Here is a 94,623-nt window from a genome sequence, read left to right as displayed (position 1 = left end):
GGATGCGGTAGTCGCGCACGTCTCTGACCCCGCACAGCACTACGGTCTGGGGAAAGGCCATCGGCCGCTGCGCGTAGCCGGCGCGGATCTGGCGCAAAAGGGAAATGAGCGTATCGCCGACCAAGGCATCGACTTCGTCCAGCAGCAGCACGATGGGCCGTCTTTCCGCTCGGCTCCAGCGCTCCAGCAGCGAGCGCACCCAGTCGTTGACGCCCACGGTGCCGAGCAGCTCCAGGGCCATCTGCGCGGCGGCTTCGTCTTGCCAGTAGTTGTGCGCGGCGCTGGCCAGCGCCCGCACGATGGCCGCCATGCCTTCGGCGACGTTGCCGCGCGCGGCTTGCGCGGTTTCGATGTTGGCATACAGCGCCCGGTAACGCCCCTGCCGGTTGAGGTGCTCCATCAACGCCAGCAGCGCCGTGGTCTTGCCGGTCTGCCGCGGGGCGTGCAGCACGAAGTAGCGCTGCGCCTCGATCAGCCCCAGCACCTCTTCCAGGTCGATGCGGGCGAGCGGATCGAGCACGTAGTGCAGGTCTGCCTTGCTCGGGCCGGCGGTGTTGAATTGCTTTTCCATCACGACGCTTCCGGCACTTTGGCGACGTCCGCGGCCGCCGTGCGCGCGATGAAGGCCCACGCCGACGCGCACATCGCCTCCACGCCGCGCGTGGCGCGCCAGCCCAGCACGCGCTCGGCCTTCGACGGGTCGGCCCAGCAGGCGGCCACGTCGCCCGGGCGGCGCGCGGCGATGCGGTACGGCACGGGCCGGCCGCTGGCCCGCTCGAAGGCGCGCACCATCTCCAGGACACTCGTGCCGCGGCCAGTGCCGAGGTTGAAGACGTCACAGGGCTGGTCGGTGCGGGTGAGGTGATCCAGCGCCGCGCGGTGGCCCTCGGCCAGGTCCATCACGTGGATGTAGTCGCGCACGCCGGTGCCGTCGGGCGTGGGGTAGTCGTCGCCCCAGACGTTGAGCTGCGGCAGCCGCCCGGCAGCCACGCGCGCGATGTAGGGCATGAGGTTGTTGGGGATGCCCTGCGGATCCTCGCCGATCAGGGCGCTGTCGTGCGCGCCGACCGGGTTGAAGTAGCGCAGGATGGCGATGCGCCACTCGGGGTCGCTGGCCGCAAGATCGCGCAGCATCTCCTCGATGTGCAGCTTGGTGCGGCCGTAGGGGTTGGTGGCACCGGTCGGGTGCGCCTCGTCCAGCGGCAGGTACTGCGGCTGCCCATAGACGGTGGCGCTGCTGGAAAACACCAGCTGGCGCACGCCTTCCTCGGCCATCGCGCGCAGCAGGCTGATGGCGCCCGCGACGTTGTTGTGGAAGTAGGCCAGTGGCTGCGCCACCGACTCGCCCACGGCCTTCAGGCCCGCGAAATGGATGACGGCGTCCACCGCATGCGCGCGCAGCGTCGCGCGTACCCTGGCCGTGTCGAGCACGTCGGCCACCTCCAGCGGCGGACGCTGCCCGGTGATGCGGCCGATGCGCTCGGCCACACCGGCGTCGCTGTTGCTGAGGTTGTCCAGCAGCACGACATGGTGGCCGGCCTGTTGCAGCACCACGGCGGTGTGGCTGCCGATGTAGCCGGCTCCGCCGGTCAACAGGATGTTCACCTCCACCCCTCCCTCGCGCCGCCCGCGCGGTTCAGACGTTGAACAAAAAGTGCATCACGTCGCCATCCTGCACGACGTAGTCCTTGCCCTCGGCCCGCATGCGGCCAGCCTCCCTGGCGCCCTGCTCGCCGCCATAGCGGATGAAGTCGTCAAAGGCGATCGTCTGCGCGCGGATAAAGCCGCGCTCAAAGTCGCTGTGAATGACGCCGGCGGCCTGCGGGGCGGTGAAACCTTTGCGGATCGTCCAGGCGCGCACTTCCTTCTCGCCAGCGGTGAAGTAGGTCTGCAGCCCGAGCAAGTCGTAGGCGGCGCGGATCAGGCGGTTGAGGCCCGGCTCCTGCAGCCCCAGCTCGCGCAGGAAGGCGAGCCGGTCCTCCTCGTCCATGTCGGCCAGCTCCACGATGCGCTGCACCACCTGCGCCGGTGTGCTCATCGGGTGGCTCTTCGGGATCGGCGGCAGATCCTTCAGCCCCTCAATCCCATGCGTCTGGAAGCGGCGCTTGTACTCGTAAAACTGCGTGCGCGTCATGCCCCGGCGCCGGCACGCCTCACTCACATTGCCCAGCGCCTGCGCCAGCTCCAGCACCGACAGCCGCTGCTGCGCCAGCTTCAGCTCCGCGTTCATCCTTCTCTCCTTATGCCGATCCATTATGTCAGGAAAGAAGGTTTAGAGTACACCTGATGCAACAACCGTCTCGGTGTTGAGAATCAATAAAGGAGTGACGAATCTGAAGGGACGCGGCTGGATCCCAATGACCGAAAAGCCCAGTCAGGTTATAACTGAGTTGATAACCCTTGAAGCATTAAGCTTGAAACCCTCTTGGAAACAAGAGGGCGACGGCATGACTTGGCGGAGAGAGAGGGATTCGAACCCTCGATACGGGGAAATCCCGTATACCGGATTTCGAGTCCGGCGCATTCGACCACTCTGCCATCTCTCCACAGACGCCGAAGGCTCGCATTGTAGCAAAGCGAAGAAAACTTCCCCGAGCCTGGGCTGCGGGCGTTGCCGTCGAAGCCGCGGGGCGTTAGCTATCGTCGCGCAGCGCCGCCAGGGCTGCTTCGATGGTGGCGGCATCCGCATGCGCCTGCACGCGCGCGTGCAGGTCGGCGCAGGCGGCCCAGCCGTCGGCCCTCAGGCGCGCCACCGCCTGGCCGGCTTCGCGCGGGGAGTCGAAGCCGGCGCTTTGCAGCAGCACGTGGCCGCGCGCGTCGGTCAGCTTGAAGTAGAAGCGTCCGTCGGTCTCGCGGTACTGCTTGACGAGTGGGCGCGCCGCCTTGGCCGGGGCCGTGGCGGCCGGCGCCTCGGCCAGTTCGGTCAGCGGCCGCAGGCCGACCGCGCGGCGCAACCGCTGCGCGAACGGGGTGGCGATCGCGCGCGCCTTGGCCGCGCCGGCCTGCAGGATGGCCTCGACGCGTTGCGGGTGGGCGATCAGCTCGTCGTAAGCGGCGCGCATCGGCGCGATCTCGCGGTCGATGCGCTCGAACAGGCGCTCCTTGGCCTCGCTCCAGGCCAGGCCGGCGGCGAAGTCGCGCGCCAGCGCCGCCGTCTCCTCCGCCGTGGCGAACGCCTGGTAGATCTGGAAGATCGCGTTGCCGTCGGTGGGCTTGGGCTCACCGGGCGCGCGCGAGTCGGTGACGATGCCCATGATGAGCCGGCGCAGCTGCTCGCGCGGCGCGAACAGCGGGATGACGTTGTCGTAGCTCTTGCTCATCTTGCGCCCGTCCAGGCCCGGCAGCGTGGCCACCTGCTCGTCGATCTCGGCCTGCGGCAGCGTAAAGTGCTCGCCGTAGCGGTGGTTGAAGCTGCTGGCCAGGTCGCGCGCCATCTCGACGTGCTGGATCTGGTCGCGCCCGACCGGCACGCGGTGTGCGTTGAACATCAGGATGTCGGCGGCCATTAGCACCGGATACAGAAACAGCCCGACCGACACGCCATCGTCAGGCTCGCGTCCCGCCGTCGCGTTGAGATCGACCATGGCCTTGTAGGCGTGCGCGCGGTTGAGCATGCCCTTGCCGCCGACGCAGGCCAGCAGCCAGGCAAGTTCGGGGATTTCCGGGATGTCGGATTGTCGATAAAAGGTGACGCGTTCGGGATCAAGCCCGCAGGCGATCCAGGTGGCGGCGATCTCCAGCGTGGAGCGTTGCACGCGCGCCGGCTCGTGCGTGGAGATCAGCGCGTGATAGTCGGCCAGGAACAGGAAGCTGTCGATGCCGCTCTGGCGGCTGGCGCGCACGGTGGGGCGGATGGCGCCGACGTAGTTGCCAAGGTGCGGGGTGCCGGAGGGCTTGATACCCGTAAGGACACGGATCGGATTGGCAGCGGACATAGGCATGAACACCGTTGAAAGCGGGGCGGGCAATGGGCGGTGGACAACGTCAGAACAGCAGCCAGCGCAGCGGCGCCAGAACGAGCTGGATGGCTTGCAACGTCAGTTGCATCAGCGGGCGTAGCCACAGCGTGCTGACGACGCCGGTGATGACCAGCGCCATCACGATGAAAAAGCCATACGGCTCCACGCGCGCCACCGCCAGCGCCGGCCGCGGCGGCAGCAACCCGACCAGGATGCGGCCGCCGTCCAGCGGCGGCAGCGGGAAGAGGTTGAACGCGAACATGACGACGTTGACCAGCACCCCGGCGCGCGCCATGGCGTGGAAGAATGGCTCTTCGATCGCCAGCGCCGACAGCACGTAGCCCAGCGCCGCCCAGCCCAGCGCTTGGATCAGATTGGCCCCGGGGCCGGCCAGCGCCACCCAGATCATGTCGCGTTTGGGATGCCGCAGGCGGCTCATGTCCACCGGCACCGGCCGCGCGTAGCCGAACAGGAAGTTGCCGGCGGTGGCGAAGTACAGCAGCAGCGGCATGGCCACGGTGCCGATCGGGTCGATGTGCGGCAGCGGGTTGAGCGTGATGCGGCCGAGCCGCTCGGCGGTGGGGTCGCCGAAGTGCCGCGCGGCGTAGCCGTGGGCGGCTTCGTGCAGCGTGATGGCAAACAGCACTGGCAGCGCGTAAACCGTGACGGTTTGGATCAGGTGGGCGACGTCCATCGGCGTATTGTCGCAGCGCGGCCGCTTCAGGCCAGGCCCAGCGAGGCCAGCGGCCCGCGCCCGCGGCGCACGACCTCCGGCTCGCCGCCGCCATCCATCGGCGTCAGATCCACCACCGTGGTGGGCTGTGCGGGGCAAGCGCCGGCGTCCAGCACGGCGGCCAGCTCGTGCTGCAGGCGCGCGCGAATCTCCTCGGCGTCGTTGAGCGGCTCGGTCTGGCCGGGTAGGATCAGCGTCGTGGCCAGCAGGGGGGCGCCGTGCGCAGCCAGCAACGCCAGTGGCACGGGATGATCGGGCACGCGCAGGCCGATGGTCTTGCGCGACGGGTGGCTGAGCCGCCGCGGCACCTCTCGGGTGGCGGTCAGAATGAAGGTGTAGGGGCCGGGGGTGGCGGCCTTCAGCAGCCGATATTGTCGGTTGTCCACGCGCGCGTAGGCTGCCAGCTCCGATAGGTCGCGGCACAGCAGCGTCAGGTGGTGCCGCTCATCCACCCCGCGGATGCGGCGCAGCCGCTCGGCGGCGGCCTTGTCGTCGAGGTGGCACACCAGCGCGTAGCTGGAGTCGGTTGGCACGGCCAGCACGCCGCCAGCCTGCAGCATCTGCACCGCCTGGCGCAGCAGGCGCGGCTGCGGGTGGGTGGGGTGGAGTTCGAAGCGCTGCGCCATCGGCGGGGCTTGTGCAGATGCGGCGCCTGCTCAGTGCACGATGCGGTGGGCCAGCAATTCCCACACCGGGGTTAGGCGCCCGTCCAGCCACGGCAGCGCGCCGAGGTCGCAGTGGGATTCTTCAGGGCTGTGGAAGTCGCTGCCGCGCGAGGCTGCCAGCCCGAACTCGCGCGCCAGTTCCGCATAGCGCACGATCTCGGCGCTGCTGTGGCTGCCGGTGACGACCTCCACCGCCTGCCCGCCGTGCGCCTTGAATTCCTCGAACAGCGCGTATTCGTGCGTCGGGCTTGGGTGGGCGTAGCGCGCCGGGTGGGCGATGACGGCCACGCCGCCGGCGTCACGGATCCAGCGCACCGCATCGCCCAGCGCCGCCCAGCGGTGCTCGACGAAGCCGGGCTTGCCCTCGGTGAGGAAGCGGCGAAACACCTCGTGCGTGTCGTGGCAGACTCCGGTCTCGACCAGGTAGCGCGCAAAATGCGTGCGCGAGATCAGTTGCGGATTGCCGACATACTTCAGCGCGCCCTCGAAGGCGCCGGGAATGCCGACCGCAGCCAGCTGCTCAGCCATCTCGCGCGCGCGCTGCTCGCGCCCGCCACGCGTGCGCGCCAGCCCCTGCAGCAGCTGCGGGTCGTCGGGGTCGATGCCGAGGCCGACGATGTGCACCGTCAGGCCGGCGAACGTCACCGAGATCTCCACGCCGCAAAGGTAAGGCAGCCCCAGCGCCTGCGCGGCGGCGCGCGCGCGGTGCTGGCCACCGACTTCGTCGTGGTCGGTCAGCGCCCACAGCTCCACGCCGTTGGCCTTGGCGCGCGCGGCCAGCTGCTCGGGTTCCAGCGTGCCGTCGGAGACGGTGGAGTGACAGTGCAGGTCAGCGTTGAGCAGGGCCATGATCGGGGCATTGTAGGGGCGCGGCTACACTCGCGCCGATGTCGCTGTTCAAATCCGCCTCGCTGGTGTCGCTGTGGACGCTGGCCTCGCGCATCACGGGGCTGGCGCGCGAGCTGCTGATCGCCGCCACCTTTGGCGCCAGCGCCTTGACCGACGCCTTCAACGTAGCGTTCCGCATCCCCAACCTGCTGCGGCGGCTGTTTGCGGAAGGGGCGTTCTCGCAGGCGTTCGTGCCGGTGCTGGCGGCCACGCGCGCCACCGAGGGGGATGCCGCCACGCGTGAGCTGATCGACCGCGTGGCCACGGTGCTGGCCTGGGCGCTGCTGGTGACGTCGCTGCTGGGGGTGCTGGCCGCGCCGCTGCTGGTGTGGGCGATGGCCGCCGGGCTGCGCCAGACGCCGCAGGCGTTCGACGTCGCCGTGACGCTGACGCGCTGGATGTTCCCCTACATCGGCTTCATGTCGCTGGTGGCGCTCAGCGCCGGCATCCTCAACACGTGGAAGCGCTTCGCGGTGCCGGCGGCCACGCCGGTGCTGCTGAACGTGGCGATGATCGCCGCCGCCACCTGGGGCGCGCCGTGGCTGGCGCGGCACGGGGTGGAGCCGATCCTGGCGCTGGCCGGCGGGGTGATGCTGGGCGGGGCGCTGCAGCTGGCGCTGCAGGTGCCGGCGCTGGCGCGGCTGGGGCTGCTGCCGCGCATTGGCGTCACACCCGCGGCGCTGGCGCGCGGCTGGCGTCACCCCGGCACGCGCCGCATCCTGAGGCTGATGGCGCCGGCGCTGCTTGGGGTGGGGGTGGCGCAGGTGTCGCTGCTGATCAACACGCAGATCGCCTCGCACCTGGCGCCGGGCAGCGTGTCGTGGCTGACCTACGCCGACCGACTGATGGAATTTCCGACCGCGCTGCTGGGGGTGGCGCTGGGCGTGGTGCTGCTGCCGCAGCTGGCCGCCGCCCAAGCTGCTGGCGAGACGGCGCGTTACAGCGAGCTGCTGGACTGGGGGCTGCGCGGCGTGGTGCTGCTGGCCGTGCCCAGCGCCGTCGGGCTGCTGACGCTGGCCGAGCCGCTGGTGGCGGTGCTGTATCACTACGGCGCTTTTACCGCGCAGGACGTGCGACAGACGGCGCTGGCGCTGATGGGCTACGGCGTCGGGCTGCTCGGGCTGATTGGCGTCAAGGTGCTGGCGCCGGGCTACTACGCGCGGCAGGACATCCGCACCCCGGTGCGCATCGCGGTGGTGGTGCTGGCGGTGACGCAGGCTCTCAATGCCGCGCTGGTGCCGTGGCTGGCGCACGTCGGGCTGGCGCTGGCTATCGGGCTGGGCGCGCTGCTCAACGCCGGCTGGCTGCTTGTGGGGCTGCGGCGCCGCGGCGCCTACCGGCCGCAGCCGGGCTGGAGGCGCTTCGCGCTGCAGGTGGCGGCGGCCTCGGCGCTGCTGGCCGCCGCCCTGCTGGCGGCGCAGCACGCCCTGCCGTGGCTGCAGCCGCCGTCGCGCCTGGCGCGCATCGGCTGGCTGGCTGCGGTGTTGGTGGGCGCGGCGCTGCTGTATTTCGGCGCGCTGGCCCTGCTGGGTTTGCCGCTGCGTCGATTTGTGCGAAAGTAGCGCCATGACGTGGACTGCCCGCGCGCCTTCGACGCTGGACTACTTCGCCGCGCTGGTGGCGCAGGACGACGGCCTGCCGCTGCTGGAGGCCGTGGCCGCCGTCGCGCTGGACGAGTACCCGGAGCTGGACCTGCAGGCGGTGCTGGACGACGTCGAGCGGCTGCTGCAGCGGCTGCGCCGCCGTCTGCCGGCGGATGCCGGCAGCCTGCAGCGGCTGCGACTGTTAAACCATTATTTTTTTCGTGAGCTCGGGTTCAGCGGCCCCGATCACGAGTGGGACGACCCTGACCTGAGTTACCTGCACCTGGCGCTGCGTCGGCGGCGCGGCTTGCCAATCACGCTGGGGGTGCTGTGGCTGGAGCTGGCGCGCGGCATCGGCTTGCGCGCCAGCGGCGTCAATTTCCCAGGGCACTTTTTGGTCAAGGTTCAACTGTTGCTAGGCCAAGTGGTGGTGGATCCGCTGACGGGCCAGTCGCTGAGCCGCGAGGAACTGGCCGAGCGGCTGGAGCCTTACAAAAGGCGCCAGGGGCTGGTGGGCGACTTTGACGTGCCGGTGGAGCTGTTTTTGCAGCCAGCGGCGGCGCGCGACATCGTCGCGCGCGTGCTGCGCAACCTCAAGGAAATCCATCGCTTGGCGCGCGACTGGCCGCGGTTGCTCGCGGTGTGCGAACGGCTGGTGCGCGTGCTGCCGGACGACTGGGCCGAGCGGCGCGACCGTGGCCTGACCTGGGCCGAGCTGGGGCAGCTCGAGCGCGCGCTGGCCGATCTGGAAGGCTATCTGCGCCATCAGCCCGACGCCGACGACGCTGAAGCCGTGGCGCTGCGCGTGCAGGCGCTGCGGTTGGGTTTGGGCTGAAGCGCCGCCGCCGGCGGCTCTCAGCGCACCTCGACGGCGGCGCCGTCGCCCCGCGGCGCGATGGCGCCAATGACGTGCACCGTCTCGCCCTGCGCACGCAGCGTCGCGGCGGTGGCGTCGGCGTGCTCCGGCGCCACCACCACCACCATGCCGATGCCGCAGTTGAACGTGCGGTGCATTTCACGGTCGTCGATGCCGGCGGTACGCTGCAGCCAGGCGAACAATTCGCTCTGCGGCCAGCTGCCCTTGACCAAGTGCGCGGCGAGCCCCTCGGGCAGCACGCGTGGGATGTTTTCCAGCAGGCCGCCGCCGGTGATGTGCGCCAGCGCCTTGATCGGGTGCTCTTGCAGGGCGGCCAGCACCGGCTTGACGTAGAGCCGCGTCGGAGCCATGATCGCTTCGCGCAGTGGCTGGCCGTCGAGCGTCATCGGAAGGTTGGCGCCGGCGCGTTCCAGACACTTGCGCACCAGGCTGAAGCCGTTGGAGTGCACGCCGTTGGAGGCCAGTCCCAGCACCACGTCGCCGGCGCGCACGTCGGCGCCGGTGAGGATGCGCGACTTTTCCACCACGCCGACGCAAAAACCCGCCAGGTCATATTCGCCGGGCGGGTACATGCCAGGCATCTCGGCGGTCTCGCCGCCGATCAGCGCGCAGCCGGATGCCTCGCAGCCGCGGGCGATGCCGGCCACCACGCGCGCGGCGGTGTCCACGTCGAGCTTGCCGCAGGCAAAGTAGTCCAAAAAAAACAACGGCTCGGCCCCCTGCACCAGCACATCGTTGACGCTCATTGCCACGAGATCGATGCCGACGGTGTCGTGCATGTCCCACGCGAAGGCCAGCTTGAGCTTGGTGCCGACGCCGTCGGTGCCGCTGACCAGCACCGGTTCGCGGTAGCGCTTGGGGATCTCGAACAGCGCGCCGAAGCCGCCGATGCCGGCCAGCACCCCCTCGCGCAGCGTGCGGCGGGCCAGCGGCTTGATGCGCTCGACGAGCGCGTCGCCGGCGTCGATATCCACGCCGGCTTGCTTGTACGAAAGGGGGGTCGTGTTCATGGCGGCCAGTAAAATCAGAACGATTCTACCGGTGACCCGATGCCGATTTCCCCTGCTTTCCGTCAAGCCTTGCTTTGGTTGGCCGTTGCGCTGGCGGTGTGGTGGGCGGTGTCGTTGTTGGCGCCGGTGCTGTTTCCGCTGCTGCTGGCACTGGGGCTGGCCTATGTCCTGCAGCCGCTGGTGGCGCAGCTGGCCCGTTGGCGGGTGCCGCGTTGGCTCGGTGCAGGGGTCGCAATCGCCGGCGTGATGCTGTTGGCGCTGGCACTGGTGCTGATCATCGTGCCGGTGCTGGCGCAGCAGTGGCCGCTGCTGCGTGAGCAGATTCCGGCGCTGCTGGAGCGCTTCAACGCCTGGCTGGTGCCGCACGCCCGGCGCCTGGGGTTGGACGTGGCCGTGGATGTGGAAGGTGTGCGGCAACTGCTGCGCAACCTCATCAGCGGTCACGAGGAGCAACTGCTGGCGCATCTGCTGTCGTCGCTGCGCATCGGTGGCAGCGTGTTGATCACGGTGCTGGGCAACGCGGTGCTGATGCCGGTGGTGGCCTATTACCTGCTGCTGGACTGGAACGCAATGGGGGCGCGCGTGCAAGCGCTGATTCCACCCGCATGGCGTGGTGCGTTGCTCAGTTGGTGGCGTGATACCGATGAGCTGCTTGGTCAGTATCTGCGCGGCCAGATGCTGGTCATGGGGCTGCTGGCGGTGTACTACGCTGTGGCGCTGTGGGCGGTCGGGCTGGATTTGGCGTTGCCGATCGGCGTCTTCACGGGTCTGGCGGTGTTCGTGCCGTATGTCGGTTTTGGTGTCGGTCTGGTGCTGGCGCTGCTGGCGGCACTGCTGCAGTTTCAGGATTGGTGGGGCGTGCTGGCAGTGGCAGCTGTCTATGGGGTGGGGCAGGTGGTGGAAAGCTTTTGGCTGACGCCGCGGCTGGTCGGCGAGCGCATCGGCCTGCACCCGGTGGCGGTGATCTTCGCGCTGATGGCGTTCGGGCACCTGTTCGGCTTCGTCGGCGTGCTGCTGGCGCTGCCGGCTTCGGCGGTGGCGCTGGTGGCGCTGCGCCGGCTGCAGGCGCTCTACCTGCGCAGCGCGCTGTTCGCCGCGCCGCCCGCCGCGGGTCCCGTGGCGCGCAAGGAGTGAGCCCAGTGCGGCAGCTCGCGCTCGACCTGGGGCTGGCCCCGCTGCCGACGCTGGAGGCGTTTTGCGCCGACGGCAACGAGGCGGCGCTGGACGCGCTGCGGCGTTGGCTGCGCGAGCGGCCAGCCGAGCCGCTGTACCTGTGGGGGCCGCCCGGTTGTGGCAAGACGCACCTGCTGCGCGCGGCGGCGCTGGCGCTGACCGAGCGCGGCGAGCGCGCGGGCTGGCTTGACGCCGACGTTGCCCCGCAGCCGTTCGACGACGGCTGGGCGGCGGTGCTGCTGGACAACGTGCAGCGCTACGACGCGGCGCGCCAGGCGGCGGCGTTCAACTGGTTTGTCAACGCCCAGACGCCGGCCTGCGGCGCGCCGCGGCCGCTGCTGGCCGCCGGCGACCGTCCGCCGGCTGACCTTCCGCTGCGCGACGACCTGCGCAGCCGGCTGGCCTGGGGGCAGGTGCACGCGTTGCGGCCGCTGCCGGAGTCGGCCTGCCGCGCAGTGCTGCGGCGGCTGGCCGCGGCGCGCGGCTTTGCGCTGCCGGAGGAGGTGCTCGACTACGTGCTGGCGCGCCATGCGCGCGACCTCGGCAGCCTGACGGCGCTGCTGGAGCGGCTGGACGGCTACGCGCTGCGCACCCAGCGTCCGGTCACCGTGCCGCTGGTGCGCGCGATGCTGGCCGAGACCTAAAGGACGACCCGATGACGACGGCGACCGGCCCGCTGCCCCCTGCCCCCGCCGCGCGCGCGCCCGACGGCCGTGTCGCGGTGGCGCTGTTCGACCTCGACCACACGTTGCTGCCGTTGGATTCCGACTACGAGTGGGGCGTGTTCACCACCCGCATCGGCTGGACCGACGCCGGCGAGTTCGCGCGCCGCAACGACGCCTTTTTCGCTGACTACCAGGCCGGCCGGCTCGACATCCACGCCTACGTGGCCTTTGCCACCGAGGCGCTGCGCCAGCGCACGCCGCAGGAGGCGGCGCAGGCGCACGCGCGCTACATGGCCGAGGTGATCGAGCCGGCGCTGCGGCCCGAGGCGCGCGCGCTGGTGGCCGCGCACCGCGCGCGCGGCGAGCGCGTGGCCATCGTCACCGCCACCAACGCCTTCGTCACCGCGCCGATCGCGCGCCGCCTCGGCGTGGAGGACCTGATCGCGGTGGAGCTGGAGCGCGACGCGCAGGGGCGCCTGACCGGGCGCATCGCCGGCGTGCCGTCGTTTCGCGAGGGCAAGGTCGAGCGCGTGGCGCAGTGGCTGGCCGCGCAGGGGCTGGGCTGGGACGACGTGCACCTGACCTTCTACTCCGACTCCACCAACGACCTGCCGCTGCTGGAGCGCGCCGACGTGCCGGTGGCCACCAACCCGGGCTCGACCCTGCGCGAGCTGGCGCGCGCGCGCGGCTGGCGCATCCTGGATCTGTTCGAACCGCATCCATGATCAAGACCCTGATCGACAAGCTGCTGGACAAGACCGTGCGGCCGACGCTGCGGCGCGGCCGCTTCGGCAAGCGCGAGGACGTGCCCGCCGCGGTGCACGGCATCGACCCGTCGCTGGTGGACGGTCGCGCGCTGGACGTGGTGCACACGCTCAAGCGTGCCGGCTACGAGGCCTACATCGTCGGCGGCGCGGTGCGCGACCTGCTGCTGGGCCTGCGGCCGAAGGACTTCGATGTCGCCACCAACGCCACGCCGGAACAGGTCAAGGCGCTGTTCCGGCGCGCCTTCATCATCGGGCGGCGCTTCCGCATCGTGCACGTGGTGTTCGGCCGCGGGCGCGAGCACGAGGTGGTGGAGGTCTCCACCTTCCGCGCCTACGTCGATCCGAGCCAGGCCGAGCCGGTGGTCGGCGACGAGCGCTCCAGGCGCGCGCTGGCCGGCGTGGCGCTGGCGGTGGACGCCAGCGGCCGCGTGCTGCGCGACAACGTCTGGGGCCCGATCGAGCAGGACGCGGCGCGGCGCGACTTCACCATCAACGCGATGTACTACGACCCGGAGACGCAGACGGTGGTGGACTTCCACCACGGCATCCGGGATGCGCGCAAGCGCGTCATCCGCATGATTGGCGATCCGGCCACGCGCTACCGCGAGGATCCGGTACGCATCATCCGCGCGGTGCGCTTCGAGGCCAAGCTCAGCCGCCTGGGCTTCAAGCTCGACGCCAGGACGCGCGCGCCGATGGCCGCGCACCTGCACCTGCTGGCCGACGTGCCGCCGAGCCGGCTGTTCGACGAGATGCTCAAGCTCCTGCAGACCGGTCACGCCATCGCCAGCATCGAGGCGCTGCGCGCCAACGGGCTGGCGCGCGGCATCTACCCGCTGCTGGACGTGGTGGTGGAGCGTGCCGACGAGCCGTTCGTGCGCGCCGCGCTGCAGGATACCGACCGCCGCGTCGCCGAGGGCAAGCCGGTGGCCGCGAGTTTCCTGCTCGCCTGCGTGCTGTGGCAGGACGTGCGCACCGCGTGGCAGCGCCGCCAGGGGCAGGGCGAAGCGGCGTTTCCGGCGCTGGCCGCAGCGGTGGACGAGGTGTTCGACGCGCGCATCGGCGACGTGACGGGCCGCGGCAAACTGGGCGCGGATATGCGCGAAATCTGGTTGATGCAGCCGCGCTTCGACAAGCGCACCGGCCGCGGGCCGTTCACGCTGGTGGAGCAGCCGCGCTACCGGGCGGGTTTTGACTTCCTGCGCCTGCGCGCGCAGGTCGGCGAGGTGGAGGAGGAACTCGTGCACTGGTGGGAGACCTTCGCCCAGGCCGGCGAGGCGGTGCGCCGCGACATGATCGAGGCCGTGCGCCTCGAGCAGCAGCGCGCCAAGGGCGGCAAGGCGCGGCGCCGCGTGCGCAAGGCCGAGGCGGGCGGTGAGGCGCCCGCGTCGGCGGCGGAGGTGCCGCCGCCGGCGGCCGCGCCGCAGGGCGACGCCGAGATGCTGCCCGCCGCCGAGGACGCGGCGGCGGCGGCGCGCAAGCGCCGCCGCCGGCGCCGCAAGCCCAAGGGCGACGGCGCCGGCGACGCCCCTGCGTCCGGCGGCGACGGGGCAGGCGATGCCTGAGGCGGCCCCGGCCCCGCGGCCCGAGGTCGACGCCTACGTCGGGCTCGGCGCCAACCTGGGCGACGCCGCGGCGCAGGTGCGGCAGGCGCTGGTCTGGCTGGACGAGCTGCCCGGCACGCGCGTGCGGGCCGCCTCGCGCCTGTGGCGCAGCGCGCCGCTGCAGGCCGACGGGCCTGACTACTGCAACGCGGTGGCGCGGCTGGCCACCACGCTGACCGCGCCGGCGCTGCTGGCCGCGCTGCAGGCGCTGGAGGCGCGCGCCGGGCGCGAGCGCCCCTATCGCAACGCCCCGCGCACGCTCGACTTGGATCTGCTGCTCTACGGCGAGGCGCGCATCGACTCGCCGACACTGACGGTGCCGCACCCGCGCCTGGGGCAGCGCGCCTTTGTGCTGGTGCCGCTGGCGGAGCTGGCGCCCGAGCGCGTGCCGCCCGCTGCGCTGCGCGCGGTGGCGTCGCAGCGCATCCAACCTTGGGGCTAAGCCGCCGCCGGGGCGGCTAGCTGGCCTCGGGACGCTCGGTCTGCTGCTTCACCCAATCACCATACGCTTCGCTGGTTTCGATCGGGCTGCACCAGATCGCAGGCAGCTCATAAGGATGCTGGGCGCGGATGGCGTCGCACACCGCCGTCCAGTCGGCGCGGCGGCATTTGGCGAGCAAACGCCACTCCCGATCACACTGCAGCCGACCGTGCCACTCGTAAACGCTGTCGATGGCGTGCCACTGCACACAGGCGGCCCAACGGTGGTGCACCAAATGCTCGGCCAGCGCCTGAGCGGATGCCTCATCCGGCAGGGTCGTCATCACCGCGATCAGGTCGGACGCCATGCGATGTGATCCGGGTTCCGGTCAAGAAAAAACCCGCTGACGGCGGGCTTGGGTGATGGAGTTCGGTTGGCTCCCCGACCTGGGCTCGAACCAGGGACCTACGGATTAACAGTCCGGCGCTCTACCGACTGAGCTATCGGGGAATGAAGCTTGCATTATAGCTCAACGCGAGACTTTGCGAATGAAGGGATGCGAGCTGACGCGGCCTGCGGGTTGCCACAGCCCAGCGTGGCGTTGATGCTTTGGCCCGCTTACCATGCGCGCAGCCGGTGACGGCGCAACGTCGGAGACGACGTGTGCACCGTCCCGGTTCGCAAGAGGGCTCCTCTATGGATTGGCGCTTCAGCCTCGATAAAAAAGCCTTCCGCGACAAGGTGCGCGCCTTCCTGCACGAGCGCCGATCGCTCGGCATGGCAGCCCAGTCGCGCGAAGGCGAACGCGAACGCCAAGCTGCGGGAGGCCATCAGCGCTCGACCGCTCGACCTCAACGGCTCCGGCGTGAAGACGGAGCCCATCGTCACGCTGGACGAGGGGCTCGAGGCCAACGAGGCGTGCCGGACCGATGGGCGCCTGCGCCAAGCGCGCCGTGTGGACGACAGCCCGGGCGTGATGCGGGAGCCGCGACCGGCCCACGACGCCAGGCGACTGGCGGTGATCGATCATGAGCTTGGCAACAAGGCCCGTCATCCGGTGCGCCACATCGAAGTTGCTCGCGCGCTGCTGCCGGCGTGAGCGCACGCGCCGCGGCGCGCGTCTGGCAGGCTGGCTGGCGGCGGCGCTGGCTGCGCTGTGGCTGGCTGGCTGTAGCGTCGTCTCGGTGACCTATCCGCGGTTGCCGACCCTCGCGCTGTGGCGGCTCGACAGCCTTTGGGATCTGGACGAGGCGCAGCGCCGCGGCGCAGCCGAGGCTTTGCGCCGCTGGCACGACTGGCACCGGCGCGAGCAGCTGCCGGCGCTGGCCGAGCTGCTGGCGCGCTGGCAGCGGCTGGCCGCCGGCACGCCGGATGCGGCCGCCGTCTGCCGTGAGGGCGAGGCGCTGCGCGCGCTGCTGCGTGAGGCCGCAGAGCGCACCGTGGACGATTTGGCGCGCTGGCTGCCGACGCTGACCGACGCGCAGCTGGCGCATTGGCAGCGCCGCCTGGCCGAGGGCGACGAGGAGTGGCGGCGCGACTGGGGCGATCCCGACCCTGACCGCGGGCTGCGGCTGCGCCGCACGCGCGAGCGGCTGGAGATGTTCTACGGTCGGCTCGACGACGCCCAGCGCCGCTGGCTGCGCGAGCGGCTGGCCACCAGCCCTTACCGGCCGGATCTCGCCTGGGCCGAGCGCCAGCGCCGCCAGGCCGACTGGCTCGATACCGCACGCCGCCTGCGCGGGCTGAGCGCCGAGGCGGCGCGCGCCGAGGTGCGCGCGCTGTGGGCGCGTACGTGGCGCTCGCCCGATCCGGTGCTGGCCGCCTGGCAGGACGAGGCGTGGGCGCAGGGCTGCGCGTGGCTGGCGGACTGGCACGCGCGCGCCACGCCGGCGCAGCGCGAGCGCGCCGCCGCGCAGCTGCAGGCGTACGAGCGCGAGCTGCGCGCCCTGGCCGGCCACAGCGCCGGCGCCCGCTGAGCACTTGTCCGACCCGCCTGCCCCTGAATGAAAAAAACCGCCGGGGTTGCCCCCGGCGGCCGCTTATGGACGTGAACTCAGCGTGCGTGCGCCGCCGATCACATGTCCATGTCCATGCCGCCCATGCCGCCGCCAGCGGCCGGCTTGGACTCGTTCTTCGGCGCTTCGGCCACCATGCACTCGGTGGTCAGCATCAGGCCGGCCACCGAGGCGGCGTTTTGCAGCGCGGTGCGGGTCACCTTGGTCGGATCCAGGATGCCCATCTCGATCATGTCGCCGTAGGTGCCGTTGGCGGCGTTGTAGCCGAAGTTGCCCTTGCCTTCCAGCACCTTGGCGATCACCACGCTGGGCTCTTCGCCGGCGTTGGCCACGATCTGACGCAGCGGCTCTTCAATGGCGCGCATGACGATTTGGATGCCCGCATCCTGATCGGCGTTGGCGCCCTTGAGCTGGCCGACGGCCTGACGGGCACGCAGCAGCGCCACGCCGCCGCCGGGCACGATGCCTTCCTCGACAGCGGCACGGGTGGCGTGCAGCGCGTCCTCGACGCGGGCCTTCTTCTCCTTCATCTCGACCTCGGTGGCCGCGCCGACCTTGATCACCGCCACGCCGCCGGCGAGCTTGGCCACGCGCTCCTGCAGCTTCTCACGATCGTAGTCGCTGGTGGCCTCCTCGATCTGCACGCGGATTTGCTTGACGCGCGCCTCGATGTCCTCGGCCTTGCCGGCGCCGTCGATGATGGTGGTGTTTTCCTTGGCCACCTCGACGCGCTTGGCCTGACCCAGGTCGGCCAGCGTGACCTTCTCCAGCGACAGGCCGACTTCCTCGGCGATGACCTTGCCGCCGGTCAGGATGGCGATGTCCTCCAGCATGGCCTTACGGCGATCGCCGAAGCCCGGCGCCTTGACCGCGCAGACCTTCAGGATGCCGCGGATGGTGTTGACCACCAGCGTGGCCAGCGCTTCACCCTCGACGTCTTCAGCGATGATCAGCAGCGGACGGCCGGCCTTGGCCACCTGCTCCAGCGCCGGCAGCAGGTCACGGATGTTGCTGATCTTCTTGTCGTGCAGGAGAACATAGGGGTTTTCCAGCACGCAGACCTGCTTGTCCGGGTTGTTGATGAAGTACGGCGACAGGTAGCCGCGGTCGAACTGCATGCCCTCGACGACATCCAGCTCGTTTTGCAGGCTCTTGCCGTCCTCGACGGTGATGACGCCTTCCTTGCCGACCTTGTCCATCGCATCCGCGATGATCTGGCCGATCGACTCGTCGCTGTTGGCCGAGATGGCGCCAACCTGGGCGATTTCCTTGCTGGTGGTGGTGGGCTTGCTGATCTTCTTCAGCTCGGCCACCAGCGCATCCACCGCCTTGTCGATGCCGCGTTTCAGATCCATCGGGTTCATGCCGGCGGCCACATATTTCATGCCCTCGCGCACGATGGCCTGAGCCAGCACGGTGGCGGTGGTGGTGCCGTCACCGGCGTTGTCGCTGGTCTTGGACGCCACTTCCTTGACCATCTGGGCGCCCATGTTCATCAGCTTGTCTTTCAGCTCGATTTCCTTGGCCACCGACACGCCGTCCTTGGTGACGGTGGGGGCGCCGAAGCTGCGCTCCAGCACCACGTTGCGGCCCTTCGGGCCCAGGGTCACTTTGACGGCGTTGGCCAGAATGTTGACGCCCTCAACCATGCGGGCGCGGGCATCAGCGCCAAACACAACATCTTTCGCTGCCATGTCAGTCAGCTCCTTCTTTCAACAATAGGGGAAAAGGGACGGATCGCGATGCAGGCTCAGACACCGGGCCGGATCACTTCTCGATCACGGCAAACAGGTCGTCTTCCTTCATCACCAGCAGCTCTTCGCCATCCACTTTGACGGTCTGGCCGCTGTATTTGCCAAACAGCACGCGATCGCCGACCTTGACGCTCATCGGCTTGGTCTCGCCCTTGTCGTTGGTCTTGCCCGGGCCGACGGCGATCACCTCGCCCTGATCCGGCTTCTCGGCCGCGTTGTCCGGGATCACGATGCCCGAGGCCGTCTTGGTTTCGTTTTCCAGCCGCTTGACGATCACGCGATCAGCGAGAGGACGAAGCTTCATGGGATCTCCTGTCGTTGAGACGAGATGAGACGCGTTGGTCACACCAATGATGGAAAGGGGCTCGGAGCGCCTACAACAGGGCTGTTGTTAGCACTCGTCGCCTGCGAGTGCTAATCATAAGGGCGCTGGCTGATGTTTTCAAGAGCTTGCAGCGCGATCGCCGGTGTTGCGGCGTGGCGCCGGGCGTTGCTTAAGGCGCCAAGCGCTCGCGCAGCCACTGACCTTGCTGCCAGCGGTAACGCAGCCGGTCGTGCAGCCGGCTCTTGCGCCCCTGCCAGAATTCCCAGGTGTCGGGTTGCAGACGGTAGCCGCCCCAGTGCGGCGGGCGCGGCGGGTTCATCCGAAACTGCGCGGCGTAGCGCGCGGCGTTGGCCACCAGCGCCGCGCGGCTGTCGATCACCTGGCTTTGCGGGCTGGCCCAGGCGCCGATACGGTGATCCAGCGGGCGGCTGGCAAAGTAAGCGTCGCTTTCTTCGGCGCTGACTTTTTCGACCACGCCTTCGATGCGCACCACGCGTTCCAGCTCCACCCAGTGAAATTGCAGCGCCGCGTAGGGGTTGCCGGCCAGCTCGCGGCCTTTGCGGCTGTCGTAGTTGGTGTACCAGACGAGGCCGCGCTCGTCGCAGCCTTTGAGCAGCACCACGCGCGTGCTGGGGCGCAGATCGCTGCCGACGGTGGCCAGCGTCATCGCGGTGGGCTCAGGCAATTGCGCCTCGATGGCTTCGCGCAGCCACCGCTCAAATTGGCGCAGGGGGTTGGCGTGGGCGACCTCTTCGCTGAGTTCGGCCTTTTCGTAACTCTTGCGCAGCGCGGCGAGATCCATGCTGGCAGTATCGCACGGCGCGCGGCGCGGCGGCGGCTCGGCGCACGATAATCCAACCATGGAGCAGTCCGACGCGTTTTACGATTGGATCGATCTGGAGCGGCTGGCGCGCAGCGGGCAGCCGCTGCGCGGCGTGCAGCCGATCGAGCGGCTGCAGCGCGTTTGGGCTGAGGCGCCGCAATTGGATGCGCAAGGCCATCCTGGCGTGGCTTGGCAAGTGCGCGCGCAATGGCGTGAAGCGTCGTCGCCGGTGGCGGCCGCGTTGCGCCTGCTGGGCGGCGCCGCGGCCACGCGGCAGCTTTGGTTGCACCTGCGCGTGCAGGGCGCCGTGCCGCTGGTGTGCCAGCGTTGCCTGGAGCCGTTTTGGCAGCCGCTGGAAGTGGATCGCTGGTTTCGCTTTGTGGCCGATGAGGCCGCCGCTTGGGCTGAAGACGAGCGCTGCGAAGAAGATCTGTTGGTGGCCAACGGCCCGCGTTTTGACCTGCGCAGCTTGATCGAAGATGAGTTGCTGCTGGCTGCGCCGCTGGCGCCGATGCACGAGCGCTGCCCCCGGCCGCTGCCGTTGTCCGCAGGCGACCGGCTTGGGCTGGCCGATGCCGAGTCGAATGTCTAGTCCAGCGTTTGGCTGAACTGTCTGTTCACCTCCTTAAGCTTTGCGCAAGCTATAATCAAGAGTTTCTTTGCTCTAAGCCCAATCAGGAGCCCGTCATGGCTGTCCAGCAAAACAAGAAATCGCCATCCAAGCGCGGCATGCACCGCTCACACCAGGCGCTTTCGGTTCCCGGTCTTGCGGTGGAGCCCACCACGGGTGAGGTGCACCTGCGCCACCACATCAGCCCCAACGGTTTTTACCGCGGTCGTCAGATCTTCAAGCCCAAGTCGGGCAATTGACCCAAGCTGCGGGCGCGAGCGACGGCGCGCGCCCGCCTTTTGTATTGGCTGTGGTTCGCATCGCCGTCGATTGCATGGGGGGCGATCACGGGCCGGCGGTCACGCTGCCGGCCTGTGCGGCTTTCCTGGAGCGACACGCTGACGCGCAGCTGTTGCTGGTTGGGCGCGCCGAGGCGCTGCAGAGTCGTCCTGCGTCTTTGCGCAGCGAGCGCTGCTTGGTGATCGAGGCGACCGAAGTCGTCGCCATGGACGACCCCGTCGAAGTGGCGCTGCGGCGCAAGCGCGATTCCTCCATGCGCGTGGCCATCGAGCAGGTGCGCGACGGCCGGGCCGACGCGGCGGTGTCCGCCGGCAACACCGGCGCGCTGATGGCGATCGCGCGCTACGTGCTCAAAACGCTGGATGGTATTGAGCGCCCGGCCATCGCCACGCAAATTCCCAACGTGACGGGCGGGGCCACCACCATGCTGGACCTGGGCGCCAACGTGGATTGCACGGCGCAGCATCTGCTGCAGTTTGCCTTGATGGGCTCCGCCTTGGTGGCCGCCACCACCGAGCGCGCCCGGCCCAGCGTTGGCTTGCTCAACATCGGCGAAGAGGTCATCAAAGGCAATGAGGTGATCAAGCGCGCAGGCCAGCTGCTGCGCGAAGCGGCGGCGCGCGGCGACCTCCACTTTTACGGCAACGTCGAAGGCAACGACATCTTCAAAGGCACCACCGACATCGTCGTCTGCGACGGCTTCGTTGGCAACGTGGCGCTCAAAACCAGCGAGGGCCTTGCGGCGATGGTGGGCTCTTTGTTGCGCGAGGAGTTTGAGCGCAGCGCCTACAGCCGTCTCGTGGCCCTGTTGGCGTTGCCGGTGCTGCGCCGCTTCAAGCGGCGCGTTGACCACCGGCGCTACAACGGCGCGGCGCTGCTGGGCTTGCGCGGGTTGGTGTTCAAAAGCCATGGCTCGGCGGATGCCTTCGCGTTCGAGCAGGCGCTGGCGCGTGCGTATGATGCGGCGCGCGCCCAGCTGTTGCAGCGGGTGCGCGCCGGCATCGCGCAGGCCGCCCCGTGGCTGAGGGAGGCGGCGCCCTCTTAAGATGACCCAAGCTTGCGGATAGCGATCGATGCCTCTCTATGCTCGCATCACCGGCACGGGCGGCCACCTGCCAGCGCGCCGTCTGACCAACGACGAGATGGCCGCGCTGCTGGCGCAGCGCGGGCTGCAGACCAGCGACGCCTGGATCGTTGAGCGCACCGGCATCCGCGCGCGCCACTTCGCCGCCGACGGCGAGATGGCCAGCGACCTGGCGCTGCAAGCCAGCCTCAAGGCGCTGGCCGCCGCCGGCCGCCAGCCGCATGAGGTGGATTTGATCGTCTTGGCGACCTCCACCCCGGACATGGTCTTTCCGTCCACCGCCACCATCTTGCAGCGCAAGCTGCACGAGGCGGCGCTGGCTGCTGGCGGTCAGGGGCCGATTGGGGCCGCGGCGTTGGACGTGCAAGCGGTGTGCACCGGCTTTATTTACGCGCTGACGGTGGCCGATGCGCTGATCCGCACGGGCGGGGCGCGCCGCGCGCTGGTGGTAGGCGCGGAAGTGTTTTCCCGCATCCTCAACTTCGACGACCGCACCACGTGCGTGCTGTTCGGTGACGGCGCCGGCGCGGTGGTGCTGGAGGCTGTCGAGCACGACGGCGCCGGCCCCGGCGTGCTGGCCACCGACATCCATGCCGATGGCCGCCACACCGGCATCCTGTGCGTGCCCGGCACGGTGGCTGGCGGCCAGGTGCTGGGCGAGCCGCTGCTGCGCATGGACGGGCAGGCGGTGTTCAAGTTGGCCGTCGGCGTGTTGGAGGAGACCGCGCGCGCCGCGCTGGCCAAGGCCGGCAAGGCCGAGGCCGACGTCGATTGGCTGATCCCGCACCAGGCCAACATCCGCATCATGTACAGCACGGCGCGCAAACTCAAGCTGCCACTGGAGCGGGTTGTTGTCACCGTCGATCAGCACGGCAACACGTCGGCGGCGTCGATCCCGCTGGCTTTGGATCACGCAGTGCGCGCGGGTTGGATTCAACCGGGACAGCTGCTGCTGCTGGAAGGCGTCGGCGGCGGTTTCACTTGGGGCTCGGCGCTGGTGCGTTACTGAGGCGAAGATCAAAAATCTGGAGGAAGCCCCTTTGAAGAGGTTTGCGTTTGTCTTTCCTGGTCAGGGTTCGCAGTCGGTCGGCATGCTCGACGCCTGGGGCGACCACCCGGTGGTGCGCGCCACGCTGCAGGAAGCCTCCGATGCGCTCGGCGAAGACCTGGGCCGCCTGATCCACGAGGGGCCGAAGGAGGCGCTGGCGCTGACCACCAACACGCAGCCGGTGATGCTGGTGGCCGGTGTGGCAGCCTGGCGCGTCTGGAAGGCCGAAGGCGGCTCGGACCCCATTGCCGTGGCCGGCCATTCGCTGGGCGAATACTCGGCGTTGGTGGCGGCGGGGGCGCTGACGCTGGCGCAGGCCGCGCCGTTGGTGCGGCTGCGCGCGCAGGCCATGCAGCAGGCGGTGCCGGTGGGCGCCGGGGCGATGGCCGCCATCCTGGGGCTGGATGCCGACGCCGTGCGCGCCGGCTGCGCCGAGGCGCAGGCTGCGTTTGCGCCGGACAGTGGCGAGATCGTCGAGGCGGTCAACTTCAACGACCCGGCGCAGACCGTGATCGCCGGCTCCAGGGCCGCGGTGGACAAGGCCTGCGAGGTGCTCAAGGCGCGCGGCGCCAAGCGCGCGTTGCCGCTGCCGGTGTCGGCGCCGTTTCACTCCAGCCTGATGCGCCCGGCGGCCGAGGCGCTGCGCGCGGCGCTGGCCGAGGTGGAGCTCCGGGCCCCGGCGATCCCGGTCGTCAACAACATCGACGTGGCGGTGGAGACCGACCCGGCGCGCATCCGCGACGCGCTGGTGCGCCAGGCCGCCGGCCCGGTGCGCTGGGTGGAGTGCGTGCAGGCGCTGCGCGCGCGCGGCGCGCAGGCCATCGTCGAGTGCGGCCCGGGCAAGGTGCTGCTCGGGCTGACCAAGCGCATCGCGCCGGATGCCGAGGCTGCGGCGCTCTACGACCCGGCCACCTTGAGCGAGGTCAAGGCGCTGCTGGCGGCCTGACCCCATCCTTCCTCCGATCGAACCTCTGCGAGAACGTTCGCCCATGTCTGAATCTACGTTCGAAGGTCAGGTCGCGCTGGTCACCGGCGCCACGCGCGGCATCGGCGCGGCCATCGCACGCGAGCTGGCCGCGCGCGGCGTGCGCGTGGTGGGCACCGCCACCACCGACGACGGCGCGCAGCGCATCACGCAGGCGCTGGCCGCCTTCCCGGGCTGCCGCGGCGTGCGGCTCGACGTCAACGACGGCCCGGCCGCCGAGGGGCTGGTGGAGGCACTGGTCAAGGAGTTCGGCGCGCTGCACATCCTCGTCAACAACGCCGGCATCACGCGCGACACGCTGGCCATGCGGATGAAGGACGAGGACTGGGACGCGGTGCTCGACACCAACCTCAAGGCGGTGTTTCGCCTGTGTCGCGCCGCCATCCGCCCGATGATGAAGCAGCGCTATGGCCGCATCGTCAACATCACCAGCGTCGTCGGCGCCGCCGGCAACCCCGGCCAGGCCAACTACGCCGCTGCCAAGGCGGGGCTGGCCGGCATGACGCGCGCGCTGGCGCGCGAGCTTGGCAGCCGGCGCATCACCGTCAACTGCGTGGCGCCGGGCTTCATCGAGACCGACATGACCGCCAGCCTCCCCCCGGAGCAGCAGCAGGCGCTGCTGGCGCAGATTCCGCTGGGCCATTTGGGCAAGCCCGCTGACGTGGCGCACGCGGTGGCGTTTTTGGCCAGTCCTCAAGCTGGCTACATCACCGGGCAGGAACTGCACGTCAACGGCGGCATGTTCATGGCCTAAAACCGACCGGCTGGCGCCCCCGCGGGCGGTAACGCCGGAGCGGGCGGCTACAATGCCAGGGCATTTTTCCCAACCACCCGACTGAGGGAATCCATGAGCGACATCGAAGCACGCGTCAAGAAGATCATCGCCGAGCAGCTCGGCGTGGAGGAGAGCCAGGTGACTCCGGAGAAGGCGTTCGTCGCCGACCTGGGCGCCGACTCCCTCGACACCGTCGAGCTGGTGATGGCCTTGGAAGACGAGTTCGGTATCGAGATCCCCGACGAGGACGCCGAGAAAATCACCACCGTGCAGCAGGCGATCGACTACGCCAAGGCGCACTACAAGGGCTAAGCCGCTGCGATGGATCGCCGCCGTGTCGTCGTGACCGGCCTGGGCTGCGTCAGCCCTGTGGGCAACACGGTCGAGGAAGCTTGGACCAACCTGTTGGCGGGCCGCAGCGGCATCGACCGCATCTCCAAGTTCGACGCCAGCAGCCTGGCCTGCCAGATCGCCGGGGAAGTGCGCAACTTCGACGTCGGCGCTTACTTGCCGGCCAAAGAAGCGCGCACGATGGATACCTTCATCCACTATGGGATGGCCGCGGCGCATCAGGCCATCAGCGACGCTGGCTTGCCAACGGGTGAAGCGCTGACCGAGGAGCAAGCCTGCCGCATCGGCTGCGTGATCGGCTCCGGCATCGGAGGGCTGCCGCTGATCGAGGCGATGCACACCGAGCTGACCACGCGCGGGCCGCGGCGCATCTCGCCGTTTTTCGTGCCGGCTTCCATCATCAACATGGTGGCTGGACACGTCTCGATGCGCTACGGCTTCAAGGGGCCCAACCTGGCGGTGGTGACGGCCTGCACCACCGGCCTGCACTGCATCGGCGAAGGCGCGCGCCTGATTCAGCACGGCGACGCCGACGTGGTCATCGCTGGCGGCGCAGAAGCCACGGTCTCGCCGCTGGGCATCGGCGGCTTTGCCGCCATGCGGGCGCTGTCCACGCGCAACGACGCGCCGCAGGCGGCCTCGCGCCCGTTCGACGCCGATCGCGACGGTTTCGTGCTCGGCGAAGGGGCCGGTATCCTGGTGCTGGAGGCCGAAGAGCACGCGCGCGCCCGCGGGGCGCGCATCTACGCGGAGCTGGCCGGCTTTGGCATGAGCGCCGACGCCGGTCACATGACCGCGCCGAACATGGACGGGCCCCGGCGCGCCATGCTCAACGCGTTGCGCGATGCGGGCGTCAACGCCGATGAGGTCGATTACCTCAACGCCCACGGCACTTCCACGCCGCTGGGCGACGTCAACGAGACCCAGGCCATCAAAGCGGCGTTGGGCGAGCAGGCGTACCGTCTGGTGGTCAGCTCGACCAAATCCATGACCGGGCATCTGCTGGGCGGCGCTGGCGGGCTGGAGAGCGTCTTTACGGTGTTGGCGGTGCACCACCAGGTCATTCCCCCAACCATCAACTTGGATCGCCCTGATCCTGAATGCGACCTGGACTATTGCGCGCACACCGCGCGTCCGGCCCGTATCCGCGTGGCGTTGAAGAACAATTTTGGTTTTGGCGGCACCAACGGCTCGCTGGTGTTTCGACGCTACGGCGGCTGATGGCTGAAAGTCCCCAGGGCGGTTTGAGCTGCCCGGTGCAGCCGGTGCCGTTGATTGGGTTGGCGGCAGCCGCCGCGGCGGCCGCGCTCGTGCAGGCCATGTGGGCGTGGCACCGCCCCGACCTGCCGCCCGCCTGGTGGTTCGGTACGGCTGCGTGCGTGGTCTGGCTGGCTTGGGTCGGTTGGCTGCGACGCCGGTCATGGCCTGTAGGTTGGTGGGTTTGGCGCTGCGAGCATGGCGCCACCGAGTGGTTCTGGCAGCCGCCTGATCGGCGGGGGCCGGTGCCTTTAAGCGATGTGGCCGTGCGGCTGCGCACCCCGTGGGGGTTGTTGCTGCAGGCGCAAACCCAGCACGATGGAGCGCAGCGCTGGTGGTGGTGCGTTGCTGGGCCGCAAGCGCGCGAGCTCAAGCGCGCCTTGCAGCAAGCTGCCCCTTCAACGCCATCCGCTATAGTCGGGCCACGTTTGAGGCCATGACGGAACCCAACGCACGCTCTTCCGCGCAAGCCGACGCCCTGCTGGTGCAGCGGGCGCTGGCGGGGGATACGCGCGCGTTTGAGCTGCTGGTCGTCAAATACCAACGGCGGGTGGAGCGCCTCATAGGCCGTCTGGTGCGCGACAGTGACTTGGTGCAAGACCTGGCCCAAGAGACCTTCGTGCGGGCTTGGCGCGCGCTGCCGCAATTTCGCGGCGATGCGCAGTTTTACACCTGGCTGTACCGCATCGCGGTCAACACCGCCAAGAAGGCGCTGCAAGAGCTCAAGCGCGACCCCATCGTGACGATGAGCGCGCTGCAAACGGGCGAGGAGGGCGACGAAACTTCCCACCCCGAGCAGGAACTAATGGCCCAGATGGCCGACGCCGAGACGCCCGATGCGGTGTTGGCCAGCAAAGAAATCGCGCAGGCGGTGCAGGCGGCGGTGGAAGCGCTGCCAACCGAACTCGCGCAGGCTATCACGCTGCGAGAAATCGACGGCTTGAGCTATGAAGAAATTGCGCAGGCGTTGGACTGCCCCATCGGCACCGTGCGCTCGCGGATTTTTCGGGCGCGGGAAGCCATCTCGGCGCGCATCAAGCCGCTGCTGGAGCGCCAGTCCGGCAAGCGCTGGTGAGGGTGGCCGCGCACGCAATCAGGCACAGTGAGCCAACGACGATGGACATCAAGGACATTACCTCCTCAACCGCAACAGCCCGCCAGGCCGCAGCGGGGCGGCGCGCGGGCTGGTCGGCCCTTTTCGACGGGGAGTGCGCGCCGCACGAATTGGATTTCTTGCTGGCCGACGACGATGCGGCGCAGCGCGACGCGGCGTGGGACGTTTACCGCTGCATCGGTGAGGCGCTGCGCGCGCAAGAGGCCGCACGACCGCAAGGCGCCGATCCGGCGTTCGTGCAAGCCGTGATGGCGCAGGTGCGCGCGCAGCCGCACGCCCCGGCGCAGCCGGTGCGCTGGCCCGTGCGTCCGGCGCCGCGCGCCGCTAATGGGCCATGGCAGCGCTGGGGCATGGCAGCAGCGGTGGCGGCGGCCGTGGGACTGGTCGCTCTGGCGGCTTGGCAGACGGCGGGCTTGGGGGGCCACGATGCCCAATGGGCAGCGACGCCCTTGCCAGCGACGGCGCCGGCAGCGGGCGGTGTCGCTGGCGGCGCGCGCGACCCGCAGCTGGAGGAACTGGTGGCGGCCCATCGCTCGTGGGGGCACGCCTCGGCGCTGAACGCGCCAGCGGGCTTCTTGCGAACCGTGGCTTACGAGGCGCCGGGGCGGTGATGGCGCTGGCCTCTGAAGCCCGGTGTCGCGCGATGGCCTCCAGCGGATGCGGATGGTGGTGGGCGCGCTGGGCTGCGGCGCTGATTGCGGCGCTGGCGATGGCCGCGCTGGCCCGCGCCGCCGAGCCCGTCGCCCCAAACCTGTCCGTGCAGGGCTGGATCGAGCGGCTGCATGAGGCCACGCGTGCGCGCGCCTACAGTGGCACCTTTGTGGTCACGCGCGGCGACGATGTGGTGTCGGCGCGCGTGGTGCATGCGTGCGACGGTCAGCGGCAGGTCGAGCGCATCGAAAACTTAAGCGGCCCAGCGCGCGTGACGTGGCGCTTAGACGATGAAGTGTTGACCTTGTGGCCGCAGCAGCAAACGGTGCTGCGCGAGCGGCGTGAAACCCTGCGGCTGTTTCCGGGGCCGGTCAAGGTGCCCGGCGTCAAGGTCGATGAGCACTATCGCGCCGAATTGCGTGGGCGCGAACGCGTGGCGGGGTTGGAGGCGTGGGTGGTGGAGTTTGTCCCGCGCGATGGCTGGCGCTATGGCTATCGGCTGTGGTCGGAGCTGCGCACCGGGCTGGCGCTGAAGATGCAAACCTTGGGCGCGGGGCAGCAAGTGCTGGAGCAAATGGCCTACACCGAGGTGCAACTCGACGCCCCACTGAAGGTGGAAGGATTGCTGCGGCAAATGGAAGATACGCGCGGCTGGCGCACGCTGCGGCCCCAGCGGGTAAAAACGAACCCGCAAGCGTTAGGCTGGCGTTGGGTATCTTCTGTGCCTGGGTTTCAGCTGGTGGGTTGTTGGCAGCGGGAGGCTGAGGCGGGTCGTGGGCGTCCGCCGTTGCAGTGCGTCGTCTCCGATGGCTTGGCCTCGGTCTCGCTGTTTCTGGGGGGCGGCGAGCCCCCGCACGCCAATCCGCGCGCCTCGGGCGCCATGCAGGTGCGCGCCGGCAAGCTGGGCGAGCATGCTGTGCTGGCCATCGGCGAGGTGCCCGCCGCGACGCTGGAGCGCTTGCTGGCGGGCGTGGAGCGCGCTCAACCGTAAGCCTTGAGATCCCTGGTCGCAACCCCACTTTCAGGTTTGATCGGTGTTTTTGCAGGAGCATCCAGCCATGTCCGAGCTTGACCGCCGCCACCGCCCCGCGCGTCGTTGGGCTTGGTTCGGCCTTTCGCTGGCTGCCTGCGCCGCCTTGGTCTGGGCCGCGGTGCAGCCGCGCGTGGGTGCGCAACCCGCGTTGGCGATGGGCAATCCGCCTGCCGCCAGCGGCGCTTCGAATGCCCCGGCGCGCATGACCGGCTTGCCGGATTTCACCGTGCTGGTGGAGGAGGTCGGTCCCTCGGTGGTCAACATCCGCACGGTGGAGCGCGTCTCCAGCGCCCGCCCCCAGCCGGGCTCGCCCGAAGAGCAGATGCTGGAATTTTTCCGCCGCTTCGGCATTCCGCTGCCGCCGGGCGCGGCGCCGCGCGGACCGGCGCCGCGCGACGATGACGAGCGCGGCCAGCGTCGCCAGCGTGGCGTGGGCTCCGGCTTCGTCTATAGCGCCGATGGCTACATCATGACCAACGCGCACGTGGTCGAAAGCGCCGACGAGGTGATCGTGACGCTGCCGGACAAGCGCGAGTTCAAAGCCCGCGTGGTCGGCGCCGACAAGCGCACCGACGTCGCGCTGGTCAAAATCGACGCCACGGGCTTGAAGCCCGTGCGCATCGGCGATGTGGAGCGGCTCAAGGTCGGCGAGTGGGTGATGGCGATCGGCTCGCCGTTCGGGCTGGACAACACCGTCACCGCCGGCATCGTCAGCGCCAAGCAGCGCGAGACCGGCGACTTCCTGCCGTTCATCCAGACCGACGTGGCGATCAACCCCGGCAACTCCGGCGGGCCGCTGATCAACATGCGCGGCGAAGTGGTCGGCATCAACAGCCAGATCTACTCGCGCTCCGGCGGCTTCATGGGCATCAGCTTCGCCATCCCGATCGACGAGGCGGTGCGCGTGGCCGAGCAGCTCAAGGCGCACGGCAAGGTCACGCGCGGGCGCATCGGCGTGGCCATCGAGCCGGTGGACAAGGAGCTGGCGGAGTCGCTGGGCTTGCCGCAGGCCGGCGGCGCGCTGGTGCGCGGCGTCGAGGAGGGGTCGCCGGCGGCCAAGGCCGGCCTGGAGCCGGGCGACATCATCCTGCGCTTTGATGGCAAACCGATCGACAAGTCGGTCGATCTGCCGCGCATCGTCGGCAACACCCGTCCCGGCACGCAGGCCAAAGTGGAAGTCTGGCGCCGCGGCGCCACCCGCACGCTCACCGTGACGGTGGGCGCCTTCGAAGAGGAGCAGACCGCCGCCGCCAGCCGGCCCGAGCCGGCCAAGGCCGGCCCGCTGGGCCTGACGGTGCGCGAACTGACCGCCGCCGAGCGGCGCGAGCTCAAGGTCAGCGGCGGCGTGCGCGTGGTGGAGGTGAGTGGCCCGGCCGCCGCCGCCGGCCTGCGGCCCGACGACGTCATCGTTGGGCTGGGCAACCAGCCGGTGGCCAGCGTGGCCGACTTCGAGCGCATTGCCGGCGGCTGGCCCAAAGGCCGCGCCGTGACGGTACTGATCCGCCGCGGCGAATGGGCGCAGTGGGTGCTGGTGCGACCGTAAAAGCGAGCGCGCCGGGCCTACAATGAAGGGCTGACCGCTGCCGCGGGGCGCGCCGCAGGCGCTCGTGCCTGGGGCGCGCGTTTTTGTTTTCGGCCATGAAGCACATCCGCAACTTCTCCATCATCGCGCACATCGACCACGGCAAGAGCACGCTGGCCGACCGGCTGATCGCGCGCTGCGGGGGCTTAAGCGAACGCGAGATGACCGAGCAGGTGCTCGACTCGATGGAGCTGGAAAAAGAGCGCGGCATCACCATCAAGGCGCAGACCGCCGCGTTGCAATACACGGCGCGCGACGGCCAGACCTACAACCTCAACCTGATCGACACGCCCGGCCACGTGGACTTCTCCTACGAGGTCAGCCGGTCGCTGTCGGCCTGCGAGGGCGCGCTGCTGGTGGTGGACGCCAGCCAAGGCGTCGAGGCGCAGACGGTGGCCAACTGCTACACCGCGCTGGATCTAGGCGTGGAGGTGCTGCCCGTCCTCAACAAGATGGACCTGCCGCAGGCCGACCCCGAGCGCGCCAAGCAGGAGATCGAGGACGTCATCGGACTGGACGCCTCGGAGGCGATCCCGTGCTCGGCCAAGACCGGCATGGGCATCGACGAGATCCTGGAGGCGATCGTGGCCAAGGTGCCGCCGCCGCGCGGCAACCCCGACGGCCCGCTGCGCGCGATGATCATCGACTCCTGGTTCGACAACTACGTCGGCGTGGTGATGCTGGTGCGGGTGGTCGACGGCAAGCTCGACCGCGGCGACCGCATCCGCCTGATGGCCACCGGCGCCACCTACCAGGTCGAGAAACTCGGCGTCTTCACGCCGGCCAACCAGCCGCGCGAGACGCTGCATGCCGGCGAGGTCGGCTACGTGATCGCCGGCATCAAGGAACTGAAGGCCGCACGCGTCGGCGACACCGTCACGTCGTTCAAGACCTCGAGTGGCGCCAACCTGCCGGCGGCCACCGAGCCGTTGCCCGGCTTCAAGGAGGTGCAGCCGATGGTGTTCGCCGGGCTGTACCCGACCGAGGCCAGCGAATACGACGCGCTGCGCGACGCGCTGGAAAAGCTTCAGCTCAACGACGCCTCGCTGCATTTCGAGCCGGAGGTGTCGCAGGCGCTGGGCTTTGGCTTTCGCTGCGGGTTCCTCGGCCTGCTGCACATGGAGATCGTGCAGGAGCGGCTGGAGCGCGAGTTCGACCAGGACCTCATCACCACCGCGCCGAGCGTCGTCTATCAGGTCGTCAAGGGCAACGGCGAGGTCATCGAGGTCGAGAACCCCTCCAAGATGCCCGATCCAGGGCGCATCCAGGAGATCCGCGAGCCGATCGTCACCGTGCACATCTACGTGCCGCAGGACTACGTCGGGCCGGTGATGACGCTGTGCAACGCCAAGCGCGGCGTGCAGCTCAACATGGCCTACCACGGCAAGCAGGTGCTGCTGACGTACGACCTGCCGCTGGCGGAGATCGTGCTGGACTTTTTCGACAAGCTCAAGTCGGTCAGCCGCGGCTACGCGTCGATGGACTACGAGTTCAAGGAATACCGCCCTTCCGACGTCGTCAAAGTTGACATCCTGCTCAACGGCGACAAGGTCGATGCGCTGTCGATCATCGTGCACCGCAGCCAGGCGCAGCAGCGCGCGCGCGCCGTGGTGCAGAAGATGCGCGAGATCATCAGCCGCCAGCAGTTCGACGTCGCCATCCAGGCGGCGATCGGCGCGCAGATCATCGCGCGCGAGACCGTCAAGGCGCTGCGCAAGAACGTGCTGGCCAAGTGCTACGGCGGCGACATCACCCGCAAGCGCAAGCTGCTGGAAAAGCAAAAGGCCGGCAAGAAGCGCATGAAGCAGATCGGCACCGTCGAGGTGCCGCAGGAGGCGTTCCTCGCCATCCTGCAGGTGGAGGAATCATGAACGACCAGACCATGGCCACGCTGACCGGCGTGGTGCTGGCCGCCTTCGGCGCTTATGGCGCGGCGTGGGCCTTCGGCATGGTGGAGGGCAACTTCGCCGTGCTGCTGTTGGCGGCGGTGCTGATCACCGGGGTGTATTGGGTGGCCGAAAAGCTCGTGTTTTTGCCGCGGCGCCGCGCCGCCGCCGAGGCGGCGGTGCAGCAGCTGCGCGCGCGCGTGGCCGAAGCGCGCGGCATCGGTTTGGCGGCGCCGACCGACGATGAGACGGAGTTGCGCCAGCGCTTGTTGCGCCAGCCATGGTGGCTGGATTGGACAGCGGGGCTGTTTCCGGTCATCTTGGCTGTTTTTGTGCTGCGCTCGTTTTTGTTCGAGCCGTTCAAGATCCCGTCCGGCTCCATGATTCCCACTTTGCAGGTGGGCGACCTGATTCTGGTCAACAAATACCACTACGGTGTGCGCCTGCCGGTGACCCACACCAAACTTATGGACAACCACGCGCCGCAGCGCGGTGACGTGATCGTTTTTCGCTTTCCACCCAAGCCAAGCTTGGATTACATCAAACGCGTGGTGGGCCTGCCGGGTGATGAGGTGGCCTACCTGAACAAGCAGCTTTTCATCAACGGTCAGCCGGTGCCGCGCGAGGCCGCGCCCGACTACTACGACGCCGATGCCATGCGCTATCGCAAGCAGTTTGTGGAGCAGCTGGGCGGCAAGCGGGTGCACACCTTGGTGGACGACGAACACCCGGCTTTTGTGCCGGCGGTGGCGGAGTTTCCGTTCCGCGATCACTGCCGCTACACGGTGGAGGGGGTGACCTGCCGCGTGCCGCCCGGTCATTACTTTGTGATGGGCGACAACCGTGACAACTCGCTGGACTCGCGCTTTTGGGGCTTCGTGCCGGAGGATCACATCGTCGGCAAAGCATTTTTCGTGTGGATGAACTTCGGCGACCTTCGCCGCATTGGGCGTTTTGAGTAACCCGCCGCGGCTGCAGGCGCGCTATCATGCCGGCAGCCTATGACGCTCCTTGCACGGAAGGGGAACCCACGCATGCGAACCCAACAGCGAGGTCTGAGCCTGATGGGCCTGATCGTGACTGGCATCGTGGTGGCGGTGCTGGTGGTGCTGGCCGCCGAAATCGTGCCGTCGGTCAGTGAATATTCGTCCATCCAGAAGGCCGTCAAGCGCGCCGCGCAAAGCGGTTCCAATCCCACCGAAATCCGCAACGCCTTCGATCGCGCCAAGGCCGCCGATTATTTCCAAGCCATCAGCGGCCAAGATCTCAAAATCACCAAAGTGGGCGACCGCTACGTGGTGGAATTTGCCTACGACAAAGAAATCCACCTGGTTGGCCCGGCCTACCTGGTGCTCAAATACCGAGGTCGCAGCGAGTGACAAGGTCGGGCCGCGAAGAGGCCGAAGCGTGGGCGGCTTTGCAACGTCGCTTGGGACATACCTTTGCCAACCCGGCGCTGCTGCAGCGGGCGTTGACGCATCGCAGCTTGAGTGCCGATCATTACGAGCGGCTGGAATTTCTGGGCGATGCGGTGCTGGGGCTGGTGGTGGCCACGCTGCTGGTGCAGCGCCTGCCGCAGGGGCGCGAGGGTGATTTGTCGCGTGCGCGCGCGGCGCTGGTGCGCCAGGACGCGCTGCACCGCATCGCGTTGCAGCTGGGCGTGCCCGCGCTGGTGCGTTTGGGCGAGGGCGAGCGCCGCAGCGGCGGGTCGACGCGCCCCTCGATTCTGGCCGATGTGGTGGAGGCATTGCTCGGCGCGGTGTATCTGGATGCCGGCTTTGAGGCTGCGCTGGCGGTGGCGCGCCGCTGGTATGACGAGGCGCAGCTCGGCGTGGCCGCCGGCAAAGACCCCAAGACCGCCTTGCAGGAGTGGTTGCAAGCCCGGCGTCGGCCCTTGCCACGATACGAGGTGGTGGCGGTGCACGGCGAGGCGCATGCGCAAACCTTCGAGGTTGCCTGCTCGGTCGAGGGGGTCGCGCAGCCCGCCCGCGGACAGGGACCCTCGCGGCGCGCCGCTGAGCAACAGGCGGCGGCGGCGATGCTGCAGCGGTTGCAAGACAGCGCGCAGCATCCTGCCCCGGCATCGGTCTGAGCGCACGAGATTGGGCGATTCGCAATGAATTCGGATCACCTCGCTGCCACCGCTGGGGCCTTGCCGACGGCCACGCGCTGCGGCTACATCGCCATCGTCGGCAAGCCCAACGTCGGCAAATCAACGCTGCTCAACGCGTTGGTGGGGGCCAAGATCAGCATCACCTCGCGCAAGGCGCAAACCACGCGCCACCGCATCCACGGCATCCGCACCGAGGGGGCCACTCAATACATCTTCGTCGATACGCCCGGCTTTCAGACCCGGCACGACAACGCGCTGAACCGGGCGCTGAATCGCACGGTGGTGGCCACCCTGGCCGATGTCGATGTGGTGTTGTTTGTGGTGGAGGCGGGGCGCTTCGATTTGGCCGATGCCAAGGTGCTGGCCTTGTTGCCGTCCAATGTGCCAGTGTTGCTGGTGGCCAACAAGCTTGATCGCGTGCACCGCCGCGCGGAGCTGGCCCCTTGGCTGCGCAGCATGCAGGACCGGCATCCGTTTGCGGAGTTCTTCCCGATGTCGGCGCGCCAAGCCCGCGACGTGCAGCGGCTGCTGGCGCTGTGCGAGCGTTACCTGCCGCAGCAGCCTTGGCTCTACGAGGCCGATGACCTGACCGACCGCAGCGAGCGCTTCTTGGCTGGCGAGCTGGTGCGCGAGAAGCTGTTTCGGCTGACCGGCGATGAGCTGCCGTATGGCGCCACGGTGGTGGTGGACCGTTTTGAGCAAGAAGGGCAGCTGCGCCGCATCGCCGCCACCATCATCGTTGAGCGCGACAGCCACAAGGGCATGGTGATCGGCGAAGGCGGCGAACGCTTGAAGCGCATCGGCACCGAGGCGCGCCAGGAAATGGAGCGTCTCTGGGGGGGCAAGGTGTTTCTGGAGCTGTGGGTCAAGGTGCGCTCCGGCTGGGCTGATGACGAAGCCAAGCTGCGCGCCTACGGCTACGAGTAAGCGGCGGTGGCAAGGCGCAGCAGCCGCGTGCACGATGAGCCAGCCTTCGTCGTGCATCACTACGACTGGAGCGAATCCAGCCTGATTGTGGATGTGTTCACGCGCCACCACGGTCGGCTGGCCCTGGTGGCCAAAGGCGCCAAGCGGCCCGCCTCGGCGTTGCGCCCGTTGCTGGTGGCGCTGCTGCCGCTGCGGCTGGACTGGGGCGGTGGAGAAGAGCTGCCGGTGGTCAAAGCCGCTCATTGGGTCGGTGGTCACGTGCTGCCACAAGAGCAGGCGCTGTGGGCCGGCTTGCATCTGAATGAGCTCGTGCTGCGCCTGCTGCCGCGGGGCGAAGCGTTTCCTATGTTGTTTGACGCTTACGCGGCGGCCGTGCGCGCGCTGGCCCAGGGCGCGCCGCCGGCGCCGCTGTTGCGGGCTTTTGAGCTGATGCTGCTGCACGCCCAAGGCTGGCTGCCCGATTTGGCCATCGAGGCGGCGACGCGGCGACCCTTGCAAGCGCAACGACCCTATCGGCTGGTGGCCGAACACGGCCTCATCGCCGATGCGCGCGCCGCGCTGCTCGGCGCGCAGTGGATGGCGTTGCAAGCGGCGCTGCAAAGCCCCGACCCGTGGTCGGCGTTGCACGCAGGGGCTGCCGAGACGCTGGCCAGCGCGGCGCTGCGCACGCAGCTGCGGGCGCTGCTGCACTACCATAGCGGCGTGCGCGCGTGGCACGCCCGCGAAATGATGCGCGAGCTGCGCCGCCTGTGGTCTGCCTCCCATCGTCCGGATGAACTCGAGCCATGAACGAAGCCCGCCGCCGCACCGCGCTGTCGGTCAACGTCAACAAGGTGGCGCTGCTGCGCAACAGCCGTCACCTGGGTATCCCGAGCGTGGTGCGCGCCGCCACGCTGTGCCTGCAGGCTGGCGCGCACGGCATCACGGTGCACCCGCGTCCGGATGAGCGCCATATTCGCCGGCACGACGTGTTCGACATCGCCGAGCTGCTGCGCGACTGGCCGGGACGCGAATTCAACATTGAAGGCAACCCGTTTCACAACCTGCTGGACGTGGCGCGCGAGGTGGCCGCGCGCGGCCTGCCGCTGCACCAGCTGACCTTCGTGCCGGATGCGGTGGGGCAGTTCACCAGCGACCATGGCTGGTCTTTCCCTGAAGATGCCGAGCGGCTTCGCCCCGTGATCGCGCAGGCGCAGGCGCTGGGCGCGCGCGTCAGCCTGTTCATGGACCCCGAGCCCGAGCCGATGGCCGCCGCGCGCGCCGTCGGCGCCGATCGCGTCGAGCTCTACACCGAGCCGTACGCGGCGGCGTGGTCCGACTCGGCGGCGCGCGCCGCGCAGCTGCGCCGCTACCGCGAGGCGGCGCTGGCGGCGCAGGCCGCCGGCCTGCAGGTCAACGCCGGGCACGACCTCAACCGCGACAACCTGACCGACTTCCTGCGCGCCGTGCCGGGGGTGGTGGAGGTCTCGATCGGCCACGCGCTGACGGCCGATGCGCTGGAGCTGGGCTACGCCGCCACCGTGCAGGCTTACCTGCGCTGCATCGACGCCGCCTACGAGGCCGGCGCGGAGGCGCCGTGATCGCCGGCGTCGGCGCCGACCTGTGCGACGTGCGTCGCATCGCCGCGGCGCTGCGGCGCCACGGCGAGCGCTTTGCGCAGCGCATCCTCGGCGAGCGGGAGCTGGCGCTGTGGTGTCAGCGCCAGGCGCGCTGCCCCGAGCGCGGCGTGCGCTTCGTCGCCACGCGCTTTGCGGCCAAGGAGGCGTTCAGCAAGGCCATCGGCCTGGGCCTGCGCGCGCCGATGACGTGGCGCGCCTGCCAGATTGTGCCGGCGGCCAGCGGGCAGCCGACCGTGCTGCTGGACGGCGCGCTGCGCGCCTGGTTCGAGCAGCGCCGCTGGCGCGCGCACGTGAGCTTAAGCGACGAGGGCGACCACGCGCTGGCCTTCGTCGTCGTCGAAACCCTGCCGGAGGAGCCCGCCCCATGCACGCCCCGCTGATCATCGATGTGGCCGGCCCGCGCCTGACGCCGGCCGACCGCGCGCGCCTGAGCCACCCGCTGGTCGGCGGCGTGATCCTGTTCGCGCGCAACGGGCGCGACCGCGCGCAGCTGGCGCGCCTGTGCGCGCAGATCAAGCGCGTGCGGCGCGACCTGCTGATCTGCGTGGATCACGAGGGCGGGCGCGTGCAGCGCTTCCGCGACGACGGCTTCACGCCGCTGCCGGCGATGCGCGAGCTCGGCCGCCTGTGGCGCGAGGCGCCCGAGAGCATGCCCGGCGAGGCGGCGCTTGCGGCCTGCAACGCCGCGGCGGCCACCGGCTGGGTCATGGCCGCCGAGCTGCGCGCCTGCGGCGTGGACCTCAGCTTCGCGCCGGTGCTCGATCTGGATCATGGCCGCAGCGCCGTCATCGGCGACCGCGCGTTCGACGCCGACGCGCGCGTGGTGACGCTGCTGGCGCAGGCGCTGATGCACGGCATGCGCGCCGCCGGCATGGCGCACTGCGGCAAGCATTTCCCCGGTCACGGCTGGGCCGAGGCCGACTCGCACACCGAGCTGCCGGTGGACGAGCGCACGCTGGAGGCGATCCTGGCCGAGGATGCGGCGCCGTACGGCTGGCTCAGCGCCACGCTGGCGGCGGTGATGCCGGCGCACGTGCTCTACCCGCAGGTCGATGCCGCGCGCCCGGCGGGGTTTTCGCGCCGCTGGCTGCAGGACATCCTGCGCGGGCTGCTCGGCTTCACCGGCGCCATCTTCAGCGATGACCTGGCGATGGCCGGCGCGCGCCGGCTGGACGGCCGCGAGCTGACCTACACCGAGGCGGCGCTGGCGGCGCTTGAGGCCGGCTGCGACCTCGTGCTGCTGTGCAACCAGAGCACGGTGGACGGGGGAGCGGCCATCGACGACCTGATCGAGGAGCTGGCGCGCGCCTACTACGAGGGCCGCTGGCAGCCGGACGAGGCTGCCGAGGCGCGCCGGCGCGCGCTGCTGCCGACCGCTGCGGCCCCGGACTGGGACGAGCTGATGGCCGATCCGCGCTACCAGCGCGCGCTGGAGCTGCTGCCCTGATGGTCGCGCCGCGGCGCGCGTGGCTCAGGCCACCGCGTCGGCGCTCTGGCGCGTCAGCAGCGCCAGCACGTTGGCCACCGTGGCGCGCAGCTCGCGCCGGTCGCAGATCATGTCGATCGCGCCCTTCTGCAGCAGGAACTCGGCGCGCTGGAAGCCTTCCGGCAGCTTGACGCGCACGGTGTTCTCGATCACGCGCGGGCCGGCAAAGCCGATCAGCGCCTTCGGCTCGGCGATCACGACGTCGCCCATGAAGGCAAAGCTGGCGGAGACGCCGCCCATCGTCGGGTCGGTCAGCACGCTGATGAACGGCAGGCGCTGGCGCGCCAGGCGGGTCAGCGCCGCGTTGGTCTTGGCCATCTGCATCAGCGACAGCAGGCCCTCCTGCATGCGCGCGCCGCCGGTGGCGGTGAAGCAGATGAACGGCACGCGCTGCTCAAGGGCGTGCTCGACGCCGCGCACGAAGCGCTCGCCGACCACCGAGCCCATCGAGCCGCCCATGAAGTCGAACTCGAAGCACGCCGCCACCACCGGCAGCGTGTGCACGGCGCCGCCCATCACCACCAGCGCGTCGGTCTCGCCGGTGGCCTCCAGCGCCTCCTTCAGGCGCTCGGGATACTTGCGGCTGTCCTTGAATTTCAGCGCATCGACCGGCAGCACCTCCTGCCCGATCTCGTAGCGCCCTTCGGGGTCGAGGAAGGCGTCCAGCCGCGCGCGCGCGCCGATGCGGTGGTGGTGCGCGCAGTGCGGGCAGACGTTGAGGTTCTTCTCCAGATCGGCCTTGTAGAGCACCGAGTCGCAGCTCGGGCACTTGATCCACAGCCCCTCGGGGATGCTGCGGCGCGCGCCGCCGCTGATCTTCGGGGGCAGCAGTTTTTCCAGCCAGGACACGGGCAAGACTCCTTTGTGCAGAGGCGCTGAGCCCCGCGCAGGGTGGGGCCGAGCCGTGCATGAGAGCCGATTATGCGCCAGCGGGCGGCAGCGCATCCAGCGCCGCGCGCAGCCCGGCGACGAAGTCGCGCGCGGCCTGCGCGCGCGCCGCCGCCGGCGCCTGCTCCAGCACCTGGATCAGCCGCGTGCCGACCACCACCGCGTCGGCGTGCCGCCCCACCGCCTGGGCGCTGTCGGCGTCGCGGATGCCAAAGCCCACCCCCACTGGCACGCGCACGTGCGCGCGGATGCGCGGCAGCTTCTCCGCCACCGAGGCGGCGTCCAGGTGCGCCGCGCCAGTGACGCCCTTGAGCGACACGTAATACACGTAGCCGCTGGCCAGCCGTCCGACCTGCGCGATGCGCGCGTCGGTGCTGGTCGGCGCCAGCAGAAAGATCAGATCCAGCCCGTGCGCGCGCAGCGCGGCGGCAAACTCGGCGCATTCCTCCGGCGGGTAGTCCACGATCAGCACGCCATCCACCCCGGCCTCGGCCGCCGCGCGCGCGAAGCTGCCGGCGCCGTGGCGCCGCTCCCACGACTCCACCGGGTTGGCGTAGCCCATCAGCACCAGCGGCACGTCGGCGTGGCGCGCGCGGAAATCGCGCGCCAGCGCCAGCACCCGGGCCAGATCGACGCCGTGCGCCAGCGCCTGCTCGCCGGCGCGCTGGATCACCGGGCCGTCGGCCATCGGGTCGGAAAATGGCACGCCGAGTTCGAGGATGTCGGCGCCGCCGGCCACCAGCGCATCCAGGATGGCCGGCGTTTCCTGCGGCGACGGAAAGCCCGCGGTGACGAACGGGATCAGCGCGCGGCGGCCCTGCGCGCGCAGGCGCTCGAAGGTGGCGGCAATCCGGCTCATGCGGCGCCTCCCCCGGCGACCTTGACGCTCTGCCCGCGGCAGCTTGGCCGGCAGTAGAAGTCGGCGCCCGACAGGTCGGCCACGGTGCCGATGTCCTTGTCGCCGCGGCCGGAGAGGTTGACCAGGATCGTCTGGTCGGGGCGCATCGTCGGCGCGGTCTTGATCGCCCACGCCACCGCGTGGCTGGATTCCAGCGCCGGGATGATGCCCTCGGTGCGCGCCAGCCGGTGGAAGGCCGCCAGCGCCTCCTCGTCGGTGACGCCGACGTACTCGGCGCGCCCGCTGTCCTTCAGCCAGGCGTGCTCCGGGCCGACGCCAGGGTAGTCCAGCCCGGCGCTGATCGAGTGCGTCTCGGTGATCTGGCCGTCGGCGTTCTGCAGCACGTAGGTGCGGTTGCCGTGCAGCACGCCGGGCGCGCCGCGCTGCAGCGAGGCGGCGTGGCGCCCGCTGTCCAGCCCCGCCCCGGCCGCCTCCACCCCGACCAGCCGCACCTGCGGGTGGGGGATGTAGGGGTGAAAGATTCCCATCGCGTTGCTGCCGCCGCCGACGCAGGCCACCACCACGTCCGGGTGGGGGCCGCCGCAGCCCGGCAGGCCCAGTTCGGCCAGCATCTCGGGCATCTGCTGCAGGCACTCGCGCCCGATCACGCTCTGGAAGTCGCGCACCATCATCGGATACGGGTGCGGCCCGGCGACGGTGCCGATGATGTAGAAGGTGTGTTCGACGTTGGTGACCCAGTCGCGCAGCGCCTCGTTGAGCGCGTCCTTCAGCGTCCTGCTGCCGGACTCCACCGGCACCACGGTGGCGCCCAGCAGCTTCATGCGGTAGACGTTGGGGCTTTGGCGCTTGACGTCCTCGCTGCCCATATAGACCACGCACTCCAGCCCGTAGCGCGCGCAGATGGTGGCGGTGGCCACGCCGTGCTGGCCGGCGCCGGTCTCGGCGATCACGCGCGGCTTGCCCATGCGCCGCGCCAGCAACGCCTGGCCGATGACGTTGTTGATCTTGTGCGCGCCGGTGTGGTTGAGGTCCTCGCGCTTGAGCAGGATCTGCGCGCCGCCGAGCTCGCGGCTCAGACGCTGCGCGTGGTAGATCGGCGAGGGGCGACCGACGAAATGCTTGAGCTCGTGCTCGAATTCGCGCTGAAACGCCGGATCGCGGCGGCAGCGTTCGTAGGCGGCGCGCAGCTCGTCGATGGCGTGCGTTAGCGTCTCACTGACGAAGCTGCCGCCGTAGGGGCCAAAATGGCCGCGGGCATCGGGTAAATCATAAGCGTGCATGGTTCGACCATCCTAGGGAGCGCTGCCAAACGGCGTTGGCGGGCGCAGGCGCCCGCGCAGCGGGCCATCCGAAAGGCTGCATGAGCGCAGCGGTCACGTCCCCTCCGCGTCGGCCTGCCGCACAGCGGCGATGAAGGCCGACACTTTCGCGGGGTCTTTGATCCCTTTGGCGGCTTCGACGCCGGAGGAGACGTCAACGCCCCAGGGACGCACCCGCCGCACGCCATCGGTCACATTTGCGGGTGTGAGTCCACCAGACAAAACGACCCGAGCGGCGGCGCCAAGACGAGGATGTGACCACGGCAGCGCGTTCCAGTCGAAGGCATGGCCGCCGCCGCCATATCCGGGTACGTGGGCATCGACCACCAGGCCCACCGCAGCGGCAAACCGATCGCTGAATTCTAGAAGATCGAACCCGCCCGCACCAGCCCCGAGCGGCACGCGCGCCGCGCGCAGCCACGGGCGGCCTTGCGCCAGCGCGGCGCAGTCCTGCGGCGTTTCGTCGCCATGGAATTGCAGCCAGGCGTGCGGCACCGCTTGCAGACCGGCGTCCACCTCGTCGGCGCGGGCGTTGACGAACAGCAGCACCGGCGTGACGAACGGCGGCAGCCGCTGCGCCAGCTGGCCGGCGCGCGCCGGTGTCACCGCGCGCGGGCTGGCCGGATACAGCACGAAGCCGACCGCATCGGCGCCGGCGGCGGCGGCGTGCTCGACGTCGGCCTCGCGCGTCAGGCCACAGATTTTGATGCGGGTGCGACGCATGGCAGGATTCGTCAGAGGGGCAACCAGTCGAAGGCCGCCGTGCGCTGCGGCAAGCCAAGCTCGGCATCGTAAACCGGCCCGAGAAAATACAGCCCGTCGGGTGCAAAGGTCGGGGCGGCGACCTCGCGCCGGCGCGCCGCCAGCACCTCGGCCATCCAGTCGGGAGGCTTGAGTCCCTGGCCCACCGCGATCAGGCAGCCCATGATGTTGCGGATCATGTGGTGCAGGAAGGCGTTGGCCTCGAAGTCGAAGCGCCAGTAGGGCCCGCGGCGGCGGATGTCGAGCCGGCGCAGCGTCTTGACCGGGGAGGCCGCCTGGCACTGCGCGGCGCGAAACGAGCTGAAGTCGTGCTCGCCGATCAGGTGCCGCGCCGCCGCCTGCATCGGCTCCAGCGCCAGCGGGCGAAACACCCAGCCGACGCGTCCGGCCTCCACGCTCGGGCGCACCGGGGATTCCAGCACGATGTAGGCGTAGCGGCGCGCCCGTGCGCTGTTGCGCGCGTGAAAGCTCGAGGGCACCTCCTGCGCCCACTGCACCGCGATGTCGGGCGGCAGGTAGCGGTTGACGCCGCGCACCCATGAAAACATCGCCCGCTGCACTGGCGCATCAAAGTGCACCACCTGGTTGAGCCCGTGCACGCCAGCGTCGGTGCGGCCAGCGCACAGGGTCGCAATCGCCGGCGCATTGGCGAAGGCGGCCAGCGCCCGCTCCAGCTGATCTTGCACGGTCGCGCCGCCCGGCTGGCTCTGCCAGCCTTGGTAGGCGGTGCCGAGGTAGCTCATCCCCAATGCGATGCGCATCGTGTCGCCGCAGGGAGCCTTCAGCCCAGCTGCGCGAGGAACGCCTGCGCGCGTTCGCGCAGCTCGCCCTGCGCTTCGGCCAGTACTTCCTCGGCCAGGATGCGCGCGCCGTCGATGTCGCCGATGGCCTCGAACTCGCGTGCCAGCGACAGCTTGGTCTCCAGCGGGTCGCGATCGGGGGCTGCGGGCGCGCCGGCGGAGGCGTCCTCCGGCATGGCCGCGGCTGGCGCGGCGGCTTCCTGGCCGTCATCCAGCGGCAGATCCAGCGACAATTCCGCCACCTCAGGCGGAAGACCCGCAGGGGAGGGAGCTTGAGCCGTCGCCTCGGAGACGCTCTGCCCGTCGTCCTCAGGCCAATCCAGTTCCAACGCCAAGTCATCGCCTTCGGTAGGGCCTGGCTGCTCGGGTGACGCAGGCTCGCTGGCTGCCGCTGGGTCAGAGGCGGCGGCGGTTTCGAAGGATGTCGAGGCGGGCGCGGACCAAGACGAGGCGGCCTCCAGCGGGGCGTCCAGCGTCGGCGGCTCGTCCGCCGCGGACGACAGCCCGGTGGCGGCCACGCCCGCTGCCACCATCGCCGCCCCGACCGCTGCCGTGGCGGGCGCTGAAGTGGAGCGATACAGCGGGTTGTCGGGGTCAAGCTCGCGACCCAGCTCGCAGGTGCGTTGCCATTCGGGGCTGTCGGCGGTGCACAGCGGTTGCAGCGCGCGCGCTTCGGTTTCGAAGGCAGCGGCGTCGCCGCGCCGCGCCAACAGCTCCAGCAGCTTGAGACGAGCGTCCAAGCGGTGCGGCTGCACGGCCAGCGCTTCCCGCAGCCGGTCCTGCGCTTGCGCCTCGCGGCCATGCGCAAGCAGAAGCTGCGCTTCGGCCACCGGATCGAGGCGATCGTCATCTGCCGGTGAGTCGGCGCTTTCGGAGGCAGGCTCAGGGGTAGGCTGCGGCGTCGGCTCAGCCGCTGGCATCGCAGGCGCCGTTTGGGACGAGCGACGCCGCCGCAGCCCCCACCACGCCAAACCGGCCAGCAGAGCCAGCGCGCCGCCGGCGGCTGGCAGCGCCCACGGGTGCCGCAGCCATGCCTCCACCGGGCCCGAAGGTTCGGACGGCTGCGGCGGCAGGGGGGCGCTGACCGCTGGCGTGGGAGCGTTCGCTCCGACGTCCGCGGGCTGGGCGGGAGAAGCGTCTTGGCCGACCTGGGGCGCAGCATCCCCGGTCACCTCGGTCGCCGTCGAGGCCGACGCCCCCGTTTCAGCCGAGGGCGGCTCCGAAGGCGCCGTTGCTTGAGCTTGAGCGCGCAATTGCTCCAGCTCGCGCAGGTTGCGTTCCAGCTCCGCGGCGCGTTGTTGTTGCTCTTGCTGTTGCCGTTCGATCGCTAAACGCTGGGCTTCCTGCGCGTCCCGCTCGGCTTTGCTCAGGGTGAGCTTGTCTTGGGCGCTGGCTTGCGGCGCCGCATCGGCGACTGCCGCCTCGACCTTGCCTTGCGCCTGGCGCTGGGGTGCGGCGGTGTGCTGCGCGGGCGCCGCCGCTGCCAGCCGGCGCCGGTACGCGTTGAAGTCACGGGTTTGCGCCGCCACCAGCGCGCGGGCTTCGGCCGCGTCGATGCGCCCAACGTCGGCGGTGTCAGGCACGTCGATCACCGCGCCCGCTTTGATCAGGTGGACGTTGCCGCGGATGAACGCATCGGGGTTGGCGCGCAGCAGCGCCACCAGCATCTGTTCGAGCGTGACCCCTTCAGGCCGGTGGCGCTGCGCGATGCGCCCGGCGGTATCCCCTGGCCGCACCACGATGCGCGTGGGGGCTGCGCTGGAGGCGGCTGAGCCGTGGTCCGCCTGGGCGCGCGCCGTTCCTGCGCGGCGCGCAGGGGATTGGGACGACGCCGGGTCGGCGGATGTCTGGGGGTCAGAGGGCGCGACCGCCGTGGGCGGCGCCGCCGCCTGGGGGGGGGCAGGCACGGCTGGCTCCAGCAACGGGGTCACCGGGGCCGGTGCACGCGCTGAGGGCGGCTCCAACAACAGGGTGTAGCCACGCAGCAGTTCCCCGCCGGCCCAGCGGGCCACGACGATAAGATCCACAAACGGTTCGCTGATCCGACGTTCGCTGCGCACTTCGATGATCGCACGTCCGTCGGGGCGACGCTGCAGCTGCAACGTAATGTCCCGCAGCCAAGGCGCAGGGTCCAAGTTGGCGCTGCGGTAGCGTGCCGGATCGGCCAGCTCCACCCGCAAGGTGGCTGCCTCCTCTTCGGTCAGGGCGGGTAGCTCGATTTCGGCGCGCAACGGCTCACCCAGCTGCGATTGCACCGACACCCGGCCCAGCGCCAAGGCCCACGCCTCGCTGGCCGACAGCGCAGCGCTCAGCGCGGCGATGGCCGCCACCTGCCGCCAGCGGGCGCGCGGTGACAACAAAGGGAATCCTAGGCTCGGCACGACACAACCTCGACGTGAGTTTGCTGCGGCGCAGGCCGCCAACCCCCACATCATAGTGCGGGCCCGCCCGGCTGCGCGGCAAACGGGCGAGCCGCCTGGGCGCGCCGCGTTGCCCAAGCACAACGCGGCAGCCTTTGCAGGCCGCCGTGGCTGCCAACGCCGCGCGGCGTTTAAGCCCCCAGCAGGATGCGCAGCATGCGCCGCAGCGGTTCGGCGGCGCCCCACAGCAGCTGGTCGCCGATCACAAAGGCCGAAACGTATTCGGGCCCCATATTGAGCTTGCGCACGCGGCCCACGCCCACCTGCAACGTGCCGGTGATGGCCGCCGGGGTCAGTTCCTTGACGGTAAGGGCGCGGTCGTTGGGCACCCACTTGACCCAGGGGTTGCCGCTCTTGATGATGGCCTCGATCTCGTCCAGCGGCAGGTCGCGCTTGAGCTTGAGCGTCAGCGCCAGGCTGTGGCAGCGCATGGCGCCGATGCGCACGCACAGGCCATCGACGGGGATGGTCTGCTCGGTGCCGAGGATCTTGTTAACCTCGGCCTGGCCCTTCCACTCCTCCTTGGACTGGCCGTTGGGCAGCTGCACGTCGATCCAGGGGATGAGACTGCCGGCCAGCGGCGCGCCGAAGAATTCGGTTGGCACGTCCTGGCGGATCGCCTGCGCCACCCGGCGGTCGATCTCCAGGATCGCCGAGGCCGGGTCGGCCAGCAGGTCGGCCACCGCGCCGTGAATCACGCCCATGCCCTTGAGCAGCTCGCGCATGTGGTTGGCGCCGGCGCCCGAGGCGGCCTGGTAGGTCATGGAGCTGACCCACTCGACGAGGTTTTCGCGGAACAGACCGGCCAGCCCCATCAACAGGATGGAGTTGGTGCAGTTGCCGCCGATCCAGTTCTTGCCGCCGGCGGCTAGCGCCTTGCGGATGACGTGCTCGTTGACCGGGTCGAGGATGATGACCGCGTCCGGCTCCATGCGCAGCGCGCTGGCGGCATCGATCCAGTGCCCCTGCCAGCCGGCGGCGCGCAGCTTCGGGAACACCTCCTTGGTGTAGTCGCCACCCTGGCAGGTAAGGATGATGTCGCACTCGGCCAGCGCGGCCAGGTCGTGCGCGTCGCGCAGCGTCGGGTGCGCCTTGGCCTGCGCCGGAGCGGGGCCGCCGGCGTTGGAAGTCGAGAAGAAGATCGGCTCGATCAGGTCGAAGTCGCCTTCGGCGACCATGCGGTCCATCAGGACCGAGCCGACCATGCCGCGCCAGCCGACCAGGCCGACCTTGTTGCCTACATGGTTCATCGCGTGTGCCCTTTCTTTTGCTGCCGTGGAGATTGATCTTTGGCTGGCCCGGCTCGTCTGGCCGGGAGGGCGCACGACGAACCAGGCTGGAGTCAGCCGTCAATGGGGGTCGTGGTTTTGGCGGTCGCGCGCGCGCCGCCGGCCCGGCGGGCGGCGGGGGAGAAGGGGGCGCGGAGGAAAACCGACATCTCGTCCAATTTTATTGGCTGCAACCCCGCTCGCTCGAGCTGGGCGCGTAAGCATCAGCCGAGCGCCCGCACCACCGCGTCGCCCATCGCCGCGGTGCCGACGACGGTGCAGCCATCGCTGGCGATGTCGGCGGTGCGCAGGCCGTCGGCCAGCACCGTCTGCACCGCGGCCTCGATGCGCGCGGCGGCCTCGGGCTGCTTGAGCGAGAAGCGCAGCATCATCGCGGCGCTCAGGATCGTGGCCAGCGGATTGGCCACGCCCTTGCCGGCGATGTCCGGCGCGCTGCCGTGGCTGGGTTCGTAGAGGCCCTGGCCGCGCTCGTTGAGGCTGGCCGATGGCAGCATGCCGATCGAGCCGGTCAGCATCGCGGCCTCATCCGACAGGATGTCGCCAAACATGTTGCCAGTGACGAGCACGTCGAACTTTTTCGGGGCCTTGACCAGCTGCATCGCCGCGTTGTCCACATACATGTGCTCCAGCTCGACGTCGGGGTAGTCGCGGTGCACCTCGGCGACCACGTCTTTCCACAGCTGCGAGGTTTCCAGCACATTGGCTTTGTCCACGCTGGTGACCTTGCGGCGGCGCTGGCGCGCGGCCTCGAACGCCACGCGTGCGATGCGCTCGATCTCCGGGCGGCTGTAGCGCATGGTGTCGAACGCCTCCTCCGCGCCGGCGAACGGACCATCCGGCGCGCGGCGACGACCGCGCGGCTGGCCGAAGTAGATGTCGCCGGTCAGCTCGCGGATGATCAGAATGTCCAGTCCTGCCACCAGCTCGGGCTTCAGGCTGGAGGCGTGCGTCAGCTGCGGGTAGCAGATCGCCGGGCGGAAGTTGGCGAACAGCCCGAGCGCCTGGCGCAGGCCGAGGATGGCCTGCTCCGGCCGCAGCGGGCGCGGCAGCGTGTCGTATTTCCAGTCGCCCACGGCGCCAAACAGCACCGCGTCGGCCTGCTGCGCGAGCCTGAGCGTCGCCTCCGGCAGCGGATGGCCGGCGGCCTCATAAGCGGCGCCGCCCACCGGGGCGGTCTCCATCTCCAGCGGCAGGGCCAGCGCCTTGAGCACCTTGACGGCCTCCGCGATGATTTCAGGCCCGATGCCGTCACCGGGCAAGACAGCGATCTTCATGGTCATCCTGGGTGGGGGCAATGGTCGGCACGAGGCGACAGCCAGTCGAGCCCGTTACGGGTGGCGAAGGCCGGTTTAGCCTGCCCAAGTGCGCGCCAGCCACGGGAAGCGGGCCAGCCGCTCGGCTTCGAAGGCGCGAATCTTGTCGGCATGACGCAGCGTCAGACCGATGTCGTCCAGCCCGTTGAGCAGGCAGTAGCGGCGAAACGGCTGCACCTCAAACGCGATTTCGGCACCGTCCGGCTGCACGATGACTTGACGCTCCAGATCGATCGTCAGCTCGTAGCCAGGGAAGGCATACACCTCGTGGAACAGCCGATCCACCGTGGCCTCTGGCAGCACAATCGGCAGCAGGCCGTTTTTGAAGCAGTTGTTGAAAAAGATATCCGCAAAGCTGGGCGCGATCAGCGCCCGAAAACCATATTGCTGGATCGCCCACGGCGCGTGCTCGCGGCTGGAGCCGCAGCCGAAGTTCTGGCGCGCCAACAAGATGCTGGCCCCCTGGTAGCGCGGCTGGTTCAGCACGAAATCGGGGTTGGGCTGCCGCGTGGCCGGATCCTTGCCGGGCCAGCCGGGGTCAAGGTAGCGCCATTCGTCAAACAAGTAGGGCCCAAAGCCACTCTTGCGGATGGACTTCAGGTACTGCTTGGGGATGATGGCGTCGGTATCGACGTTTTCGCGGTCGATCGGCGCGACCAGCCCGCGGTGCACGGTGAAGCGTTCCATTTATTTTTTGGCCGCATCTTGCAGCACTTGGCCGCCTTTTTGAATGTCTTTGCCCAGGCCCGCCACGGTGTTGCAGCCGGCCAGCGCCAGCCCGCAGATCACGAGGGCCCAACCCAACAGGCGTTGCATCATCGCGCAGTCCTCCTGCATCCTGCGTGGCGCCGCGCGTTTAGGCCAGCGCCCGCACATCGACAAACCGGCCCAACACCGCCGCCGCAGCGGCCATGGCCGGGCTGACCAGATGGGTGCGCCCGCCCGCGCCTTGCCGCCCTTCAAAGTTGCGGTTGCTGGTGGAGGCGCAGCGCTCGCCAGGCTCCAGCCGGTCGGCGTTCATCGCCAGGCACATCGAACAACCCGGCTCGCGCCATTCGAAGCCAGCGGCGCGAAAGACCTCGTGCAGCCCTTCCGCTTCAGCGGCGGCCTTGACCTGGCCGGAGCCGGGCACCACCAGGGCCTGGCGCACGTGGCGCGCCACTTTTTGGCCGAGCTTGCGCACGATGGCGGCGGCCTCGCGCAAGTCTTCCAAGCGGCTGTTGGTGCACGAGCCGATGAAGACTTTGTCCACCGTGATGTCGGTGATCGCTTGGCCGGGCTTGAGCGCCATGTAGTGCAGCGCCCGCTCCATGGCCGCGCGCTTGACCGGGTCTTTTTCGCGTTCAGGATCGGGCACGCGGCTGCTGACCGGCACCACCATTTCCGGCGAGGTGCCCCAGGTCACCTGCGGCTCGATCTGGCTGGCATCCAGCTCCACCACCGCGTCCCAGTGCGCGTCGGGGTCGGAGTGCAGCGTGCGCCAGTGCGTCATCGCCATCTCCCACTCCGCGCCCTGCGGGGCGAGCGGCCGGCCACGCACGTATTCGAAGGTCTTCTCGTCCGGGGCCACCAGACCGGCGCGCGCCCCGGCCTCGATGGCCATGTTGCACACCGTCATGCGGCCTTCCATGCTGAGCGCCCGGATGGCGCTGCCGGCGAATTCGATGGTGTAGCCGGTGCCGCCGGCGGTGCCGATCTTGCCGATGATGGCCAGCACGATGTCCTTGGCCGAGCAGCCGCGCGGCAGCTCGCCCTCGACGCGGATCAGCATGTTGCGCGCCTTTTTGGCCAGCAGCGTCTGCGTGGCCAGCACGTGCTCGACCTCGCTGGTGCCAATGCCGTGCGCCAGCGCGCCAAACGCGCCATGCGTGCTGGTGTGGCTGTCGCCGCAGACCACCGTCATGCCAGGCAGCGTGGCGCCGTTTTCCGGGCCGATGACGTGCACGATGCCCTGGCGCTTGCTCAAGAACGGGAAGTAGGCCGCTGCGCCAAATTCGCGAATGTTGGCGTCCAGCGTGATGATCTGTTCTTTACTAATCGGGTCGGCGATGCCGTCGTAGCCGAGCTCCCAGCCGGTGGTGGGGGTGTTGTGGTCAGCCGTGGCCACGATCGAGGACACACGCCACGGCTTGCGCCCGGCGAGGCGCAGCCCCTCGAACGCCTGCGGGCTGGTGACCTCGTGCACCAGGTGGCGGTCGATGTAGAGGATGGCGGTGCCGTCCTCCTCGGTGTGGATGACGTGCTCGTCCCAGATCTTGTCGTAAAGCGTGCGGCCCATGGGTGTGGCAGAGTGCAGGCGGGTGCGGGCAACCCGATCCCCCCATTGTAGGCGGTCTGGCGTTGGCGCGGGTACGACCGGTTCGTTACGACGGGGGCGCCATGCCCCCGCACAACGTCAGCGCTGCTCGATCGGCTGCACGTCACGCCGCGCCGCGCCGGTGAAGAGCTGACGGGGACGGCCGATTTTGTATTCGGGGTCAGCCAGCATTTCGTTGAGCTGCGCAATCCAGCCCACCGTGCGCGCCAGCGCGAAGATGCCGGTGAACAAGCTGGTGGGAATGCCGATGGCGCGCTGCACGATGCCGGAGTAGAAGTCCACGTTCGGGTAGAGCTTGCGCTGCACGAAGTAGTCGTCCTCCAGCGCGATCTGCTCCAGCTTGCGCGCCAGCGCGAACAGCGGGTCGTTTTCCAGCCCGAGCTCGCCCAGCACCTCGTGGCAGGTCTCCTGCATCAGCTTGGCGCGCGGGTCATAGTTTTTATAGACGCGGTGGCCGAAGCCCATCAGCCGCACGCCGGAGGACTTGTCCTTGACCTTGGCGATGAATTCGCCAATCTTGGCCACGCCGCCCATCGCCTGGATTTCCTCCAGCATGTTCAGGCAGGCTTCGTTGGCGCCGCCGTGCGCCGGGCCCCACAGGCAGGCCACACCGGCGGCGATGGCCGCAAACGGGTTGGTGCCGGAGCTGCCGCACAGCCGCACGGTGGAGGTGGAAGCGTTTTGCTCGTGGTCGGCGTGCAGGATGAAGATGCGGTCCATCGCCCGCTCCAGCACCGGGTTGACCACGTAGTCCTCGCACGGCGTGGCAAACATCATGCGCAGGAAGTTGCCGGCGTAGCTGAGGTCGTTGCGCGGGTAGATGTAGGGCTGTCCAATGCCATACTTGTAGGCCATCGCCACCAGCGTCGGCATCTTGGCGATCAGGCGGATCGCCGCCACCTCGCGGTGTTCGGGGTTGTTGATGTCGGTGCTGTCGTGGTAGAAGGCCGACATCGCGCCCACCAGCCCGGTCAGCACCGCCATCGGGTGCGCGTCGCGCCGGAAGCCGCGCAGGAAGAACTGCATCTGCTCGTGCACCATCGTGTGCAGCGTGACGCGGCGCGTGAACTCGGCCTTCTGTTGCGCGTTGGGCAACTCGCCGTACAGCAGCAGGTAGCAGGTTTCCATGTAGTCGCACTGCGTGGCCAGCTGCTCGATCGGGTAGCCGCGGTAGAGCAGCTCGCCCTTGTCGCCGTCGATAAACGTGATGGCGGACTGGCACGACGCGGTGGACAAAAACCCCGGGTCGTAGGTAAACATGCCGGTCTGGGCGTAGAGCTTGCGGATGTCGATGACGTCCGGCCCCATGGTGCCGGAGTAAATCGGCAGCTCCACGCTGGGGGCGCCGTTGGAAAACGACAAAGTGGCCTTGTGCGCTTGCAGTTTCATGGGGCGAACCTCTTGGCTAGGGGCGGGCAAGTTAGGGTTGGGGACGAGGGGGACGCAGCAACGCCAGCACTTCCAGCGCCTCAGGGGTTACCCAGTCCCCTTCGGGCTCGCGGCGGCGCAGCAGCAGATCCAGCAAATCGTTGTCAGGCAGCTCCATCAAGACGTTCAAGCCGCGCGCGTGGCGGTCGGTGAGGGCGTGCGCGTGTCGCTCAAAAAAACGCTCGATCAGCAGATCGTTTTCCAGCAGGCCACGGCGGCAACGCCAGCGCAGGCGTGCGATGGCGTGGGCGTCCAACCTTTGCGCGGCGCGTGCATCCATCACCGGCCACCCTGCTGCGCTTCACACCGCGCGGCGCACCATCAGCTCTTTGATCTTGCCGATGGCCTTGGTGGGGTTGAGCCCTTTGGGGCAGACGTCCACGCAGTTCATGATGGTGTGGCAGCGGAACAACCGATACGGATCCTCCAGGTTGTCGAGCCGCTCGGCGGTGGCTTGATCCCGGCTGTCGGCGATGAAGCGATACGCCTGCAGCAGGCCCGCCGGGCCGACAAACTTGTCCGGGTTCCACCAGAAGCTCGGGCAGCTGGTGGAGCAGCTGGCGCACAGGATGCACTCGTAGAGGCCATTGAGCTCCTCGCGCTCCTGCGGCGATTGCAAGCGTTCCTTTTCCGGCGGCGGCGTGTCGTTGATCAGATAGGGCTTGATCGAGTGGTATTGCTTAAAGAACAGCGTCATGTCCACGATCAAGTCGCGGATCACCGGCAGCCCCGGCAGGGGCTTGAGCACGATGGTGTCGGGCAGCGTGCGCAGGTTGGTCAGGCACGCCAGCCCGTTCTTGCCGTTGATGTTCATCGCGTCCGAGCCGCACACCCCTTCGCGGCAGGAGCGGCGAAACGCCAGCGTTGGGTCGATTTCCTTGAGCTTGATCAGCGCATCCAGCAGCATGCGCTCGGTGGTCAGCTCCACCTCCAGCGTCTGCATGGTGGGCTTGGCGTCTTTGTCCGGGTCGTAGCGGTAGATCTTGAACGTGCGTTTGGCCATGGTCGGTTTCCTTCGCCGTGAGCTGCAAGCCCGGGTCAGAACGTGCGCACCTTGGGCGGGATGGATTCCACCGTCAGCGGCTTGAGGTTGACCGGCTTGTATTCGAGCCGGTTGCCGTCGCTGAACCACAGGGTGTGCTTGAGCCACTCCTTGTCGTTGCGGCCCAGCGGGCACTCAGGATCGTCGGCTGGGCGCTCGTAGTCTTTGACCGTGTGGGCGCCGCGGCACTCCTTGCGCGCCGCCGCCGAGGTCATCGTCGCCTGTGCAGCTTCGATCAGGTTTTCGACCTCCAGCGCCTCGATGCGCGCGGTGTTGAACACCTTGGAGGTGTCTTTCAGCCCGATGTGCGCGACGCGCTCGCGGATCGCGTTGATCTTGCGCACGCCCTCGTCCAAGCTGGCCTGGGTGCGGAAGACGCCGGCGTGCTGCTGCATCGTCTGGCGAATGTCGTTGGCCACATGCTGGGCGTATTCGCCATCGCGGCAGCTTTCCAGCCGCGCCAGGCGCGCCAGCGTGCGCTCGGCCGCGTCCTTCGGCAGCGGCTTGTGCTCGCGGCCGCGGTCGAGGTTGGCCACGATGTGGTTGCCGGCCGCACGGCCAAAGACCAGCAGGTCCAGCAGCGAGTTGGTGCCGAGGCGGTTGGCGCCATGCACCGACACGCACGAGCATTCGCCGACGGCATACAGGCCGTTCACCACCTTCTGGCCGCCCTGACCGTCGGGCACCACCACTTGGCCGTGGATGTTGGTCGGAATGCCGCCCATCTGGTAGTGGATGGTCGGCACCACGGGGATCGGCTCCTTGGTGATGTCCACATTGGCAAAGTTCAGGCCGATTTCATACACCGATGGCAGCCGCTTGTGGATGGTTTCCGGGCCCAGGTGGTCAAGCTTGAGCAGGATGTAGTCCTTGTTCGGCCCGCAGCCGCGGCCCTCCTTGATTTCCTGGTCCATGCAGCGGCTGACGAAGTCGCGCGGCGCCAGATCTTTGAGCGTCGGCGCATAGCGCTCCATGAAGCGCTCGCCGTTGCTGTTGAGCAGGATCGCGCCTTCGCCGCGGCAGCCCTCGGTCAGCAGCACGCCCGCGCCGGCCACGCCGGTCGGGTGGAACTGCCAGAACTCCATGTCCTGCAGTGGGATGCCGGCGCGCGCGGCCATGCCCAGCCCGTCGCCGGTGTTGATGAAGGCGTTGGTGCTGGCGGCGTAGATGCGCCCGGCCCCACCCGTGGCCAGCAGCGTGGCCTTGGCCTCCAGGATGTAGAGGTCGCCGGTTTCCATCTCCAGCGCGATGACCCCCAGCACATCGCCGTCGGCGTCGCGGATCAGATCCAGCGCCATCCATTCGACAAAGAACGTGGTCCGGGCAGCCACGTTTTGCTGATACAGCGTGTGCAGCATGGCGTGGCCGGTGCGGTCGGCGGCGGCGCAGGCGCGCTGCACGGGCTTTTCACCGTAGTTGGCGGTGTGGCCGCCGAACGGGCGCTGGTAGATGGTGCCGTCCGGGTTGCGGTCGAACGGCATGCCCATGTGCTCCAGCTCATACACCACCTTGGGCGCCTCGCGGCACATGAACTCGATGGCGTCCTGGTCGCCCAGCCAGTCCGAGCCCTTGACCGTGTCGTAGAAGTGGTAATGCCAGTTGTCCTCGGACATGTTGCCCAGCGCAGCGCCAATGCCGCCCTGCGCGGCGACCGTGTGCGAGCGCGTCGGGAACACCTTGGACAGCACCGCGACGTTGAGGCCGGCGCGCGCCAGCTGCAGCGAGGCGCGCATGCCCGAGCCGCCGGCGCCGACGATGACGACGTCGAAGCGGCGGCGGGGGAGTGGGGTGGTGACAAGGGTCATGGCTTACAGCCTCCAGAGCACTTGAAACGCCCAGCCCGTGCAACCGACCAGCCAGACGAGGGTGAAGACATGCAGGGCCAGGCGCAGGCCCACGGGCTTGATGTAGTCCATCCAGATGTCGCGCATGCCGACCCAGGCGTGCCATGCCAGCGCGACGACGACGGCGAAGGTGAGGAACTTCATCCACGGCGCGGCGAAAAGGCCGGCCCAGCCCTCGTAGCCGAGCGGGCCGGGGTGCAGCAGCACCTGCGCCAGAAGCAGCAAGGTGAACAGCGCCATCAGCACCGCGGTGAAGCGCTGCACCAGCCAGTCACGCAAGCCGTAGTGTGCGCCGGTGACGACGCGCTTGGAACCATAGTTGACAGCCATGGGGGGATCTCCGTCCGAGGGGGTCAGTAGAGGCCAAACAGCTTGGCGCCCAGCAGCGCCGTCAGCGCCAGACTCACCACCAGCGTGGCGATGGCCGAGGAGCGGCCAAATGCCTTGTCAACCTTGTGCGTGGCGTCCATATACAGGTGGCGCACGCCGGCGACAAAGTGGTGCAGGTAGGCCCAGATGAGCGCCAGCGCCACCAGTTTGAGAAACCAACCCGGTACGAAACCAAGACCTGCAGAGAAAGCCGCCGTGAACGCACCGTAGGAGATTTCCGACGACAGCGAGGCGTCCATCATCCACACGACGAATGGCAGCAGCAAAAACATCAACGCGCCGCTGACGCGGTGCAGAATGGACACCCAGCCAGCGGCGGGCAGGCGGTAGGTGGTCAGATCCCGAAAAACGTGGATGTTGCGGAACTCGGGCCGCGCGGGTCGCAGGGGGGTCATCGGCATCTCTCCTGGAAGCACGAAACGCCGCTGCCTATTGCGCAGCAGGCAGGGCGGACATCGTCGTCGAGCACAAACGAAGGCATTCTATTGCAATGCAACATTTTGTTGCGTCTCAGCCGAGTTCGTTACGGTAGTGGTGGCGGTCGGTGCGATACAAGCCGCGGCGCAGCTCCATCGGCGCGTCGTTGTAGGTGAAGGCGAGTCGCTCCACGCTCAGCAGCGGCGTGCCGGGCGGCACCTGCAGCCGCTGCGCCGCGATGTCGCTGGCGGCCACGGCTTTGATGCGCTCTTCCGCGCGCACCATGCGCACGCCGAATTGGCTTTCGAACAGGGCATACATCGGGCCGGCCCAGGCGGTGAGGGTTTCCAGCGTCAAACCCTTAAAAGGGGTGCCGGGCAACCACAGGTCTTCCAGAATGGTGGGCGCGCCGCCAAGGGAGAGCACGCGGCTGATCTGCACCACCGCATCGCCAGCACGCAGCTGCAGCGCGGCGGCCACCTCAGCGCTGGCGCGGCTGCGACGGCAGGCCAGTACCGTGCGGGTGGCGGGGCCCTCGGCCTGCCGATCGCCGTGGTCGGGGTGCAGGCGCAAAAAACGATACTGCACGTGCCGCTCGGCGTGCGTGGCCACGAAGGTGCCCTTGCCCTGGCGGCGCACCAGCAGGTTGTCGGCGGCCAGCTCGTCGATGGCTTTGCGCACCGTGCCTTGGCTGACCTTGAAGCGCGCCGCCAGCTCTTGTTCGCTGGGGATGGCGTCGCCCGGCTTCCACTCCCCGCGCTGCAAGCTTTGTAGCAGCAGGCTTTTGATTTGTTGATACAGCGGGCTGAAAGCGGGCGTGCCCGCGCCGGCGGCTGCGCTGGCTTCGCCGGATAGGAGGAGGGTGCGCCGAGGCGCCGCCGGGTCGCTGGTGGTCATGGGCGCAATCATATCTTATATAAGACATAAGATAAATTGACGCTGGCGTGCGGCTAAGGGTACACTCGGGTTCCAGACCGCGTTTCATTCCTCTACGGAGTCACCCTCATGAGCAAAAAGCCTGTTCGCGTCGCCGTCACCGGCGCCGCTGGCCAGATCGGTTACGCGCTGCTGTTTCGCATCGCCGCTGGCGAAATGCTGGGCAAGAACCAGCCGGTGATCTTGCAGCTGCTGGAAATCCCCGACGAGAAGGCGCAAAAGGCGCTCAAGGGGGTGATGATGGAGCTGGAGGACTGCGCCTTCCCGCTGCTGGCGGGCATGGAGGCGCACAGCGATCCGAAGACCGCCTTCCGCGACACCGACTACGCGCTGCTGGTCGGCGCGCGTCCGCGCGGCCCCGGCATGGAGCGCAAGGACCTGCTGTCGGCCAACGCGCAGATCTTCACCGCGCAGGGCCGTGCGTTGAACGAAGTGGCCAGCCGCAATGTCAAGGTGCTGGTGGTCGGCAACCCGGCCAACACCAACGCCTACATCGCGATGAAGTCCGCGCCCGATCTGCCGGCCAGGAACTTCACCGCCATGCTGCGCCTGGACCACAACCGCGCGCTGTCGCAGATCGCCGCCAAGACCGGCAAGCCGGTGTCGTCGATCGAGAAGCTGTGCGTCTGGGGCAACCACTCGCCGACGATGTACGCCGACTACCGCTTCGCCACCATTGAAGGCCAGTCGGTCAAGGCGATGATCAACGACGAGGACTGGAACCGCAACGTCTTCCTGCCCACCGTCGGCAAGCGCGGCGCGGCCATTATCGAGGCGCGCGGCCTGTCGTCGGCGGCCTCGGCGGCCAACGCCGCCATCGACCACATGCGCGACTGGGCGCTGGGCACCAACGGCCGCTGGGTGACGATGGGCGTGCCGTCGCAGGGCTGGTATGGCATCCCGCAGGGCATTGTGTTTGGTTTTCCGGTCACTTGCGCCAATGGCGAATACACGGTGGTCGAAGGGCTGCCGATCGACGAGTTCAGCCAGCAGTGCCTCAACAAAACGCTGGCCGAACTGGAAGAAGAGCGCGCCGCGGTGGCGCACCTGCTCTGAGGTCGCGCCACGGACCGCTGCGATGAGCGCCGCACGCCACCCCCGCGAGGTGCTGCTGGGGCCGCAGGCCGCCGCCACGGCCCTGCCGGCGTGCGACCACTATGCGGGCGTGGAGGCGCGCATGCGCAAGAGCCTGGCGCTGCAGGCCGAGTGGTCGGCGCGCCACGGCGTGTGCCTGTTCGACGTCACGCTGGACTGCGAGGACGGCGCCCCGGTGGGCGGCGAGGCCGAGCACGCGGCGCTGATCGTGGAGCTGGTGCGCGGGCTGGACTGGGCCGCCCCGGTGCGCCCGCGCGTCGGCGTGCGCGTGCACCCGGTGGATCACCCGGCGTTCGAGGCCGATGTGGCGGCCATCGTCGGCGCGGTCGGCGCGCGGCTGACGCACGTGATGATCCCCAAGGTCGAGTCGGTGGCCGACGTCGAGCGCGCCGCGGCGGCGGTCGATGCGGCCGGCGCGCCGGCGCTGCCGCTGCACGCGCTGATCGAATCGCCGGCGGCGGTGCACCGCGCGTTCGACATCGCCGCGCATTCGCGCGTGGCGTCGCTGAGCTTCGGGCTGATGGACTTCGTCTCCGCGCACGGCGGGGCGATCCCCGCCAGCGCGATGACCGTGCAGGGGCAGTTCGAGCACCCGCTGGTGCGCCGGGCGAAGCTCGAGATCGCCAGCGCCGCGCACGCGCACGGCAAGGTGCCGTCGCACTGCGTGGTGACCGAATTCCGCGACCGCGACGCGGTGCGCCAGGCCGCCGCGCGCGCCGCGCGCGAGTTCGGCTACACGCGCATGTGGAGCATCCACCCCGACCAGATCGAGCCGATCCTGGAGGCGCTGCGCCCCGACGCGGCGCAGGTCGAGCAGGCCGCGGCCATCATCGCGGCGGCGCAGGCGGCCGACTGGGCCCCCATCGCCCATCAGGGGCATTTGCACGACCGGGCCTCCTACCGTTACTTTTGGCAGGTGCTGGAGCGCGCGCACGCCACCGGGGTGGCGCTGCCCGAGCCGGTGCGCGGCCACTTCGCCTGAACCAAACCTTTCTTGCACATCACTGGAGCACACACCATGCTGCAAGCCTACCGAGAGCACGTGGCCGAGCGCGCCGCGCTGGGCATCCCGCCGCTGCCGCTGAACGCGCAGCAGACCGCCGAGCTGATCGAGCTGATCAAGAACCCGCCGGCGGGCGAGGACCCGCAGTTCCTGCTGGAGCTGCTGACGCACCGTGTGCCGCCGGGGGTGGACGACGCGGCCAAGGTCAAGGCCTCCTTCCTGGCCGCGGTGGCGCACGGCGACCTCCAGGTCGGCCTGATCAGCCGCGCCAAGGCCACCGAGCTGCTCGGCACGATGGTCGGCGGCTACAACGTCAAGCCGCTGATCGACCTGCTCGACGACGCCGAGGTGGCGCCGGTGGCGGCTGAGGGTCTGAAGAAGACGCTGCTGATGTTCGACGCCTTCCACGACGTGGCCGAGAAGGTGCAGGCGGGCAACGCGCACGCGCGCGCCGTCATGCAGAGCTGGGCCGAGGCGGAGTGGTTCCTGTCGCGCCCGGAGGTGCCGAAGAAGATCACCGTCACCGCCTTCAAGGTGCCCGGCGAGACCAACACCGACGATCTGTCGCCCGCGCCGGACGCCTGGAGCCGCCCGGACATCCCGCTGCACGCGCTGGCGATGCTGAAGAACAAGCGCCCGGATGCGCCGTTCGAGCCGGACGAGGACGGCAAGCGCGGCCCGATCAGCGTGCTGCAGAAGCTCAAGGAGAAGGGCCACCTGGTCGCCTACGTCGGTGACGTGGTCGGCACCGGCTCCAGTCGCAAGTCGGCCACCAACAGCGTCATCTGGTGGACCGGTCACGACATCCCGTACGTGCCCAACAAGCGCTACGGCGGCGTCACGCTGGGCGGCAAGATCGCGCCGATCTTCTTCAACACCCAGGAAGACTCGGGCTCGCTGCCCATCGAGGTGGACGTCAGCAGGATCGAGTTCGGCGACGTCATCGACATCTACCCCTACGACGGCAGGATCGAGAAGAACGGCGAGGTCATCGCCACCTTCCAGCTCAAGAGCGAGGTGCTGCTGGACGAGGTGCGCGCGGGCGGCCGCATCAACCTGATCATCGGCCGGGGGCTCACCGCCAAGGCGCGCGAGTTCCTGGGCCTGCCGCCCTCCACGGTGTTCCGCCTGCCCAAGGCGCCGGTGGACAGCGGCAAGGGCTACACGCTGGCGCAGAAGATCGTCGGTCGCGCCTGCGGCCTGCCGGAGGGCAAGGGCATCCGCCCCGGCACCTACTGCGAGCCGAAGATGACCACCGTCGGCAGCCAGGACACCACCGGCCCGATGACGCGCGACGAGCTCAAGGACCTGGCCTGCCTGGGCTTCTCGGCCGACCTGGTGATGCAGTCGTTCTGCCACACCGCGGCCTATCCGAAGCCGGTGGACGTCAAGATGCACCGCGAGCTGCCGGTCTTCATCAGCAGCCGCGGCGGCGTCAGCCTGCGCCCGGGCGATGGCGTCATCCACTCGTGGCTCAACCGCATGCTGCTGCCCGACACGGTCGGCACCGGCGGCGACAGCCACACGCGCTTTCCGATCGGCATCAGCTTCCCGGCCGGCTCCGGGCTGGTGGCGTTCGCCGCCGCCACCGGCGTCATGCCGCTGGACATGCCCGAGAGCGTGCTGGTGCGCTTCAAGGGCCGGATGCAGCCCGGCATCACGCTGCGTGACCTGGTGCACGCCATTCCCTACTACGCCATCAAGCAGGGCCTGCTGACGGTGGAGAAGAAGGGCAAGAAGAACATCTTCTCCGGCCGCATCCTCGAGATCGAGGGTCTGCCCGACCTGAAGGTGGAGCAGGCGTTCGAACTGTCGGACGCCTCGGCCGAGCGCTCGGCTGCCGGCTGCACGATCAAGCTCAACAAGGAACCGATCATCGAGTACCTGCAGAGCAACATCGTGCTGCTGAAGTGGATGATCGCCAACGGCTACCAGGATGCGCGCACGCTGGCGCGGCGCATCAAGGCGATGGAGAAGTGGCTGGAGAACCCGCAGCTGCTGGAGGCCGACCCGGACGCCGAGTACGCCGCGGTGATCGAGATCGATCTCAACGAGATCAAGGAGCCGATCCTGTGCTGCCCCAACGACCCGGACGACGCGCGTCCGCTGTCGGAGGTGGCCGGCACCAAGATCGACGAGGCCTTCATCGGCTCGTGCATGACCAACATCGGCCACTTCCGCGCCGCGGCCAAGCTGCTGCACGGCCAGCGTGACATCCCGGTGCGGCTGTGGGTGGCGCCGCCGACCAAGATGGACCAGAACGAGCTCATCAAGGAAGGCTACTACGCCACCTTCGGCACCGCCGGGGCGCGCACCGAGATGCCCGGCTGCAGCCTGTGCATGGGCAACCAGGCGCAGGTGCGCGAGGGCGCCACGGTCGTCTCCACCAGCACGCGCAACTTCCCCAACCGCCTGGGCCGCAACACCAACGTGTTTTTGGCCTCGGCGGAGGTGGCCGCAATCGCCTCGCGTCTGGGCCGCTTGCCGACGGTGGAGGAATACATGGCCGAAATGGGCGTGATCAATCAGAAGGCCGGCGAGGTTTACCGCTACATGAACTTCGACCAGATCGACGAATACGTCGAGACCGCCAAAGCGGTGACGGTCTAACGCGCAGACGGCGGGGGGCGGCCCGCCTGGTTCGGCTAGCGTCCCTCCCGCGGGCTGGCCTATGGCGGGGCCGATCTGGCCAACGGTGTCCGGTCAAGGCGGCGGCCACGCGATGTCATCTGCGCGGCGCGCCGTCCCAATGGGAGCGGCGCTGAGCCCTTTCTGCGTCGCGGCGATGTCCTCTTCGCTCGGGTAAAGCCCCAGCAGAAGGTAATCGAACACGCGGCGCACGATGGGGGCCGCGTGCGCCGCGCCAACGCCGGCGTTTTCGACGATGGCGGCCACCACGACGCTAGGGGCCTCAGCCGGCGCAAAACCGATGTAGAGCGAGTGGTCGCGCTGAAATTCGGCCAGCCGCTGGGGGTCGTAGCGGTCGCGCTGGCCGATGGTGACGGCTTGCGCGGTTCCGGTTTTGCCGCCGCTGCGGTAGGGCGCGCCGGCAAACACGCGGGCGGCGGTGCCTTCAGTGGTGACGGCTTCCATCGCCTCCAGCACCACGCGCAAATGTTCAGATCGATAGCCGAGCGGCCGAGGCGGCGCAGGGGGGGGCAGCGGCTGCGGTGCTTGGCCGGGCGGCACCGCGGCGCGCGCCAAGTGCGGCGTGATGCGCTGGCCGCCGTTGGTCAAAGCCGCCAGTGCCGTGGCCAGTTGCAACATGGTGAAGCTGTTGTAGCCTTGGCCGATGCCCAGCGAAATCGTTTCGCCCGGGTGCCAGCGCTGTTGCTCGGGCTTGCGGTAAGTCGCGCGCTTCCACGCGGGGCTGGGCAGAATGCCGCGCACTTCGCCCGGCAGGTCAATGCCGGTGAGCTGGCCAAAGCCCAATGGCGCCATGAAGTCGTGAATCGCTTGCACGCCCATCTCGTGCGCCAACGTGTAGTAATACACGTTGCTGGAGGCGGCGATGCTGCGCCGCAAATCCACCATGCCCAAGGCGTGCTCGCCGTGACTGCGAAAGCGGTGGTTGCCCAACACCCAGTAGCCCGGGTCGTAAATGGCGGTTTGCGGCTTGCGCAGCCCAAGCTCCAACGCGGCCAAGGCCATGAAGGGCTTGTAGGTGGAGCCGGGGGGATAGGTGCCGCGCAAGGCGCGGTTGAGCAACGGGCGGTCGAGCGATTCGTTGAGCGCGCGCCAGCTGTCCGGGTCGATGCCATCGACGAATAAATTGGGGTCAAAAGTCGGCATGCTCACCAGCGCCAGCACTTCGCCGTTGCGCGGATCCAGCGCCACCAAGGCCCCCCGCCGCGAGCCATACAGGCGCTCGACCAGATGCTGCAGGCGGGCGTCCAGCGTGAGCTGGATGTCTTGCCCTGCTTGCGGCTGGGTGAGATCAAGACGCCGAACCACCCGCCCGGTGGCGGTGGTTTCCAGGCGTTCCAGGCCGGTGCGGCCATGCAGCCGCTCTTCCTGCGCGGCCTCAACCCCGAGCTTGCCGATATGGGTGCTGCCACGGTAGTTGGCCTGGCGTTCCTCAGGCCAGTCGTCCATGCGCGCACGATCGCGTTCGCTGATGCGACCGAGGTAGCCGATGGCATGCGCGGCGGTGGCGCCCAACGGGTAGCGGCGCAGCCGCCGCGCTTGAATGTCGACGCCGGGCAAAGCCCAAAGGTGCGCCGCCACCCGCGCCATTTCCTCTTCGCTGAGGCGGGTTTTGAGCGGCAACGGATCGAAGCGCTTGGATTCGGCGCGCAATCGCCGAAAACGCTGCAAGTCGCGTGGGGTGAGTTCGACCAGCTCGCCCAGGCGTTGCAAGGTCGCTTCGAGATCGGTCACCCGTCCAGGGGTGATCTCCAGCGTATAGACCGGCACGTCGTCGGCCAAGACAAGACCATGGCGATCCAGAATGCGTCCGCGCGGCGGCACCAGCGGCACGATGGCGGTGCGGTTGCCTTCGGCCTGCGCGGCGTGGCGCTCGTGTTGCACCACCTGCAAAACCCAGGCGCGCCCAGCCAGCAAAGCCAGCAGGGCCAGCGCCACGGCCAGCGCCAGCCAAGCGCGGCGTTGCTGGCGGGCAAGGCGGCGATCGACCTGGTGATGCAGCGACATGGCCAGGCGTCACAGGGGACGGGTGTCGTCCGGATCGGGCGCGCGGCGCTGCGGCGCCAGCAACACATAATGGGCCAGGGGCCAGGCAGCCGCGGTGGTCAGCGGCGCCAGCAACTGGGCCCACGACGGCCCGCCGTCGCCGGCGAGCCAGCGCACCCCCCACTGCAAGGCGCTGGCCGTCAACAGCAGCGGCAGCACGTGCAGCGTTTGACCGCGCAGTTCGAACCACAGGATGCGCCGATGCAAGGCAATGGCGCCGTAGCTCATCACCGCGTAGGCCAGCGCATGCTGACCCAGCAGCGTTCCATAAGCCACATCCAATGTCAAGCCCGCTGAAAATGCCGTGCCCACCCCGATGCGGCGGGGCTGGTGCACGCTCCAAAACGTCAGCGTCAACGCCAGCCAGTCGGGCAGAAAGGCCAGCCGTGGCAGCCAGGCGCCTTGCACCATCATCCACGCCAAGGCGGCGGCCACGCTGCCCCACACAAAGGCTGGGTTGGCGGGCAGCAGCAGGACTTGACCGCGCGGCAGCATCAACGCGTCCCTTCGCCGTCGGCTCGGCGCTGCAACACCAGCACGTGCAACGCGTCGCGCACGTGGGCCGAGGGCCGCACCAGCACCTGCGCCAGGCCATCCTCTTGCGGTTCGACCCGCACCACTTGGCCCACCGGCAACCCTGCTGGATACACGCCGTCAATGCCGCTGGTGACCAAGGTGTCGCCCGGCTGGGTTTCGGTGCTGACCGGCACGAAGCGCAGCTGCAGGGCAGGCTCGTCCAGATCGCCGTTGCCGAAGGCCAGGTGGCGCTCCCCGGTGCGGGTGTTGAGCACCGGCACCGCCAAGCGGGGGTGCGCCAGCAGCGTGACTTCGCTGGTCCACGGCAGCACGCGCGTGACCTGCCCCAGCACGCCCCAGCCGTCCATGACCGCAGCGCCCACCGTGACGCCGTGCTGCGCGCCGCGGTCAATGAGCACCATCGGCCGATAGGGGTCGGGCAGGGCATGCAAAATTTCCGCCCCGATGGCCTGGGGCCAGACGCGCTCACGCAGCCCCAGCAGCGCGCGCAGTTCACGGTTTTCTTGCGCCAGGTGCTCCACCAAACCGGCGCGGTCGGCTTGCTGGGCCAGCGCCAACCGCGCCTCGTCGGCCTCGCGCCGGGCGCGCTGCAAGTCCAGGGTGTGGCGGCTGAGCCACTGCCAGCCGCGAACGGGTTGCCACGCCAGCCATTGCAGCGGGTAAAGCGCCACGGCGATGCCGTGCCGAACCCACGGCGTTACCTGAAACCGCGCATCCAGCACCATCAGCAGAACCGCCAACGCGCTGAGCACCACCAGCTTGGCCAAGGCCGGCGTGCCCTGGCGAAAAAACGGCGGCGGCTGGCGTTCGAGCGTGCCCGGCGGCATCGTAACGGATGGTGGACGGGCTTGATAGCTCGGAGTCGAGGAGGGCGACGGTCACTCGCTGGTGAAGATGCCGTGCCCCAGACGGTCCATTTGCTCCAGCGCCATGCCGCAGCCGCGCACGACGCAAGTCAGCGGGTCTTCGGCCACGAAGACCGGCAGGCCCGTCTCTTCGGTCAGCAGCCGGTCAAGGTCGCGCAGCAAGGCGCCGCCGCCGGTGAGCATCATGCCGCGGTCGGCGATGTCGGCGCCCAGCTCCGGCGGCGTGTTTTCCAGCGCGATCTTGACGGCGCTGACGATCTGGTTGATCGGCTCGGTCAGCGCCTCCAAAACCTCGTTGGAGCTGATCGTGAAGCTGCGCGGCACGCCCTCCGAGAGGTTGCGGCCTTTGACCTCCATCTCGCGCACTTCCGAGCCGGGAAACGCGCTGCCAATGGTTTTTTTGATGTGCTCAGCGGTGGGCTCGCCAATCAACATGCCATAGTTGCGGCGAATGTAGTTGATGATGGCCTCATCAAATTTATCGCCGCCGACGCGCACGCTGCCCTTATAGACCATGCCGCCCAAGCTGATGACGCCCACCTCCGTCGTGCCGCCACCGATGTCCACCACCATCGAGCCGGAAGCTTCGGCTACTGGCAGCCCGGCGCCGATGGCGGCGGCCATGGGTTCCTCGATCAGATACACCTCCGAGGCGCCGGCGCCCAAGGCCGATTCGCGAATGGCGCGCCGCTCCACCTGCGTGGAGCCGCACGGCACGCAGATGATGATGCGCGGGCTGGGGCGCAGCAGCGAGCGCGGGTGCACCATCTTGATGAACTGCTTGAGCATCTGCTCGGTGACGGTGAAGTCGGCGATCACGCCGTCCTTCATCGGGCGGATGGCCTCGATGTTGCCCGGCACTTTGCCAAGCATGGCTTTGGCGGCCTTGCCCACGGCCTGAATGGTTTTCTTACCCGTGGGCCCGCCCTCGTGGCGGATCGCCACCACCGAGGGCTCATCCAGCACGATGCCCTTGCCGCGCACGTAGATGAGGGTGTTGGCGGTGCCAAGGTCGATGGCGAGGTCGGTCGAAAAATGCCGACGCAGCGATGCAAACATGGTGATCAGACGTCCAGGGCGGCTCGCTGGCCTGCATCGCCTGCGTGGGACTTGCAGCGGAGCCAGGCGGCGAACCGGTCTATGAAACCCGGGATAATACCGCAAGGCTTTTCCGTCACTGCGGGTGACGCCCTATCCCGGGAGCGTGCCGATTCATGTTCACGATTGATGACGTGCAGCGCCTGGCGCGCTTGGCGCGCCTGGCGCTGGATCCCCCAGCGGCCGAGCGCATGCGCGGCCAGCTCGACGCCGTGTTGGCCTTGGTGGAGCGCCTGCGTGCGGTGGACACCACAGGGGTGGAGCCTCTGGCGCATCCCGCGGAGCTGTTCAGCGAGGTGGCGCTGCGCTTGCGCGACGACGAGGTGCGCGAGCCGCCGCAGCGCGAGGCGATTTTGGCCAACGCGCCAGCCACCGAGGCAGGCTTGTTCCTGGTTCCGAAGGTGATCGAATGAGCATGGATGCATGGCCGTGGATGGGGGCGGCGGAGCTGGCTGAAGGTTTGCGCGCGCGTCGCTTCAGCAGCGTGGAGCTGACGCAAGCGCTGTTGCAGCGCGTGCAAGCCCTGAGTCATCTGAATGCGTTCGTGGCGGTGGACGCCGAGCTCAGTCTGCAGCAAGCGCGCGCGGCGGACGCGCGACTGGCGCGCGGTGAGGTCGCGCCGCTGCTGGGTGTGCCGATCGCACACAAGGATGTGCTGGTCACGCGCGGCTGGCCGACCACCGCCGGCAGCCGCATGCTGGCGGGCTACCGCAGCCCTTTTGACGCCACTGTGGTGGCGCGGCTGGGTCAAGGCGATGACGTTCACCCAGGCGCGGGTGCGGTGACGCTGGGCAAGCTCAACTGCGATGAGTTTGCCATGGGCTCGGGCAACGAGCACTCGGCCTGGGGGCCGGCGCGCAACCCTTGGGATCCGGCGCGCGTGCCGGGCGGATCTTCCGGCGGTTCGGCTGCCGCGGTGGCGGCGGGGCTGGTGCCGGCGGCCACCGGCACCGACACGGGTGGCTCCATCCGGCAACCGGCGGCTTTTTGCGGCATCACCGGCATCAAGCCGACCTACGGGCGCTGCTCGCGCTACGGTTTGATTGCCTATGCCTCCAGCCTTGACCAGGCCGGGCCGATGGCGCGCTCGGCGCGCGACTGTGCCCTGCTGCTCAGCGTCATGGCTGGCCCCGATCCGTGGCGCGACGCCACGTGTTTGGACCTGCCGCCGCAGGACTACACGCAGGGCTTGGACGAGCCATGGCCCGGCGCCGACGCCCAACGCCCGCTGCAAGGGCTGCGCATCGGCCTGCCGCACGAGTTTTGGCACACGCAAGGCTGCGCTGCGGACGTGCAGGCTGCGCTGCGCGCCGCGTTGGAGGTGTTGGAGCAGCTGGGCGCCCGTCTGGTGGAGGTGTGCCTGCCGCACAGCGAGCTGGCGATCCCAGCCTATTATGTGCTGGCCCCGGCTGAGGCCAGCTCCAACCTCAGCCGATTTGACGGCGTGCGCTACGGCCATCGGGCCGCTTCGTGCGATGACCTGGCGGACCTGTATGGCCGCTCGCGCAGCGAAGGGTTTGGGCCCGAGGTGCAGCGGCGCATCCTGGTCGGCACTTATGTGCTGTCGCACGGTTATTACGATGCCTACTACCTGCAGGCGCAAAAGATTCGGCGCTTGATCGCCCAGGACTTTGCCGCCGCGTTTGCGCATTGCGACCTGATCGCCGGCCCGGTGGCGCCCAGCGTAGCCTGGCCGATTGGGGCCAAGAGCGACGATCCGGTGGCGGAATACCTGGCCGACATCTACACCTTGCCCGCGTCGCTGGCCGGGCTGCCGGCGTTGAGCATGCCCGCCGGCGTCGGCGAAGGCGGCCTGCCGGTGGGTTTGCAGCTGATCGGGCCTTACCTGACCGAGGCGCGCCTGTTGCGCGTGGCGCATCAGTTTCAGCACGTCACCGACTGGCACCGGCGCACGCCGCCGTTGCCGCCAGCGACATCCAGGCCCAACGACAAGACGGAGGTGTGATGGAGGCTGCCCTGATCCATGGCTACGAAGTGGTGATCGGCCTGGAAACGCACGTTCAGTTGCGCACGCGCAGCAAGATGTTCAGCGCGGCGTCCACGGCCTTTGGCGCCGAGCCCAACACGCAGGCGTGCGCGGTGGATGCGGCGCTGCCCGGCACGCTGCCGGTGCCCAATCGCGCCGCGGTGGCGTGCGCCATCCGCTTCGGGTTGGCGGTGGGCGCGCGCATTGCGCCGCGCAGCGTGTTCGCGCGCAAAAACTATTTTTACCCTGACCTGCCCAAGGGCTATCAAATCAGTCAATACGAGATTCCGGTGGTGCAGGGTGGCGAAATCGGCTTTTGGTTGGAAACCGGGCAAGGCCCGCAGGCGCGGCGCGTCTGGCGTTGCGTGCGGCTGGTGCGCGCGCATCTGGAAGAAGACGCTGGCAAAAGCCTGCACGAGGATTTCCACGGCATGAGCGGCATCGACCTCAATCGGGCCGGCACGCCGCTGCTGGAGATTGTTACCGAGCCCGACATGCGTTGCAGCGCCGAAGCGGTGGCCTACGCGCGCGAGTTGCACAAGCTGGTGACGTGGATGGGTATTTGCGACGGCAACCTGCAGGAAGGGTCGTTTCGCTGCGACGCCAACGTCAGCGTGCGCAAGCCGGGCCAGCCGTTGGGCACGCGGCGCGAGATCAAAAACCTCAACTCGTTTCGCTTTTTGCAGCAAGCCATCGACGCCGAGGTGCGCTGGCAGATTGAGCAATTGGAAGAGGGCCGCTCGATCGAGCAGGCCACGGTGTTGTTTGATCCCGACAGCGGCGAGACCCGCCCCATGCGCAACAAGGAGGATGCGGCCGATTACCGCTATTTTCCTGATCCGGATTTGCCGCCGCTGGTGATTGCGCCCCAGTGGATCGAGCAGGAACGCGCCGCTTTGCCGGAGCTGCCGCGCGCCACGGCGCAGCGCTTTATGGCCGACTACGGCTTGCCGGAATACGACGCCGTCACCCTGACGCAGTCTCGGGCGATGGCCGCATATTTCGAGGCGGTGGTGCAAGCCGGCGCGGCGCCCAAAGCCGCCAGCAACTGGGTGATGGTGGAACTGGCGCGCCGCCTTAACGCGGCCGACATCGGCATCGAAGCCTGCCCGCTGCCGCCGCAGGCGTTGGCGGCGGTGATCGCGCGCGTCAGCGAGGGCACGATCAGCCAAGCGGCGGCCAAGCAAGTGCTGGATGCGCTCTGGACGGAGCCGGCGGCCCCCGAGGCGGCGGCAGCGGCGGTGGATGCGCTGATCGAGGCGCGCGGACTGCGGCAGCTCAACGACACCGCGGCGCTGCAGGCGCTGGTGCAGCAGGTGATCGACGCCAATCCGAAGAACGTGGCTGAAGTGCGCGCCGGCAAGGACAAAGCCCTCAACGCCCTGGTGGGGCAGGTCATGAAGGCCTCTCAGGGCAAGGCCAACCCTCAGCAGGTGGCGGAGCTGCTGCGCCGCGCGTTGTTGGGGTGATGCCGCCGCCCGGTTGGGTCCAGGGCGGTGCTAGCGGCCAGCGGAGGGCAAGGAGGCGTCGCTCGACCCCGTAGGGGTGGCCCACAAGCGGCGCAGAACAGCCAGCTCGGCGTCAAAACGCTCGTCAATGCGCGCGCGCTCCCGCTCGAGGTCTGCCACAAAGCGACGCTGCACTTCGCGTTGTGCGCGGACGTCGTCCAGGCGTCGTTGCACGCTTGCCGGCGGTTGGGACGAAGCGGCGCGGCTGCGCTCCAGTTCCTGTTGCAGCTGGCGTTGTTCCTCTTCCAGTTGCTGCAGACGCTGCTGTGCCAGCTGCAAGCTGGCCTGCACCGGCGCGAGGGCTGCCTCGCGCGCGCGCTGATGCGCCGCTGGGGTGGGGTAGCGCATCAGCAACGCCTGCTCGCGCCGTTGCGCTTCGGCGGCGCGGGCGGCGGCTTCGGCCTGGGCGCGTTGCTGCGCTTCGGCCCGCGCGCGCTCTTCAGCGCTGGGCGGGGGTTCGAGGACGCGGCGCACCGCGCCACTGGGGCCCAGCTCGCGTTGCACGCGGTCGCGGCATTCCGGGATCGGTCGATCCGACGACAACAGCCGGCCCTGCGCGTCGATGCAGGTGTAAATGGAAGCCGAGCCGCCTGCGGTCTGCGCCCAGGCGGCCATGGCAGGCCAGGCTAAGACGGCCCATAGGCGTGAGGGCAAGCGGATGGCGATACGTCGGGACATGGCGCGAAAGACGGCGCACCACCGCGAAAAGCGCTCTTAAGCTACGCCATAGCGAGCCCGGTAGTCGAACACGCGCTGGCGGTGCGCCGCCATTTCGGGGTGCTGATGCTGCTCCAAATACTGCAGCAAATCGTCCAGCTGCGCAATGGCGCAGACCTGCAGACCGTATGCGCGTTGCACATGCTGTACCGCGCTGTAGGGCAGTTCGCGCACTGTGCCATCGGGGCCGACCTCGGTGGCCTTTTCCTGTCGATCCAAAGCGATCGCCAACGCATACGGCGTGGCGCCTGCGCGACGAATGAGTTCGATCGATTCGCGCACGGCGGTGCCGGCGCTCATCACATCATCGACGATCAGCACCCGCCCGCGCAACGGCGCGCCGACCAGCGTGCCGCCTTCGCCGTGGTCTTTGGCCTCTTTGCGGTTGAAGGCAAACGGCTTGCTGTGACCGCGCCGCGCCAGCTCCACCGCCAGCGCCGTGGCCAGCGGGATGCCCTTGTAGGCCGGGCCAAAAATCAAGTCGAAAGCCAAGTCTTGGGCCAGGATAGCCTCGGCATACAGCGCGGCCAGTTGGCCCAGTTTGGCGCCGTCGTCAAACGAGCCCGCGTTGAAAAAATAGGGACTAAGTCGCCCCGCTTTGGTTTTGAATTCGCCAAAACGCAGGGCCCCGGCTTGCAGCGCGAACTGAATAAAACGTTGGGCCAACGGGTGGGGGGACAGGCACGAAGTCATGGCGCGAGGCGATCCGGGCGGGCTGCGGCGTGCACGGGGACGACTTGCCAAGCGACCACGCCAGCCGTCGGCGGGAGTGTGGTGCCGCCGAGCGGCCGAGGGTCGAGGCTGCGCAGGCAACCCATCGGATTGTAGGCGATGGGCAGGGTGCGGCCTTGCTTAGCCTGCCCGCAGCCAGCCGTAGCTGGCCACGCCCAAGGCGGTCAGCGCCAGCGAGCCACCCACGTGCAGCGCCACGCCCGCCAGCGCCCACAGCAGCTTGCCTTCTTGCAGCAGCGTGGTCATCTCGATCGAAAAGCTGGAAAACGTCGTCAGCCCCCCCAGCAAGCCGGTGATGGCAAACAGCCGCCACGGCGCGGCAACCTCCGGATGATGCAAGAAAAAAGCCGCCACCACCCCGATGGCGTAGCCGCCGATCCAGTTGGCCGCCAGCGTGCCCAGCGGCAGGTTGGGCAGCACGGCGTTGAGGGCCAGCCCCAAGCCCCAGCGCATCAGAGCGCCGAGGCTGGCGCCGGCAGCGATGGCCACAACCGAAGTCAGCATAGGTCGTCCTCCAGGCAGACAGGGTGATGGGAACACAGGCGCGTTGGAGACGCGTGCGCCCGAGGCGAAGTCAGGCGCTGGCGCCGATTGGGGCTGGGCGGGGCGCCCAGCGGTTGAGGCGGCGGCGCGGCATGGGTCGATGCAGGGCCGTTGGGTTGCATGGCCGCCGCCTAGCCAGCCGCGACCCCCGCGGCGACGTGGCCGGCCGGCACATGTTCAGCGGCGCTGGCCACATGCCGGGTCTGGTCGTCGAAGAAGAAGTCCGGCTCGAACTCGCGCAGGAACGGGCCCTTGTCGAGGCCACCGAGGAACATCGCCTCATCGACCTCGATGTGCCAGTCCATCAGCGTGCGGATGGCGCGCTCGTGCGCCGGGGCGCTGCGCGCGGTGACCAGCGCGGTGCGGATGCGCATCGAGGGCGTGCCGGCCTGCTGCAGCCGGTGCAGCGCCTGCAGCAGCGGCTTGAACGGCCCGCCCGGCAGCGGCACGGAGGCGTGGCGCTGCTCGTGCGCCTGGAAGGCGTCCAGCCCTTGCTCCTGATACACGCGCTCGGCCTCGTCGGAAAACAGCACCGCGTCGCCGTCAAAGGCGATGCGCACCTCGTGCGGGTGGGCGTCGCTGGCGCGCGGCGCGTGCGGATAGACCTGTGCCGCCGGAAAGCCGGCTGCCAGCGCCGCGCGCACGTCGTCCAGGTTGGCCGACAGGAACAGGTGCGCCCCGAGCGGCCGCAGGTAGCGCCACGGCGGCGCCCCGCGCGTGAAAACGCCGCGCTGGATCGGCAGCCGGTCGGCGGCGGCGGAGCGAAACACCCGCAGGCCCGAGACCGGGTCGTTGCGCGACAGGATCACCACCTCCACGCGCGTGGCGCCGTCGGCGTTGAAGGCCAGCAGCTTGCGCACCAGCGAAAACGCCACGCCGGGCCGTGCCGGCTGCTCCAGGCGCTTGAGCTGCAGCGCCATGTAGGCGCGGTCGTCGCCCTGCTCGAAGACGCGGTTTTCCTCCTCGAAATCGAACAGCGCGCGCGAGGAAATCGCGACCACCAAGCCTTGCTCGGGCAGCGTGCTCATGCGCGCATTCTGGCATGCGGCGGCGTCGCGCTCAAACCGCCAGCACGAACACGCACGGCAGCTCCAGCGGCAGCGCGGGCGCCCCGCGGCGCCAGTCGGCCACGCGCGCGGCGTGCACGGCCTGGCGCGGCAGGGTCAGCCCGCAGGCCAGCGCGAGCCACGTGTCCGGCTGCAGCGCCTGCAGCGCCGTCTGCAGCAGCGCGGCGTTGCGGTACGGCGTCTCGATGAACAGCTGCGTCTGGCGCTGCCGGCGCGCCTGCGCCTCCAGTGCGCGCAGCGCCTGCACCCGCGCGGCCGCTTCCACCGGCAGGTAGCCGTGGAACGCAAACGACTGGCCCGGGCAGCCGCTGGCGGCCAGCGCCAGCGCCAGCGACACCGGGCCCGCGAGCGGCTCCACCCGCAGCCCGAGCGCGTGCGCGGCGCGCACCACCGCGCCGCCCGGGTCGGCGATCGCCGGCATGCCGGCTTCGCTGAGCAGCCCGACATCGTGCCCCGCGAGCGCCGGCGCGAGCAGCGCGCGCGCCTCGCGCGCCGCCTGCGCGCCGGCGTCGCCATGCTTGTGCCAGGCGCGCGGCAGCTCGACGATGGCCTGTTGCGGCAGCGGCGCGGCCAGTGGCCGCACGGCACCGACGCGCTTGAGGAACGCGCGCGCGCTGCGGGCGTTTTCGGCGATCCAGTGCGTCAGCTTGGCGGCGCGCTCGATCGTGAAGGCCGGCAGCGCCTCGCGCAGATCCAGCTGCACGCCGCAGCCGTGGTCCAGCGGGGTCGGCACCAGCACCAGCGCCCCGGGCGGCGGCGCGCTCACGGCAGCTCCAGCCCGGCGGTGCGCAGCAGCCGCGCGGTGCGGATTAGCGGCAGGCCCACCAGCGCCGTCGGATCGTCGCTGACGATGGCCTCCAGCAGCGCGATGCCCAGCCCCTCGCTCTTGGCGCTGCCGGCGCAGTCGTAGGGCTGTTCGGCACGCAGGTAGCGCTCGATCTCGGCGTCGGCGAGCGTTCGGAAACGCACCTCCACCGTGGCCAGCTCCTGCGCCGCAAAGCCGCTGGCGCCGCACACCACCGCCAGCGCGGTGTGAAAGCGCACCGTGCGCCCGCTCATCGCGCGCAGCTGCGCGACGGCGCGTTCGTGCGTGCCAGGTTTGCCCAGCGCCGCGCCGTCCAGGTCGGCCACCTGGTCGCTGCCGATCACGATCGCTTCAGGCCGCAGGCGCGCCACCGCCTCGGCCTTGGCGCGCGCCAGCCGCTGCGCCAGCGCCGCCGGCGCCTCACCCGGCCGGGGTGTTTCGTCAACGTGCGGTGCCACGGTCTCGAACGGCAGGCGCAGGCGCGCCAGCAACTCGCGCCGGTAGGGGGAGGTGGAGCCGAGCACGAGCGCCCGGCGCAGCGGGGAAACGGCGGCATCCATGCGCATATTGTCGCCAAGCGCTATGCTTCAGGTTGCACAAACTCGTTGTGGAGTTCGACGCCACTTGAGGCGCCTGGGTGATGAGCGCGACGCCTGACGCAACTGGAACCGAGGCGACTGCCTCGGGCTGGCACCCGTTGTGCCGCAGCGCCGACTTGCGCGCAGGCGCAGAGGCGGTTCCCTTTGAGGTGCGCTGGCGCGGCCATGTCTGCCGTGCGTTTGCGGTGCGCTACCGCGGCGGTGTGTATGGCTACCTGAACCGTTGCAGCCACGTGGGGCTGGAGTTGGACTGGCAGCCCAATCGCTTCTTCGACCTGACCGGTCAGTGGCTGGTGTGCGCGGCGCACGGGGCGCTGTTCGATCCGGCCAGTGGTCGCTGCGTCGCAGGCCCAGGTCGCGGGCCCCTGCAAGCGATCGAGATGCGAGAAGCCGACGGCTGGGTCTATTGGCGTTCGCGTTACGATTTGCAACCCGTTTAGCCCGGTCTCGGCGAGGAGCCGCCGCGTGCTTTCGTTCCCCTCGTGCCCAAACGCATCAACATGGCATCCGAATCCCATCCTTCCACGGCCAACTCTGGTGACGCCACCGGCCCGGCTTCGGCTGCGGCAGGCTGGGAGCGCGCGCTCATCGAGCGCTGGTTGATGGCCACGCTGGCTGAGCAGCGCGCGGCGCGACGCTGGCGCAACATCTGGCGCACGCTGTGGCTGCTGGCCGCCTTGGCCTTGGGTTGGATGGTCTGGGGAGGAGCGGTGTTGCCCAGCAAGCCCAAAAGCACGCCGCACACCGCGCTCGTGGAGGTGCGCGGGCCGATCGGACCGGATCAGCAAGCCAGCGCCAGCGCGATCGTGAGCGCGCTGCGCGCGGCCTTCGAGGATCCGGGGGCGCAGGCGGTGGTGCTGCTGATTGACTCGCCCGGCGGCAGCCCCGTGCAGGCTGGCATCGTCAACGACGAGATCTGGCGCCTGAAAGACAAGCATGACAAGCCGGTTTACGCCGTGGTGGAGGAGACCTGCGCTTCGGCAGCCTACTACATCGCTGCCGCTGCCGACCGTATTTACGTGGACAAGGCCAGCCTGGTCGGCAGTATTGGCGTGCTGATCGACGGCTTTGGCTTCACCGGCCTGATGGACAAGCTCGGCGTGGAGCGCCGGCTGCTGACCGCCGGCGAGAACAAGGGCTTTCTCGACCCGTTCAGCCCGCAGACGCCGACGCACCGCGCGCACGCGCAGCGCATGCTGGACGACATCCACCAGCAGTTCATTGAGGTGGTGCGCAAGGGCCGCGGCGAGCGGCTCAAGGAGACGCCGGAGACCTTTTCCGGACTGGTTTGGACCGGACAGCGCGCCGTGGAGATGGGGTTGGCGGATGACTTGGGCAGCCTGGATTCGGTGGCCCGCGACGTCGTCGGGGCGGAAGAGATCGTCGACTACACCCAGCGCGAAAGCGTGGCTGAGCGGCTGGCGCGGCGCTTCGGCGCCGGCGCAGCCGACAGCATGATGCGTTGGGCGCAAACCGCGTGGCCGGCATGGCGTTGACCCATCGAGCGCCGCAGCGGCTGCTGATCGTGGGCGGCGGCATCGCGGGGCTGAGCGCGGCGCTGGCGCTGCATCGGGCGCGGCCCGAGCTGCGAACAACCCTGCTGGAGCAAGCCCCAGAATTTTCGGAGATCGGCGCCGGTCTGCAGCTAGGGCCCAACGCGGTGCGCGTGCTGCGCGACTGGGGGCTGGCCGAGGCGTTGGCCCAAGTCGCGGCGTTTCCGCAGCGCTTGATGGTGCGCCGCGTCGCCGACGGCGCCACCTTGGGCACACTGGAGCTGGGCGCGGCTGTCCAGCGTCGCTACGGCGCGCCGTATGCCACCGTGCACCGGGCCGATCTGCACGCGCTGTTGCTGCATGCGTTACAGCAACAGCCCGGCGTGGCGCTCTACACCGGCCAGGCGGTGCAGCGCCTACAGGTTCACGGCGATGGCGTGCGCGCCCTCGGCGCCGATGAGCAGAGCTGGGAGGCCGACGCGGCGCTGGTGGCCGATGGCGTCTGGAGCCGGTTGCGCGTGCAGCTTCTGGGCGACGGAGCGCCGCAGTTCAGCGGACACGTGGCCTATCGGGGCTTGCTGCCGATGGATGCCGTGCCTGTTGCGCTGGCGCGTGACGCCGTGGTCGCTTGGCTCGGTCCGCGGCTGCACGGGGTGCACTACCCCGTGCGAGGTGGCCAATGGCTCAACGCGGTGCTGGTGATCGAAGGCCCCATGCCTAGCGGTGATACCCCGGGTTGGGATCACGCCGCGCCGCGGGCTCTGTTGTTGCAGACGCTGCAGCAGGTGCATCCCGACCTGGGCGCGATCGTGGAAGCGATGCCCAAATGGCGCCAGTGGCCGCTGTTTGGACGCGCGCCAATGCGCGGGCCACACGAGCACGCGCAGGGGCGCGTGGGCTTGCTGGGCGATGCCGCGCACCCGATGCGCCCCTACCTGGCGCAGGGTGCGGCCATGGCGCTGGAGGATGCCTGGACGCTGGCGCGGTTGCTGCCCGCGGCGCCGCAGCCCATCGATTGGCCAGCCGTGTTGCGCCGCTGGGCCGAGGCGCGCTGGGCACGCAACGCGCGCGTGCAGGCGCGCTCGCGCCGCAACGGCGTCATCTTTCACGCCACCGGGCTGCTGCGCTGGGGGCGCGATGCGGCGCTGGCGCTGCTGGGCCGTCGGTTGCTGGATCAGCCTTGGTTGTATGCCGGGCCGCCGCAGCCTGGGGCAGCGGGGCTGCAGGCGGGGTGAGGCGCCGTGGACGTCGGCACCGTGGTTTTGCGCGCCCGTCGCCGCTTTATGGCGCGCGTCGGAGCCTGCCTTATGCCGCTGGCGTGGGTCGCGCCGCCGCGGGCTCGCGCCGCCGAAAGCGATCCCTGGCCGGTGCGACCCCTGCGACTGGTGGTCGGTTTTCCGAGCGGCTCTTCAGCCGACGAGATCGCCCGCACATTGGCCGATCCGCTGGCCGCCGCGTTGGGCCAGCCGGTGCTGGTGGACAACCGTCCAGGGTATGGCGGCTTGTTGGCGGCGCGGCTGATCGCGCACAGCGACGACGACCACACCGCAGCGCTGCTGCTCAACCTGCAACTGACGGTGGCGCCGTGGCTGCATGCGGAGGTTGGCTACGATCCCGCGCGCGATCTGGTGCCGGTCGGGGTGGCCGCCAGCACCCCGTTGGCGCTGTGTGCCAGTCCCGACGTTTCGTGGCGCAGCCCGGCGTGGTGGCGCAGCTTGGCCAAGTTGGCCGATGGCCTGCGCTACGGCAGTCCGGGTGTGGGCACGCCGTTTCATCTGGCCATGGAGTGGCTGAAAGCCCAAACGGGCTGGCCGCTGGAGCATGTGGCCTACCCCGGCAACCCGCAAGTCATCAACGCGCTGCTGAACGGCGAGGTGCAACTCGCGCTGCTGCCGCCGGCCTTGGTGGCCCCGCTGTGGCGTGTTGCCAAGTTGCCGGTGCTGGCGGGCACCGCGCCTGGCATCGGGGCGCTGTTGCCAGGGGTGCTGGATTTGCAGCGGCTCGGCGTGATCAATGCTGCGTATGACCACTGGTATGCCCTGGTGGCAGGGCGAGCCTGGAGCGCGGCGGCGCTGCTGCGGCTGGGACGGGCGTTGCGGCAGACCTTGCGCCAGCCCGCCGTGCAAGCGGCGCTGCAGCGGCAGGGTTGGTTGCCGGGCCTTGGAGACAGCGCCGCGCTGCAACGCCGCATGGCCCTGTTGACGCAGCAGCTGCGCCCATTGTTGGAACGCCACCCTTCGTGGCGTCTGCCCTAGCGGCGGCGCCGATCAGCGGGACGATAAGTCGCCGCTGTTCTCATCGAGCCGGATTCCGATGCGCTCGATCGCCCCGTCGCGCATGCGACGCACGCAAAGCTCCGCCGGGCCCCAGCGCAGCTGGTCCCCCTCCACCGGGCGCTGCGGGCAGTGGCGCGCAAACCACTGGGCCACGCTCAGGCGCTCGTCGTCCACCGGCGGCCAGCCGTAGAACGCGCACAGCGCGGCCATGGGCGTCTCGCCTGGGACTTCGAAGTCGCCATAGACGCGGCGCGCCGCGGCGGGGTCGTCGCGGTCCGGCAGCGCCACCCCGGTGCGCCGCGCCGCCCACGGCAGCGAGGCGCCCTGCAGCAGCAGGGAGGCCAGCACGACGACGAAGGCCACGTTGAAAAACAGCTTGGCGCCATCGACCCCGGCCATCATCGGAAACACCGCCAGCACGATCGGCACCGCGCCGCGCAGGCCGACCCAGGCGATGAAGGCCACCTCGCGCGGTGGAAAGCGAAACGGCGCCAGGCACAGCGCCACCGCCAGCGGCCGCGCCACCAGCATCAGCGCCGCGGCCACCCCCAGCGCCGGCGCCAGCGTGTCCAGCAGCGCGCTAGGCGTGACCAGCAGCCCCAGCAACAGGAACATGCCGGCCTGCGCCATCCAGGCGTAGCCGTCCATCGCCTGCAGCGCCGGCGCGACGCTGCCGCGCGCACGATGGCCGATCACCAGCCCCGCCACGTACACCGCCAGGAAGCCCGAGCCGCCCAGCCACGTCGTCAGCGCGAACACCGTCAGCCCCGCCGACAGCAGCAGCAGCGCGCGCACACCGGCGCCGGGGCGCGTCAGCCGCGCCAGCAGCCGCAACCCGGCGGCCAGCGCCAGCCCCAGCCCGACGCCCAGCACCAGCCCGCCGCCGAACTGCCGCGCCAGCGACCAGGCGCCGTCGCCGAGCAGCCCCCACGACGGCGCCGCGCCGGCGCTGGCCACGCCGATCAGCATCAGCGTCAGGAACACCGCCATCGGGTCGTTGAGCCCCGATTCGATCTCCAGCGTCGAGGCCACGCGCTCGTTGAGCCGCACGCCAGAGGTCTGCAGCAGCGCGAACACCGCCGCCGCGTCGGTGGAGCCGACGATGGCGCCCAGCAGCAGCGCGCGCGGCCAGTCCAAATCGAGCAGCCAGCGCGCCGCCACCCCGGTGACGGCGGCGCTGACCACCACGCCCAGCGTCGCCAGCCCCAGCGCCGGCGCCAGCCCCGTGCGGAAGGTGGCCAGGCGCGTGCGCAGCCCGCCATCGAGCAGGATCACCGCCAGCGCGACGTTGCCGACCCAGAACGCCAGCCGGTGGTCCTCGAACGGCACGCCGCCGGGGCCGTCCTCGCCGAGCAGCATGCCGGCCACCAGGAACACCAGCAGGAACGAAAACCCCAGCCGCGCCGAGAACAGCCCCGCCACCAGCGCCACCAGCAGCAGGCTGGCGGCGGTCAGCAGCGGCACGGCCAGAAAATCCAGCGACATCGTCATGGCCCCGGCACCGTAGCACAATCCGCGCCATGGACACCGACGAGATCGTGCTGGCCGGCGGCTGCTTCTGGTGCACCCAAGCGGTGTTCGACCGCGTGCGCGGCGTGCGCCGCACCGAGTGCGGCTACGCCAACGGCTGCGTCGAGCGGCCAACCTACGAGCGCGTCTGCACCGGCGCCACCGGCTGCGCTGAGGCCGTGCGCCTGGCTTGGGACCCGGCCGCCATCGACCTCGAGACGCTGCTGCGGATCTTCTTCGCCACGCACGACCCGACCACGCCGGACCGCCAGGGCGCCGACGTCGGCACCCAGTACCGCAGCGGCATCTACTGGACGCGGCCGGCGCAGGCGGCGGTGGCGCTGCGCGTGATGGCCGAGCTGGCCGCGCAGCGCGTCTTCGACGCGCCGATCGTCACCGAGCTGCAGCCGCTGCGCCGCTTCACGCCCGCGGAGCCCGAGCACCAGGGCTACTTCGACCGCCACCCCTGGGCCGGCTATTGCCAAGCGGTGATCGCGCCCAAGCTCGCCAAGCTGCGCGCGGGGTTTGCCGAGCGGCTGCGGGCCGGGGCCTGAGCGGGCCCGGGCGGGCGTCATGACCGCGGGCTCATCGCGGTTCGGCGACTCCCGCCACTGGGTGAGCCGCGCACTGCCCACCGGCGCGACAGCCGGCGTCGGCCTGCGCCGCTACACTGCCGGCCGTGACCGATCATCCCGTCTTTCAGGCGCTGGTGCCGGTGTTCCTGCTGATCGCCGCCGGGCTGGTGGCGGGCCGGCGCGGTTGGGTCGGCGCCGCGGCGGTCAAGGACCTGTCCAACCTCGTCTTCGTGCTGCTGATCCCGGCGCTGCTGTTTCGCACCATGAGCCAGGTGCGGCTGGAGCAGCTCGACTGGCGGCCGATCGCGGCCTACTTCAGCGCCGTGCTGCCGTGGTTCGCGCTGCAGATCGCGGGGTGGGGCTGGCAGCCGCGCGGCATCGTGCTGGCGCTGGGCGGCACGTTTTCCAACCTGGTGATGATCGGCATCGCGCTGGTGGGGCTGGCCTACGGGCAGGACGGGGTCGTCACGCTGCTGACGCTGATCGCGGTGCACGCGCTGATCCTGCTGACGCTGGCCAGCGTGGCGCTGGAGCTGGCCGAGGCGCGCGCCGCCAGCGCCGGCGCCGCGCCCAGCCGCGCGCGCGTGCTGCGCGCCGCCTGGACGGCGCTGCGCGGCGCGGTGATCCACCCGATCCCGCTGCCGATCGCCTGCGGGCTGGCGTGGGGGGCGCTGGGCTGGCCGCTGCCGCAGGTGGTCGATCGCCCCCTGCACCTGCTCGGGCAGGCGTTCGGGCCGCTGGCGCTGGTGCTGGTGGGCATCAGCCTGGCGCACACGCCGCTGGCGGGGCGCTGGGGCACGGCGCTGCGCGTGGCGCTGGCCAAGAACGTGGCGCTGCCGGTGCTGGTGGCGCTGGCGGCGTGGGCGTGGGGGCTGCGCGGTCTGCCGTGGACGGTGCTGGTGGTGGCCGCCGGCGTGCCGGTCGGCGCCAACGTGTTCCTGTTCGCGCAGCGCTACCGTGTCGCGCAGGAGGACGTCACCGCCGCCACCGCCGTCTCCACCGCGCTGGCGGTGCTGACGCTGTCGGGCTGGATGCTGGTGACCGACGCGCTGGCGCGCTAGCCGAGCCCGGGCCGCCCGCTGGGCGCGCGTCACTGGCTGATCAGCAGCCCCTGCTCGACTTGGTATTCGAAGTAGCGCTGGAAGCTGAACGCCAGCCCCGCCATGAACGCGGTGGCGCCCACCATCAGCGCCAGCACGATGGCCAGCACCGTCAGCCAGTTCGTCTGGCCGGCCGGCGCCTCGGGCGGCAGCTGCGGATTGTGGCGCGTGTTCCAGCGCTCGGGCGGCTGCAGCGCATACAGGATCGCGCTCAGGCACGCCGCCACCAGTGAAACCCCGAGGAACGGCAGCAGCACCCACGAGAGTTTATCGTCCTGCCCGTAGGTCAGCACCCGGTCCACGCCCCACAGGCCCAGCGCGGTCGGGATGGCGTGCACCCAGCCCCAGACGTCGCCCCAGCCGTGCAGGTAGAAGCGGTGCCAGCCGAAGGCGCCGCCGACGAAGGCCAGCCACGCCGCCACGGTCTTGTGGCGCGCGCGGCGAGGGGAGGGAGGAGGCGGGGTCACGGCGTTCATCGCAGTCCGGATCGCAAGGCAGCGGGTGGGCACGCACCATGATTCCTGCGCACGGGGTTGCCCGCGCTACGAGGCCGCGGCGGCGCTGCCGGTTCCCGCGGCCCCGTCGTCCGGCGGCGTGCGATCGCCCCAGCCCAGCGCGCGCTCCATCAGCACGATGTCAAGCCAGCGGCCAAATTTCCAACCACAGGCGCGCACCACGCCGACGCGCGTGAAGCCCAGCGCCGTGTGCAGCCCGATCGAGGCGGCGTTGGCCGAGTCGCCGATCACCGCCATCACCTTGCGGATGCCGCGCGCCTCCAGCTGCGCCAGCAGCTCGGCCAGCAGCGCGCGTCCCAAGCCCCGGCCCACCGTCTGCGGCGCGACGTAGATCGAATCCTCCACCGAATAGCGGTAGGCCGGGCGCGGCTTGAACCAGTTGCCGTAGGCGAAGCCCTGCACCGCGCCGTCAACCTCGGCCACCAGCCACGGCAGGCCCTTGGCCAGCACGTCGGCGCGACGCGCGGCCATCTCGGCAACCGAAGGCGGCTCGGTTTCGAAGGTGCCTGTGCCGTGCAGGACGTGATGGGCATAGAGCGCCGCGATGGCGGCCAAATCCTCTTCGCGGCTTGGGCGGATCAGGATCGATTTCACAAGCCGCCGAGTATAATGGCAGGTTTGCAACATTTGTGGACCAGTCCAACACAAGGAACACCCATGGTCGTGATCCGTCTTGCTCGGGGCGGCTCGAAAGCGCGCCCCTTTTATCACATCGTGGTGGCCGACAAGCGCTGCCGCCGCGATGGTCGCTTCATCGAGCGTATTGGCTTTTACAACCCGATTGCGCGGGGTCAGGATGTGCCGCTCAACATCGCGCAAGATCGTTTGGCTTATTGGCTGAGCGTCGGGGCCCAGCCGTCTGATGCTGTGGCGCGCCTGATCAAGAAAGCGCCGAAGGTGGCCCCGGCGGCAGAGCCGGCCCCAGCGGCGGCCTGATCCTCATGCGGGCGGCGGAATGAAGCCGCTGCCACCGTCCAGCCCGCCTTGGACGCCGGCGGTGTTGCCAGCCGATGCGGTGGCGGTAGGCTGGGTGCGCGACGCGTGGGGGGTGCGCGGCTGGATTCGTGTGCAAGGCGTCGCGCAGGGCGGCGACGCGCTCGCGCACGCAAAGCGCTGGTATCTGGCGCCCCCTGATCAAGGCCCATTGGCGCGCGCGTTCCAGGCTTTCCAGGCGCCCGTCGAGGTCAGCGTGCGCCAAGTGCGCCGCCACGCCGCAGCGTGGGTAGCGTGCCTCGACGGCATCACCGATCGCACGCAAGCGCAGCAGCTGCGGGGGGCTGTGGTGCATGTGGCGCGAGCCGATTTTCCGCCGCTGCAAGACCCCAACGAGTATTACTGGGTGGATTTGATCGGGCTGCAAGTGGTCAACCGCCAAGGGCTCGCGTTGGGCGTGGTGCGCGAGCTGCTCAGCACCGGCCCCCACGCCGTGCTGTGCCTGGAGGATGCGGCTAGTGCGCCGCCGCGCCAGCGCTTGATTCCTTTCGTAGGCGCCTACATCGATCGCGTGGATCTGGCGGCCAAGCGCATCACGGTCGATTGGCAGCCCGACTACGACGACTGAGGCGCGATGCCACGGTTGCAGCCTGCGCGTCATGCGATTCGATGTCATCACGCTGTTTCCAGAGCTGCTGGAGCCGTGGCTTGCCGCCGGCGTGACGCGGCGCGCCTTCGCCAGCGGTGCGGTGCAGGTGCGGCTGTGGTCGCCGCGTGAATTTGCGCAAGGGGCTTACCGCCGCGTCGATGACCGTCCGTTCGGCGGGGGGCCCGGCATGGTGATGATGGCCGAGCCGCTGTGGCGGTGCTGGCGAGCGGTGCGCGCCGACCGCGGGCTGCCGCCGCGGCGAGTCGGTAAAACGCAGCCCGAGGTGCCCACGGTGCTGTTTTCCCCCGCGGGGCGGCGGCTCGATCATGCGCAGGTGGCGCGCTTTGCGGCGGCGGACAGCCCTGGCGCGATCCTCCTTTGTGGTCGCTACGAAGGCATCGATCAACGCTTCGTCGATGCCTGCGTGGATGAGGAACTGAGCCTGGGCGACTTCGTGCTGTCTGGCGGTGAACTGGCGGCGCTGGCGTTGCTGGATGCGGTGGCGCGCTTGCAACCGGGTGTTCTGGGGGATGAGGGCAGCGCCGTGCAGGACAGCTTTCACCCGGCGCTGGACGGCTTGTTGGACTGTCCTCATTACACGCGCCCGGAAGTGTGGAACGGCCCGGCCGGCCCGCAAGGCGTGCCACCGGTGTTGCTGTCCGGCCACCATGCGCGCATCGAGGACTGGCGACGCCAACAGCGCCTGCTGCGCACCGCGCGTGCACGCCCCGACCTGTTGGAAGCCGCGCGAGTTGCCGGACGCCTGTCGTCCGAAGACCTGGCGTTTTTGGCATTACAGGGATATAATCGAAAGCTTTGATCCTCTGGCTGGCTTTGAAGCGAAGGGTGCTTCAAGCTTGCGGAAGGCAGCCACTTACCCAGCTTTGGCGATAGCCTCCGTGGGTGCAAAGTGCGGTGCAGCCACGATCACGGTGAAGCATCATGAACCTGATCCAAGTCCTCGAGCAGGAAGAAATCGCGCGCCTGAACAAGACCATCCCGGACTTCAACCCCGGAGACACCGTGGTGGTCAACGTCTATGTGATCGAAGGCAACAAAAAGCGCATCCAGGCGTATGAAGGCGTCGTCATCGCCAAGCGCAACCGCGGCTTCAACAGCAGCTTCATTGTGCGCAAGATCTCCAACGGCGAAGGCGTGGAGCGCACCTTCCCCTTGTATAGCCCGCTGATCGCCAGTATCGAGGTCAAGCGCCGCGGTGACGTGCGCCGCGCCAAGCTGTATTACCTGCGTGGCCGCACCGGTAAGGCGGCGCGGATTAAGGAAAAGGTGGGGGTGTAAAAAAGCGCAAAAGCTCTTGTATCGGTTACGGCTCTTCGGATTTTTGTCTAATCTTGCAAAAGCATTACAAAACCCTGTCATTTTTGACAGGGTTTTCTATTTTTAGAAAGTTGAGCCAGTTAGGTATCTTGCTTTTTCCAAAAAAGTCGAATATTATAGTCTATTGTTGCAAAGCATGCGCTTATTTCATCTTCTTCAATTATGGATCCAGGAGGTAAAGTTGATCTTTGCTCCTCTATTTTCCATGATTCTATAATTTTTCCTCTTTCTTTTATGAATTGATACTTTGGAAAAGTAAAGGCGCGGAGAAAATTAATTATTTGATAGGCTGTGCTTTTCCATGGAATGGTAATACTTTTGTAATCGATAGAGCTTCTTGGATAATAGCTGCTGTTATCTGATGATTGTGGGTGAAGCTGTAGAGTTTCAGGGGAGAATATTAATGTTTCAAGGTATTGGCTTACTAGGTCTACTCCCGCGTCCATGAGCCTTAGATATAAGTCCTGCGCTGTATATTCTGGTTTTATCCTGACTTTCTTTTGGGCAATAATTGGTCCTGTATCGATTCCGAAATCTATCTTATGAAGTGAAACGCCTGTAACCTTCTCTCCCCGAAGTATAGGCCAAACCGAGGTGTGGCATCCTTTGTACGCAGGAAGTAGTGAAAAATGTAGATTAAATAGATTTTGTGATTTAAATTTTTCTACTTTAAAAAGAATATTTGACTCTAGTGATAGCAAAACAAGATCTTGGATGCCGTACAAGTCTTCAAGGCGGATGATGGGAGTATTTGTTTTTCGGGCGGTGGCCAGTAGAGATGGTTGCCAATCATTTATTCCTTTATCATCTGAGTTGGGTAAAACAAAAAGATTTTCTGGTGGTAGAAGGCGGCGCGCTTTCCGTAATATGGTAACCGCAATTTTATTTTTTCCGGCAATACAAAAAATTTTTGGTGTTGTCATTTTATTTTCGGCGGTTGATTTATGTTTGTAATCCTTGCCAGGTTATGGTTAGCTGCGCAATGCGCTCTGCGGCTTCCAACTTAACATGCGGCCCTATAGGCAGGCTCAGCACTTCACCGGCTAAGATTTCAGCGATCGGCAGCACCGTCTTATCGGTAGAGAAAAGATCGCGATAGGCCGTCTGTCGATGAGGAGGGATGGGGTAGTGGATGAGGGTTTCAATGCCCTGGGTGGCGAGGTGGCGCTGAAGCTCATCACGTTTTGGGGTGCGCACTACAAAAAGATGCCAGACATGGTCAGCCCAAGGGGCTTGTTTGGGCAACGCGAGCTCGCTGCAAGCCAGCTTTTCATGGTAACACGCAGCTAGCGCGCGCCGCCGTTCGTTCCAGCTGTCGAGGTAAGCGAGCTTCACCCGCAATACCGCAGCTTGGATGGGGTCGAGCCTTGCATTACGGCCTCGCAGTTCATGATGATACTTACGGCGTGATCCGTAGTTACGTAGCAGTCGGATGCGCTCGGCGATAGCGCTGTCGTTTGTGGTAACAGCTCCCGCGTCGCCAAGTGCGCCGAGGTTTTTGCTGGGATAAAAACTCCAGCATACGGCATCGCCGTGTGCCCCGATGCGTTGGCCTTTGTAACGCGCCCCGTGTGCCTGCGCTGCATCTTCGATCAGGTAAAGCCCGTATCGACGTGCAAGAGTCAGAAGGGGATCTAGATCAGCGGGCTGGCCGTAAAGATGCACCGCCAAAATAGCCCGGGTGCGCGGACTGATGGAAGCTTCAACCCTCGCTGGGTCGAGGGTGTAGGTGGAGGGGTCGGGTTCCACCGGCGCGACCACAGCGCCGACTTCAGAGACCGCAAGCCAAGTTGCGATGTAGGTGTTGCTTGGCACGATCACTTCGTCACCTGGGCCAATGCCAAGCGCCTGCAGAGCGAGTATGAGCGCGTCCAGACCGTTGCTCACGCCCACTGCGTGTTGAGCTTGGCAATAAGCGGCCCACTCGGCTTCGAAAGCCTCCACCTCGGCGCCGAGCACATAGCACCCGCTGGCCAACACACGGTGGACGGCCGCATCGATTTCTTCCTTCAATTCGCGATAAGCAGCTCCAAGGTCAAGAAACGCTACTGTAGCGCTCATCGTAGGGCCTCCACTTCGCGCAGAAAGATATGATAGTCACGAATGTAGTCGGCTTCCTCATAGGGGGTGGAGGCTAGCACCATGGCCACTGCTCCCTGGCTGAACGAGTCGAGTTCGCGCCATACATAGTTGGCTAAATAAAGGCCTTTGCGAGGGTCGCGTAGCCAAAAATCCGCGCGCTGCTGCCCGGTGTCCACACGAACGCGGAAGCTGCCTGACAAGGCAAAGATGACTTGCTCAAGCTTACGATGAGCATGTCCTCCGCGAACTGAATCAACCGGGACGTTGAAAAGATAATAAACCCGTGCGATTTCGAAGGGAATGTGGCGCCGGCCTTCGATGAAGGTCAAGTCACCCCGTGCATCGTGCACGAATGGCAGCTCGATCAACGCAAAGCGCGAGGGGGAAGCGAGCTGCTCGGTCATGGATCCATCCTTTCTGAAAATCAGTCTCCGGATACGATGGCAGTTGCGGACAGCTCACCGAGGTGGTTTAGCCTGTTCAGTCGAACTCGCTCAACTGTAACTCGGCTTGTGCGGGCCATGCAAGATGCAACATTTGCCAATTGAACCTGAACAGGGATAGCTGCGATTGCCCGATGCGTTTTCTTTAAACCTTTTGCAGAAGATGCGGTGACCGATCGGTCAAGCTTTGGCCCAGCCCCTCCACCGCCTGCTGCCACTGCTGCCAAGCCGCTTGCCACGGCGGGGCGTGGGTTTCGCGAACGTTGGCGTGGGTTGCCAGGGTGGTTTTGACGTGATCCAACGCCGCCCGGGCCGACGCCACGACGGGGTCGTTGACTCCGCCGGGCCACGCGGCGGCCAGCTCTTGCAGCGCGGTCTCCAGCAGACTCGGATCCAGTGGTTCGCCTTCGAGCAAGCGGTTATGGCCAACTTGGCTTAGCACCTCAAGCCGCACCAAGGCGCGCGCGCTTGGCGTGCGCGCCCAAGGCGCCCAGCGCAGCCACTCGCGCGGCGGTTGCCAGCTGGCGACCCACGCGGGCCAGTCATGCACGGGCATCGGCTTGGCGATGCCCCAGCCTTGTCCGACATCGGCGCCTAAGCGCAGCAGCAGCGCGCCATGCTGCGCGGTCTCGACCCCTTCGCCCACAACTTGCAGGCCGAACGCATGACCGAGCGCAACGATACCCTCTACGATGCGCAGATCGCTCGGTTCGTCAAACAGGTCGCGTACAAAGCTTTGGTCGATTTTGACCACGGTGGCCGGCAGGCGCTTCAGGTAAGCCAGTGATGAGTAGCCGGTGCCGAAGTCGTCGATGGCCACGCCCACCCCAAGCGCGCGGCAGCGCGCCAGCAAACGCTGCAACGCTTCCACGCCCTCCAGCGCACTGGTCTCGACGATTTCCAGCTCGAGCTGCCGAGGGTCGGCACCGGGATGCTGCTGCAGCGCTTGTTCCAGCCGGTCGGCAAATGCGGGGTCGCGCAGCTGGCGCGCCGCCACGTTGATTGAAAGCTGCCACGGCGGCCGTTGCCGGCGCTGCCAATCCTCCAGGATGGCCAGCGCCTCGTTGAGAACCCACTGGCCCAGCTCGATCATCACGTCGTCGTGTTCGATGGCCGGCAGAAAAGAGCCGGGCAAGCGCCAGCCGTCGCGCGGGTGCCGCCAGCGCAGCAGCGCTTCCGCCCCTAGCACCGCGCCATCCGACAGGCGCACCCGCGGCTGCAAGTGCAAGGCGAACTCACCGGCGGCCAGCCCGCGGCGCAGGTCGGCCACCCGTTCGGCGTGCGCCACCGCCTCGCGATCTTCAGCCGGATCGAACAGCACCCAGCGGTTTTTGCCCTCGCGCTTGGCGCGGTAGAGCGCCTGGTCGGCGTGCCGCAGCAGCACTTCGGCGTCGGCGCCGTCGTCGGGGTAGAGCGTGACGCCGATGCTGGTGGTGAGTTGCGTGGCGCCGCTGAGGCTGCTCAGCGGCTGCGTGCAGGCGTTGAGCAGCCGCTCGATGACGGCTTGCCAACCTGGCCCGTCGTCGAGGTCGGCCAGCACCGCGACAAACTCGTCCCCGCCCACGCGCGCCAGCGTGTCGCCTTCGCGCAGCGCGCGCTGCAGCCGCAGGGCGATTTCGCGCAGCACGGCATCGCCCACCATGTGGCCGTGGCGGTCGTTGATGTGCTTGAAGCCGTCCAAATCAAGATAGGCCACCGCCACGCGCCGCTGGTGGCGGTGGGCGCTGGCGATCGCCAGGGCCAAGCGGTCGGCCAGCAGCGCGCGGTTGGGCAGGCCCGTCAAGACATCGTGAAACGCTTGGTGCTCCAGCGCCTGCTGTTGCGCTTTGAGCGCCGAGATGTCTTGCGCCAGCGCCACGTAGCGCATGACGCGTCCGCCGCCGTCGCGCACCACCGAGACGGTTTCGATGACCGGGATGAGACGTCCGTCCCGGTGGCGCCACCAAGCTTCGCCGCGCCAGCGGCCCTCGCGCAGCAGGCGTCGTCGCAGCCGCGTCCAGCTCGGCGTGGCGTGGTGCTGCTCCGCGCGCCAAGGCAGGCGGGCTTGGCCGAGGAGTTCCTCGCGCGCGTAGCCGCTGAGTTGCACCATGGCGTCGTTGATCTCCAGCACCACGCCGTGTTCATCTGTGACCACGATGGCCTCACCGGCATCCTGAAAGACGCTCAGCGCAATCGCGCGCGATTGCTCCAGCGCCACTTCATGGCTGACGTCGCGCACCACGCCGGCCAACTGCCGGGCCCGCCCGCTTTGCGGGTCGCGCGCCACCACGCGGCCCCACGCTTGCAGCCAAACCCAATGGCCGGCGGCGTGCCGGGCGCGGAAGCGCATATCCGCGGCTTGGGTTTGGCCTTTCAAATGCGCAATGAGCGTGGCGCGCAGCGTCGGCTCGTCTTCGGGGTGCAGCCGGGCGGCCAGCTGAGCGCTGGTGAGTCCTGCCTCTGCGGGTATGGACGCTTCACCCAACAACTGCCACAGACGCGGGTGCAGCGTGATGCGGTCACGCTCCAAGTCCCATTCGCCGTAGCCGAGCTGGGCGCCGAGCAGCACGTCATCGAGCCGATTGGCCAGCGTGCGCTCGCGTCGCAACGACCGCCGTAGCCGCAGCATCATGGCCCACACCACGGCTAGGGCGATCCCCGCGCCGGCCAGCGCCGCCACCAAAACGCGGTTGAGGGTTTGCAAAGCCCCAAGCGCCTGTTGGGTGCGCTGCGCCACCAACGCCTCCAGCCGGTTTTGGTAGCGCTGCAGCTCCTGTTGCAGCGCGAGGCTGCGGCTTTCAGGCAGCAACAGCGACAGCAGCAGCGTGCGTCCCTCGGCTTCGAAGGGGCTGCTGTGCACCTCTACGGTGACAATGCGGCCATCGGCCAGGCGGTGCGGGAAGAGGTAGTAGCCACGCCCTTCGCGCCGGGCGCGCTCGATTTCGGCGCGGATTTCGGCTTGAGAAAGCTGGTTGATCTGCGTGATGTGGAGGCGGCCGCTGGCCAGATCAGGGTAGCCGTAGAAGGCCACGGCGGCGGTGTTGGCATCCACGATGGTGCCGTCCTGCGGATCGATCACCCACGCGGGCACGGCGTGCTGTTGCAGCGCTTCAGGCAGCAGCCGGGCCGATGCAGAGGTGGCCAGCGTCAGCGCAACCAGCAACGCCAAGGCGCGGCGCCAGCCGCGCGGGCTGCCGAAATCCTGGGCGAGCGCGGTCAACGCCCAGACAACCCGCCGCTCGGGCAGGTTGCCTGAGAGATTTCGGGGATCCAAACCCAGCAAGGATGTCATCGGGTTTGGATGGTAGCGGCACACTTGCGCGACCGCCAGAGCCGGGCTGTGCTAAGGTTGCGCTCATGAGCCAGTTTGCAGAAGAGGTCTGTCGAGTCGATTTGCCGCCTGACGACGATCGCCGGCGGGCGCTGCATGAGGAAATCCACGCCCGCCCCGCGGCGCGTATTCGATTGCCGGCGCTGGTGGTGTATGTGGCTGTGCTCAACGAGGATGTCAAGCGCGAACACGAGCTGGCCCATTTGCGACAACTGCCTGGGCAGCAGCATTTGACGCTGGATGACCTGAGCCGCCATTTTTTGCGTTTGCGCTGCGGTGGCTACACCCTGAAATGGGAGCGCCATACGGAATTTACGCGCTACTCGCTGGTGCAGCCGCTGCCGGCTGGAGCAGGCTTGGGCGCGCGCGATCCGGTGTGGCAATCGCAACTGCTGTTGCCGCCGGGATGGCTGGCGGCCATTCCAGGACGCACCATCGCCGCGGTGGAGCTGGCCATGGATCCGCAGCCGCTGGACGACCCGCCAGCCTTGCTGGAGCGCGCGCGGGTCTGGTTTGACGGACGGCCCATCGTGGCCTCGTTGCTGGGCAACCCGTCGCACTCGCTGGTGGTGACGGATTTTCACCTGCGGCCTGACGGCTTCGAGCGCATGCTGGTGCTGGCGCCGTCCACCACCAGCGAGACGCGCGCGGGCCGCATCTCGGCCCGGTTGCTGGAGCTGGAGACCTACCGCATGATGGCGCTGCTGGGCTTGCCCGTGGCCAAAGGGTTGCTGGGGCCGCTGGCGCGGGATGAGGTGGAGCTGGCCCGCCTGACGGCGGCGATGGAGGCCAAGGCCGTCTCCGACCAGGTGCTGCTGGATGCGCTGGTGGCGCTGGCCGCGCGGGTGGAACGCAGCATCGCCGAGCACGGCTACCGCTTCTCAGCCACCCGAGCTTACGATCGCCTGGTGCAGCAGCGCATTGGTGAGTTGCGCGAGCGCCCCATTCCCGGCACGCAAACCATCAGCGAATTCATGCAGCGCCGCCTGGCGCCCGCGATCGCCACGGTGGCCTCGGTGGAGCAGCGGCTGGGGGCGCTATCGGGGCGCGTGACGCGCACCAGCGCGCTGCTGCGCACCCGCGTGGACATCGCGCGCGAGGAGCAAAACCGCGTGCTGCTGGAAAAGTTGACGCGCGGACAAGCGCTGCAATTGCGCTTGCAGACCACGGTGGAGGGGCTGTCGATCGCGGCGATTTCGTATTACGTCATCAGCTTGGTGCTCTACGGCGCCAAGGCGCTGAAGTCTGCGGGCGTGCCGCTGCATCCAGAATTAGCGGCAGGGCTGGCCATGCCGTTGGTGCTGTGGGCGGTGTGGCGCATCAACCGCCGCATTCACGACAAGCTGCACGCCGCCTAGGGCTTGGCGTGCAGATGGCGTTTATTTGCTGCTGAGGTATTCCGCAACGGCAGCCATTTCAAATTCCGTCATTTTTTCGGCCACCGTGTGCATCACGACGTTGTCGTTGGTGCGTTGGCGCTTGTTGAACTGCTTGAGTTGTGTGAAGAGATAGCTGGACAACTGCCCGCTCAGACGCGGCAGCGAAGCGGTGCCGTAGCCGTCCGCGCCATGGCACGAGGAGCAAGCCGGCACGCCGCTGAATTTGTTGCCGTTATGGTAAATGTATTTGCCGACCAGCGCCAGCTGGGGATCTTTGGCTTCCTCGCGCACAGCCGGCATTTTTTCGTAATAACGACCGAGCGCGATCATTTCATCGTCGGTTAATTTGGCCACCATCTCGGCCATTGCGGTGCTCTTGCGCTCCCCCGTTTTGAACGCTTTGAGTTGTTTGGCCAGATATTCCGCATTTTGGCCCGCCAGGCGGGGAAAGATCTCGCTGGTGGATTCGCCATTTTCGCCGTGGCACATAAAACATGTGCCATTAGCGATTTTACGCGCGCGGGCTTCATCAGCCTGAGCCCACACCGCTGTGGCGCTGGCCATTGCGATCAGCACGGCTAGGGGTCGCAAGCTACGCCGCCAAACAGACGCTCGGTTAACGCTCATGGCACCTTGCTTCATGCAATTGGAATTCCAATGTGCAACCATGCTTATATGAATATTGCACCAAAGAGAAAACCCCAGAGCCATCGGGGGCTCCTTTGTTCGGTGGAGCGGCCCCGATGACTCAAAGGGCAGCGGATCAGGCCAGCGTATCGGCCCAGATGTTGCGCGCCCAGGCGAGCGCGTAGCGACCTTCAAGCTCGCTGGCGCGCGTGGAGACGCCGCCTGAGCCAGGCACCGTCAGCATGGTTTTCTTCTCGGGGTCGTAGCGATGGACGCTGGCCACGTGCACCACGTCCTCGTCCGTGACGAAGCTGTAGCAGGTGTTGGCGTAGAGCGGCTGCTTGGGCGGCTCTTTGCCCATCAGCAGGCTGACCACCGCCGCCGCGCAGGTCTTGCCGTGTTGGTTGGCCATGTGACCCGATTTCGGCATCGCAGGCGCGATTTGAATGGCGTCACCCAACACGTGGACGTTTTTCACCGCCACCGACTCCATGGTCAGGAAGTCCACTTCACACCATCGCTTGTTGGCCGTGGCCAGGCCCATTTGCACGGCGATGTCGGCCGCGCGCATGTTCGGCAAGACGTTGAGCACTGTGCCTTTGAAATCGTCGTTGAATTCGAACTTCAGCGTCTTGGCGGCCACATCCACATCGACCACGCGGTGCTTCGGGCGATATTCAATGATGCCTTTGTAGTGTTCTTCCCAGGCCTTTTTGAACAGCGCCGGTTTGGAGGTGACGTCGTCGTTGGCGTCAAAGATGATGACCTTGCTCTTGGGCTTGGCTTTTTTGAAGTAATGCGCCACCATGCAGGCGCGCTCATAGGGTCCAGGCGGGCACCGGTAAGGCGCCAGCGGAATAGCCAGCGCATAGACGCCGCCGTCGGGCATGGCCTCCAGCTGCTTGCGCAGCGCCACCGTCTGCGGGCCGGCTTTCCAGGCGTGCAGCACTTGGTCTTGCGCGCCCGGGCGATTCATGCCCGGCAGCGTTTCCCACATAAAATCGATGCCGGGCGACACGATCAGCCGGTCGTATTTCACTTCGCCCCCACCGGCCAGCTTGACCACGCGTTTGTCCGGATCCACCGCGGTGGCGCGGTCGCGGATGATTTTGACGCCGTGGCGCTTGGCCAGATTGTCATACGGCACGGTGATGTCGCTCATCTGCTTCAAGCCGCCGATCACCAGGTTGGAGATCGGGCACGAGACAAACGCCTCGTTCGGCTCAATCAGCGTGACCTGCACCTTGCCCTCGGAGAACATGCGCGTGTATTTGGCCGCGGTAGCCCCGCCGTAGCCGCCGCCGATGACGACCACATGCGGGCTGCCGGCTCCGCCTACGGCGGGCGCGGCGCAGCCGCCCAGCAAACCCAGAGAACCTAACGCCGAACCAGCGGCGACGGTGGAAACGAATTGGCGACGTTGCATCATGGCAGGTTCTCCTCAAGGTTTATTTTTTCTGGGCGGCGAAGTAAGCGGCAATGGCGCGCAGCTCGTCGTCGGTGTAGCCCTTGGCGATCTGGTGCATGATGGTGGCGGGCTTGCGTCCGGCTTTGAAGTCCAGCAGCGCCTTGGTCATGTCATCGGCGTTTTTGCCGGCCAGCGCTTCCATGCCGGGCTGGGCATGACCGTTGGTGCCATGGCAGTTGGCGCAGGCGGCAGCCCAAACTTTGACTTGATCGACCTGGGCCTGGGCTGAGCCCATGGCCACCGCGGCTGCTGCACATGCAAGGGCGGTTCGCACGATGTTCATCGGGGTGTGCTCCTCTGGGGGGTTGGGTTATCGTGGGCAGTAAGAAACGCGAGGTGTGACAGTCATGCGATGTGTATCACGACTGACTGATATTCGGAATCAGGGTTTGCGCTAGATCAAGTTTGTGCATGTCCGAAACGGGTAAGGGGTATGGCGCATGCGGTCTAGGCCAGCAGCGCCTGAGCAAACTCGCGCGCGTCAAAGGGTTGCAAGTCCTCCAGCTTTTCGCCGATGCCGATGAAATAAACCGGCAGCACGCGCTGCTGTTCGCGCGCCCACTGCGCGATCGCACACAGCACGCCGCCCTTGGCGGTGCCGTCCAGCTTGGTGACGATGAGGCCGGTGAGGCCCAGCGCCGCGTCGAACGCCTTGACCTGCGCCAGGGCGTTTTGGCCGGTGTGGCCGTCCAGCACCAGCAGCACCTCGTGCGGCGCGCCCGGCTCGGCCTTGGCCACCACGCGCTTGACCTTGCGCAGCTCCTCCATCAGGTGCAGCTGCGTTGGCAGCCGCCCGGCGGTGTCCACAATGACCACATCCTTGCCGCGCGCGCGGCCGGCGCTGACGGCGTCGAACGCCACTGCAGCTGGGTCGCCGCCGGCTTGCGCGACGATGTCCACCCCGTTGCGTTCGGCCCAGACGCCCAGCTGCTCGCGCGCGGCGGCGCGGAAGGTGTCGGCGGCGGCCAGTAGCACAGTGGCGCCGTGCTGCGCCAAGTGCCAGGTCAATTTGCCGATGGTGGTGGTCTTGCCGGCGCCGTTGACGCCGGCCACCATCCAGACGGTGGGGCCGTCGGGCTGCGCGCCGACCTCCAGCGCCTTCTGCAGCGGCTGCAGCCAGTCGGCGATCACGTCCACCAGCAGCGCGCGCACGTGCACCGCGTCGCTGGCGCGCGCCTGGCGCACGCGCCGGCGCAGGTCGTCCAGTAGTGCCTGCGTCGCCGGCGCGCCAGCGTCGGCCAGCAGCAGCGCGGTCTCCAGCTCCTCATACAGCGTCTCGTCGATGCGCGCGCCGGCGAACACCGCCGACAGGCTGGCGCCGGTCTTCTTGAGGCCCTCCCGCAGGCGGCCGAGCCAGCCCTGGCGCGTGGCGGCGCTGGCCGCGCCAGGTGCGGCGGCCTCGGCCTCAGCAGCGGCGGTCGGGGCGGGCCTGGCAGGCAAGGGGGGCGCGGCGGTTGGGGCAGATGTCGCCTCGGACGAGGCCAGGGCCGGAACCAGCGCCGAATCCGTCTGAGTCGAGGTTGCCGTGGCCCCGGTCTGCGGCGTGGCTGGGCCGGCGCCATCGGGGGGC

99 protein-coding genes, 2 tRNA genes and 1 pseudogene are annotated in these 94,623 nt (G+C 68.5%); 48 read left to right on the top strand and 54 right to left on the bottom strand.

From position 1 onward, the window contains the following. From Talka_RS10230 to Talka_RS10195, 9 genes and pseudogenes are all read right to left on the bottom strand, one after another. Nucleotides 1-571: ATP-binding protein (locus Talka_RS10230; protein ID WP_143891216.1), on the bottom strand; the 571-nt coding region annotated here is incomplete at its 3' end. Beyond that, the gene (gene galE / locus Talka_RS10225; protein WP_143891215.1) at nucleotides 571-1,605 is read right to left on the bottom strand and encodes a UDP-glucose 4-epimerase GalE; all 1,035 of its coding nucleotides are present in this window, start codon (nucleotides 1,603-1,605) and stop codon (nucleotides 571-573) included. The genes galE and Talka_RS10230, both read right to left, overlap by 1 nt. A 31-nt stretch (nucleotides 1,606-1,636) precedes the next feature. Then, a complete protein-coding gene (locus Talka_RS12145) occupies nucleotides 1,637-2,017 on the bottom strand; it encodes a DUF933 domain-containing protein (protein WP_425472676.1) in 381 nt (126 codons plus the stop codon). Continuing rightward, a pseudogene (locus tag Talka_RS12140) lies at nucleotides 1,994-2,254 on the bottom strand (helix-turn-helix domain-containing protein); the annotation flags it as partial. The pseudogene Talka_RS12140 and the gene Talka_RS12145, both read right to left, overlap by 24 nt. Before the next feature lie 199 nt (nucleotides 2,255-2,453). Beyond that, nucleotides 2,454-2,546 (bottom strand) — tRNA-Ser (locus Talka_RS10215). 87 nt (nucleotides 2,547-2,633) lie between these two features. Next, entirely contained in the window at nucleotides 2,634-3,935 is a 1,302-nt protein-coding gene (locus Talka_RS10210) for a tryptophan--tRNA ligase (protein ID WP_425472675.1), read from the bottom strand. A gap of 49 nt (nucleotides 3,936-3,984) precedes the next feature. After that, nucleotides 3,985-4,653 carry a site-2 protease family protein gene (locus Talka_RS10205; RefSeq protein WP_143891212.1) on the bottom strand — a complete coding sequence of 223 codons (669 nt, stop codon included), beginning with the start codon at nucleotides 4,651-4,653 and terminating at the stop codon, nucleotides 3,985-3,987. 26 nt (nucleotides 4,654-4,679) lie between these two features. Beyond that, nucleotides 4,680-5,318 carry an L-threonylcarbamoyladenylate synthase gene (locus Talka_RS10200; protein ID WP_143891211.1) on the bottom strand — a complete coding sequence of 213 codons (639 nt, stop codon included), beginning with the start codon at nucleotides 5,316-5,318 and terminating at the stop codon, nucleotides 4,680-4,682. Between the two features lie 30 nt (nucleotides 5,319-5,348). Continuing rightward, entirely contained in the window at nucleotides 5,349-6,209 is an 861-nt protein-coding gene (locus Talka_RS10195; protein ID WP_143891210.1) for a 3',5'-nucleoside bisphosphate phosphatase, read from the bottom strand. A 35-nt stretch (nucleotides 6,210-6,244) separates the two neighbouring features. Between Talka_RS10195 and murJ the strand changes: the two genes are divergently transcribed. Continuing rightward, nucleotides 6,245-7,807: a murein biosynthesis integral membrane protein MurJ gene (gene murJ, locus Talka_RS10190; RefSeq protein WP_143891209.1), complete on the top strand. Its 1,563-nt coding sequence runs from the start codon at nucleotides 6,245-6,247 to the stop codon at nucleotides 7,805-7,807. Nucleotides 7,808-7,811: 4 nt separating this feature from the next. Continuing rightward, nucleotides 7,812-8,663: a SirB1 family protein gene (locus Talka_RS10185; RefSeq protein WP_143891208.1), complete on the top strand. Its 852-nt coding sequence runs from the start codon at nucleotides 7,812-7,814 to the stop codon at nucleotides 8,661-8,663. Nucleotides 8,664-8,683: 20 nt separating this feature from the next. Here Talka_RS10185 and purM read toward each other — a convergent pair whose 3' ends face one another. Continuing rightward, nucleotides 8,684-9,715, bottom strand: a complete 1,032-nt coding sequence (purM, locus tag Talka_RS10180; protein WP_143891207.1) for a phosphoribosylformylglycinamidine cyclo-ligase — start codon at nucleotides 9,713-9,715, stop codon at nucleotides 8,684-8,686. A gap of 39 nt (nucleotides 9,716-9,754) precedes the next feature. Between purM and Talka_RS10175 the strand changes: the two genes are divergently transcribed. Genes Talka_RS10175 through folK form a run of 5 tightly spaced genes read left to right on the top strand, consistent with a single transcriptional unit; the run spans nucleotide 9,755 to nucleotide 14,366 of the window. Further along, on the top strand, nucleotides 9,755-10,849 hold the full coding sequence (locus Talka_RS10175) for an AI-2E family transporter (protein ID WP_143891206.1): 1,095 nt from the start codon (nucleotides 9,755-9,757) through the stop codon (nucleotides 10,847-10,849). A gap of 5 nt (nucleotides 10,850-10,854) precedes the next feature. Next, a complete protein-coding gene (gene hda, locus Talka_RS10170; protein ID WP_143891205.1) occupies nucleotides 10,855-11,532 on the top strand; it encodes a DnaA regulatory inactivator Hda in 678 nt (225 codons plus the stop codon). Nucleotides 11,533-11,543: 11 nt separating this feature from the next. Further along, nucleotides 11,544-12,278: a histidinol-phosphatase gene (locus Talka_RS10165; RefSeq protein ID WP_143891204.1), complete on the top strand. Its 735-nt coding sequence runs from the start codon at nucleotides 11,544-11,546 to the stop codon at nucleotides 12,276-12,278. After that, nucleotides 12,275-13,885 carry a polynucleotide adenylyltransferase PcnB gene (gene pcnB, locus Talka_RS10160; RefSeq protein ID WP_143891203.1) on the top strand — a complete coding sequence of 537 codons (1,611 nt, stop codon included), beginning with the start codon at nucleotides 12,275-12,277 and terminating at the stop codon, nucleotides 13,883-13,885. The genes Talka_RS10165 and pcnB overlap by 4 nt, the downstream gene beginning before the upstream one ends. Further along, the gene (gene folK / locus Talka_RS10155) at nucleotides 13,878-14,366 is read left to right on the top strand and encodes a 2-amino-4-hydroxy-6-hydroxymethyldihydropteridine diphosphokinase (RefSeq protein WP_143891202.1); all 489 of its coding nucleotides are present in this window, start codon (nucleotides 13,878-13,880) and stop codon (nucleotides 14,364-14,366) included. Before pcnB ends, folK begins: the two co-directional genes overlap by 8 nt. 16 nt (nucleotides 14,367-14,382) lie before the next feature. On the opposite strand, the gene cutA is transcribed toward folK, so the two are convergent. Together cutA and Talka_RS10145 are read right to left on the bottom strand one after the other, a co-directional pair. Then, nucleotides 14,383-14,712, bottom strand: coding sequence for a divalent-cation tolerance protein CutA (gene cutA / locus Talka_RS10150; protein ID WP_143891201.1), 330 nt, complete (start codon nucleotides 14,710-14,712; stop codon nucleotides 14,383-14,385). Nucleotides 14,713-14,779: 67 nt separating this feature from the next. Continuing rightward, nucleotides 14,780-14,855 (bottom strand) — tRNA-Asn (locus Talka_RS10145). Between the two features lie 355 nt (nucleotides 14,856-15,210). On the opposite strand from Talka_RS10145, the gene Talka_RS10140 reads away from it, so the two are divergent. Both Talka_RS10140 and Talka_RS10135 read left to right on the top strand, forming a co-directional pair. Next, the gene (locus tag Talka_RS10140) at nucleotides 15,211-15,444 is read left to right on the top strand and encodes a hypothetical protein (protein WP_143891200.1); all 234 of its coding nucleotides are present in this window, start codon (nucleotides 15,211-15,213) and stop codon (nucleotides 15,442-15,444) included. Continuing rightward, nucleotides 15,419-16,321 (top strand): DUF6279 family lipoprotein, encoded by a 903-nt coding sequence (locus Talka_RS10135; protein WP_143891199.1) that lies wholly within the window; start codon nucleotides 15,419-15,421, stop codon nucleotides 16,319-16,321. The genes Talka_RS10140 and Talka_RS10135 overlap by 26 nt, the downstream gene beginning before the upstream one ends. Nucleotides 16,322-16,419: 98 nt before the next feature. Here the strand turns inward: Talka_RS10135 and groL are convergent, their stop codons facing one another. The 3 genes from groL to pdxH all read right to left on the bottom strand — a co-directional run bounded on the left by groL (nucleotide 16,420) and on the right by pdxH (nucleotide 19,241). Further along, nucleotides 16,420-18,054, bottom strand: coding sequence for a chaperonin GroEL (gene groL, locus Talka_RS10130; RefSeq protein ID WP_143891198.1), 1,635 nt, complete (start codon nucleotides 18,052-18,054; stop codon nucleotides 16,420-16,422). Nucleotides 18,055-18,127: 73 nt separating this feature from the next. Further along, nucleotides 18,128-18,418 carry a co-chaperone GroES gene (gene groES, locus Talka_RS10125; protein WP_143891197.1) on the bottom strand — a complete coding sequence of 97 codons (291 nt, stop codon included), beginning with the start codon at nucleotides 18,416-18,418 and terminating at the stop codon, nucleotides 18,128-18,130. Between the two features lie 190 nt (nucleotides 18,419-18,608). Further along, the gene (gene pdxH / locus Talka_RS10120; RefSeq protein ID WP_143891196.1) at nucleotides 18,609-19,241 is read right to left on the bottom strand and encodes a pyridoxamine 5'-phosphate oxidase; all 633 of its coding nucleotides are present in this window, start codon (nucleotides 19,239-19,241) and stop codon (nucleotides 18,609-18,611) included. On the opposite strand from pdxH, the gene Talka_RS10115 reads away from it, so the two are divergent. The 22 genes from Talka_RS10115 to nagZ all read left to right on the top strand — a co-directional run bounded on the left by Talka_RS10115 (nucleotide 19,240) and on the right by nagZ (nucleotide 38,044). Beyond that, nucleotides 19,240-19,854, top strand: coding sequence for a YceD family protein (locus Talka_RS10115; protein ID WP_246100656.1), 615 nt, complete (start codon nucleotides 19,240-19,242; stop codon nucleotides 19,852-19,854). The genes pdxH and Talka_RS10115 overlap by 2 nt on opposite strands. Nucleotides 19,855-19,949: 95 nt before the next feature. Then, complete coding sequence (rpmF, locus tag Talka_RS10110) at nucleotides 19,950-20,132, top strand: 50S ribosomal protein L32 (protein ID WP_143891195.1); 183 nt, start codon at nucleotides 19,950-19,952, stop codon at nucleotides 20,130-20,132. Nucleotides 20,133-20,182: 50 nt separating this feature from the next. Further along, entirely contained in the window at nucleotides 20,183-21,217 is a 1,035-nt protein-coding gene (gene plsX / locus Talka_RS10105; RefSeq protein WP_143891194.1) for a phosphate acyltransferase PlsX, read from the top strand. Between the two features lie 28 nt (nucleotides 21,218-21,245). After that, entirely contained in the window at nucleotides 21,246-22,265 is a 1,020-nt protein-coding gene (locus Talka_RS10100; RefSeq protein WP_143891193.1) for a beta-ketoacyl-ACP synthase III, read from the top strand. A gap of 31 nt (nucleotides 22,266-22,296) precedes the next feature. Continuing rightward, nucleotides 22,297-23,250 carry an ACP S-malonyltransferase gene (gene fabD, locus Talka_RS10095; RefSeq protein WP_143891192.1) on the top strand — a complete coding sequence of 318 codons (954 nt, stop codon included), beginning with the start codon at nucleotides 22,297-22,299 and terminating at the stop codon, nucleotides 23,248-23,250. A 43-nt stretch (nucleotides 23,251-23,293) separates the two neighbouring features. Further along, nucleotides 23,294-24,043, top strand: a complete 750-nt coding sequence (fabG, locus tag Talka_RS10090; RefSeq protein ID WP_143891191.1) for a 3-oxoacyl-ACP reductase FabG — start codon at nucleotides 23,294-23,296, stop codon at nucleotides 24,041-24,043. A gap of 93 nt (nucleotides 24,044-24,136) precedes the next feature. Continuing rightward, nucleotides 24,137-24,376 carry an acyl carrier protein gene (gene acpP / locus Talka_RS10085; protein WP_043703749.1) on the top strand — a complete coding sequence of 80 codons (240 nt, stop codon included), beginning with the start codon at nucleotides 24,137-24,139 and terminating at the stop codon, nucleotides 24,374-24,376. A 9-nt stretch (nucleotides 24,377-24,385) separates the two neighbouring features. Then, nucleotides 24,386-25,636 carry a beta-ketoacyl-ACP synthase II gene (gene fabF / locus Talka_RS10080; protein ID WP_143891190.1) on the top strand — a complete coding sequence of 417 codons (1,251 nt, stop codon included), beginning with the start codon at nucleotides 24,386-24,388 and terminating at the stop codon, nucleotides 25,634-25,636. Continuing rightward, a complete protein-coding gene (locus tag Talka_RS10075; RefSeq protein ID WP_143891189.1) occupies nucleotides 25,636-26,112 on the top strand; it encodes a hypothetical protein in 477 nt (158 codons plus the stop codon). Before fabF ends, Talka_RS10075 begins: the two co-directional genes overlap by 1 nt. Continuing rightward, on the top strand, nucleotides 26,109-26,747 hold the full coding sequence (rpoE, locus tag Talka_RS10070; protein WP_143891188.1) for an RNA polymerase sigma factor RpoE: 639 nt from the start codon (nucleotides 26,109-26,111) through the stop codon (nucleotides 26,745-26,747). The genes Talka_RS10075 and rpoE overlap by 4 nt, the downstream gene beginning before the upstream one ends. 41 nt (nucleotides 26,748-26,788) lie before the next feature. Then, complete coding sequence (locus Talka_RS10065; RefSeq protein ID WP_143891187.1) at nucleotides 26,789-27,397, top strand: RseA family anti-sigma factor; 609 nt, start codon at nucleotides 26,789-26,791, stop codon at nucleotides 27,395-27,397. Nucleotides 27,398-27,429: 32 nt separating this feature from the next. Next, on the top strand, nucleotides 27,430-28,428 hold the full coding sequence (locus tag Talka_RS10060; protein WP_185970128.1) for a MucB/RseB C-terminal domain-containing protein: 999 nt from the start codon (nucleotides 27,430-27,432) through the stop codon (nucleotides 28,426-28,428). Nucleotides 28,429-28,495: 67 nt separating this feature from the next. Continuing rightward, on the top strand, nucleotides 28,496-30,013 hold the full coding sequence (locus tag Talka_RS10055; protein ID WP_425472674.1) for a DegQ family serine endoprotease: 1,518 nt from the start codon (nucleotides 28,496-28,498) through the stop codon (nucleotides 30,011-30,013). Between the two features lie 95 nt (nucleotides 30,014-30,108). Next, nucleotides 30,109-31,923, top strand: coding sequence for a translation elongation factor 4 (gene lepA, locus Talka_RS10050; protein WP_143891185.1), 1,815 nt, complete (start codon nucleotides 30,109-30,111; stop codon nucleotides 31,921-31,923). Further along, complete coding sequence (lepB, locus tag Talka_RS10045) at nucleotides 31,920-32,900, top strand: signal peptidase I (RefSeq protein WP_425472673.1); 981 nt, start codon at nucleotides 31,920-31,922, stop codon at nucleotides 32,898-32,900. The genes lepA and lepB overlap by 4 nt, the downstream gene beginning before the upstream one ends. 72 nt (nucleotides 32,901-32,972) lie before the next feature. Then, a complete protein-coding gene (locus Talka_RS10040; RefSeq protein WP_143891184.1) occupies nucleotides 32,973-33,317 on the top strand; it encodes a DUF4845 domain-containing protein in 345 nt (114 codons plus the stop codon). Continuing rightward, nucleotides 33,314-34,030 carry a ribonuclease III gene (gene rnc, locus Talka_RS10035; RefSeq protein ID WP_143891183.1) on the top strand — a complete coding sequence of 239 codons (717 nt, stop codon included), beginning with the start codon at nucleotides 33,314-33,316 and terminating at the stop codon, nucleotides 34,028-34,030. Before Talka_RS10040 ends, rnc begins: the two co-directional genes overlap by 4 nt. A gap of 24 nt (nucleotides 34,031-34,054) precedes the next feature. Further along, nucleotides 34,055-34,978 carry a GTPase Era gene (era, locus tag Talka_RS10030; RefSeq protein ID WP_143891182.1) on the top strand — a complete coding sequence of 308 codons (924 nt, stop codon included), beginning with the start codon at nucleotides 34,055-34,057 and terminating at the stop codon, nucleotides 34,976-34,978. 6 nt (nucleotides 34,979-34,984) lie between these two features. After that, complete coding sequence (recO, locus tag Talka_RS10025) at nucleotides 34,985-35,767, top strand: DNA repair protein RecO (protein WP_143891181.1); 783 nt, start codon at nucleotides 34,985-34,987, stop codon at nucleotides 35,765-35,767. Beyond that, nucleotides 35,764-36,558 carry a pyridoxine 5'-phosphate synthase gene (locus Talka_RS10020; protein ID WP_143891180.1) on the top strand — a complete coding sequence of 265 codons (795 nt, stop codon included), beginning with the start codon at nucleotides 35,764-35,766 and terminating at the stop codon, nucleotides 36,556-36,558. The genes recO and Talka_RS10020 overlap by 4 nt, the downstream gene beginning before the upstream one ends. Next, nucleotides 36,555-36,977: a holo-ACP synthase gene (acpS, locus tag Talka_RS10015; protein ID WP_143891179.1), complete on the top strand. Its 423-nt coding sequence runs from the start codon at nucleotides 36,555-36,557 to the stop codon at nucleotides 36,975-36,977. The genes Talka_RS10020 and acpS overlap by 4 nt, the downstream gene beginning before the upstream one ends. Next, complete coding sequence (nagZ, locus tag Talka_RS10010) at nucleotides 36,962-38,044, top strand: beta-N-acetylhexosaminidase (RefSeq protein ID WP_143891178.1); 1,083 nt, start codon at nucleotides 36,962-36,964, stop codon at nucleotides 38,042-38,044. The genes acpS and nagZ overlap by 16 nt, the downstream gene beginning before the upstream one ends. Nucleotides 38,045-38,068: 24 nt before the next feature. On the opposite strand, the gene accD is transcribed toward nagZ, so the two are convergent. The 18 genes from accD to Talka_RS09920 all read right to left on the bottom strand — a co-directional run bounded on the left by accD (nucleotide 38,069) and on the right by Talka_RS09920 (nucleotide 56,068). After that, nucleotides 38,069-38,932, bottom strand: a complete 864-nt coding sequence (gene accD / locus Talka_RS10005; RefSeq protein WP_143891177.1) for an acetyl-CoA carboxylase, carboxyltransferase subunit beta — start codon at nucleotides 38,930-38,932, stop codon at nucleotides 38,069-38,071. Nucleotides 38,933-39,002: 70 nt separating this feature from the next. Further along, nucleotides 39,003-39,830, bottom strand: a complete 828-nt coding sequence (trpA, locus tag Talka_RS10000; RefSeq protein WP_143891176.1) for a tryptophan synthase subunit alpha — start codon at nucleotides 39,828-39,830, stop codon at nucleotides 39,003-39,005. Then, nucleotides 39,827-41,110, bottom strand: a complete 1,284-nt coding sequence (gene trpB / locus Talka_RS09995) for a tryptophan synthase subunit beta (protein WP_143891175.1) — start codon at nucleotides 41,108-41,110, stop codon at nucleotides 39,827-39,829. The genes trpA and trpB overlap by 4 nt, the downstream gene beginning before the upstream one ends. A gap of 93 nt (nucleotides 41,111-41,203) precedes the next feature. Beyond that, nucleotides 41,204-41,872 (bottom strand): phosphoribosylanthranilate isomerase, encoded by a 669-nt coding sequence (locus Talka_RS09990; RefSeq protein WP_143891174.1) that lies wholly within the window; start codon nucleotides 41,870-41,872, stop codon nucleotides 41,204-41,206. Nucleotides 41,873-41,883: 11 nt separating this feature from the next. After that, complete coding sequence (gene truA / locus Talka_RS09985; protein ID WP_143891173.1) at nucleotides 41,884-42,672, bottom strand: tRNA pseudouridine(38-40) synthase TruA; 789 nt, start codon at nucleotides 42,670-42,672, stop codon at nucleotides 41,884-41,886. A gap of 20 nt (nucleotides 42,673-42,692) precedes the next feature. After that, nucleotides 42,693-45,068, bottom strand: coding sequence for a motility hub landmark protein FimV (locus Talka_RS09980; RefSeq protein ID WP_143891172.1), 2,376 nt, complete (start codon nucleotides 45,066-45,068; stop codon nucleotides 42,693-42,695). A 194-nt stretch (nucleotides 45,069-45,262) separates the two neighbouring features. Further along, nucleotides 45,263-46,381, bottom strand: a complete 1,119-nt coding sequence (gene asd, locus Talka_RS09975; RefSeq protein ID WP_143891171.1) for an aspartate-semialdehyde dehydrogenase — start codon at nucleotides 46,379-46,381, stop codon at nucleotides 45,263-45,265. Between the two features lie 242 nt (nucleotides 46,382-46,623). Beyond that, nucleotides 46,624-47,694 carry a 3-isopropylmalate dehydrogenase gene (leuB, locus tag Talka_RS09970; RefSeq protein ID WP_143891170.1) on the bottom strand — a complete coding sequence of 357 codons (1,071 nt, stop codon included), beginning with the start codon at nucleotides 47,692-47,694 and terminating at the stop codon, nucleotides 46,624-46,626. Nucleotides 47,695-47,769: 75 nt separating this feature from the next. Next, on the bottom strand, nucleotides 47,770-48,420 hold the full coding sequence (leuD, locus tag Talka_RS09965) for a 3-isopropylmalate dehydratase small subunit (RefSeq protein WP_143891169.1): 651 nt from the start codon (nucleotides 48,418-48,420) through the stop codon (nucleotides 47,770-47,772). After that, nucleotides 48,421-48,549 (bottom strand): entericidin A/B family lipoprotein, encoded by a 129-nt coding sequence (locus tag Talka_RS09960; RefSeq protein WP_143891223.1) that lies wholly within the window; start codon nucleotides 48,547-48,549, stop codon nucleotides 48,421-48,423. A 40-nt stretch (nucleotides 48,550-48,589) separates the two neighbouring features. Next, nucleotides 48,590-50,011, bottom strand: coding sequence for a 3-isopropylmalate dehydratase large subunit (leuC, locus tag Talka_RS09955; protein ID WP_143891168.1), 1,422 nt, complete (start codon nucleotides 50,009-50,011; stop codon nucleotides 48,590-48,592). A 117-nt stretch (nucleotides 50,012-50,128) separates the two neighbouring features. Further along, nucleotides 50,129-51,439: a citrate synthase gene (gltA, locus tag Talka_RS09950; RefSeq protein WP_143891167.1), complete on the bottom strand. Its 1,311-nt coding sequence runs from the start codon at nucleotides 51,437-51,439 to the stop codon at nucleotides 50,129-50,131. A 31-nt stretch (nucleotides 51,440-51,470) separates the two neighbouring features. Then, the gene (locus tag Talka_RS09945; protein ID WP_143891166.1) at nucleotides 51,471-51,758 is read right to left on the bottom strand and encodes an FAD assembly factor SdhE; all 288 of its coding nucleotides are present in this window, start codon (nucleotides 51,756-51,758) and stop codon (nucleotides 51,471-51,473) included. A 21-nt stretch (nucleotides 51,759-51,779) separates the two neighbouring features. After that, nucleotides 51,780-52,481 carry a succinate dehydrogenase iron-sulfur subunit gene (locus tag Talka_RS09940; protein WP_143891165.1) on the bottom strand — a complete coding sequence of 234 codons (702 nt, stop codon included), beginning with the start codon at nucleotides 52,479-52,481 and terminating at the stop codon, nucleotides 51,780-51,782. A gap of 35 nt (nucleotides 52,482-52,516) precedes the next feature. Beyond that, nucleotides 52,517-54,325, bottom strand: coding sequence for a succinate dehydrogenase flavoprotein subunit (gene sdhA, locus Talka_RS09935; RefSeq protein WP_143891164.1), 1,809 nt, complete (start codon nucleotides 54,323-54,325; stop codon nucleotides 52,517-52,519). A 3-nt stretch (nucleotides 54,326-54,328) separates the two neighbouring features. Further along, nucleotides 54,329-54,694, bottom strand: coding sequence for a succinate dehydrogenase, hydrophobic membrane anchor protein (gene sdhD, locus Talka_RS09930; RefSeq protein WP_143891163.1), 366 nt, complete (start codon nucleotides 54,692-54,694; stop codon nucleotides 54,329-54,331). Nucleotides 54,695-54,717: 23 nt separating this feature from the next. Beyond that, entirely contained in the window at nucleotides 54,718-55,149 is a 432-nt protein-coding gene (sdhC, locus tag Talka_RS09925; protein ID WP_143891162.1) for a succinate dehydrogenase, cytochrome b556 subunit, read from the bottom strand. Between the two features lie 115 nt (nucleotides 55,150-55,264). Continuing rightward, the gene (locus Talka_RS09920) at nucleotides 55,265-56,068 is read right to left on the bottom strand and encodes a GntR family transcriptional regulator (protein WP_143891161.1); all 804 of its coding nucleotides are present in this window, start codon (nucleotides 56,066-56,068) and stop codon (nucleotides 55,265-55,267) included. 108 nt (nucleotides 56,069-56,176) lie between these two features. On the opposite strand from Talka_RS09920, the gene Talka_RS09915 reads away from it, so the two are divergent. From Talka_RS09915 to acnB, 3 genes are read left to right on the top strand one after another with little or no spacing between them, the layout of a single operon-like run. Then, a complete protein-coding gene (locus Talka_RS09915) occupies nucleotides 56,177-57,163 on the top strand; it encodes a malate dehydrogenase (RefSeq protein ID WP_143891160.1) in 987 nt (328 codons plus the stop codon). Between the two features lie 22 nt (nucleotides 57,164-57,185). Further along, the gene (locus Talka_RS09910) at nucleotides 57,186-58,184 is read left to right on the top strand and encodes an HpcH/HpaI aldolase/citrate lyase family protein (protein ID WP_143891159.1); all 999 of its coding nucleotides are present in this window, start codon (nucleotides 57,186-57,188) and stop codon (nucleotides 58,182-58,184) included. 36 nt (nucleotides 58,185-58,220) lie between these two features. Continuing rightward, a complete protein-coding gene (acnB, locus tag Talka_RS09905) occupies nucleotides 58,221-60,815 on the top strand; it encodes a bifunctional aconitate hydratase 2/2-methylisocitrate dehydratase (RefSeq protein WP_143891158.1) in 2,595 nt (864 codons plus the stop codon). A gap of 93 nt (nucleotides 60,816-60,908) precedes the next feature. Here the strand turns inward: acnB and mrdA are convergent, their stop codons facing one another. The 4 genes from mrdA to Talka_RS09885 are packed head-to-tail and all read right to left on the bottom strand — an operon-like array spanning nucleotide 60,909 to nucleotide 65,359. Further along, on the bottom strand, nucleotides 60,909-62,858 hold the full coding sequence (mrdA, locus tag Talka_RS09900; RefSeq protein WP_143891157.1) for a penicillin-binding protein 2: 1,950 nt from the start codon (nucleotides 62,856-62,858) through the stop codon (nucleotides 60,909-60,911). Between the two features lie 9 nt (nucleotides 62,859-62,867). Next, nucleotides 62,868-63,392: a rod shape-determining protein MreD gene (mreD, locus tag Talka_RS09895; protein ID WP_342781064.1), complete on the bottom strand. Its 525-nt coding sequence runs from the start codon at nucleotides 63,390-63,392 to the stop codon at nucleotides 62,868-62,870. After that, nucleotides 63,392-64,261, bottom strand: coding sequence for a rod shape-determining protein MreC (gene mreC, locus Talka_RS09890; RefSeq protein ID WP_143891155.1), 870 nt, complete (start codon nucleotides 64,259-64,261; stop codon nucleotides 63,392-63,394). The genes mreD and mreC overlap by 1 nt, the downstream gene beginning before the upstream one ends. Before the next feature lie 51 nt (nucleotides 64,262-64,312). After that, complete coding sequence (locus tag Talka_RS09885; RefSeq protein ID WP_143891154.1) at nucleotides 64,313-65,359, bottom strand: rod shape-determining protein; 1,047 nt, start codon at nucleotides 65,357-65,359, stop codon at nucleotides 64,313-64,315. 155 nt (nucleotides 65,360-65,514) lie between these two features. On the opposite strand from Talka_RS09885, the gene gatC reads away from it, so the two are divergent. Genes gatC through gatB form a run of 3 tightly spaced genes read left to right on the top strand, consistent with a single transcriptional unit; the run spans nucleotide 65,515 to nucleotide 68,854 of the window. Then, the gene (gene gatC / locus Talka_RS09880; RefSeq protein ID WP_143891153.1) at nucleotides 65,515-65,811 is read left to right on the top strand and encodes an Asp-tRNA(Asn)/Glu-tRNA(Gln) amidotransferase subunit GatC; all 297 of its coding nucleotides are present in this window, start codon (nucleotides 65,515-65,517) and stop codon (nucleotides 65,809-65,811) included. 2 nt (nucleotides 65,812-65,813) lie between these two features. Continuing rightward, on the top strand, nucleotides 65,814-67,364 hold the full coding sequence (gene gatA / locus Talka_RS09875) for an Asp-tRNA(Asn)/Glu-tRNA(Gln) amidotransferase subunit GatA (RefSeq protein WP_143891152.1): 1,551 nt from the start codon (nucleotides 65,814-65,816) through the stop codon (nucleotides 67,362-67,364). Next, nucleotides 67,364-68,854 (top strand): Asp-tRNA(Asn)/Glu-tRNA(Gln) amidotransferase subunit GatB, encoded by a 1,491-nt coding sequence (gene gatB / locus Talka_RS09870; RefSeq protein WP_143891222.1) that lies wholly within the window; start codon nucleotides 67,364-67,366, stop codon nucleotides 68,852-68,854. Before gatA ends, gatB begins: the two co-directional genes overlap by 1 nt. Nucleotides 68,855-68,884: 30 nt before the next feature. Here gatB and Talka_RS09865 read toward each other — a convergent pair whose 3' ends face one another. The 6 genes from Talka_RS09865 to Talka_RS09840 form a co-directional block, all read right to left on the bottom strand. Further along, the gene (locus Talka_RS09865) at nucleotides 68,885-69,508 is read right to left on the bottom strand and encodes a DUF4124 domain-containing protein (protein WP_185970127.1); all 624 of its coding nucleotides are present in this window, start codon (nucleotides 69,506-69,508) and stop codon (nucleotides 68,885-68,887) included. Nucleotides 69,509-69,607: 99 nt separating this feature from the next. Then, nucleotides 69,608-70,303, bottom strand: coding sequence for an orotate phosphoribosyltransferase (gene pyrE / locus Talka_RS09860; protein ID WP_143891150.1), 696 nt, complete (start codon nucleotides 70,301-70,303; stop codon nucleotides 69,608-69,610). Between the two features lie 159 nt (nucleotides 70,304-70,462). Beyond that, nucleotides 70,463-70,846: a fluoride efflux transporter CrcB gene (gene crcB, locus Talka_RS09855; protein WP_143891149.1), complete on the bottom strand. Its 384-nt coding sequence runs from the start codon at nucleotides 70,844-70,846 to the stop codon at nucleotides 70,463-70,465. 170 nt (nucleotides 70,847-71,016) lie between these two features. Further along, nucleotides 71,017-71,913 carry a 5'-nucleotidase gene (locus Talka_RS09850; RefSeq protein ID WP_143891148.1) on the bottom strand — a complete coding sequence of 299 codons (897 nt, stop codon included), beginning with the start codon at nucleotides 71,911-71,913 and terminating at the stop codon, nucleotides 71,017-71,019. A 31-nt stretch (nucleotides 71,914-71,944) separates the two neighbouring features. Then, nucleotides 71,945-72,718: an SAM-dependent methyltransferase gene (locus tag Talka_RS09845; protein WP_143891147.1), complete on the bottom strand. Its 774-nt coding sequence runs from the start codon at nucleotides 72,716-72,718 to the stop codon at nucleotides 71,945-71,947. Next, complete coding sequence (locus tag Talka_RS09840; protein WP_143891146.1) at nucleotides 72,715-73,317, bottom strand: Maf family nucleotide pyrophosphatase; 603 nt, start codon at nucleotides 73,315-73,317, stop codon at nucleotides 72,715-72,717. The genes Talka_RS09845 and Talka_RS09840 overlap by 4 nt, the downstream gene beginning before the upstream one ends. 80 nt (nucleotides 73,318-73,397) lie before the next feature. On the opposite strand from Talka_RS09840, the gene Talka_RS09835 reads away from it, so the two are divergent. From Talka_RS09835 to Talka_RS09820, 4 genes are all read left to right on the top strand, one after another. After that, on the top strand, nucleotides 73,398-73,796 hold the full coding sequence (locus Talka_RS09835) for a Rieske (2Fe-2S) protein (protein WP_143891145.1): 399 nt from the start codon (nucleotides 73,398-73,400) through the stop codon (nucleotides 73,794-73,796). A 60-nt stretch (nucleotides 73,797-73,856) separates the two neighbouring features. Continuing rightward, nucleotides 73,857-74,852 (top strand): S49 family peptidase, encoded by a 996-nt coding sequence (locus Talka_RS09830; protein WP_143891144.1) that lies wholly within the window; start codon nucleotides 73,857-73,859, stop codon nucleotides 74,850-74,852. Further along, nucleotides 74,819-76,084, top strand: coding sequence for an FAD-dependent monooxygenase (locus tag Talka_RS09825; protein WP_425472669.1), 1,266 nt, complete (start codon nucleotides 74,819-74,821; stop codon nucleotides 76,082-76,084). Before Talka_RS09830 ends, Talka_RS09825 begins: the two co-directional genes overlap by 34 nt. Before the next feature lie 132 nt (nucleotides 76,085-76,216). Next, on the top strand, nucleotides 76,217-77,104 hold the full coding sequence (locus Talka_RS09820; protein ID WP_185970126.1) for a Bug family tripartite tricarboxylate transporter substrate binding protein: 888 nt from the start codon (nucleotides 76,217-76,219) through the stop codon (nucleotides 77,102-77,104). A gap of 12 nt (nucleotides 77,105-77,116) precedes the next feature. On the opposite strand, the gene Talka_RS09815 is transcribed toward Talka_RS09820, so the two are convergent. After that, nucleotides 77,117-78,616: a potassium/proton antiporter gene (locus Talka_RS09815; protein WP_143891142.1), complete on the bottom strand. Its 1,500-nt coding sequence runs from the start codon at nucleotides 78,614-78,616 to the stop codon at nucleotides 77,117-77,119. 29 nt (nucleotides 78,617-78,645) lie between these two features. On the opposite strand from Talka_RS09815, the gene msrA reads away from it, so the two are divergent. Beyond that, nucleotides 78,646-79,188 carry a peptide-methionine (S)-S-oxide reductase MsrA gene (gene msrA, locus Talka_RS09810; RefSeq protein ID WP_143891141.1) on the top strand — a complete coding sequence of 181 codons (543 nt, stop codon included), beginning with the start codon at nucleotides 78,646-78,648 and terminating at the stop codon, nucleotides 79,186-79,188. A gap of 125 nt (nucleotides 79,189-79,313) precedes the next feature. Further along, nucleotides 79,314-80,270 (top strand): AEC family transporter, encoded by a 957-nt coding sequence (locus Talka_RS09805; protein WP_143891140.1) that lies wholly within the window; start codon nucleotides 79,314-79,316, stop codon nucleotides 80,268-80,270. 29 nt (nucleotides 80,271-80,299) lie between these two features. Here Talka_RS09805 and Talka_RS09800 read toward each other — a convergent pair whose 3' ends face one another. Further along, nucleotides 80,300-80,785 carry a TM2 domain-containing protein gene (locus Talka_RS09800; protein WP_143891139.1) on the bottom strand — a complete coding sequence of 162 codons (486 nt, stop codon included), beginning with the start codon at nucleotides 80,783-80,785 and terminating at the stop codon, nucleotides 80,300-80,302. 66 nt (nucleotides 80,786-80,851) lie between these two features. Then, nucleotides 80,852-81,451, bottom strand: a complete 600-nt coding sequence (locus tag Talka_RS09795) for a GNAT family N-acetyltransferase (RefSeq protein WP_143891138.1) — start codon at nucleotides 81,449-81,451, stop codon at nucleotides 80,852-80,854. A 30-nt stretch (nucleotides 81,452-81,481) separates the two neighbouring features. On the opposite strand from Talka_RS09795, the gene rpsP reads away from it, so the two are divergent. The 4 genes from rpsP (at nucleotide 81,482) to rplS (ending at nucleotide 83,705) form a co-directional block, all read left to right on the top strand. Continuing rightward, entirely contained in the window at nucleotides 81,482-81,760 is a 279-nt protein-coding gene (rpsP, locus tag Talka_RS09790) for a 30S ribosomal protein S16 (RefSeq protein WP_143891220.1), read from the top strand. Between the two features lie 19 nt (nucleotides 81,761-81,779). Next, nucleotides 81,780-82,385 (top strand): ribosome maturation factor RimM, encoded by a 606-nt coding sequence (gene rimM, locus Talka_RS09785; protein ID WP_143891137.1) that lies wholly within the window; start codon nucleotides 81,780-81,782, stop codon nucleotides 82,383-82,385. A 31-nt stretch (nucleotides 82,386-82,416) separates the two neighbouring features. Further along, a complete protein-coding gene (gene trmD, locus Talka_RS09780) occupies nucleotides 82,417-83,226 on the top strand; it encodes a tRNA (guanosine(37)-N1)-methyltransferase TrmD (protein ID WP_143891136.1) in 810 nt (269 codons plus the stop codon). Nucleotides 83,227-83,348: 122 nt separating this feature from the next. After that, on the top strand, nucleotides 83,349-83,705 hold the full coding sequence (gene rplS, locus Talka_RS09775; protein WP_143891135.1) for a 50S ribosomal protein L19: 357 nt from the start codon (nucleotides 83,349-83,351) through the stop codon (nucleotides 83,703-83,705). A 119-nt stretch (nucleotides 83,706-83,824) separates the two neighbouring features. Here the strand turns inward: rplS and Talka_RS09770 are convergent, their stop codons facing one another. From Talka_RS09770 to Talka_RS09755, 4 genes are all read right to left on the bottom strand, one after another. Further along, the gene (locus Talka_RS09770) at nucleotides 83,825-84,667 is read right to left on the bottom strand and encodes a formyltransferase family protein (protein WP_143891134.1); all 843 of its coding nucleotides are present in this window, start codon (nucleotides 84,665-84,667) and stop codon (nucleotides 83,825-83,827) included. A gap of 19 nt (nucleotides 84,668-84,686) precedes the next feature. Further along, nucleotides 84,687-85,805 carry a DegT/DnrJ/EryC1/StrS family aminotransferase gene (locus Talka_RS09765; protein ID WP_143891133.1) on the bottom strand — a complete coding sequence of 373 codons (1,119 nt, stop codon included), beginning with the start codon at nucleotides 85,803-85,805 and terminating at the stop codon, nucleotides 84,687-84,689. Beyond that, nucleotides 85,802-86,230, bottom strand: a complete 429-nt coding sequence (locus Talka_RS09760) for a sugar 3,4-ketoisomerase (protein ID WP_143891132.1) — start codon at nucleotides 86,228-86,230, stop codon at nucleotides 85,802-85,804. The genes Talka_RS09765 and Talka_RS09760 overlap by 4 nt, the downstream gene beginning before the upstream one ends. A gap of 184 nt (nucleotides 86,231-86,414) precedes the next feature. Next, a complete protein-coding gene (locus Talka_RS09755) occupies nucleotides 86,415-89,540 on the bottom strand; it encodes a sensor domain-containing protein (protein ID WP_143891131.1) in 3,126 nt (1,041 codons plus the stop codon). 65 nt (nucleotides 89,541-89,605) lie between these two features. Here Talka_RS09755 and Talka_RS09750 point away from each other — a divergent pair, with 65 nt between their 5' ends. After that, nucleotides 89,606-90,937, top strand: a complete 1,332-nt coding sequence (locus Talka_RS09750; RefSeq protein WP_143891129.1) for a DUF3422 family protein — start codon at nucleotides 89,606-89,608, stop codon at nucleotides 90,935-90,937. Nucleotides 90,938-90,958: 21 nt separating this feature from the next. Here Talka_RS09750 and Talka_RS09745 read toward each other — a convergent pair whose 3' ends face one another. From Talka_RS09745 to ftsY, 4 genes are all read right to left on the bottom strand, one after another. Beyond that, the gene (locus Talka_RS09745) at nucleotides 90,959-91,669 is read right to left on the bottom strand and encodes a c-type cytochrome (protein WP_246100655.1); all 711 of its coding nucleotides are present in this window, start codon (nucleotides 91,667-91,669) and stop codon (nucleotides 90,959-90,961) included. Nucleotides 91,670-91,721: 52 nt separating this feature from the next. After that, nucleotides 91,722-93,011 (bottom strand): NAD(P)/FAD-dependent oxidoreductase, encoded by a 1,290-nt coding sequence (locus Talka_RS09740; protein ID WP_143891218.1) that lies wholly within the window; start codon nucleotides 93,009-93,011, stop codon nucleotides 91,722-91,724. A gap of 22 nt (nucleotides 93,012-93,033) precedes the next feature. After that, nucleotides 93,034-93,336 carry a c-type cytochrome gene (locus Talka_RS09735; protein WP_143891127.1) on the bottom strand — a complete coding sequence of 101 codons (303 nt, stop codon included), beginning with the start codon at nucleotides 93,334-93,336 and terminating at the stop codon, nucleotides 93,034-93,036. Nucleotides 93,337-93,500: 164 nt separating this feature from the next. After that, a partial coding sequence (ftsY, locus tag Talka_RS09730; RefSeq protein ID WP_425472668.1) for a signal recognition particle-docking protein FtsY occupies nucleotides 93,501-94,623 on the bottom strand: 1,123 nt, incomplete at its 5' end.

Origin of the sequence: Tepidimonas alkaliphilus, assembly GCF_007556595.1 — a bacterium.
GTDB classification, from domain to species: Bacteria; Pseudomonadota; Gammaproteobacteria; order Burkholderiales; family Burkholderiaceae_C; genus Tepidimonas; species Tepidimonas alkaliphila.
This window is presented reverse-complemented; position numbering and strand designations above follow the sequence as displayed.

Coding starts and splice junctions, on each gene's coding strand:
- mreD (WP_342781064.1), bottom strand. CDS start 63,392: ATGCTGCCGCGCGGTCAAGTCCTGCTGCTGCCCGCCAACCCAGCCTTT.
- truA (WP_143891173.1), bottom strand. CDS start 42,672: ATGCGCATCGCATTGGGGATGAGCTACCTCGGCACCGCCTACCAAGGC.
- trmD (WP_143891136.1), top strand. CDS start 82,417: ATGCGATTCGATGTCATCACGCTGTTTCCAGAGCTGCTGGAGCCGTGG.
- Talka_RS09915 (WP_143891160.1), top strand. CDS start 56,177: ATGAGCAAAAAGCCTGTTCGCGTCGCCGTCACCGGCGCCGCTGGCCAG.
- Talka_RS10020 (WP_143891180.1), top strand. CDS start 35,764: ATGAACGAAGCCCGCCGCCGCACCGCGCTGTCGGTCAACGTCAACAAG.
- Talka_RS09755 (WP_143891131.1), bottom strand. CDS start 89,540: ATGACATCCTTGCTGGGTTTGGATCCCCGAAATCTCTCAGGCAACCTG.
- Talka_RS10060 (WP_185970128.1), top strand. CDS start 27,430: ATGGCCTCCAGCGGATGCGGATGGTGGTGGGCGCGCTGGGCTGCGGCG.
- Talka_RS09945 (WP_143891166.1), bottom strand. CDS start 51,758: ATGGATGCACGCGCCGCGCAAAGGTTGGACGCCCACGCCATCGCACGC.
- lepA (WP_143891185.1), top strand. CDS start 30,109: ATGAAGCACATCCGCAACTTCTCCATCATCGCGCACATCGACCACGGC.
- mrdA (WP_143891157.1), bottom strand. CDS start 62,858: ATGTCGCTGCATCACCAGGTCGATCGCCGCCTTGCCCGCCAGCAACGC.
- msrA (WP_143891141.1), top strand. CDS start 78,646: ATGGACACCGACGAGATCGTGCTGGCCGGCGGCTGCTTCTGGTGCACC.
- gatB (WP_143891222.1), top strand. CDS start 67,364: ATGGAGGCTGCCCTGATCCATGGCTACGAAGTGGTGATCGGCCTGGAA.
- Talka_RS09940 (WP_143891165.1), bottom strand. CDS start 52,481: ATGGCCAAACGCACGTTCAAGATCTACCGCTACGACCCGGACAAAGAC.
- Talka_RS10185 (WP_143891208.1), top strand. CDS start 7,812: ATGACGTGGACTGCCCGCGCGCCTTCGACGCTGGACTACTTCGCCGCG.
- Talka_RS09910 (WP_143891159.1), top strand. CDS start 57,186: ATGAGCGCCGCACGCCACCCCCGCGAGGTGCTGCTGGGGCCGCAGGCC.
- Talka_RS09750 (WP_143891129.1), top strand. CDS start 89,606: ATGAGCCAGTTTGCAGAAGAGGTCTGTCGAGTCGATTTGCCGCCTGAC.
- gatC (WP_143891153.1), top strand. CDS start 65,515: ATGTTCACGATTGATGACGTGCAGCGCCTGGCGCGCTTGGCGCGCCTG.
- Talka_RS09760 (WP_143891132.1), bottom strand. CDS start 86,230: ATGACCGAGCAGCTCGCTTCCCCCTCGCGCTTTGCGTTGATCGAGCTG.
- asd (WP_143891171.1), bottom strand. CDS start 46,381: ATGAACCATGTAGGCAACAAGGTCGGCCTGGTCGGCTGGCGCGGCATG.
- Talka_RS09830 (WP_143891144.1), top strand. CDS start 73,857: ATGGCATCCGAATCCCATCCTTCCACGGCCAACTCTGGTGACGCCACC.
- leuD (WP_143891169.1), bottom strand. CDS start 48,420: ATGGAACGCTTCACCGTGCACCGCGGGCTGGTCGCGCCGATCGACCGC.
- leuC (WP_143891168.1), bottom strand. CDS start 50,011: ATGGGCCGCACGCTTTACGACAAGATCTGGGACGAGCACGTCATCCAC.
- mreC (WP_143891155.1), bottom strand. CDS start 64,261: ATGCCGCCGGGCACGCTCGAACGCCAGCCGCCGCCGTTTTTTCGCCAG.
- Talka_RS10200 (WP_143891211.1), bottom strand. CDS start 5,318: ATGGCGCAGCGCTTCGAACTCCACCCCACCCACCCGCAGCCGCGCCTG.
- Talka_RS10175 (WP_143891206.1), top strand. CDS start 9,755: ATGCCGATTTCCCCTGCTTTCCGTCAAGCCTTGCTTTGGTTGGCCGTT.
- trpA (WP_143891176.1), bottom strand. CDS start 39,830: ATGAGCCGGATTGCCGCCACCTTCGAGCGCCTGCGCGCGCAGGGCCGC.
- Talka_RS09835 (WP_143891145.1), top strand. CDS start 73,398: ATGAGCGCGACGCCTGACGCAACTGGAACCGAGGCGACTGCCTCGGGC.
- Talka_RS10075 (WP_143891189.1), top strand. CDS start 25,636: ATGGCTGAAAGTCCCCAGGGCGGTTTGAGCTGCCCGGTGCAGCCGGTG.
- fabF (WP_143891190.1), top strand. CDS start 24,386: ATGGATCGCCGCCGTGTCGTCGTGACCGGCCTGGGCTGCGTCAGCCCT.
- rplS (WP_143891135.1), top strand. CDS start 83,349: ATGAACCTGATCCAAGTCCTCGAGCAGGAAGAAATCGCGCGCCTGAAC.
- Talka_RS09990 (WP_143891174.1), bottom strand. CDS start 41,872: ATGCGTCGCACCCGCATCAAAATCTGTGGCCTGACGCGCGAGGCCGAC.
- Talka_RS09960 (WP_143891223.1), bottom strand. CDS start 48,549: ATGCAACGCCTGTTGGGTTGGGCCCTCGTGATCTGCGGGCTGGCGCTG.
- rpmF (WP_143891195.1), top strand. CDS start 19,950: ATGGCTGTCCAGCAAAACAAGAAATCGCCATCCAAGCGCGGCATGCAC.
- rpsP (WP_143891220.1), top strand. CDS start 81,482: ATGGTCGTGATCCGTCTTGCTCGGGGCGGCTCGAAAGCGCGCCCCTTT.
- Talka_RS10055 (WP_425472674.1), top strand. CDS start 28,496: ATGTCCGAGCTTGACCGCCGCCACCGCCCCGCGCGTCGTTGGGCTTGG.
- rimM (WP_143891137.1), top strand. CDS start 81,780: ATGAAGCCGCTGCCACCGTCCAGCCCGCCTTGGACGCCGGCGGTGTTG.
- Talka_RS10210 (WP_425472675.1), bottom strand. CDS start 3,935: ATGTCCGCTGCCAATCCGATCCGTGTCCTTACGGGTATCAAGCCCTCC.
- Talka_RS09815 (WP_143891142.1), bottom strand. CDS start 78,616: ATGACGATGTCGCTGGATTTTCTGGCCGTGCCGCTGCTGACCGCCGCC.
- Talka_RS09735 (WP_143891127.1), bottom strand. CDS start 93,336: ATGAACATCGTGCGAACCGCCCTTGCATGTGCAGCAGCCGCGGTGGCC.
- acnB (WP_143891158.1), top strand. CDS start 58,221: ATGCTGCAAGCCTACCGAGAGCACGTGGCCGAGCGCGCCGCGCTGGGC.
- gatA (WP_143891152.1), top strand. CDS start 65,814: ATGGATGCATGGCCGTGGATGGGGGCGGCGGAGCTGGCTGAAGGTTTG.
- groES (WP_143891197.1), bottom strand. CDS start 18,418: ATGAAGCTTCGTCCTCTCGCTGATCGCGTGATCGTCAAGCGGCTGGAA.
- gltA (WP_143891167.1), bottom strand. CDS start 51,439: ATGAAACTGCAAGCGCACAAGGCCACTTTGTCGTTTTCCAACGGCGCC.
- Talka_RS10115 (WP_246100656.1), top strand. CDS start 19,240: ATGCTGGCAGTATCGCACGGCGCGCGGCGCGGCGGCGGCTCGGCGCAC.
- acpP (WP_043703749.1), top strand. CDS start 24,137: ATGAGCGACATCGAAGCACGCGTCAAGAAGATCATCGCCGAGCAGCTC.
- sdhC (WP_143891162.1), bottom strand. CDS start 55,149: ATGACCCCCCTGCGACCCGCGCGGCCCGAGTTCCGCAACATCCACGTT.
- Talka_RS09885 (WP_143891154.1), bottom strand. CDS start 65,359: ATGTTTGCATCGCTGCGTCGGCATTTTTCGACCGACCTCGCCATCGAC.
- pcnB (WP_143891203.1), top strand. CDS start 12,275: ATGATCAAGACCCTGATCGACAAGCTGCTGGACAAGACCGTGCGGCCG.
- cutA (WP_143891201.1), bottom strand. CDS start 14,712: ATGGCGTCCGACCTGATCGCGGTGATGACGACCCTGCCGGATGAGGCA.
- crcB (WP_143891149.1), bottom strand. CDS start 70,846: ATGCTGACTTCGGTTGTGGCCATCGCTGCCGGCGCCAGCCTCGGCGCT.
- Talka_RS09800 (WP_143891139.1), bottom strand. CDS start 80,785: ATGAACGCCGTGACCCCGCCTCCTCCCTCCCCTCGCCGCGCGCGCCAC.
- fabG (WP_143891191.1), top strand. CDS start 23,294: ATGTCTGAATCTACGTTCGAAGGTCAGGTCGCGCTGGTCACCGGCGCC.
- Talka_RS10040 (WP_143891184.1), top strand. CDS start 32,973: ATGCGAACCCAACAGCGAGGTCTGAGCCTGATGGGCCTGATCGTGACT.
- Talka_RS09840 (WP_143891146.1), bottom strand. CDS start 73,317: ATGGATGCCGCCGTTTCCCCGCTGCGCCGGGCGCTCGTGCTCGGCTCC.
- Talka_RS09795 (WP_143891138.1), bottom strand. CDS start 81,451: ATGTTGCAAACCTGCCATTATACTCGGCGGCTTGTGAAATCGATCCTG.
- sdhA (WP_143891164.1), bottom strand. CDS start 54,325: ATGACCCTTGTCACCACCCCACTCCCCCGCCGCCGCTTCGACGTCGTC.
- murJ (WP_143891209.1), top strand. CDS start 6,245: ATGTCGCTGTTCAAATCCGCCTCGCTGGTGTCGCTGTGGACGCTGGCC.
- Talka_RS09745 (WP_246100655.1), bottom strand. CDS start 91,669: ATGGCTCTGGGGTTTTCTCTTTGGTGCAATATTCATATAAGCATGGTT.
- lepB (WP_425472673.1), top strand. CDS start 31,920: ATGAACGACCAGACCATGGCCACGCTGACCGGCGTGGTGCTGGCCGCC.
- Talka_RS09765 (WP_143891133.1), bottom strand. CDS start 85,805: ATGAGCGCTACAGTAGCGTTTCTTGACCTTGGAGCTGCTTATCGCGAA.
- Talka_RS10165 (WP_143891204.1), top strand. CDS start 11,544: ATGACGACGGCGACCGGCCCGCTGCCCCCTGCCCCCGCCGCGCGCGCG.
- Talka_RS10100 (WP_143891193.1), top strand. CDS start 21,246: ATGCCTCTCTATGCTCGCATCACCGGCACGGGCGGCCACCTGCCAGCG.
- folK (WP_143891202.1), top strand. CDS start 13,878: ATGCCTGAGGCGGCCCCGGCCCCGCGGCCCGAGGTCGACGCCTACGTC.
- nagZ (WP_143891178.1), top strand. CDS start 36,962: ATGCACGCCCCGCTGATCATCGATGTGGCCGGCCCGCGCCTGACGCCG.
- Talka_RS09920 (WP_143891161.1), bottom strand. CDS start 56,068: ATGACCACCAGCGACCCGGCGGCGCCTCGGCGCACCCTCCTCCTATCC.
- Talka_RS09865 (WP_185970127.1), bottom strand. CDS start 69,508: ATGGCCGCCTGGGCGCAGACCGCAGGCGGCTCGGCTTCCATTTACACC.
- leuB (WP_143891170.1), bottom strand. CDS start 47,694: ATGAAGATCGCTGTCTTGCCCGGTGACGGCATCGGGCCTGAAATCATC.
- Talka_RS09850 (WP_143891148.1), bottom strand. CDS start 71,913: ATGAGCACGCTGCCCGAGCAAGGCTTGGTGGTCGCGATTTCCTCGCGC.
- Talka_RS09740 (WP_143891218.1), bottom strand. CDS start 93,011: ATGCAACGTCGCCAATTCGTTTCCACCGTCGCCGCTGGTTCGGCGTTA.
- rpoE (WP_143891188.1), top strand. CDS start 26,109: ATGACGGAACCCAACGCACGCTCTTCCGCGCAAGCCGACGCCCTGCTG.
- Talka_RS09770 (WP_143891134.1), bottom strand. CDS start 84,667: ATGACAACACCAAAAATTTTTTGTATTGCCGGAAAAAATAAAATTGCG.
- trpB (WP_143891175.1), bottom strand. CDS start 41,110: ATGCACGCTTATGATTTACCCGATGCCCGCGGCCATTTTGGCCCCTAC.
- purM (WP_143891207.1), bottom strand. CDS start 9,715: ATGAACACGACCCCCCTTTCGTACAAGCAAGCCGGCGTGGATATCGAC.
- groL (WP_143891198.1), bottom strand. CDS start 18,054: ATGGCAGCGAAAGATGTTGTGTTTGGCGCTGATGCCCGCGCCCGCATG.
- sdhD (WP_143891163.1), bottom strand. CDS start 54,694: ATGGCTGTCAACTATGGTTCCAAGCGCGTCGTCACCGGCGCACACTAC.
- era (WP_143891182.1), top strand. CDS start 34,055: ATGAATTCGGATCACCTCGCTGCCACCGCTGGGGCCTTGCCGACGGCC.
- pyrE (WP_143891150.1), bottom strand. CDS start 70,303: ATGACTTCGTGCCTGTCCCCCCACCCGTTGGCCCAACGTTTTATTCAG.
- Talka_RS10065 (WP_143891187.1), top strand. CDS start 26,789: ATGGACATCAAGGACATTACCTCCTCAACCGCAACAGCCCGCCAGGCC.
- pdxH (WP_143891196.1), bottom strand. CDS start 19,241: ATGGATCTCGCCGCGCTGCGCAAGAGTTACGAAAAGGCCGAACTCAGC.
- Talka_RS10205 (WP_143891212.1), bottom strand. CDS start 4,653: ATGGACGTCGCCCACCTGATCCAAACCGTCACGGTTTACGCGCTGCCA.